This window comes from Delftia sp. WSY_16 (assembly GCF_043104415.1).
In the GTDB taxonomy this organism is placed as follows: domain Bacteria; phylum Pseudomonadota; class Gammaproteobacteria; order Burkholderiales; family Burkholderiaceae_C; genus Comamonas; species Comamonas tsuruhatensis.
In genome coordinates this window covers 1-98676 of the sequence record NZ_JBICKS010000015.1, presented here as the reverse complement: position 1 = coordinate 98676, position 98676 = coordinate 1, and the positions used below count along the sequence as shown (strand labels likewise).

Genomic DNA, 98676 nt, shown 5'->3' with positions numbered 1-98676 from the left:
TCTCCGGCCGGACCCACGACGACGGCAGTCTGCGGGCCCGTGGTGCGCGGCTTGGGCGTGGTGCGCGGCGGCGTGAAGGCCAGGCTGGTGGGCTGGGCCTGCAGTTCGTAGCGCTGGAAGGAGCCGTCTTCGGCGGCGCTGCCCTTGGCGCCCGGGGCGACGGCGCTGACGCGGGGGTTCTCCTTGAGGTGGTAGCTCAGGCCGGTGATCAGGTACTGCCGGTTCTGGTCCCCGCGCGGGTAGTTGTAGAGGCTGAAGGTGTAGCCCGTGGCCAGCGCCCGGTGGCAGGACTGGCCCCGCACCCGGCTGTGGCCCGTGAGGCCTTGCTTCAGGCGCACGCGGATGTAGGCATCTCCATCACCGTACTCCGTGTAGCCGCCCGGCCATTCGTAGGTTTCATGGCCGTCGTGCGCATGGCCCGGTGGATCGCGGCGCATGTGGGACAGTTCGGCCCGGGGCTTTTTGAAGTCGTAGTCGTCGATGTAATGGCGGCCCGGCTTGATTTCCTGCTCCAGCTGCCAGGTGTGGATGTTTTCCTGATCGCCTGCGGCGGCTTTTTCCGGGGGATAGAAGGGAATGGATTCGCCGCCGGGCAATGCGCCGTGCGAGGCAATGATGTCGTCGCACAGCACCAGGGTGTGCCGGCCCGATGCGTGCTCGAAGAAATAGTAGATGCCTTCGTGCTCCATCAATCGCGAGACGAAGTCGCAATCGCTTTCGTTGTATTGCACGCAGTAATCCCAACTGCGATAGGCGCGCGTGAGTTTCCTTTGCATTGGATGGCCATAGACGCCCAATACCTGCTCGATGATGTCGGGCACGGTCTGGTTCTGGAAGATGCGAAAGTCGCTCTTGCGCGTGGCCAGCCACAGCCAGGGGCTCAGGCGCGCCTTGTAGGCGTAGTGGCGGTGGTCCTGGCCCTGCATGCCAAAGCGGGTGACGATGCCGTCGATGAAGCGCCTGCCGCCGCCCTGGGTTTCTATTTCTATGGTGGCGTTTTTGCCCAATAGGGCCTTGGGATCGATGCTTTCGTTTTCGCTGAGCATTTCCACATCGAGGCTGAAAAGCTGGCTGATGTTTTCCTGGCCGCGCAATTCACGGAAATGCAGTTCATCGCCCAATGGCGTATGGATGGTGACTCGGCGTGTCATTGTATGAACCGCCCTGGGGGCGGCCTCCCGTCTCTTGGTGAGCGGGGATCATAGACAAGCCGATGGCTATAGGGCAATCAAATGCAGGGTCAGATACATCCTGTAAATGTAAGCAATTTCCCATCTTGGATACAGGCATGTATTTGAATGGCAGGCTATCCAATCAGGCATGTTCCAAAATCAGGTAATCCAGACTTGGCTGATCATGTGCTGTGGCAGGCGACCTGGGAATGTGCTGTACTGGGCATGAAAGCATTTGCACTTTTTTGGTGCATTTTTGGTGAGATACCATGTGAGCGACCGCTATCACCGTAACGGTGCAGAACTTCTGCACAAAGCCGGTGCATGGGAGGATGCTGCGGTGCTGCATTGGTGGGCCGGAAGGCGCCCCACCCGGCAGAAAAGACTGGCACGGTCCGTGCTTAACCCGGTTGTCACGAAATTTTTCAAACCGGAGGATCCCATGTCCCGTGCCAGCCTCAAGTCGCTCGCCATCGCCTGTGTCGCCATCGCTCCGCTCTGGGCCCACGCCCAGCTCACGGCCAATGTGTCCCTGACGACGAACTACAAGTTCCGCGGACAGGACCAGGACACGGGACGCAACAAGGCCGTCAAGCCTGCCCTGCAAGGCGGCTTCGACTACACCTTCGGCGACAGCGGCTGGTACATCGGCAACTGGAACTCCAGCGTGGACTGGCTGCCGGGCAACTCCCTGGAAACCGACTTCTACGGTGGCTACAAGTTCAAGGCCGGCGAGGTGGACCTGGACTTCGGGGCCCTGCAATACCTGTACTCGGGAAACTCCAGCGGCAACACCACCGAGCTGTATGGCGCGGCCACGTACGGCCCGTTCACGGCCAAGTATTCGCACACCGTATCCAAGGACTACTTCGGCTGGGCGGGCGAGAAAGCCGGCTCGGGCCTGTCGGGCCGCAACACCGGCTACCTGTGGCTGGGCTTCAGCAAGGAAGTCATGCCCAAGGTGACCGTGAAGGCCTCGCTGGGCTTTACGCGCTTTGCCAGCGACATCAAGGGCCTGGGCGTGCCCAACTATATGGACTACAGCGTGGGCGGTGCCTACGATTTCGGCGACGGCGTGTCGCTGGGCGCGGCCGTCACGGGTGCGAACAAGAAGTCTTACTTTGGTGACGTCAACAAGGCCCGCCTGATCGTGACGCTGACCAAGACCCTGTAACCGGACCTGAGGAGCTAAGCATCATGAAACTGGTGACCGCCATCATCAAGCCCTTCAAGCTGGACGAGGTGCGCGAGGCGCTCTCCGACATCGGCGTGCAGGGCATCACCGTGACCGAAGTCAAGGGCTTCGGCCGCCAAAAGGGCCATACCGAGCTGTACCGCGGCGCGGAATACGTGGTCGATTTCCTGCCCAAGCTGCGCCTGGAGGCCGCCGTGCCCGACGCGCTGGTGGACCAGGTGATCGATGCCATCGAGGCCGCTGCGCGCACCGGCAAGATCGGTGACGGCAAGATCTTCGTGCTGCCCATCGAGCAGGCCGTCCGCATCCGTACCGGCGAGACCGGCGACAGCGCACTGTGAGTTTCAACCCCACGTTTCCCGAAAGACTGCCATGACCAAACGACTTCTTTCCATGGGCCTGGGGCTGGGCCTGCTGGCCGCAGGCGCCGCTGCCCTGGCACAGGAGCCCGCCGCCGCTGCAGCCGTTGCCGATGCGGCCGCTGCGGCAGCCCCCGCCGCCGCGGCCGCAGCCGAGGCGCCGGCCCCCGCGCTCAGCGCCGGTGACACGGCCTGGATGCTGACCTCGACCATGCTGGTGATCCTGATGGTGATCCCGGGCCTGGCACTGTTCTACGGCGGCCTGGTGCGCACCAAGAACATGCTGTCCGTGCTGTGCCAGGTGTTCGTGATCTTCTCGCTGATCACGCTGCTGTGGGCCGTCTACGGCTACTCGCTGACCTTTGCGGGCGAAGGCAACTTCTTCGGCGGCTTCGGCAAGATCTTCCTCAAGGGCATTGCGCCCGACACGCTGGCCGGCGCACTGCCGACCATTCCCGAGTACGTGTTCGTGGCCTTCCAGTCCACGTTCGCCGCCATCACCGTGGCCCTGATCGTCGGCGCCTTCGCCGAGCGCATCAAGTTCTCTGCCGTGATCCTGTTCTCGGTGCTGTGGTTCACCTTCAGCTACATCCCCATGGCCCACATGGTCTGGGGCGGCGGCCTGCTGGGCAAGGACGGCGCGCTGGACTTCGCAGGCGGCACCGTGGTGCACATCAACGCCGGTATCGCTGGACTGGTGGGTTCCTACATGCTGGGCAAGCGCATCGGCTTCGGCCGTGAGGCCCTGCCTCCGCACAGCCTGACGCTGACCATGGTCGGTGCCTCGCTGCTGTGGGTGGGCTGGTTCGGCTTCAACGCCGGCTCGGCAGGTGCTGCCAACGGCATCGCCGGCCTGGCCTTCATCAACACCATCGTCGCCACGGGCGCCGCCACCATCTCCTGGCTGGCTGCCGAAGCCCTGCACAAGGGCAAGGCCTCGATGCTGGGTGCCGCCTCGGGCGCCGTGGGCGGCCTGGTGGTCATCACCCCGGCGGCCGGCCTCGTGGGCCCCATGGGCGCCATCGTCATGGGTCTGATTGCCGGTCCCGTCTGCCTGTGGGGTGTGTCCGGCCTCAAGAAGCTGCTCAAGGTCGATGACGTCTGCGACGTGTTCGGCGTGCACGGCGTGGGCGGCATCCTGGGCGCCATCCTGACCGGCGTGTTCTGCGCCTCCAGCCTGGGCGGCATCGAGCCGGCAAACTTCAACATGGGCCATCAAGTGTGGGTGCAAGTCAAGAGCGTGCTGCTGACCATCGTCTGGTCCGGCGTGGTGGCTGGCATCTCCTACAAGATCTGCGACCTGGTCGTCGGCCTGCGCGTCAGCGAAGAGTCCGAGCGCCAGGGCCTGGACATCACCACGCACGGCGAGGTGGCGTACTACCGCTGATCGGTTTCCAGGGAGTTCATTGCGGATTGGCCTCGGTGCTTGCACCGGGGCCTTTTTTGCTTTGGAGCCGCTGCAGAGATGGCGTCTTTGCCTTTTCGTCCCTGCTGTTTTGCGCCGCCCGCAGAACTTCAAGCGCGCCGTTCAAAAAATTCACGGGCCCGCACCGAGGCGCAAAAGGGCCCAGCCGCTACCATGCAGGCCATGGATTCAGCCCAAAGCCAACTCATCCAGATCGCCGAGCGCGTGCGCGCCGCGGCGGCCGACGCCACGCCGCTGCGCATACGCGGTGGCGGCACCAAGGATTTTCACGGCCTGGCCCTGCAGGGCGAACTGCTGGACACGCGGACGCTGGCCGGCGTGGTCAGCTACGAGCCCAGCGAGCTGGTCGTGACCGTACGCGCCGGCACGCCGCTGGCCGAGGTCGAGGCCCTGCTGGCCGCCCAGGGCCAGTGCCTGGCCTTCGAGCCTCCGCATTTCGAGGGAGCGGATGGCCGCGCCACCGTGGGCGGCATGGTGGCCTCCGGCCTGTCGGGCCCCTCGCGCGCCAGCGTGGGTGCCGTGCGCGACTTCATGCTGGGGCTGGAGATGATCAACGGCCAGGGCGAGCTGCTGCGCTATGGCGGCCAGGTCATGAAGAACGTGGCGGGCTACGACGTCTCGCGGCTGATGGCTGGCTCCTGGGGCACGCTGGGCCTGATCACCGAGGTCAGCCTCAAGGTGCTGCCCGTGGCGCCGGCCGAGGCCACGCTGCGCTTCGAATGCACGCAGCAGCAGGCGTTGGACTGGCTCAATGCCTGGGGCGGACAGCCGCTGCCGCTCAATGCCAGTTGCTGGCTGCAGGAAGACAGCGCGGCCCAGGGCGTGCTGTACCTGCGCCTGCGCGGTGCGCGTGCCGCCGTGCAGGCGGCCTGCGGGCGCCTGGGGGGCGAGCGCATGCACAGCGCTGCGGCCGACTGGCAGGCCTGCCGGGAGCACCAGCTGCCCTGGTTCACCGCACGCGCACCGGGCCATGCGCTGTGGCGCCTGTCCGTGCCGCAGACGGCGCCGGTGCTTGCGCTGCCTGACGGCTGCACGGGGCCCCTGATCGAATGGCACGGCGCACTGCGCTGGGTACAGGCGCCGCGTGCGCTGGGCCATGCGCTGTGCACGCTGGCAAAAGCAGCGGGCGGATCGGCCACCTTGTTCCGCGCCGAGGCCGCAGACCAGCCCGGCGCCGAACCCGATTTCGACGCCCAGGCGGCCGATGCCACGGCCGCGCTGCATGCACGGCTCAAGCAGGCCTTCGATCCTGCGGGCATCTTCAACCGCGGCCGGCTGGCCGCCGCCTGGTAGGCCGGGCCAACGCCTGGCTCCGCCCATGCGCATGCGCCACCACCTGCACCTGCTCACGGACCGGCACCGCACGGTGGCCAGCAACCGCACGCTGGGCCTGCTGCTGGCCTTCAATGCGGGTGCGGTGAATGCGGGCGGCTTTTTGCTGGTGCACTCCTATACCTCGCACATGACGGGCTTTGTCTCGCTGCTGGCCGACAACCTGGTGCTGGGCAATACGGCGCTGGTGCTCAGTGCCTGCGGCGCGCTGCTGGCCTTTCTGTGCGGCGCGGCCGCGACGTCGCTGCTGGTCAACTGGGCGCGCCACCACCGGCTGCGCAGCAGCTATGCGCTGCCGCTGCTGCTGGAAGCCGCGCTGATGCTGCTCTTCGGCGTGCTGGGCGCGGCCATGCTGGCCTGGCCCACGCCGTTCGCCGTGCCGCTGGCCGTGCTGCTGCTGTCCTTCATCATGGGATTGCAGAACGCCACGGTGACCAAGATGTCGTCCTCGCAGATCCGCACCACGCACATGACGGGCGTGATCACCGACCTGGGCATGGAGCTGGGCCGAGCCCTCTACTGGAACCGCCATGGCAGCCCGCCCGAGCACCGGGTCCACGCCAACCATGTGCGGCTGCGGCTGTTCGCAGGGCTGCTGTCCATGTTCCTGCTGGGCGGCATTGCGGGCGCGCTGGGTTTCAGGCACCTGGGCTTCGTCTTCGTCGTGCCGCTGGCCGTGGTGCTGTGCCTGCTGTCCCTGCCGCCGCTGTGGGCCGACCGTGCGCGGTTGCCCCTGCTGCTGGGCCGGCGGGCCGCGCCTCGCGCATGACCGCCGTGTCCGGCTGCCGTGCCTGACCGTTCCCGGATACCCATACAACAAGAGCCCCACCATGCAGACCCAACTCGCACCCCAGTACCGCGCCACGCCCGAGGGCCAGGAGGCCGAAGCCATTTTGCGCAAGTGCGTGCACTGCGGCTTTTGCACGGCCACCTGCCCGACCTACCAATTGCTGGGCGACGAGCTGGACGGGCCGCGTGGCCGCATCTACCTGATCAAGCAGGTGCTGGAGGGCGGGACGCCCACGCGCGCCACCCAGCAGCACCTGGACCGCTGCCTGACCTGCCGCAACTGCGAAAGCACCTGCCCCAGCGGCGTGCAGTACGGCCACCTGGTGGACATAGGCCGCAAGATCGTCGAGGAGCAGGTGCCGCGCCCCTTCGGCGAGCGCGCCAGGCGCTGGGCGCTCAAGGAGGGACTGAACTCGCCGCTGTTCGCCCCGGCCCTGAAGCTGGGACAGGCCGTGCGCGGCCTGCTGCCCGAAGTCCTGGCCGAGAAAGTGCCCCAGCCGCAGGACGCGGGCCGCTGGCCCGTGCGCGAGCATGCGCGCAAGGTGCTGCTGCTGGCCGGCTGCGTGCAGCCCGCGATGATGCCGCGCATCAACTACGCCACGGCGCGCGTGCTGGATGCGGCCGGCATACAGACCGTGATCGCTCCCAACGCCGGCTGCTGCGGTGCCGTGAAATTCCACCTCAACGACCAGGAAGGCGGCAAGGCGCAGATGCGCGCCAACATCGACGCCTGGTGGCCCCAGGTGGACAGCGGCGCGGTGGAGGCCATTGTCATGAATGCCTCGGGCTGCGGCGTCACCGTCAAGGAATACGGCCACCTGCTCAAGGACGATGCGCAGTACGCGGACAAGGCAGCCCGCATCAGCGCCCTCACGCGCGACCTGAGCGAGCTGCTGCCTGAGCTCCTGCCCGAGCTGGCCGAGCGCCTGCAGGGCAGGGTGCGCGCGCCGGCCGCGCCCATGGCCTACCACCCGCCCTGCACGCTGCAGCACGGGCAAAAGCTGCGCGGCGGCGTGGAAACCCATCTGGCCAGGCTGGGCTTCGAGCTGCGCGTGGCGCGCACCGAGTCGCACCTGTGCTGCGGCTCGGCGGGAACCTACTCGGTGCTGCAGCCCGAACTCTCGCACCAGTTGCGCGACCGCAAGATCGGCGCACTGACCGAAGGCTTCGATGCCCGGCGGCCTGCAGCCATCCTCTCGGCCAACATGGGCTGCATCGTCCATCTGCAAAACGGAACGGACGTGCCGGTGCGCCACTGGATCGAGGTGCTGGACGAGGCCCTGCCGGCCTGATGCCACCCGGGCAACACCCGCGCATCTGTGCCGCATGCGCGACGCCGTGGGGACTATGCCCGCGCAAGCCTTTGCAATGCTGGCATGATGCGGGGTTTCGTTTTCTCCAAGCCCACGTGCTCCGCCATGACTGAATCCGTGTCTGAACCGCAAGAACAGAGCGCCGCGCTGCCGGCGGACGCCGCTGCCGGCACCGAGCCGCAGGCTGCAGCCAGCGCCGATGGCCAGGGCCGCAAGCGCTCGCGCCGCGGCGGACGTGGCCGCAACAAGGGCAAGGCCACCGAGCCCGTCGCCGACGCCGCAACCGGCGCGGCCGGCAGTGCCGAGGCTCCCGCATCCAGGCCTGTGCGCACCCAGCACCCGCTGCTGGCGCAACTGGCTCAATGGCATCCGAACCTGTTCGGCGAGCAGCCCCTGCCGCTCAAGCGCGGCATCTTCGAGGACCTGCTGGCCGCCCATCCCGAAGCCATCGACCGCGACCAGCTCAAGCTGGCCCTGTCCCAGCACACACGCTCGAGCCGCTACCTCACCGTGGTGGCCAGCGGCCAGGCGCGCCATGACCTGCAGGGCCAATCGGTCGAGCCCATGGCGCCCGAGCATGTGCACCATGCGCTGATCGAAGTCTTTCGCCGCCGCCAGCACCGCTCGCCCGAGGACCTGGCGCCCAAGCTGCGCAACCGCATCATCGCCGCCTACGAGGCCTCGGGCCTGTCCCGCGACGACTATGCGGCGCGCGTGCAGGGCCGTGACGAGGCCACCAACGCCCTGGTGGCCGAGGCCTTGGCCGAAGCCGATGCGCGTTCTGCACGAGACGAAGCTCTGCTGCGCGCCTTCGAGGCCAGCGGCCAGACCACCGAAGCCGGCTTTGCCGACATGTACGGCATGAACCCGCGCCAGGTGGCGCAGCAGCTGGAACGCGCCCGCCGCCGCCTGCAGACGCAGGCGGCCTGAGGTACCAAGGACCGGCACCAAGGACCGGCGCCAAAGACCGGCGCCAAAGACCGGCAGCACCGCCTGCCGGCACACTCCACCGCCGCGTGCCCGGCAAGGGCCGCGCCGGTGCACCTGCCCTGGATCACAGGCGGCATCTCTGCAGCGGACCCTTCCGCCAGCACGCAGATGCCCACCAGGGGCGGGCCCGGGGATGAACTGTTTCACGGACGCCGCTGCACCCGGCCACGGGGCGGCGGCGCCTTGCCGTGCGCGCTCGTTCCCGTGGTCTGGCAAGGGCGCGCAAGGCACTTCAAAAGCAAAAAAGCAAAAGGAGACTTGCGATGTGGCTGGGTTTGTCGTTGTTCTACGTGGGCGCCGTGCTGTGCCTGAATGGCCTGTGGATGCTGGGGCGCATTGCCGACCGGGAGATCTGGGTCATCAACGTGTTCGCGGGCCTGGTCTCGCTGATCATCGGCCTGGCCTCGGCCTTCGGGCCCGAGCCTGATGCAGCCTCGGTCAAGACCGGCGCGCTCACCCTGTTGTTCGCCTTCACCTACCTGTGGGTGGCCATCAACCGCTTCACGGGGGCCGATGGCCGGGGCCTGGGCTGGTTCAGCCTCTTCGTGGCGATCACGGCCGTGCCGGTGGCCATCGATTCGCTGATCGGCGCCCGCACTGCCATCGACTGGTGGATGGCCGCCAACTGGGCGGCCTGGGCCGTGCTGTGGGCCATGTTCTTCATGCTGCTGGCCCTGGGCCGCAACATCGGCCGCATGACGGGCACGCTGTGCATTGCGCAGGGCGTGCTCACGGGCTGGCTGCCGGGCTACCTGCTGCTGGCCGGGCAGCTCACGGGCTGATTGCGCAGCGTTGGTGCGGGCAGGGCGTCAAGCCCCACGCCGTCGTGCATGCGCCAGCGCAGACAGCAGCGCGGCCGCGATGATGCAGGCACCGCCCAGCAGCGTGCGCGGCGTCAGCACCTCGCCTGCAATCAGCACCGAGGAGACGCTGGCGAACACCACTTCGGCCAGCATGACCACGGCCGTCACGCCGGCCGGCAGGCGCGCGGCGCCGAACTGCAGCGCCCAGTTGCCCAGCATCAGCAGCACGGCCAGGCCGGCGGCGATCAGCATCCAGCCGGCCTGCGGAGCCGGCAGCGGCGGCACCAGGCCCACGCTGCTGCCTGCAAAGGCGCTGAACAGGCCCATCGCCATGCAGCCGCTGAACATGGCCAGCATGCGCGCCTGCGCCGGCACGGCCTGCAGGCGGCGCAGCAGCACATTGGTCAGCGCGAAGGTGAAGCCGCCGAACAGTGCCAGGCCGTCGGCCAGCGACAGGCCGCGCAGCAGCCCGGGCGAGCCGCCGCTGAATGTGCCCTCGGGCACCAGCACCAGCGCCACCCCGCCAAAGGCCAGCAGCAGCCGCGTCAGCGCAGCAGGCGTGGGCCGCTCGCCCAGGAGCCTCCAGGCCAGCAGCACCGACCATGCGGGCATCAGATAGAACAGCAGCACCACGCGCACCACGTCGCCAATGGTCACGGCCCAGTTGAAGGCGATGTTGTTGCTGCCCGCGCATGCGCCCAGCAGGATCAGGGCCGGGTACTGCAGCGCCTGGCGCAGGCTGGCCGGGCGCAGCGCCACCAGCCCCGCCAGCACCAGGGCATACATCAGCGCCGTGGCCCACAGCGGATGCAGGCCAGCCTCGTGCATGGCGCGGAACGGCCACCAGGCCAGGCCCCAGACCAGGGTGTTGAACAGCAGGGCGAGAACGGGCAGCGGGCTATGCATGGGGCAATGAAAAACGCCCGGGCAGGCAAGGCCTGCTCCGGACGCCGTGGGGACAAGGGCAGGCTAGTGGCAATCCTTGCGGGCAATCGCCAGCAGGCGCTCGACTTCCTCGGGATGCTGGCGCAGGTTGTTCCTGTGCCAGCGTCCGATCAGCCACATGATGCCGGCCACCACCAGGCCGAACACCGTGATGGCACCAAAGGCCGACAGCCCGAACTTGGTGGACAGCGCATAGAAGGCGCCCAGCGCCAGGATGCAGGCCTGCTCGTTGAAGTTCTGCACGGCAATCGAGCGGCCCGCGCCCATGAGGTTGTGGCCGCGGTGCTGCAGCAGCGCATTCATGGGCACGACCAGGAAGCCGCCCAGGCCGCCCAGCAGGATCAGGAAGGGAATGGCCACCCACACGCTGTGGATGAAGATCATGGCGATCACCAGCAGGCCCATGGTGATGCCCAGCGGAATGACGCGCGTGGCGTTGTCCAGCCGCATGCGCATGGATGCGAGGATGGCGCCTGCCGCCGTGCCGATGGCCACCACGCCCACCAGGGCCGATGCCTGGGAGGTGCCGTAGCCCAGGGCCGCCGCGCCCCAGGCCAGCACGATGTAGCGCAGATTGCCCGACACGCCCCAGAACAGCGTGGTCGTGGACAGCGAGATCTGGCCCAACTTGTCCCCCCACAGCCGCTGGCTGCAGGTCCAGAAGTCGGGCAGCAGGGCCAGGGTGTTGGCCAGCAGGCTCTTGCTGGGGTCCTGGCGCAGCGGGCGCAGGATGGTGTCGGTCAGCGGAATGCGCAGGTTGAACCAGGCGGCCAGCGCATAGACGCCGACCAGCACGGCAATCGCCGCTTCGGCCGCAGTGTCCACGCCCGTGTCCAGCAGCGGCAGGTCGAAGTCCAGCAGATGGGTCGAGATGCCCGGGCTCAGCAACTGCCCGCCCACGAGCACGCCCAGGATGATGGAGGTGATGGTCAGCCCCTCGATCCAGCCATTGGCCTTGACCAGCTGGGAGGCGGGCAGCAGCTCGGTGAGGATGCCGTACTTGGCGGGCGAGTAGGCCGCTGCGCCCAGGCCGACCACGGCGTAGGCGATCAGCGGATGGTTGCCGAACAGCATCATCAGGCAGCCCACGATCTTGATCGCATTGCTGATGAACATCACCCGCCCCTTGGGCAGGGCGTCGGCAAAGGCGCCGACGAAGGGGGCCAGGATCACGTAGAACAGCGCGAACATGGGCACCAGGGCGGCGCGCTGCCACTCGGGGGCGCCATTGGTGCGCAGCAGTTCCACGGCGGTCACGAACAGGGCGTTGTCTGCCAGCGAGCTGAAGAACTGCGCTGACATGATGGTGTAGAAACCGCGCTTCATGGATAGGCAGATGGGGTCAGCCGCAGGGCTGCTGACCGGTTAAATAAGGGCCCCGTGGCAAGTGACTGGCGGTTATATCACGCGGCCTTTGGCCGGCAGTGCCAGAATCCCAAGCTTCTGACTGAGTGAAAACCATGCCGCGTCCCATTCTTGCCACCATCCATTCCGCCGCGCTTCGCCACAATCTGGAGCGGGTGCGGCAAGCGGTCCCCGATGCCAAATTGTGGGCCGTGGTCAAAGCCAACGCCTATGGCCACGGTATCGAAAACGTGTTCGAGGCCCTGCGCGGCGCCGACGGCTTCGCCATGCTGGACCTGGCCGAGGCCGAGCGCGTGCGCCAGCTGGGCTGGCGCGGCCCCATCCTGCTGCTGGAGGGCGTGTTCGAGCCGCGCGACCTGGAGCTTTGCTCGCGCCTGTCCATCTGGCATGCCGTGCATTGCGACGCCCAGATCGACTGGCTGGCCGCGCACAAGACGCAGAACGGCCACCGCGTCTTCCTCAAGATGAACTCCGGCATGAACCGCCTTGGCTTCACGCCCGAGCGCTTTCGCGCGGCCTGGGCCCGGCTCAATGCCTTGCCCCAGGTGGAGGAAATCTCGTTCATGACCCACTTCAGCGATGCCGACGCAGGCGCTGGCCAGTCGGGCATCTCCGCGCAGCTGCAGCGCTTTCACGACGCCACGTGCGACCTGCCCGGCGAGCGCAGCGTGGGCAACAGTGCCGCCACGCTGCGCCATGGCGACGATGCCCAGGTGCGCTGCGACTGGGTGCGGCCCGGCATCGTGCTGTACGGCAGCTCGCCCGACTATCCGCAGCACACGGCGGCCCATTGGGGCCTGCAGCCCACGCAGACCCTGAGCTCGCGCATCATCGGCGTGCAGCAGCTGGCTGCGGGGCAGAGCGTGGGCTATGGATCGCGCTTCACGGCCGAAGCTCCCGTGCGCCTGGGCACCGTGGCCTGCGGCTATGCCGACGGCTATCCGCGCCACTGCGGCACCGGCACGCCCGTGCTGGTCGACGGCGTGCGCACCCGCACCCTGGGCCGCGTGAGCATGGACATGCTGGCCGTGGACCTGACGCCCGTGCCCGATGCCGGCATGGGCAGCGAAGTCACGCTGTGGGGCCGCGCCGGCAACGGCGCCGTGCTGCCCATCGACGAGGTGGCCGAGGCGGCCGGCACGCTGGGCTATGAACTCATGTGCGCCGTCGCGCCGCGCGTGAACAAGGCCGTCGATTGATCAGGGCGCGGCCTGGACGCTGTCCCTGGCCCGCTCCAGCAGCGCCATCATCTGCTGTTGCGCGGCAGGCTCCCAATCCTTGAGCAGCCGCGCCGCCAGCGCCTGGCGCGACTGGCGCAGCCGGTCGAACAGGGCCTGGCCCTGGGGGCTGAGGCTCAGGCAGCGCACGCGGCGGTCGCGGGCGTCCGGTTCGCGGTCCAGCCATCCCTGCTCCTGCAGCTGCGCCAGCATGCGCGCGAGCTGGGCCTTGTCCATGTGGCTGTGGTCGACCAGATCCCTTTGCGTGCGGCCCGGGTGCCGGCCCACGTACATCAGCACGCGCACCTCGTTGGGCGTCAGCCCGGGCTCCATGGACTCCATGTCCTCGCGCATGCGCGAGCGGAACAGGTGCAGCAGCTCGTGCATGGCCTCGAAGATATCGGCGGGCAGGGAGGCATTCATGGCAGGGTCTTGTGGAAATATGTTGACAAAGTCAACGGATGACAGAGAATTGGTGGACTAAATCAACATTCTAGGCCGTCACAGGCCGTTTCGCCAATGAACTTGCCCAATCCAGCCAACTCTGCCGTGGCGCCTGCCCCCGTCGTCCACCGTGTCCGCCATCCGTTCCGCGCCCGCCATGTGCAATTGCTCTCGCGCGAGCAGCCCAGCCCCGGCTTTGTGCGCCTGACCCTGGGCGGACCCGAGCTGGAGGACTTCGTGAGCGCCGGTTTTGACGACCACGTCAAGCTCATCCTGCCGCAGGCCGGGCGCGAACTGCCCGCGCTTCCCGTGCTGCTCGATGGCCGCCCCACCTTCGTGGAGGACGAGCGCCCCACCTTGCGCGACTACACGCCGCTGCGCTACGACGCTGCGCGCCAGAACCTCATCATGGATTTCGCACTGCACGATGCAGGCCCCGCCACTGAATGGGCGCTGACCGCGCCCCTGGGCCAGTGGGTGGGCCTGGCCGGGCCGCGCGGCAGCCTGGTGATCTCGGCCAACCTGCCATGGCATTGGCTGTTCGGCGACGAGACCGCCATGCCCGCCATCGAGCGGCGCCTGGCCGAGCTGCCCGCCGGCAGCCGCGCCGTGGTGCGCGTGCAGCTGCGCAACCCTGCCGACCGCCGCCAGTGGAAGAGCACGGCCCAGCTGGACTGTGCCTGGGTCGAATCGCTGGCCGACGCCGTGCAGGCGCTGGAGCTTCCCCAGGACGACGACGGATATATCTGGGCGGCGGGCGAGCACAGCGCCATGGCCGAGCTGCGGCGCCTGCTGCTGGCCAAGGGCGCCGCGCCCAAGCGCATGCGCGTGGCCTCGTACTGGAAGCAGGGCCAGGCAGACCACCATGAAGACCTGAACGATCCCAGCTGACCTGCGTGGAGAAAAGCAAGAAAGGCACAGACGAAAAAAAGCCCACCGAAGTGGGCTTTTTTTCGTGGTGGTTGCGCGAGAAGGATTTGAACCTCCGACCTTTGGGTTATGAGCCCAACGAGCTACCAGACTGCTCCATCGCGCGGTAATTCCGCAGTAATTTCGTTTCACCGCATTTTGTGCAGCGAAGAAGGCAACTATAACCGATATCTCTTTGTCACGCAACTGCGTTAGACAACAGGCAGGCGGGCGGGGCGGCAGCCACCGCTCGGTATAGTGCCCAACCCATGGCCAAAGACAAAACCACGTTCATCTGCAATGCCTGCGGCGGCTCCAGCCCGCGCTGGCTGGGCAAGTGCCCGGCCTGCGGGGCCTGGAATTCGCTGATCGAGGCCGTTGCCGAGCCTGCGGGCGCGGGCAAGAACCGGCTCAGCCAGCCGCAGGGCTATGCGGGCCTGGCCAATGCCCAGGCCGTGATGCCGCTGTCGGCCATCGAGGCCCAGGACGTGGCGCGCACGCCCAGCGGCATCGAGGAGCTGGACCGCGTGCTGGGCGGCGGCATTGTCGAAGGCGGCGTGGTGCTGATTGGTGGCGACCCCGGCATCGGCAAGTCCACCCTGCTGCTGCAGGCCATGGATGCGCTGCACCGCGTGGGCTTGCCCACGCTGTATGTCACGGGCGAGGAAAGCGGTGCCCAGGTCGCGCTGCGCTCGCGCCGCCTGGGGCTGGAGGCCAGCCAGGTCAATGTGCTGGCCGAGATCCAGCTGGAGAAGATCCTCGCCACCATGGAGGCCACGCAGCCGGCCGTGGTCGTCATCGACTCCATTCAGACCGTGTACTCGGACCAGCTGTCCTCGGCGCCGGGCTCGGTGGCCCAGGTGCGCGAATGCGCGGCCCACCTCACGCGCGCGGCCAAGACCACGGGCATCACCGTGATCCTGGTCGGCCATGTGACCAAGGAAGGCGCCCTGGCCGGCCCGCGCGTGCTGGAGCACATGGTGGACACCGTGCTCTACTTCGAGGGCGACACGCACAGCAACTTCCGCCTGGTGCGCGCCATCAAGAACCGCTTTGGTGCCGTCAACGAGATCGGCGTCTTCGCCATGACGGAGAAGGGCCTCAAGGGCGTCACCAACCCCAGCGCCATCTTCCTGTCCCAGCACAGCGAGCCGGTGCCGGGCTCCTGCGTGCTGGTCACGCTGGAGGGCACGCGGCCCATGCTGGTGGAAATACAGGCCCTGGTCGACCAGGGCGGCCCCGCGCCCCGGCGCCTGTCCGTGGGCCTGGACCGGGACCGGCTGGCCATGCTGCTGGCCGTGCTCAGCCGCCATGCGGGCGTGGCCTGCGCGGACCAGGATGTCTTCGTCAACGCCGTGGGCGGCGTACGCATCAGCGAGCCTGCGGCCGACCTGGCCGTCATGCTGTCCATCACCTCCAGCCTGCGCGGCCGCGCCCTGCCCAAGGGATTCCTGGCCTTTGGCGAAGTGGGCCTGGCCGGCGAAGTGCGCCCCGCGCCGCGCGGCCAGGAGCGCCTGAAGGAAGCCGCCAAGCTCGGCTTCACCATGGCCGTGGTGCCCAAGGCCAATGCGCCCAAGAAGGCCATTCCCGGCCTGACCGTGCATGCCGTGGAGCGCGTGGACGAAGCCATGAACATCGTCCGAGGGATGGGCTGAGGCACTGCCTTGCCGAGCGCATTGCGGGGGCATACGCACTGTCCGCAGCGGTCCTGCGGCACCTCCATAAGACAATCGGCGCCATGAATTTGCGCAATATCCTGATTCCCCTGGGTCTGCTCGTACTGCTGGTGGCTGCGCACCAGTCCTATGGCTGGATGGGCGTGGTTGCCGTGGGCGGCGGCATCATGATGTGGCTGCTGCTGCATTTCACGCGGCTGATGTCCATCATGAAGAAGGCCTCGGACCGTCCCATGGGCTATGTGGGCAGCGCCGTGATGCTCAACGTCAAGCTCAAGCCCAAGGTCTCGCTGATGCACGTGGTGGCCATGACGCGCTCCCTGGGCGAGCGCCTGTCCGAAGACGGCCAGCATCCCGAGATCTACCGCTGGACCGACGGCACGCAATCCCATGTGACCTGCGAGTTCATGCATGGCCGGCTCGTGAAGTGGACCCTGGTGCGCCCCACGCCCGAACCCGAACCGCAACCCGAGACGACGGCGGCGGCCCCCGAGGCAGCCCCCGCGCCCTAAAATAGCGGGTTGGTGTTCTGTTCAATACCCCCAAGGATGTTTCTATGAGCCCCGTTGTTCCCTCGATGGCCGATCGTGACGGCAAGATCTGGATGGATGGACAGCTGGTGGACTGGCGCGATGCCAAGATCCACGTGCTGACCCACACGCTGCACTACGGCTGCGGCGCATTCGAGGGCGTTCGGGCCTACAAGACCGAACAGGGGCCGGCCATCTTCCGCCTGGAAGACCACACCAAGCGACTGTTCAACAGCGCCAAGATCCTGCGCATGCAGATCCCGTTCACCCAGGAAGCGGTGAACCAGGCCCAGGTGGAGGTCGTGCGTGCCAACAAGCTGGAATCGTGCTACCTGCGCCCGCTGACCTGGATCGGCGACCGCAAGCTGGGCGTCTCGCCCAAGGGCAACACCATCCACCTGATGGTGGCTGCCTGGGCCTGGGGCGCCTACCTGGGCGAGGAAGGCATGCAGCGCGGCATCCGCGTCAAGATCTCCAGCTTCACGCGCCACCACGTGAACATCACCATGAGCCAGGCCAAGGCGGTGAGCAACTACACCAACTCCATCCTGGCCAACACCGAGGCGCTGGACGACGGCTACGACGAGGCCATCCTGCTGGACGCCTCGGGCTTCGTCTCCGAAGGCTCGGGCGAGAACATCTTCGTCATCAAGGACGGCGTGGTCTACACGCCCGACCTGTCGGCCGGCGCGCTCAACGGCATCACGCGCAATACCGTGATGCACATCTGCAAGGACCTCGGCCTGGAGGTGGTGCAAAAGCGCATCACGCGCGACGAGCTGTACATCGCCGATGAAGTCTTCTTCACCGGCACGGCCGCCGAAGTCACGCCCATCCGCGAGGTGGACCGCATCGAGATCGGCGCGGGCAGCCGCGGCCCCCTGACCGAAAAGATCCAGCAGGCCTTCTTTGACATCGTCAACGGACGCAACCCCAAGTACGCCCATTGGCTGACTCGGGTCTGAGAAAAATGACCCCCACGCTACCCTTGCTTTGCAAGGTCCACTGCCCCCCGAGGGGGTGCTTTTCATCTTGGGGCGGCCCGGCGATGAAAATGACAGATACCCACGAAAGAGATAAGCAAGCATGACAACGAATGCCACCGTCGAACTGGCGGCCAAGGACCTCAACGCCCAGGGCGGCGTGTTCTGCCCCAGCCCCAAGGCCGACATGAAGCTGTGGAACAGCCATCCCAAGGTCTACCTGGACGTGGCCCACACCGGCGAAGCCAAGTGCCCCTACTGCGGCACGCTGTACCGCCTGAAGGCCGGCGAAGTCTTCGCAGGCGGGCATTGAGCAAAGCGGGCCTCGGCCCGCTTTGCGTGTCTCAGCGCGCCGAAAGCGCGCGGCTCCAGATGCTGTCTGGCGCAGCACCTCCGTGCAAAGCCAGCATGTCCGTGAAATGGCGCCGTTCCCCGCCGCGCAGCTTGACGATGGGCGCCGCCACCTGCGGCGCCTTCGCCAGGCACAGCTGGGGGTAGAGCAGGTACCACTTCCAGCGCAGGGCGCGGTGGTAGAAGAAGGCAGTGTCCTCGGCCTTGAACAGCGTGAGCCGGGCATCGGGCAGCCGGCGCATCACCTGCTGGGCCGTCACATGGATCAGAAGGTAATTTGGATCGGGGATGCCCTGCAGCACCTCGGCGGCGTCGGGCCGCGACTGCAGGCGCTGCAGGTAGGCCGCAGGGCCCTCCACGATCAGCGCCTGGTGAAACTCCTTTTGCCATTCCGATACAAAGCGCGAGCCGGCCGGAGCGCAGAATGACCAGCTTTCGATCACGGGGTAGCGCCTGTCCCTGGTGAAGCCCTCAAGGTAGAAGCCGGTCAGCTCGGCGGCGCCTGCGCCGGCGCCCATCCAGTCCAGCGGCGCGGTCAGCAGCGTGGTGGCATCGAACCAGTAGCCGCCGTGGTGCGCCACCAGATACAGGCGCAGCCAGTCCGATTGCTTGGTGGGGTGGAGTTCGGCAAACGCCGCGGGAAGGTCGCCGCAGGCCACGTACTGGCCCAGGCTCTCTGGTGTCACGACGATGACCTGGTGATCCGGGCATTGCCGCCGCCAGCTGTCCACGCACTGCTGGACGAAAGGGTCCAGGCCGGACTGGTTCCAGTACGTCCAGATCGTCTTCGGGATGTCCGCTGCAAGACCATCGGCTGCCGGGGGCGATGGGGGCAGCTGCAAGGGCGCGGGCATGGTGTAATCTGCGCCGATTTTGGAAGGGGCTGCCCAGCGATGGAGCAGCCTGAATAAGACCGCAGGAATTTTTTTCATAGCGGATGGAAAGCGGAATGCCCGCATTTTGGGGCAGAAAGTCGCGGTCTTGATGAGATTTGACAAGTCGAAGCTGCCAGGGCTCCTCACGACCCTGGCCGCTGTTCTGGTGCCCGGACTGGCCTTGTGGCTGCGTTCGGGCTATTCCTATGGCGCGGGCCTCATGGCCCTGGGCGCCCTGTGTTTTCTGCCCCGCTGGGTCCGGTACAGGCAGTCGCCTGGCACCTGGCTGCTGGTGGCACTGTTCATGGGCATGGCGGTGATGTGGTACCACCTGTCCGTGCTGGACGGGGGCACCGGTCAGTTCGACCGCCCCGTGAAATTCATCCTGGGCGCGGTCAGCCTGCTGTTCGCCATGTGCTACCCGCCCACGGCGCGGATCTTCCTGTGGGGCATACCGCTGGGCAGCGCAGGCGCGGGCTTCATGGCCCTGTGGCAGGTCTGCGTGCTGGGCATGGAGCGGGCCACGGGCTACACCAATGCCATCCAGTGGGGCAACATGGCCTTGCTGCTGGGCTGCTTCTCCTGCATCTATGCCATGTCCTTCTGGCACCAGCGCTCCCTGCTGTGGCGCCTGCTGGTGCTGGCGGCCGCTGCAATGGGTGCGCTGGCTTCGCTGCTGTCGGGCTCGCGGGGGGGCTGGCTGGCGCTGCTGCCGATGTTCCTCATGCTGATGGTGCTGGTGCGCATGTACCGCCCGCAGTACTTCGGGCGCCTGTTGCTGGGCTGCGCTGCAATCGTGGTGGCGCTGGCCACCGTGATGGCCTTCATACCCCGCGTCAGCGAGCGCGTCGACGAGGTCTACCTGGATGTGAGCAACTACCTTCATGCCGGCAACTCCGACACCTCGCTGGGCACCCGGCTGGAGCAGTACCGGCTGGCCGTGCAGATGATCGGCGAGAAGCCCCTGCTGGGCTGGGGCATGCAGGGCTATGTGGACGAGATGCACCGGCGCGTGGACGCGGGTGACTATGGACGCTCCATCCGCGAATACAACTTCATCCACAACGACTTCCTGGACATCTGGGTCAAGCTCGGCGTGCCGGGCGTGCTGCTGCAGGCGGCACTGTTCATCTCGCTGCTGTGGCTGTTCTGGCCCTCGCGGCGGCGCATGGCGCTGTGGCCTGCGGACAGCACCCCCTGGCGCGAGGCCCTGCTGCTGCGTATCCTGGGCAGTCTGATGCCAGCCATGTACCTGGCGTTCGGCATGTCACAGCAATTTTTCGTGCACAACAGCGGCATCGTCTTCTTCGTCTTCCTCGTGGTGGCCCTGTGGTCATCGCTGCATGGCCTGGAAAGGGCCAGCGGAGCCGTGCGGTGACGGACCGCGCCACCACGGCCCGGCCCCGGGTGCTGCACTTCGTGACGGGCGGCTTCTCGGGTGCCACCCAGGTGGCGGTGGACCTGGTGTCGGCGCACCGCGCGTCGGGCCGCTTCGACGCCCGGCTGGTGCTGCGGCGCAAGCGCAATACCTCCGATGAACGCGTGCAGAAGCTGCGCGACGGCGGCATCGATGTCGACGTGGTCGCCGGCTGGTCCCATGCCGCCACCGTCTGGCAGCTGCGCCGCATCTGCCTGGACTTCCGGCCGGACATCGTCGTCGCCCATGGGTTCAGCGACCACCTGTGGGGCCGATTTGCCGCGCTGTGGGCCGGCGTGCCCTGCCTGGTGCATGTGGAACACAACTCGCGCGAGCGCTACACGCGCTGGCGGCTGGCGCAGGCCCTGTGGCTGACCGAGCGCACGGCCGCCATCGTCGGCTGCTCCGAAGGCGTGCGCCAGAGCCTGCAGGACCGTGGATTTCCTGCGGCCAAGCTCATGGCCATCAGCAACGGCATCCGGCCCGAGCCCTATCTGCAGGAGCCGCCCCCCTTGCTGCAGCGCCGCCCGGACATCGTCATGGCCGCGCGCTTTGCGCGGCAAAAGGACCATGCCACCTTGCTGCGCGCGCTGGCCGTGCTGCGCCAGCGCGGCCTCAAGCCCACGCTGACCCTGGCCGGCGGCGGCAAGGCGCGCGCCCAGCAGGCGGCGCAGCGGCTCAGCGCCGAACTGGGCCTGCAGGACCAGGTGCAATTCATCGGCATGTGCAACGACGTGCCCGGCCTGCTGCGCGCGCACCGCGTCTGCGTGCTGTCCACGCACTACGAGGGCATGCCCCTGTCCCTGCTGGAGGGCATGGCGGCGGGCTGCGTGGTGGTGGGCAGCCGCGTGGTGGGCGTGCAGGAAGTGGTGCGGCCCGGCGACAACGGCCTGCTGGCCGCACACGCCGACCCTGAATCGCTGGCCGACGCCCTGCAGCAGGCGCTGCAGGATGACGAGGCCGCCGTGCGCATGGCCGCCACCGCGCGGCAGGAAGCCCTGTCGCACTACAGCCTGCAGCGCATGACCGGCCAGTACGAAGACCTGTTCGCCCGCCTGCTGCAGGGGGAGCGTCCGTGACCTGGCTCAGCATCCTGGTGCCCGTCTACAACGTGCTGCCCTACCTGGAGGAATGCCTGCAGTCCGTCATGGACCAGGCCGATGCCGGCGTGCAGGTGCTGGTGCTGGACGACTGCTCCACCGATGGCTCCTGGGCCCTGATGCAGCAGCTGGACCAGCGCTGGCCCGGCCGCCTGCAGCTCATGCAGCATGAGCGCAACGCCGGCCTGAGCGCGGCGCGCAACACCATGATCGATGCGGCCACGGGCGACTACCTGTGGTTTTTGGACTCCGACGACAAGCTGCTGCCCGGCGCGATTGCCGGGCTGTCGGCCATCGTGAAACAACATGCGCCCGATGCCGTGCTCTGCGACTTCTCCGTCTGGCGCGAGGCCCCGCGCCTCAAGCACCGCCTGCGCGGCGAGGCGCACCGGCACAGCTTCCAGGGCCCCACGCTGCAGCGCTCGCAGGACCGGGGCGCCCTGCTGGCCGGCCTGCTGCGCACGGGCCAGCTGCATGCCTGGTCCAAGATCTCGCGCCGCAGCCTGTGGGATGCCGGCCTGCGCTTTCCTGCAGGCCGCTATTTCGAAGACATGATGACCATGCCGCAGATGGCGCTGCGCTGCAGCAGCTTCTACTACCACCCCCAGCCCTGGGTGGCCTACCGGCAGCGTGCCAACTCCATCCTTGCCTCCATGACGCCTGCCAAGGCGGCAGACCAGTCCGCCGCCCTGTGGCCGCTGGCGCAGGCCGTGCAAGCCCTGCAAGATGATGCGCTGCGCAACGACGGGCGCCTGCAGTTCGCCTGGGCGCACCAGGCTGCGCGCAACCTCATCGGCGCCCTGCGCTTTCTCGACCGGCAGCGGGACATGCCGCCCGCGCAGCGGCAGGCGCTGGCGCAGCAGTTCCTGGCGGACTTCGGCCGCATCTCCCCGCTGTCCCTGCCGGCCCTGCGCCAGGCCTATCTGCGGCGCGGCTGGTGGCTGCGCGCATGGAAGCTGCGCAGCTGGGAGCGCCGCGCGCAGCAGCTGGGAACACCGGGAGCCCCTGCATGAGCGGCCTGAAACTGAAAACCCGGGGCGAGCTGTGGCTGGCGGCCGGCATGCGCCGCTTCTACGCCACCTTCGCACGCCGCCTGGAGAAGGGCCCCGCGCCCGACTTCCGCAGCCATGACATCGGGCCTGCGGCGCCCGTGCCGGTCTCCACGCCCATTCCCCGCATCATCTGGGCCTACTGGAATGGCGACTCGGTGCCGCTGCTCATACAGCGCTGCTTTGACAACTGGGCCCGCCTGAACCCCGGCTACAGCCTGCGCATCCTCAACGACGCGCAACTGCCGCAATACGTGCCGCAACTGCCCGGCAACCTGCAGCAGCTGCCCGTGGCCAAGCGCTCGGACTGGCTGCGCCTGGAATTGCTGCACCGCCACGGCGGCATCTGGCTGGACGCCAGCACCATCCTCACCGAGCCGCTGGACTGGCTGCTGGAGCAGCAGCAGCGCAGCGGCGCCGATCTCGTCGCCTACTACCTGGAGCGCTACACCCGCGACCTGCAGGTGCCCGTGGTCGAGAACTGGCTCATGGCCGCGCCCCCGGGCAGCGCCTTCATCGCGGCCCTGCACAAGGAATACGTGGAGCAGGTCCTGCCGCAGACGGGCGAGGCCTATATCGCCCAGCTCCAGCAGGCCGGCGATTACGAACAACTGCGCCAGGGCATCGACATGCCCGCCTACCTCAGTATGCACCTGGCCATGCAGCGCGTGCTGCGCGCCGGTGGCAGCTACCGCCTGCGGCTGGCCAAGGCCGAGGACGGCCCCTTCTTCCTGCACGTGCAGGGTAACTGGGGCCGCACCCCGCTCAAGATCCGCCTGATGTTCTCGCGCGCCGAACAGGCGCCCGTGCCGCTGATCAAGCTGCGCGCCCCCGACCGCAAGAAGCTGGACTTCTACCTGGAGCGCGGCCTCTACGTGCCCGGCAGCATCGCCGACCGCTATCTGCGGGGCTGATTCCCGCTCATCGCCTTCCATTGCGAGCCATAACCGGGCCGCGACGATGTGCCTGTGCCGATGCGCCATCATCGTGGCATTGCGTTTGAATGGGGGAGATGCATATGCACCAGGACTACGCCATCCTGAAGCGCCAGGACAATATCGATGCGTATTTCAAAGATATAGAGAAGATATACGTCTCCAATGGCTGGGGCAGCAGCTATCCGGAAGGCCTGCTTCGGCAGATGTTCAGTGCCTCCTACTACCTGCTGGCGACGACCACCGGCAGTGCTGTCGGCTTCCTGCGCGGCTTCACCGACGGCGCCATGGTCACGCACCTCAGTGAAATCGTCGTGGACCCCGGGCTGCAGCGGCGGGGTATCGGCAGGCTCCTCATGCAGAAATTCCTGCAGGATGTCGGCCACACCACCATTTATGCAGAGGCCCTCAATCCCCAGGCTGCCCTGCTTTTGGAGCAGCACGGCTTTGGTGAGAGCCGGGGTCTGAAGGTGTATTCAAGAAAGAGTGAGCGGGGCTGAATTCGGCAATCCAAAGGGCCCCGCATTCTCGCTTCCTGCCGTAGAGCCATCAGCCCATTGCCGTCTCATGCAGGTAATGCCACAGCACCCCTTGGCCCGCACGTTTGAGGATGACCACCGAGCGGCGCGAAGTCTCCACGCCGTCCAGGCGATGGGTTTCCAGGTAGCGCATGGCCAGGCCGGCCGCGTCCCGCCATATGGGCTGCATGTCGCAGACGCATATCTCCAGCCCTGGCCGCTGGCCGGCCGCGCGCCGGAACATCTGTTCCACATCGTCCAGGCCGACGAGTCTGCCCGTGGTGGTCACCATGCTGAACTCCGGGCTGAACTGCGGCATCAGCGCCTGCAGCGCGGCCTGTGCGCCCGCTGGTTGGGTGAAGACGGTGTGGATCAGCTCGTGCACCTGGTGGATGCTGCGTTCGGCGATGCCGATGTCAATGTCACGGTCGATGGGCTTGTTGTCTTGCATGGTGGTCCTCGGGGGTGTGCAGCGATCGCAGGTGCAGCAGGGGCACAAGCCCTGCCAGCGATGCGATCAGAAACGTCATGTGATAGGCCCGGCCTGCGTCCAGGCGGGTGGCGAGCATGTTGAAAACCATCAGGAAGAACGCAGCGCCCACGCTGAAGGCCATCTGCCGGTTGAGGTTCCAGATCACGCTGGCCTGCTGCGTCTGCCGGCCGTCGAAGTCCAGCAGGGCCGTCGTCTGCGCGGTATTGGCACCCAGGCCGCCGCCCAGGCCCATCAGCCCGTAGGCGGCCGCCAGCAGCCAGGTGCCGGCAGGGGCCGCCACGGCGGCCAGCGCCGCAATGCCCAGGCTGTGCAGCACCATGCTGGCGATGAACAGGGGCCGTGCGCCCGCGCGGTTGTACAGCCGGCCGCCCACCAGCATGGACACCAGGGCGCCGCCTGCGTAGACCATCATGAATCGGCCTGTGGCCTGCGCGCTCAGGTGCAGCATGTCCTGCAGGTAGAAGATGTTGAGCAGGTTCACGCCCGTGAACACGCCGGGAATGGCGTGGTAGACGGCCACCGACATGCGCAGGCGCGGGCTTTTGAGCAGTTGCAGTTCCACAATGGGGTGGGCCGTCTTGCGGGCATGGAGGGCATACAGCACCGTGAAGGCCAGGCCCGCCGCCATGCCCAGCCAGGCCAGCGCCAGGCCCTGGCCCTGGCCCGAGCCTTGGCCTGCGCCATAGAGCGACATGCCCAGCAGCCAGGCGGCCAGCGCGGCGCTGACCAGCACCAGGCCTTTGAGGTCGGGCCGCTGCCGGGCCGTGGCCGGTGCATCGCGCACCCACAGCCAGGCCAGGCCCGCTGCGGCCAGGGCCAGCGCAATATTGGAATGGAACACCCAGCGCCAGGAGCCGTGGTCCACGATCAGCCCGCCCAGCCAGGGCGAGAGGGCCGGTGCGATCAGCGCCACGGCCATGACCAGCGTGGAGACACGCGCGCGCTCCGGTCCCTGGAACCGATTGAAGGCCAGGGCCTGGCCCACGGGAATCACCAGGCCGCCCGCCATGCCCTGGATGAAGCGCCAGCCCACCAGCTGGCCGAAGCTGCCCGCCTCGCCGCAGGCCCAGGCGGCCAGGGCGAAGGCCAGCATGGAGCCCGCCATCAGCCCGCGCGCGCCCCAGCGGTCGGCCAGCCAGGGGGCAAGGGGAATGGCCAGCGTCAGTCCCAGCATGTAGGCATTGGCCACCCAGGCTCCGGCCGAGATGCCAACATGGAACTCGGCCGCAATCGTGGGCAGCGCGACGGCGGGCATGAAGATGTTGATGCAGTCGACGAAGAAACCCATCAGGAAAACGGTGGCCAGGCGGTATCGGTATGTCATCTTGCGCTTTCAGGAGGGGCAAGACTAAAGAGCGCGGGCGGCCACGTCGATGGGGCTATGCTGGACTCTTTGTTTGACTGGATTGAACAATGACCCCCGCAAGCCCGGCCATGCACACACTGCTCCACCGCGCGCAGACGTTTCTGGCAGTGGTGGATTTCGGCTCCTACACCAGGGCGGCGGACTTCCTGGGCATCAGCAAGGCCATGGCCAGCCTGCACGTGAAATCGCTGGAAGAGGCGCTGTCGGTGGCCCTGCTGGTGCGCAACACCCGCAGCATCGCCCTGACGGAAACCGGGCGGGAGTTCTACGACGAGTTCAAGGGCATCGTCCGCGACGTGGGCAGCGCCTTCGACAACGCCATGCACAGCGGCAACCGCATCGCGGGCCGGCTGCGCATCAGCACCACCAGCGAATACGGGGAGAAGTACATTCTTCCGCTGATCCCGGCCTTCCTGGAGCGCTACCCGGGCATCTCGGTGGCCTATGACGTCAACTCTTCACTGAGCGACCTGGTGGCCGAAAAGCTGGACCTGGTCGTGCGCCTGGGCCACCTGGCGGACTCCAGCTTCAAAAGCCGCAGGCTGGCCGGCTACGACATCGTGCTGGTGGCCTCGGCCGCCTTCCTGCGCAGCCATCCCGTGCGCAGGCCCGAAGACCTGGCGGACCTGCCCTGGATTGCCAACAGCAACCTCGCCCATCCCACGGCCTGGACGCTGCGCACTGCCGGCGGCCAGGGTGTGGACGTGGTGGGCCGGGCGGCCCACCAATCCAACTCCTCCACCGCCATCCGCGCCCTGGCCCGGTCCTCGCTGGGCGTGGCCGTGCTGCCTGCGTGGTTTGTGGAGGACGACCTGGCCGGCGGCGTGCTGCAGCGCGTGCTGCCGGACCACGCCCTGCCGCCCCAGCCCATCAGCGTGGTCTTTCCCGACAGCAGCCACCTGCCGCGCAAGACCCGCGTGTTCATCGACTTCCTGTGCGAGCACCTGGGCCGGGATTGAGGGTGCGGCTGGCCGGCCCGCCCCGCCCCCGTTAAACTGGCCGCAAGCCGAAAGGCCCGGTGCGTAGAAACACCTTCCGTGAGGTTGCAGCCCCCACCTTAAAGCGGGGCTTTGTCATGCCTTATCTCGTCGGATTGGCGCATTTGCTTGCGCCTGTCCGCATGGTTTCGGGCGTGGTGGGGGCTATCCGCAAGGACGCCCGCACGGCTACGGACGTGTTTCTAACCACCACGCCCACCTGTTGTGCGTAGAAACTCAACCGGTGGTTTTCTGTGATCTCGTAGGAAAACAGACCATGACCCTCCCCATCCTTGCCAGCCCCAGCGCTGCGCTTGCCCCTTCCAGCCCTCTTCTCTACCAGGAGGGCTGACCCCATGACATCCCGCAAAAACACTGCCGGCGCGGCAGTGCAGGCGCAGCCGTTGCCGAAGCGATCACAAGCCGCAAAGACTTCCGACTGGCCCAGCGCGTGGCAGGCCATGCATGTCTGTCTGGTCGTCATCGAGGGGCGGCTGGTCACCCTGGCCGAGGTCTGTGGCAAAAAGCCCGACCGCAAGGCCCGCCAGTTCGACGTGGAATGCGCGGTGGAGCTGGCGCTGGCGCACATACGCCGCATGCGCGCCGACCCGCCGGACAGCCACCAGGCGTTCGAGCAGCAGTGGCACCTGGCGTCCTGCGCCATCGAGCTGGCCGATGGCGCCTACCGCTTCCCCCGCTCGCGCTACGGCCGCCTGCTCAAGCGCACCCGCTGGCATTTCGACCTGCTCAGGGATCTGGTGGAACGTGTGGAGTGGCAGCACCGGCGCGGCTGAGCCGCAGGCGGCAGCTCAGGCCAGCGGCAGCCGCAGCACGAAGCAGGCGCCCGGCTGGCCGTCGGCGCGGCCTTCGCAGTGCACGCTGCCGCCGTGGCGCTGGGCGATGGAGCGCACCAGGGCCAGGCCCAGGCCCACGCCGCCCGAGCGCTCGCTGGCGCCGGGCAGGCGAAAGAACTTCTCGAAGATGCGCTCGCGGTGGGCCGGCGCCACGCCGGGGCCATGGTCGCAGACGCGGATCTCGGCCATGGCGTCCTGGCGCGCCAGCTCCAGCGTGATGGCGCCCTGGCTGTAGCGGCGCGCGTTCTCCAGCAGGTTGCGCACGGCGCGGCGCAGCAGCTTGGAGATGCCGGGCACTTCCAGCGCGTCGGTGGACTGCAGGTCCAGGTCGGCATCCACGCGCGCGCATTCCTCGGCGGCCAGGCCGATCAGGTCCACGGGCTCGATCGTGCCCACGTCGCCTTCATAGGTCTCCAGCCGGCTGGCCAGCAGGATCTCGTCCACCAGTTGGTCCAGCTCGCTGATGTTGCGCTGGATCTCGGCGCGCGCGCGGGCGCTGGCCGGGTCGTCGCCCATGAATTCCAGGCCCATGCGGATGCGCGTCAGCGGCGAGCGCAGCTCGTGCGAGGCATTGGCCAGCAGCGATTTGTGCGAGGTCACCAGGGTCTCGATGCGCGCGGCGGCGGCGTTGAACTGGTGCGCCAGATCGGCCACCTCGTCGCTGCCGTGCTCGGGCACGCGCACCGACAGGTCGCCCTCGCCAAAGCGCTTGACGCCGCGCTGCAGGTTCTCCAGCCGCTTGAGCAGGCGGCGGATGATGGGGAACACGCCCACGGCCACGGCCACGCCCACCAGGCCCAGCAGCCACAGAAAGCCAAAGGGCGGGCGCAGCCAGAAGGCGGCGGCGCCGTCGTGCGGCGGGCGGTCACCGCGCGGCGGGCGCGGCGCCATGTGCAGCATGTAGGTCTGGCCGTCCGTGCCCTCGATCTCGAAGCGCAGCCCCTCCTCGGGCGAGCCGGGCAGGCGCCGCGCACGGCCCTGGGCGATCACGTTGCCCTGGCCGTCGCGCATGGCCACGTCGCGCGAGGGCGGCGAGCTGGCGCTTTGCACGTTCTGCGCGTTCTGCTCGGCCGCGATCTGCCAGGCCCATGCCACCGTCAGCGTGAGCACGGCCACGCCGCCGACCACGGCCAGCCAGATGCGCAGGTACAGGCGCTGGGAGAAGAGGGACAGCAGCTTCATTCGCTTGGCTAGTCTTGTTGCTTGGCGAAGACGTAGCCCACGCCGCGCACCGTCAGGATGCGCTTGGGCGCCTTGGGGTCGGCCTCGATGGCGGCGCGGATGCGGCCCATGTGCACGTCGATGGAGCGGTCGAAGGCCTCCAGCTCGCGGCCTCGCACGGCCTCCATGATCTGGTCGCGCGTGAGCACGCGGCCCGCGCGCTCGGCCAGCGTGACCAGCAGGTCGAACTGGTAGGAGGTCAGCTCGCAGGGCTGGCCCGCCACGGTGACGCTGCGCGCGTCGCGGTCGATCTCCAGGCTGCCGAAGCGCAGCGCCGTGGTCACCTGGGCGTTGGCTGTGCCCTCGCCGCCGCCGCGCCGGCGCAGGATGGCGCGGATGCGCGCCAGCAGCTCGCGCGGCTCGAAGGGCTTGGGCAGGTAGTCGTCGGCGCCGATCTCCAGGCCGATGATGCGGTCCATGGGATCGCCCTTGGCCGTGAGCATCAGCACCGGCACCTGGGCTGCGGGGCCGGGCAGGGCGCGGATGCGCCGGCAGACCTCCAGGCCGTCCATGTCGGGCAGCATGAGGTCGAGGATGACGAGGTCGGGCAGGTCGGCGCCGGCCACGCCGTCGGCGGGCTGCAGCTGCTCCAGGCCGCTGCGGGCATCGCCCATGTGCGTGACCTGCAGGCCGTTGTTGCCCAGGTAGTCACCCACCATCTGCGCGAGGCGGGTGTCGTCTTCGATCATCAGAAGATGGTGCGTACTCATGGAGGGCAGTGTATTCATGCTGGGGCCTGGCGTCGTATTGCGACGATGCTCGCAGCGCCCCGTCAGCCGCGCTTGTCGCTTGCGTAAAGTTCGGTAAAACAGCGCAGCCTGCGGCCAGCCGCTCAACTGCCGCGTTGCGTGGGCCGCACCGCATGCACGCGCGAGGCCAGCGCGATCAGCACCAGCACGGGCAGGCCCAGCAGGGCCGTGGCCTGGAAGAAGCTCACGTAGCCATGCGCATCGACAAAGGCGCCCGAGAAGCCGGCCAGCCACTTGGGCGCCAGCAGCATCATGGAGCTGAACAGCGCGTACTGCGTGGCCGAGTACTGCACATTGGTCAGCCCCGACAGGTAGGCGATGAAGGCCGCCGAGGCGATGCCGCCGGCCAGGTTGTCCGCGCTCACCACCCAGACCAGCGCATTCACGTCATGGCCGCGTGTGGCCAGCCAGGCGAACAGCAGGTTGGTGGCGGCCGACAGCGCGGCGCCCAGCATCAGCACGCGCATCACGCCCCAGCGCATGGCCAGCGCCCCGCCCAGGAAGGCGCCCGCCAGCGTCATGATCACGCCGTACACCTTGGTCACGGCGGCCACTTCGTCCTTGGTGAAGCCCATGTCCACGTAGAAGGGGTTTGCCATGATGCCCATGACCACGTCGCTGATGCGGTAGATGGCGATCAGGCCCAGCACCAGCAGCGCCTGCCAGCGGTAGCGGCCCAGGAAGTCGGCGAAGGGCTCGACCAGCGCGCCACGCAGCCACTCGGCCGCGTTGCGGGCAGGCGCCAGCGGGCGTGGCACCGGTTCCGGCGAGAGCAGCACGGTCAGCATGCCCACGGCCATGGAGGCGGCCATGGCCAGGTAGGCCACCTGCCAGGCACCGCTCTGGTAGCCCGCCGTGCCCGCCACCTCGGCGCGGGCGGCCAGCCACAGCACGCCGGCGCCGGCCCAGATCATGGCCAGCCGGTAGCCGGTCTGGTAGGTGGCGGCCAGCGCTGCCTGGCGCTCGGTGTCGGCCGATTCGATGCGGTAGGCGTCCAGCGCAATGTCCTGCGTGGCCGAGCCGAAGGCCACGGCCAGCGCGCACCACACCAGCGGCGTGAGCGAGACGCGCGGATCGTTGAATGCCATGCCGCACAGCCCGGCGACGATGAGCATCTGCGCGAACAGCAGCCAGCCGCGCCGCCGCCCCAGCCAGCGCGTGAGCAGCGGCAGCGGCATGCGGTCCACCAGCGGCGACCAGACCCACTTGAAGGCATAGGCCAGGCCCACCCAGCTCAGGTAGCCGATGGTGGTGCGGTCCACGCCGGCCTCGCGCAGCCAGAACGACAGCGTGCCCAGCACCAGCAGCAGCGGCAGGCCTGCCGAAAAACCCAGGGCCAGCATGCGCAGGCTGGCCGGCTCGGCATAGACGCGCAGGGTCTGGGCCCAGCTGCGGCGGGGCGCTTCAGTGGGGGTGGAAGGGGCGGAGGAGGTGGTGGTGGACGGCTCGGTCATGTTGGGCTGCGGCAGGCTGCGGCCATTATCGGGCCCATGGTGGCGCGGACTGGCGCGCGCTACCATCGCGGGCACAGGATGCCGCCATGGCCTACACCCTCTCTTCCCTCCACAGCGATGCCGCCGCGCAAGACGGCGCGGCCGATGCCACCGATACCGCCTTCGCGCCGCACAGCTCGGTGCGCAGCTACAGCGGCGAGCACCAGGCCCACGCCCACGGCCATGCGCAAATCCTCTATGCGCTGCAGGGCCGCATGGAGCTGGAAGTGGGCGGGCGCAGCGCCTTTGTGGACGCCGTCAGCGGCATGCTCATCCCCGCCGGCGTGGACCACGGCTACCTGGCGGCGCCGCGCTCGCGCGTGTTCGTCATCGATGCGCCCAGCGGCCCGGGGCTGGACCGGATGCGGCGCTTTTCCGTGCCACCGGCCCTGCGCGGCCGGGAGTCGGAAGGCCCGGCCACAGAGCAGCTGGCCCAGGTGCTGCAGGCGCCCGGCCTGCTGGCGCGCCGGGGGCTGGACCTGCAGCAACTGACCACGAGCGTACAGGCCGCATTGCACGAGGACTGGCCCACGGCCCGGCTGGCCGCCCTGTGCCATATGAGTGCCCAGCGCTTTCACGCACGCTTCGTGGAGCTGGCGGGCCAGCCGCCCCAGGCCTGGCTGCGCGGCCTGCGCCTGGATGCGGCCGAGCGCGGGCTGGCGCGGGGCCTGCCCCTGGAGGCCACGGCGCTGCGCTGCGGCTATGCCTCGGCCAGCGCGCTGGCCTATGCGCTGCGGCGCGACCGGGGCGTGACGGCGCGGCAGCTGCGCGGCTAGCCCGTTCACAGTCTTGCGGACTACGAGCGTTTCTCGACAAATGCCCGGCCGCGCCAGGCGCAACATGGCGCCATGGTTCGCAACTCTTCCGCTTCTTCCTCCGCCGTCGGCATCGCCTTCGTTTCGGTGGCTGCCGTGCTCTGGGGCACGACGGGCACGGCGCAAAGCCTGGGCGCAGGCGGGCTGTCGCCGTTCTGGGTGGGCGCCGCGCAGTTGGCGGTTTCCAGCCTGTTTCTGGGGGCGCTGCTGGCGGTTTCCCATTGGAGGCTGCGCGGGCGGGCCGGGCAGGGCGGGGCGCGCGTCCAGCCTCTGCTGCCCAACCCGGTGCACCTGGGACTGCGCCCGGCCTGGTTCCTGCTGGCATCCATGGGAATCGGCGGCTACAGCATCTTCTTCTACGAGGGCGTGACGCTCACGGGCGTGGCCGTGGGCACGGCCGTGGCCATTGGCAGCGGCCCCATCTGGGCCGGGCTGATGCAGGCGCTGGTGCTGCGCGCGCCCCTGTCTGCCCTGTGGTGGGCCGGCACGCTGGTGAGCGTGGCGGGAGGCGCGGCCATGGTGATGGCCCGGGGCGGCGCCACGCTGTCCTGGAGCGGCCTGGCCCTGTGCCTGCTGGCGGGGCTGTCGTACGCGGGCTATGCGCTGATCAACAAGCGCCTGGTCACCCACATGTCGCCGCGCGTGGTGAATTTCTATGTCTTCACCGGAGCGGCCTGCATGGCGGTGCCGATTGCGCTGGTGCAAAGCGGCCTGCCGCAGTGGAGCCTGGCGGCCGTGCTGGTGGTGGTCTACCTGGGCGTGGTGGTGTCGGGCTTGGCGCACATGCTGTTTTCCATCGGGCTGCGCAGCATCTCCGGCCCCACGGGCGTGACGCTGAGCCTGATCGAGCCCGTGGCGGCCTTCGTGCTGGCGGTGTGGGTCGTGGGCGAGCGGCAGCCGCTGCAATCGTGGCTGGGGCTGCTGGCCGTGCTGGCCGGGCTGATGCTGGTGATCGGCGCCGAGATGCGCTCGCAGCGGGCCGTGATGGCCGCGCAGATGGCGTGACTCTTTGTAGGCCGGCGCCGCTCTTCACGATGCGCTGTTCTCCGCATGTTGCAGGCATGCATGGCCGCTAGACTTGGCGGCATGCAGCAGCCATCCCATCTCTCCTCCGAATCCTGTGCCCCGTCCGCCTGGGGCTGTGCCTGCGCGCCCTGGCGCGCGCGTCGCGGTTTCTTGCTGGCCGGCAGCGCGGCGGCCATGGGCCTGGCCACGGCGCCGGTGGCGGCCCAGGTGCAGGTGGGCGGTGCCTCGGGCCTGCGCAAGCTGGTGCCGGCCGAGACGCTGGAAGGCGCCGCCACCGACCAGTACCAGCAACTGCTGGCCAAGGCCCGCGCCCAGGGCGCACTGGCCGGCGACAGCAACCCGCAGCTGCAGCGGCTGCGCGCCATTGCCCGGCGGCTGATCCCCTACACCGCCCAATGGAACCCGCGCGCCAATGCCTGGCGCTGGGAGGTGAATCTGATCGGCAGCAAGGAGATCAACGCCTTTTGCATGCCGGGCGGCAAGATCGCCTTCTACACCGGCATCATCGACCAGCTGCAGCTGACCGACGACGAGATCGCCATGATCATGGGCCACGAAATGGCCCATGCGCTGCGCGAGCACTCGCGCGAGCAGCTGGCCAAGAACCAGGCCACCAGCATCGGCATCTCGCTGGGCGCCCAATTGCTGGGCCTGGGCGACCTGGGCAATGCGGCGGCCCGCCTGGGCGGCCAGTTGCTGTCGCTGAAATTCAGCCGGGGCGATGAGAGCGAGGCCGACCTCGTGGGCCTGGAGCTGGCCGCGCGCGCCGGCTACAACCCCCAGGCCTCGGTCTCGCTGTGGCGCAAGATGGGCCAGGCCACGGGCGACCGCGGCGGCCTGGAATTCCTGTCCACCCACCCCGCAGGCCCCGAGCGCATCCGCGAGCTGGAGCGCAACATCCCGCGCGTGGAAGGCCTCTACGAGGCCGCACGACGCGGGTAGGCAGCCGCCCTCAGGCGGCGGCTTTTTGCTTTGGTTGGTAGCCCATCACGGCTTTCACTTCAAGGTATTCCTTGAAGCCGTGCTCGCCCCATTCCCGGCCCGTGCCCGACTGCTTGTAGCCACCGAACGGCGCGCCGAAGTCCGGCCCCGCGCCGTTGAGGTGGACCATGCCGGTGCGCAGGCGCGAGGCCACACGGCGTGCGCGCTCCAGGCTGCCGGACTGCACATAGCCCGACAGGCCGTAGGGCGTGTCGTTGGCCTGGGCGATGGCTTCCTCCTCCGTGTCGTAGGGCAGGATGACCAGCACGGGGCCGAAGATTTCCTCGCGCGCAATGGTCATGTCGTTGCGCACGTCGGCAAACACCGTGGGCCGCACGAAGTAGCCGCGCGCAAGGCCCTCGGGGCGGCCCGTGCCGCCGGCCACCAGGGTGGCGCCTTCGGCGATGCCGGCCTCGATCAGGCCCTGGATCTTGCGGAACTGCGCCTCGCTGACCACGGGGCCCATGTGCATGGCGCCGGTGTCGGCCAGTGCATCGCCCACCTTCATGCCCTCGGCAGCGGCCTTGGCCGCGGCCACGGCGCGCGCATGCAGGGCGCGCGGCACGAACATGCGCGTGGGCGCGTTGCAGCTCTGGCCCGAATTGGTGAAGCAGGCGTTCACGCCCTGGGTCACGGCCTTTTCGATGTCGGCATCGTCCAGCACGATGTTGGCCGACTTGCCGCCCAGCTCCTGCGTCACGCGCTTGACGGTATCGGCCGAGGCCTTGGCCACGGCAATGCCCGCGCGCGTGGAGCCCGTGAAGGTCATCATGTCGATGCCGGGGTGCACGGACATGGCCTCGCCCACCGAGGGGCCGTCGCCGTTGACCAGGTTGAACACGCCGGCCGGCACGCCCGCTTCGTGCAGGATCTCGGCCACCAGGATGGCGTTCAGCGGCGCGATCTCCGAGGGCTTGAGCACCATGGTGCAGCCCGCCGCCAGGGCCGGTGCCACCTTGCACATGATCTGGTTGATGGGCCAGTTCCAGGGCGTGATCATGCCCACCACGCCCACGGGCTCATGCACGATGCCGGTGGTGCCGCGCACGCTCTCGAACTCGAAGTCCCTGAGCACCTGCAGGGTCTGCTTCAGGTGCCCCGCGCCCACCGTGGCCTGGGCCGCGCGCGACAGCCACAGCGGCGCGCCCATCTCCAGCGAGATGGTCTGCGCCACCTCGTCGATGCGGCGCATGTAGACCGCCAGCACCTTGTCCAGCAGGGCCAGCCGCTCGTCGCGCGTGGTCTGCGAGAAGCCGTCGAACGCGCGGCGTGCGGCGGCCACGGCTGCATCGACATCGGCGGCCGAGCCCATGCTGATGCGGGCCGCCACCTCCTCGGTGGACGGATTGATCACATCCAGCGTGCGCGGCACGGCCGGGGGAACCCATTGGCCGTCGATATAGAACTGCAGGTGCTCTTGCGTGCTCATGAAGCTGTCTCCGTGTCTCGTTGTCATTGGGTGGAAGGGGTGTCGAAGGTGACGCGCTGGTTCACGCGGTAGTGGGGCCAGTAGTCGGCCACAGCATAGTGCTGCGTGCTGCGGTTGTCCCAGATGGCGATGCCGCCCGCGTCCCATTGATGATGCACCATGAACTCCGGCTTCTTCAGCCAGTCCAGCAGGAAGGCGAGCACGCCGCGCGCCTCGTGCCGGTCCACGCCCGTGATGTGGCGCGTGAAATCGGCATTGACGAAGATGCACTTGCGGCCTGAATCGGGGTTGGTGCGCACCACGGGATGCGTCACCGGCTTGAACTGGCGCAGCGCCTCGAACAGCGCCTCCTCGCCCTTGCGGCCCAGGTATTCCCGGAAGCCCGATTCCTCCCAGGTATGGACCGCCTGCAGGCCTTCCAGGTACTGCTGCATGCCGGGCGAGAGCCAGTCATAGGCCTTGCTGGTGCTGGTCCAGCAGGTGTTGCCGCCGGCCGGCGGCGTGGTCACGATCTGGATCACGGTGCCCAGCGGCGGCTGCTGCTTCCAGCTGATGTCGGTGTGCCAGTTGTCTATGGCGGGCGGGCGGTCCTTGTCGGAGATGATCATCTCCACGTCGGGCATGCCGCTCTTGCGCTCGAAGTACGAGCCCTTGGACAGCGGGCCGAACACCTGCGCCAGCGCCACATGCTGCTCGGCCGTGATGGCCTGGGGCCGGAAGAAGATGACCTCGAAGTCGTACAGGGCCTGTCGCAGTTCCGCCTGCACCTCGGGGCACAGGGGCCGGGTCAGGTCCACGCCCTCGATCCAGGCCGCGAAGTTGGGCATGCGCGGCACGGGGCGGATGTGGTGGTAGCGGGCGTCGATGTCGATCAGCTGCATGGGGGCGGCATTGGCCATGGGGTACTCCTTGAAGGAACGGATGGGAGGGGAGGAAGGGGGGAAGGTGGGGAGAGAGGGCTGGCGGGCTCACTGCCAGTGCAGCAGCCGCCTCTCGGCCCAGGACATGAAGCGCACCATGCCCACGCCCAGTAGGGCCAGCACCAGCAGCAGCGCCATGACGCCATTGATGTCGAAGGTGGAGCCCAGGTAGGCCAGGGTCTGGCCCAGGCCCTTTTCGCTGGCGATGATCTCGGTGCCCACCACGCCCAGCAGGGCATAGATCAATCCCAGGCGCAGGCCCGAGAAGATCACCGGGACGGCGCCGGGCAGGGTGACCTCGAAGAAGGTGGTGGCGGCGCTGGCGCCCAGCGTGCGGCACAGCGTGACGTGGTCCTGGCTGACGCCCCGCATGCCTGCCACCGTGGCCGACAGCACGATGAAGAAGGTCAGCGAGCAGCCCACGGCGATCTTGCTGCCCAGCCCCAGCCCGAACCACAGGATGAACAGCGGCGCCAGCGCGATGCGCGGCATCACGTTCAGCGCGTTGAAGTAGGGCTCTGCAAAGCGCTCGATGGCCGGCCAGCGCACGAAGGCCAGCCCCGTGGCGAAGGCGGCCACGCTGCCCAGCACGAAGGAGCAGGCCACGGCCGCCAGCGTCCAGCCCAGGTCGGACCAGAACCGGGCCGTGCCCGCATGGTTCCAGAGATAGGCGGCCACGCCGCTGGGCTGGCCGAAGAAGGTGGGGTCCAGCCAGCGGCGCGCGGCGGCCCATTCGGCCAGACCCAGCACGAGACAGACGAACAGCGCATGCAGCGCCAGCCATTGCAGACGGTCAGCCTTCATGGTGCACCCATCCCGATTCGAGCTGCGACCACAGGGCCGCATAGAGTTCATGGAAGCGCGGCGACTTCTGCAGGTCGCGGATGGAGCGCGGGCGCGGCAGGTCGATGGGCAGGTCGGCGATGATGCGGCCCGGGCGCGAGGACATCACCACCACGCGGTCGGAGACGGCCACGGCCTCGGCCAGGTCGTGGGTCACGAACAGCACGCTGTGGCGGTGCTGCTGGCACAGGCGCAGCAGCAGGTCCTGCAGCTGCAGCTTGGTCTGCGCGTCCAGGGCGCCGAAGGGCTCGTCCATCAGCAGCAGCTGCGCGTCCAGCGCAAAGGTGCGCGCCAGCGCCGTGCGCTGGCGCATGCCGTGGGACAAGGCCTTGGGCAGAGCCTGCGCATGGTCGGCCAGGCCCACCTCCTGCAGCATGCGCAGTGCGCGCTCCGTGCTGTCGGCCGTGCCGACGCCGCGCACGCGCGCGCCGAAGGCGGCGTTCTCCAGCGCCGTGCACCAGGGCAGCAGGCTGTCGCGCGCCAGCATGTAGCCCACGCGGGAACTGCCCAGGCGCGGTGCCTCGCCCAGCACGCGCAGCGTGCCGGCGCCGGTGTGGGCCACCAGGCCCGCGCAGAGGTTGAGCAGACTGGTCTTGCCGCAGCCGCTGGGCCCGACCAGCGAAACGAATTCGCCCTCGGCCACCTGCAGCGCAATGTTGTCCAGCACCTGCGTGCGGCCGTCGAAGCTCAGGTGCAGGCCGTCGGCGGCAATGGCCTGCGGGGGCGGAAGGCGTGATCCATTGGGAGTCATGGCGAACGCCTCCTTCACTGCACCAGCAGGGGCGCGGTGTCGATCAGCCGGCTGATCTGCCCCGTGCGCTGCAGGTAGCGGGCGGCGTGCTGCAATGCCCCGGGGTCCACTGCGAACTGCATGGAAGGAATGGCGTTGCGCAGCGCCACCTCCAGGATCCGGTCGCCGCCGGGCGTGTTGATCCTGAAGCTGTCCTGTGCGACTTTGAGCAATGCATCGAAATGGGCCGGTTCGCGGGCATAGTCGGCCGCCTCGTTCATGGCGCGGCGCAAGCCCTCCACGGCCTGGGCGTTCTTGCGCAGGAAGTCGGCGCGCACCACCTGCAGCACGCCGGCGCCGTTGGTGTCCACCACCTCGGCGGGACCCTGGCCCCTGCGTGGATCGACGACGATGCGGCAGGCCTGGCTGACCTCGCAAAAGCCGTCCATGGGCGAGAACAGCATCAGGCCATCGACCTGTTTTTGCGCAATCGCCGGAAAGGCGGTGTTGGGCGAGCCCACGGCGACGATGGTGACGTCATCCGCCTTCATGCCGGCGCCCTGCAGCAGGCTCACGAGCTGGAACTCGGCCGCGCTGCCTCGCGCCGTCACGCCGATGCGCCGGCCCCTGAAGTCCTGCATCACGGCGGGATAGCCCTGGGCGGCATGCGGGGTGGGCAGGGCTGACGAGGCCATGAGGAAGAACGTCGGCGCGCTGGCGCCGCTGCCGATCACCTTGAGGTCGGCGCCCTTGTTGACCGCCTGAAGCAGCACCTCGGGCGGCGTAAACGCCACTTCGAGGTCACCGGCCAGCAAGGTCTGCAGCGCCAGCGGCGCCTGCGGGATGGGGCGCAGTTCGCAGCGTATGCCGTGCTTCTCGCACAGTCCCCGCGCGTTGGCCACGCGCACCAGGAAGTTGCCGATGCCGGGGTAGTCCTGGATACGCAGCGTGGGCGTCTGTGCCAGGGCTGCCTGGGTCGAGAGCAGGGCGAACACGAAGGCGGATACCAGGGCGAGCGTGGTGCGGATCATGGGGCGGGCTCCATACGTGTGGGTATGGGGCCGATTACAAGGACGGTGCTATGCGCCAATTGCCGCGAAAGGGACAATGGGCGGGTGAACACCAAGCTCGGTTCCCCCAACACGTCTTTGGCGCAGGCGCGCAGCGAGCGCTATCGCGTGGACCTGCTGGCCGAATTGCCGGCCGCATCGGCACGCGGGCTGCGGGCCATAGGCTCCAGGCGCCGCTACCGCGATGGACAGTTCGTGCAAAAGCGCGGCGATGCGGCCGACCATGCGCTGGTGCTGCTGTCAGGGCGCTTTCGTGTCGTGGCCTTCACCGTGGGTGGCACCGAGCGCATGACGCGCTGGCTGGAGGCCGGGGAGATCACCGGCATCAGCTCGGTGCTGGGCAATGCGCCCGTGCCCGTGGACCTGGTGGCCGATGGCGATGTCGAGGTGCTGGTGCTGCCGCGCCAGCCGCTGCTGGACTTCCTGGAGCGCGATGCGCCCGCATGCCTGGCTGTGGCGCGCCTGCTGAGCCTGCGCGTGAACGGGCTGCTGGACACCATCTTCATCAGTTCGGAGGACACGCTGCATGCCCGGGTCTGGGCCACCTTGCAGGTTCTGGCGGCAGAGAACGGCCAGCCCCTGCCCGGTGGCCGCACCCTGCTGCGCATATCGCAGGGCGATCTGTCGCATGTGGTGGGCGCCTCGCGCCAGCGCGTGAACGAGGAGCTGCGCAAGCTGCAGGCGGGCGGCAGCGTGCGTCTGGGCTATCGGTGGATCGAGGTGCTGGGCTGAGACAGCTGCAGGCTCAGGTCCCGCCTACGTAGGGGTTGCTCTTGCGCTCGCGGCCGAAGCTGCTTTCGGGGCCGTGGCCCGGGATGAACACGGTCTGGTCGCCCATGGGCCACAGGCGCTGGACGATGCTGTCGATCAGCTGCTGGTGGTTGCCCTGGGGAAAGTCGGTGCGGCCGATGCTGCCCGCGAACAGCACGTCGCCCACGAAGGCGCGGTCGATCTGCGGCGCATGGAACACCACGTGGCCGGGCGTATGGCCGGGGCAGTGGCGCACCTGCAGCGTTTCCTGGCCGATGCTCACCGTGTCGCCATCGTGCAGCCAGCGCGTGGGCGTGAAGGGGTCCGAATGCGGGAAGCCGAACATGGCGCCCTGCTGAGGCAGCGCATCGATCCAGAACTGGTCTCCGGGATGGGGGCCGATGATGGGCAACTGCTGTGCATCGGCCAGCTCGCGCGTGCCGCCCGCGTGGTCTATGTGGGCGTGCGTGAGCCAGATGGCCTTGAGCGCCAGGCCCAGGCGCTCTATCTCCCAGCCGATCTGCTCCAGGTCGCCGCCCGGATCGATGACGGCGGCTTCCATGGTCTGGTCGCACCAGACCAGCGAGCAGTTCTGCTGGAAGGCGGTGACGGGGATGGTGTGGTACTGGAGCATGGGCGGCGTGGGTGCTTCTGGCGAAAGCGCCCATTATTCCCGCTCCTTCCCCTGATGGCAGCGCAGGGCCGCCCCGCTTGCGCCCTCAGGTGGTCGGCTGGCCGCATTGCCCGCAGAACCGCGCACCGGCCGGATGGCTGGCGCTGCAGCTCCTGCAGGCCTGCGGCAGCACCGCGCCGCCACACTGCGGGCAAAAGCGAGAGTTGGCGGCAATGGATGCACGGCAGCCGGGGCAGACCGCAGCCACGGCTGCAGGCGGGTATGCGCCGCCAGCGTGATGCCCGCCGATATGGACGCCGATATTGCCGCCGTGATGGCCGCCGCGCGTGTGTTGTCCGAACAGTCTTTGCAAGAGTCCCATGGTGCCTTCCTTCGCACTGCGCGGCTGCGCCGCTGCAGTCGCTCAAAGGTGCATTGGGACACGGCAGCGGTGCGCCAGGTCGTGGATGGCGATCATTTAATGTGGCTGTCATTTCGCGGCAATCCGGCGTCTTGTGACGGACAGGCGACATCCTCGCGGGCAGACCCCGTGGCTGCCGCCACGCGGCCGTGATACAAGCTAGCCGTGCCGCCAAGCCAGCCTGCCGTCATGCAGGCGCGCAAGGATTTTTTCGAGGATGGGCCGGGCCGCCGCCTGCGCAATGCAGCGCAGGGCGGGTACCGGCATCACGCGAGGGAGAACCGGTATGTTGATTGGCGTGCCTGCCGAGACCATGGCAGGAGAAACCCGGGTGGCTGCGACCCCCGAGACCGTCAAGAAGCTGCGTGCGCAAGGCCATGTGCTGCGCGTGCAGGCGGGGGCGGGAGTGGCGGCCAGCGTGCCCGATGCCTTGTACGAGGCAGCGGGCGCGGAGATCGTCGATGTGGCTGGCGCCCTGGGCGCCGACCTGGTGCTCAAGGTCCGTATCCCTTCGGAGGACGAGTTGCCCGGCATCCGCAAGGGCGCAACGCTGGTCGGCATGCTGGACCCGTTCCAGCCCGCAGGACTGCAGCGCCTGGCCGATGCGGGAGTGACGGCCTATGCGCTGGAGGCGGCTCCGCGCACCACGCGTGCGCAGAGCATGGACGTGCTGTCCAGCCAGGCCAATATCGCCGGCTACAAGGCCGTGATGATTGCGGCCAACCAGTACCAGCGCTTCTTTCCCATGCTGATGACGGCGGCCGGCACGGTGAAGGCCGCGCGCGTCGTGGTGCTGGGCGTGGGCGTGGCCGGCCTGCAGGCCATCGCCACGGCCAAGCGCCTGGGCGCCGTGATCGAGGCCAGCGATGTGCGGCCCAGCGTGCGTGAGCAGGTCGAATCCCTGGGCGGCAAGTTCATCGACGTGCCCTACGAGACCGTCGAGGAAAAGGAGGCCGCCGAAGGCGTGGGCGGCTACGCCCGCCCCATGCCGCAAAGCTGGCTGGACCGCCAGAAGGCCGAGGTGGCCAAGCGCGTGGCCCAGGCCGACGTGGTCATCACCACGGCGCTGATCCCGGGCCGGCCCGCTCCCGTGCTGGTCACGGCCGAGATGGTGCAGGCCATGAAGCCCGGCGCCGTCATCGTGGACCTGGCGGCCGAGCGCGGCGGCAACTGCCCGCTGACCCAGGCCGGCATGACCGTGGTCACGCATGGCGTGACCATCGTGGGCCTGACCAACCTGGCGGCGCTGGTGGCGGCCGATGCCTCGGCCCTGTATGCACGCAACGTGCTCGATTTTCTCAAGCTCATCATCAACAAGGATGGCGCCCTGCATGTGGACATGGAGGACGACATCGTGGCCGCGTGCCTGATGGCCCATGAAGGCCAACTCGCAGCACAGCGGAGGAAATGACATGGAAGCCGTATCCCCCACCATCATCCATCTCATCATCTTCGTGCTGGCCATCTACGTGGGCTACCACGTGGTCTGGACCGTCACGCCCGCGCTGCACACGCCGCTGATGGCGGTGACCAATGCCATCTCGGCCATCGTCATCGTCGGCGCCATGCTGGCGGCGGCGCTCACGGAAACGGGCCTGGGCAAGACCATGGGCGTGCTGGCCGTGGCGCTGGCCGCGGTCAATGTGTTCGGCGGCTTCCTGGTCACGCGGCGCATGCTGGAGATGTTCCGCAAGAAAGAGCGCAAGAGCGCTCCGGCCAAGGATGCCAAGGCGGAGGGCCAGTCATGAGCATGAACCTCGTCACATTGCTCTACCTGGTGGCCAGCGTCTGCTTCATCCAGGCGCTCAAGGGGCTGTCGCATCCCACCACCTCCATACGCGGCAACCTGTTCGGCATGGCCGGCATGGTGATCGCCGTGCTGACCACGGCGGCGCTCATCGTGCAGCTGGCCGGCGGCAATGCATTGGGGCTGGGCTGGGTGCTGCTGGGCCTGCTGGTCGGCGGCACGGCCGGTGCGGTCATGGCCCAGCGCGTGGAGATGACCAAGATGCCCGAGCTGGTGGCCTTCATGCACAGCATGATCGGCCTGGCTGCGGTGTTCATCGCCGTGGCCGCCGTGGCCGAGCCCTGGGCCTTTGCCATCACGGCCAAGGGCGGCGCCATTCCGGGCGGCAACCGCGTGGAGCTGGCGCTGGGCGCCTTCATCGGCGCCGTGACCTTCACGGGCTCGGTGATCGCCTTCGGCAAGCTCAGCGGCAAGTACAAGTTCCGCCTGTTCCAGGGCGCGCCCGTGCAGTTCAAGGGCCAGCATGCGCTCAACGCCGTGCTGGGGCTGGCAGCAGCCTTCTTCGTCTTCGGCTTCTGGCACAGCCAAAGCTGGATGGACATCGTGCTGGTCATCGCCCTGGGACTGCTGCTGGGCGTGCTGCTGATCATTCCGATCGGCGGCGCGGACATGCCGGTGGTCGTGTCCATGCTCAACAGCTACTCGGGCTGGGCGGCGGCGGGCATCGGCTTCTCGCTGAACAACAGCATGCTGATCATTGCGGGTTCGCTGGTGGGCAGCTCGGGCGCCATCCTGAGCTACATCATGTGCAAGGCCATGAACCGCTCGTTCTTCAGCGTGATCCTGGGCGGCTTCGGCGGCGAGGCCACCAGCGCGGCGGCAGGCTCCCAGCAGCAGCGCAACGTGAAAAGCGGCAGCGCCGACGATGCAGCCTTCGTCCTGGGCAATGCCGAGACCGTGGTCATCGTGCCCGGCTACGGCCTGGCCGTGGCGCGTGCCCAGCACGCGGTCAAGGAGCTGGCCGACAAGCTCACCGAGCGCGGCGTGACCGTGAAGTACGCCATCCACCCGGTGGCCGGCCGCATGCCCGGCCACATGAACGTGCTGCTGGCCGAGGCCGAGGTGCCCTACGACCAGGTCTTCGAGATGGAGGACATCAACAGCGAGTTCGGCCAGGCCGATGTGGCCATCATCCTGGGCGCCAACGACGTGGTGAACCCCGCCGCACACGTCAAGGGCAGCCCCATCTACGGCATGCCCATCCTGGAGGCCTACAAGGCCAAGACGGTGATCGTCAACAAGCGCTCCATGGCGGCCGGCTATGCGGGCCTGGACAACGAGCTGTTCTACATGGACAAGACCATGATGGTCTTCGGCGACGCCAAGAAGGTGGTGGAGGACATGGGCAAGGCGCTGGAGTGAGGCGTGCGCCCGGGCTGAAGTCCGAGGAGGGCAGGGCCCAAGCCCTGGCCTCCTTGAAAACGATCTTGGGTCAGCCCCCCGACCGGGTCAGCAATTCGTCCAGCGCATCGGCGATGGCTTGGCCTTCATGCTCCAGTGAGGCCACCACTTCACCCAATTGATCCAGGGCGACTGAAACCATGTCCAGGGCATGCAGGACGACCGGCACGCCTTCAATGACAAACACGGGATTCATCCTCGCACCCACGGTTGGAGTGCCGCGCGGCAGCAGAGCTCGTCTGCGAACGAACCCACCGAGATGTTGACCGCGTTCCAGTCGCTGGCGCAGGCGTCGGCAAGCCGTTGGCGCTCACGCTGTGCGCCCTCCTGCCTGGCAACGTATTCGGCCAGCAGGGATTCCATGGTGGCCGAGAGATTGTCGGTATAGGCCTTGGCCTGCGTCACCAGATCTGCATTGATCGTGAGATGGATTGGCCGCTTGGCGCTGGAGACAGCAATGGATTTCATCTCGGAACCCTCAGATAAAGATCATGCGCACAGTGTCTGTATGAGAGCGCGACGAGTCAAACCGCCGCGACCCAAGGCCCTGCTTGAACGTCTCACAGCTTCATGTCGTAGCCGATGGTCACCGGCGCATGGTCCGAGAACTTCACATCCTTGTAGATGTTCTCGGTGCGGGCCAGCGCGGCGGTAGCGGGGGTGGCCAGGTGGTAGTCCAGGCGCCATCCCACGTTGTTGGCGTAGGCCTGGCCGCGGTTGCTCCACCATGTGTAGCAGGTGTCGGTGGTGTCGGGCTGGAGCAGGCGATAAACGTCCACCAGGCCGCCAGTCGGCTCAGTTTTGTTCAACAATTTTGTCATCCACTCGCGTTCCTCGGGCGTGAAACCGCTGTTTTTCTGGTTGCTGCGCCAGTTCTTGAGGTCGATCTGCTGGTGGGCGATGTTGATGTCGCCGCAGAGGATGAACTCGCGTTCGCCCTTCATGCGCATCAGGTGGGCGTGCATTTCGGCCAGGAAGCGGAACTTGGCCGTCTGGCGCAGTTCGCCGGAGCTGCCGCTGGGAAAGTAGGCGCTGATGATGGACAGCTTGCGCGATGGCGTGTCGAAGCGCGCCTCCACGTAGCGGCCTTCGGCGTCGAATTCGTGCGAGCCGAAGCCGACCACGACGTCGCTGGGCTCGTGGCGGCTGTAGACGCCCACGCCCGAGTAGCCCTTTTTCTCGGCGTAGTGGAAGTGGCCGCGCAGGCCGGCCAGCAGCTCGAAGCGTCCGGTCATGTCGGCGGCCTGGGCCTTGATTTCCTGCACGCAAATACAATCCGGCGCAGTGGCCTCGATCCAGGCTTCGACGCCCTTGGTCGAGGCCGAGCGGATGCCGTTGAGGTTGAGGCTGGTCAATTTGAACAAGGATGAATCCATGGTGGTGAGTAATCTGCAGGCCGATGACGCAGGCCGTCTGGCGCAGGAATTTGTGCAATTCGCCGTTGACGCAGGGGTGCTGCGTTTCGGCGAGTTCAAGACCAAGGCCGGGCGCATGAGCCCGTACTTCTTCAATGCCGGCCTGTTCGATGACGGCGGCAAGATGGGCCGTCTCGCCGAATTCTATGCAAAAGCCATTGCGGCCAGCGGCATCGAGTTCGACATGATCTTCGGCCCGGCCTACAAGGGCATCCCGCTGGCGGCCACCGTGGCGGTGGAGCTGGCCCGCATGGGCATCAACAAGCCCTTTGCGTACAACCGCAAGGAAGCCAAGGACCACGGCGAGGGCGGCACCCTGGTGGGCGCGCCCCTCAAGGGCCGCGTGCTGATCGTGGACGACGTGATGAGCGCCGGCACGGCCGCGCGCGAGTCCATCGCCATCATCCGCGCCGCCGGTGCCACGCCGCATGCCGTGGCCATCGCGCTGGACCGCCAGGAAATGGCCACGGAAAATGGCCAGGACGTGCCCCACAGCGCCGTGCAGTACGTGCGCAACCAGCTGGGCATGCAGGTCTGCACTATTGCAAAACTGGCAGACTTATTGCTTTATCTTGAGATTCAAGGTGGCAGCGCAGGCAGTGGCCACCATGAGCGCGTGCTGGCCTACCGCCAGCGTTATGGAGTCAACGACAAGGGGTGAGCGGTTGATGAAGCGGGCGATGCATGCACGATCCTTGCTGTGTGCCATGGGCTTGGCCACGCTGGGCTGCGCCGTGCTCGCCCAGGATATGCCCCTGGGGCCGGGCATCTATTCATGCACCGACGCCCGTGGCCGCCGCCTGACGGCCGACCGCCCGATTGCCGAATGCGTGGACCGCGACCAGCGCGTGCTGGGCAACTCCGGCGTGGAGCTGCGCCGCGTGGGCCCCACGCTGACCGACAACGAACGCGCCGAGCTGGACGCCCAGCGCCGCCGCGACCAGGCAGAGCAGCGCCGCATGCGCGAGGAGCGCTCGCGCGACAAGGCGTTGATCACGCGCTACCCCAACCAGGCCGCCCACGATGCCGAGCGTGCCGAGGCCATCTCCCAGGTCGATCAGGTCATCTCCGTGGCGCGCCAGCGCCAGCAGGAACTGCAGACGCGGCGCACGGCCCTGAATGCCGAGATGGAGTTCTACAGGAAAGACCCCGCCAAGGCGCCGGCATCGCTGCGCCGCCAGCTCGACGAGAACACGGCCTCGCAGGAGGAGCAGCAGCGCTTCGTCCAGCAGCAGGACCAGGAAAAGCGCCGCATCCAGGAGCGCTTCGATGCCGAGCTGCAGCAGCTGCGCCAGCTGTGGGCTGCGAGCGCACGCCGCTGAGGCTGGCCCAACGCCGCGCCCGCCGCCGCGTTCTTTCTTCTTCCTGCCCCTCCTTTCCTTCCTCCTTCTCGTTGCACGCTTGCTGAGTCGAATTCGTCCTGCATGCGGCGCCCGCATGCAGGGCTAGGCTTTGCGCATCGAGTCTGCGGGCTGACATCAAGGGAGGCAGCATGACGGTGTGGCGTTGGTTGATGGCCTTGCTGCTGTGGGCAGCCGGGGCCTGGCTGTCCTGGGGCGGCGCCCAGCTCCTGCTGGCCGGCGGCAGCGGCTACTACGTGATCGCCGGCCTGCTGCTGCTGGTGGTGGGGTGGGGCGTGGCGCGCCGTTCGGCCATGGCGCTGTGGCTGTTTGCGCTGTGGCTGCTGGGCACCGCGCTGTGGGCGGTCTGGGAGATAGGGTTGGACTGGTGGCCGCTGGCGGGGCGCCTGGGGGTGCCCTGGTTGATGGGCCTGCTGCTGGTGCTGCCCTGGTCGGTGCGTGCGCTGCGCCATGAGCCCGACATGGGCCAGAACCGGGGCCTGGCACCGGCCCATGCGGCGCTGGCGCTGGTGGTGCTGGGCACGGCCATTCTTGCGAGCCTGTCCTTCGGGCGGCAGCGCGATGCCCATGAAACCCAGGGCCAGTTTGCGGGCGCGGCCACCGCCGCGTCGGACCTGCCGGCCGACGGCCAGGTCACGGCCGTGCAGAACATGTCCATGGTGGCCTCCGATGCCGGCGGCCTGCGCAGCCCGCCGGTGCTGCAGGGCGATGCCACCGATGCCGTGCCCGATGGTGAATGGCATGCCTACGGCCGCACCGGAGCGGGCCAGCGCTATTCGCCGCTGCGCCAGATCGGCCCGCACAACGTGCGGCTGCTGCAATTGGCCTGGGAGTTCCGCACGGGCGATGTGCGCGGCAAGCCCGGCGATCCCGAAGAAACCACGTTCGAGGTCACGCCGCTGAAGATCGGCGAGCGCCTGTTCCTGTGCACGCCCCACCAGTCGGTGATTGCGCTCGATGCCACCACGGGCAAGCAGCTGTGGCGGCGCGACCTGCCCATGCCCAAGGGGCTGGCGCTGCAGCACCTGACCTGCCGGGGCCTGTCCTACCAGTCGGCGCAGGCGGCCGCGCAGTTCGATGCGGCGGCGGGGCAGACGCATTCGGCGGTGGCGCCGGCTGCAAGGAAGGCCGGCGCACAGGCGGCACAGGCGGTACAGGCTGATCCGGCTTCCTCGGTCTCCCCGGCCCCTTCCTCCGATGATGGCCGCTGTACCGCCAAGCTGTTCATGGCCACGGCCGACGGCAAGGTGGTCGCCCTCAATCCCGCCGACGGCCAGACCTGCGGCAACGTGGCGGGCGGCCAGGGCCAGATCGACCTCTGGCAGGGCATGCCCGAGCGCAAGCCGGGCTCGTACTACTCGACCTCGCCGGTGGTGGTGGCGCGCGACCGCATCATCGTGGGCGGCACGGTGCTGGACAACCATTCCACACGCGAGCCTTCGGGGGTGATCCGTGCGTTCGACATCCGCTCGGGTGCGCTGCTGTGGGCCTGGGACCCAGGGCGGCCAGCGACCAGCACGCCGCTGCCCGAAGGGCAGACCTACGTGCCCAGCTCGCCCAACAGCTGGTCCATCTCCAGCGTGGACGAGACGCTGGGCCTCGTCTTCGTGCCCATGGGCAATGCGCCGCCCGACCAATGGGGCGGCCGGCGCAGCGCCGAGGCCGAGCAGTATTCGTCCTCCGTGGTGGCGCTGGACATCGCCACGGGCGCCGTGCGCTGGGTGTTCCAGACCGTGCACCACGATCTCTGGGACTATGACGTACCCTCGCAGCCCAGCCTGATCGACCTGGAGATCGGCGGCCACAGCGTGCCCGCCCTGGTGCAGCCCACCAAGCAGGGCGAGCTGTTCGTGCTGGACCGGCGCACGGGCCAGCCGCTGCTGCCCGTTACCGAGGTGGCTGCGCCGCAGGGCGCGGCACGCGGCGACCGCACGGCGCCCACGCAGCCGCATTCGCAGCTGAGCTTCAATCCCCCGGCCCTGACCGAACGCGACATGTGGGGTGCCACGCCCTTCGAGCAGCTGTGGTGCCGGCTGGCCTTCCACCGGCTGCGCTACGAGGGGCGCTTCACGCCGCCCTCGGAGCAGGGCTCGCTGATCTATCCGGGCAACTTCGGCGTCTTCAACTGGGGTGGCGTGGCCGTGGATCCGCGCCGGCAGGTGGTGTTTGCCACGCCCACGCGGCTGGCCTTCGTCTCCACCCTGGTGCCGCGCGCGGACGATACCTCGCTGCTGGTGCAGGATGGCGGCCCGCCCAAGGACGGCCTGCCCGCGCTCAACGAAAACTTCGGTGCACCGTTTGCGGTGCGGCTCAAGCCCTTTGTCTCGCCGCTGGGCATTCCCTGCCAGGCGCCGCCCTGGGGCTTTGTGGCGGGTGCCGACCTGCGCACGGGCCAGATCGTCTGGCAGCGCCGCAACGGCACGCCGCGCGACCTGAGCCCGCTGCCGCTGGGCTTTCGCATGGGCGTGCCCGGCATTGGCGGCCCGGTGGTGACCGCTGGCGGCGTGGCCTTCTACTCGGGGGCTCTGGACAACTATGTACGCGCCTACGACGTGGACAGCGGCCGCCAGCTCTGGCAGGACCGCCTGCCTGCTGGCGGCCAGGCCACGCCCATGACCTACCTGGGCACGGACCAGCGCCAGTACCTGGTGGTGGTGGCGGGTGGCCATGGTTCGACCGGCACCAAGGCTGGCGACAGCGTGCGTGCCTATGTGCTGCCCAAGGAGGTGGCGGCGCCCTGAGCGCTCAGCGCCGTGGGGGTCTGCGCCGGCTCATGCCGATCCGGCCCGGCCCAGCATGCGCAGCACGCGCGTGACCAGCAGCGCGGCCACCCAGGCGAGTCCGCCGATCAGCAGCGGCAGGCGCAGCAGCGCGCCTTGCTGGGCGAACAGCATCAGCGCGTCTGCCTTCCACAGCGCGGCATAGCCCGTGTACAGGCCGTAGGCCAGCCAGGCCAGGGCGCCCAGGGCGAACAGGGCCGCCATGCGCCGGGCGCTGCGGCCATCGCGCGAATCCGCGGGCAGGGCGCGCGTGCCGTGCCAGACCCAGCCGATGGAGGCGAGCACCAGCAAGGCACTGGCTGCCACGGACAGCTGCAGCCAGGTATGGGGGGAGAGTGAGGACATCAAAAGGAAACTGCGCGCCGGCAAAGTGCCGGCCGCAGCGAGTGTAGCGGCGCAGTGCCCTGCGTGGTTTCGGTGCTCAGGCCGGTTGCCAGACGGTGGCGCCGTGGCCCTGGCCGCCGCTGCCGGGGACGGAATGGATGCCCAGCACGGCTGCATGGCGCTGCAGCAGGGCGTCGAACTGCTCGATGCTTTCCGCCGTGGCCGGGGCGTCGTCGTATTCGCTGGCCACCTGGTCCGTGGTGAAGGAGCTGGCGCCGAACTTCTGGACGATGTTGCGCAGCTTGTCGAGGTTGGGGCTGGAGGATGGTGTCATGGCAACTCCTTGGGGTCATGGACGCCTGCTGCGCCGCAGGCCTGTGGGCCAGTGTAGCCCCGGGGCCTGGAGCGGCCATCCGGGGCATCCCCGCAAAGCGGCGTAGGACTTGGAACCCGCCGTCAGCCGCCCGTGGCCACGGGGCCGGCGCTCAGCACTTCGGCCAGCGGCTTGCGCGGCGTGGGCACCTCGCGCTCGCGCAGATCGTCGGGCAGGGCGGCTGCATCGCCGCGCCAGCCCACGGCGATCACCACCTCGGGCTCCAGGTGCTCGGGCAGGCGCAGCACCTCGCGTGCGGCGTCGGCCGAGAAGCCGCCCATGGCGTGCGTGGCCAGGCCCATGGCATGGGCCTCCAGCGCCAGGTAGCCCCAGGCGCAGCCCGCGTCGAAGCTGTGCTTGCCGGGCGAGGCCTGGCGGTCGGACATCAGCACGATCAGCGCGCCCGCCTCCAGGCACCAGCGGCGGTTGAACTCGTTGGGAATGGTGCTGAAGGCCTGCCAGTTCGCATCGCCGCGCAGCGCATAGGCAAAGTGCCAGGGCTGCTTGTTGCTGGCCGAAGGCGCCCAGCGCGCGGCGTCGGCCAGCTGCTCGACCTGGGCCTTGCTCAGTGCCTCGGGCCTGAAGGCGCGCGGCGACATGCGGCCCAGGAACTGCGGATGGATGGGGGTGGTGGTGTTGCGTGTCATGCGGATAGGCGGCAAGCAGAAAGGAAAGCGGCAACGATAGCGCAAGGCCTCAGGGCTGGCGCGGTGCCTGGCCATGCTGTTGGCTGATCACGCGCAGGTGGCGCTCCATGCGGATGAAGACCAGCACCATCACCACCAGCACGAGGAATGACATCAGCATGCTCCAGAAGGCCGTCTCCACGGCGCCGAAGCGTTCCTTCCAGGAGCTGCTGCCGTGGCTGTCCTCGCCGCGCAGCGCGCGCGCCGCATTGTCCAGGGACAGCGTGTAGTTCAGCAGCACCGTGGACAGGATCTGCTGGGCCGTCTGCGCCTGCAGCCGCGGCTCCAGCGCGGCATTGCCGAAGACCTGCTCCAGCGCGGCGGGCAAGCCCTGCACATAGGCCGCATAGGCGCCCTTGCCATGTTCCAGCTCGGCGGCCTGGGCACGCTCGTGGATGGCGGCGGCGGTATCCACGGGATCGACCATCCAGCTGTCTTCCTCGTCGGCGGAGGCGGCTGCGGCAGCCGCTGCATCGGCCGCCGCATCGGCCGCCGCATCCACCGCCCCGGCATCGCCTTCGCGCTGGCCGCGCTCCTGGATGCGGCGCTGCACATCGGCCTCGGACGGCAGGGCGTCGCCTTGCAGCAGCGGGTGCAGCGGTGCCAGGCCCCGGGCCTGGTGGTCCCGCTCTGTGCGCTCGCGCCGCGCAGGATCCTTGTTCACGAAGGCGCGCACCAGGGCGTCGGCCTTCTGGAAGGCGGGGCGCAGCGCCGGATCGGCCAGGCGCTTTTCCATGGCGGGTTCGCCGCCGCCCGCGCCCAGGTCGCGGCTGGTTTCGTCCACGACGAACTGCAGGTCGGGCCTGGCGTCCTTCCAGTTCAATTCCTGGGCCACGGCCTGGGGCGCCTCGGCCTTGCCGGGCCTGAAGCTCTCCCAGGTCCACAGTGCCATGCCCACCAGCACGAGCAGGGAGAACACCAGCAGCACCACGCGCACCACCTGCACCAGCAGGTCCTCGATCCTGCGCAGCATGTTTGTAATCATCGGATTCCTCGGTTGGTTCGTAAATCAAGGGCGCGTCCGGCCCGCCTGCAGGCCTGTTCTGTTGCTATTGATTTGAAAGCACCGGACGCAGACGCGCGAATTCTAGGAAGGCTGCCGCGCACGCGCGCACCGGTTCTCAATGTTTTACATTTCGCGCCAATCTCGAAGTGTGCATGTGCTCCCGTGGCATGTGCCGTCCTGCAATGGGTGTCTGCCGGATGGTGGGATGTTCATGGCCGCAGGGCGCATGGTTCTCCCGCTTGCGGGCGCGCTGGCTTTGGGCCTACCGGCTGTAGCGGCTTCCCGAATCCGCTGTAATGCTCGCTTTGATTTCTGACTGACTAGAGAGGGCTCGCCCATGACCAAAACGTCGCTGGATAAATCGAAGATCAAGTTCCTGCTGCTCGAAGGCATCCATCCTTCCGCACTCGAAGTGCTGCGCAACGCGGGCTACACCAATGTGGAGACCGTGACGGGCGCGCTGGAAGGCGAGGAGCTCAAGCGCAAGATCGCCGACGTGCACTTCGTCGGCATCCGTTCGCGCACGCAGCTGACGGCCGACGTGTTCGCCGCCGCGCAAAAGCTCGTGGCCGTGGGCTGCTTTTGCATCGGCACCAACCAGGTGGACCTGGACGCGGCGCGCGAGCGTGGCGTGGTGGTCTTCAACGCGCCTTACTCCAACACGCGCTCGGTGGCCGAGCTGGTGCTGGCCGAAGCCATCCTGCTGCTGCGCGGCGTGCCCGCCAAGAACGCCTCCGCCCACCGCGGCGGCTGGCTCAAGAGCGCCGAGAACTCCTACGAAATCCGCGGCAAGACGCTGGGCATCGTGGGCTACGGCTCCATCGGCACCCAGCTGTCGGTGATGGCCGAGTCGGTGGGCATGCAGGTGCTCTTCCATGACGTGTCCACCAAGCTGCCGCTGGGCAATGCGCGCCAGGCCGCATCGCTGGCCGATCTGCTGGCCAGCAGCGACATCGTCACCCTGCACGTGCCCGAGCTGCCCTCCACCCAGTGGATGATCGGCGCCAAGGAAATCGCGGCCATGAAGCCCGGCGCCATCCTGATCAATGCCTCGCGCGGCACCGTGGTGGAAATCGAGCCGCTGGCCGAGGCCCTGAAGGCCGGCAAGCTGCTGGGCGCCGCCATCGACGTGTTCCCCACCGAGCCGCGCAGCAACAAGGATGAATTCGTCTCGCCCCTGCGCGGCCTGGACAACGTCATCCTGACACCGCACGTGGGCGGCTCCACCATGGAGGCCCAGGCCAACATCGGCCTGGAAGTGGCCGAGAAGCTGGTCAAGTACAGCGACAACGGCACCACCACCTCGGCGGTGAACTTCCCCGAAGTGGCCCTGCCCGCCCACCCCGGCCAGAACCGCATCCTGCACGTGCACCACAACCAGCCCGGCGTGCTGTCGGCCATCAACCAGGTGTTTGCCGAGAACGGCATCAACATTGCCGGCCAGTACCTGCGCACCGACGAGAAGGTGGGCTATGTGGTGATCGACCTGGCGGCCCAGTCCTCGGGCCTGGCGGTCGAGAAACTGACCCAGGTTCCCGGCACCATCCGCTGCCGCGTGCTGTTCTGATGGCCAGGTTTCAGGATGCTGCGCTTGGGCGCACTTCCTGAAACTGGCGCATTGCCGGCTCGCCCTATCTGCCCGGCTGCAGCAGAAGCCGCATCAGGTCCGTGCGCGTGATCAGGCCGGTCAGCCGGCCTTCGCGCATCACGGGAATGCAGGGCACGCTGTGCCGGGCCAGGGCGTTGAGCAACTGGCCCACGGGCGTGTCCTCGTCCACGCTGAGTTCAGGCGCATGAACCAGCTGGGGCAGCTCCGACAGAAGGGGCACGGCCCGGTTCTTGCCGGGCAGGCGCTGGCCCAGCCAGTTCAGCAAAGAAGGCTTTGCCGCAGATTCGGCCGGGCGCACGGGGCTCATCCACAGCCACTCGTACAGCTCGGCACGGGAGACCGTGCCGGCCAGGCCGCCATCGGCGTCCAGCACCGGCAGGCTCTTGGCCGGGTGCGCGCGAAAGCGTGCGTCCACGGCGTGCACGTCGTCGTCCAAGGAGCAGCTCACGGGATCGCGCGTCATCAGCTGGGCGCAGCGCACGCCGCCCAGCCGGTGCTCGATGGCGGTTTCCTCGGCGGCGGCCAGCAGCTCGGCCAGGTCGTCGGCTTCCAGGTTGTTTTCCTGGCCGAAGCGCAGCAGCAGCGCCTCCAGATCGGCATGGGACAGGCCCAGGCGCGAGGCATGGCGATGGGCCGAATCGGCGGGCGAGGCCTTGGGCGCCGTGTCGGCATGGTGGGGATAGCGCCGGCCCGTGGCGCGGTGGAGCGCCGTGGCCGCCAGGACCAGCGCCAGCGTCAGCGCGCCCACGGGCACGAAGGGCAGCATCCAGCCGGCGGCCAGCGAGGCCTTGGCATTGAGCACCGTCAGCAGGGCCATGGCGCCACCCGGCGGGTGCAGCGAGCGCGTCAGCAGCATGCAGCCTATGGCGCCGCCCACGGCCAGCGCAGGGGCCAGCTGGGGAGGGCTCCACTGCAGTACGAACAGGGCCCAGAGCGCAGACACCGTATTGCCCACCACGCAGGACCAGGGCTGGGCCAGCGGGCTGGTGGGCACGGCGAACAGCAGCACAGCCGTGGCGCCCAGCGGCGCGAACAGGCGCAGGGGAAGATCCCAGGTGCCCGCATGCGCCAGCCAGACCAGGGCCGTGGCCAGCCCCATGCCCACGATGGAGCCCATGGCCACGCGCCACATGTCCGCAGGCGCGGGGCGTGGCACCACCGGCCCCCATGCTTTTCTGTTCCAGCCCATGGCCTTGTTGTCTTGTTGTCTTTGCCTGCGCGGCCCCGGGGAGGGCTGCAAAAGCGCGTCATTTTAGGAAGGGACGCCGCTCTTGCTGGCAGCATGGGCTTTGCACCCTTTCGGTGCAGCGCGCCTGCCGGCTCAGTCCACCACGGACTGGTACACGCCCTCGCGCATCACCCAGCGGTAGGCAATGCGCTGGGCCATGGACTGCATCATGAGGATGGCGAACAGGTCCTCCTGCGGATCGATCCAGAAGAAGGTGCCGTAGATGCCGCTCCATGAAAAGTCGCCCACGCTGCCCGGCAGCGGGTTGAGGCCCGGCGCCGTGCGCACCGCAAACCCCAGGCCGAAGCCCTGGCCCACCTCGGGCGAGGGCAGCTGGGCGCCGAAATACGCCATGTCCGGCCCCATGCGCACGCTGGCGGGCAGGTGGTTGGAGGTCATCAGCTCCACGGTCTTGCGCGAGACCAGGCGCACGCCGTCCAGCGTGCCGCCATTGCGCCAGAACAGGCACAGCCGCGCGTAGTCGGCCATGGTCGAGACCATGCCGCCGCCGCCCGACTCGAACAGCATGGCGCGCGTGACCGGGGGGATGGGCGGCATCTGTTTCTGCGGCCCTTCGGGCTGGGGCCGCGCGGCGCGTGCGATCTCGCTGTCGGGCGCATGAAAGCCCGTGTCGGCCATGCCCAGCGGCCCGGTGATGTGCTCGCGCACGAAGGCGGCCAGCGTCTGGCCGCTGACCACCTCGACCACGCGGCCCAGCACGTCGGTGGACATGCCGTATTCCCAGGTCTCGCCGGGCTGGGCCACCAGCGGCAGCTGCGCGAGCCTGGTGATGAACTGCGCATTGGTGAACTTGCCGCTGAACAGGCCCGCATCCAGGTACATCTTCTTGACGGGGTGCTCGGTGCCGGCGAATCCATAGGGAATGCCGGAGGTGTGGCGCAGCAGGTCCTGCAGCGTGATGGGCCGCGCCAGCGGCGCGCGCTCCAGGCCCACGCGCAGCGCGGCCAGCTCGGGCAGGTACTGCTCCACGGGCTCGATGATGGACAGCCGCCCCTGCTCGGCCAGCATCATGATGGCCAGCGAGGTGATGGGCTTGCTCATGGAGGCGATGCGGAAGATGGCATCGGGCCGCATGGCCGTGCCGGCCTCGGGGTCCAGCAGGCCGAAGCTCTCCAGATAGGCCAGCTTGCCGCGCCGCGCCACCAGGGCCACGGCGCCCGGGATCTCGCCGGTGTCCACGCCGCGCTGCAGCCGGGCCGACAGGCGCGCCAGGCGCGCGCCGCCCAGGCCCACGGCTTCAGGGGAGTCGGCCCAGGGCAGGCCGGGGATGTGCAGGCGGTCGGTGCTGGCGGTCATGCTGTCTCCTCAGGTGCGATGGCAGGGATTCTGGAGACATGCGGGCGCAGGCGCTGTTCGGTGCGGGACAGCCGGCGCGGAGCGTGCACACGAAAAAAAGCCCGCCACGGTGGGCGGGCTTGGCGGGCCTGGTGGGCCGGGTGGACCGGGCGTGTGGTCAGGCCAGCTTGGCCTTGAGCAGCTCGTTGACCTGCGCCGGGTTGGCCTTGCCCTTGGAGGCCTTCATGACCTGGCCGACCAGGGCGTTGAAGGCCTTGTCCTTGCCTGCGCGGTACTGCTCCACGTTGGCCGGATTGGCGGCGATCACCTCGTCGATGATCTTCTCCAGCGCGCCCGTGTCGTTCATCTGCTTGAGGCCCTTGGCCTCGATGATGGCGTCCACGTCCTGGCCCTCACCTGTCCACAGCGCCTCGAACACCTGCTTGGCGGCGTTGTTGGAGATGGTGCCGTCGCCGATGCGCGCGATCAGCGCGGCCAGCTGGGCGCTGGAGACCTTGGCGGCCTCCATGCCGATTTCCTCGGTGTTCAGGCGGCGCGAGATCTCGCCCATGATCCAGTTGCTGGCCAGCTTGGGCGCATTGCAGGCCCGGGCCGTGTCCTCGAAGTAGGCGGCCATGGCCTGGCTTTGCGTCAGCGTGGTGGCGTCGTACTCGGGCAGGCCGTATTGCTCGACAAAGCGCGCGGCCATGGCGCGCGGCAGCTCGGGCATGTCGGCCCTGACCTGTTCCACCCACTCGGGCGCGACCACCAGCGGCGGCAGGTCGGGGTCGGGGAAGTAGCGGTAGTCGGCCGCGTCTTCCTTGGTGCGCATGGAGCGCGTCTCGCCCGTGTCGGGGTCGAACAGCACGGTGGCCTGCTGGATGCGGCGGCCGTCCTCGATTTCCTCGATCTGCCAGCGGATCTCGTAGTCGATGGCCAGCTGCATGTTCTTGAAGCTGTTGAGGTTCTTGATCTCGCGGCGCGTGCCCAGCGGCTGGCCGGGCTTGCGCACGGAGACGTTGGCGTCGCAGCGAAAGCTCCCTTCCTGCATGTTGCCGTCGCAGATGCCGATCCAGGTCACGATCTGGTGCAGCGTCTTGGCGTAGGCCACGGCTTCTTCCGTGCCGCGGATGTCGGGCTCGGTCACGATCTCCAGCAGCGGCGTGCCGGCGCGGTTCAGATCGATGCCCGACTGGCCGATGAAGTCCTCGTGCAGCGACTTGCCGGCATCTTCCTCCAGGTGGGCGCGCACCAGGCGGATGGTCTTCTTCTCGTCGCCGAGGAAGAAGGACACCTCGCCGCCCTGGACCACGGGAATCTCGAACTGCGAGATCTGGTAGCCCTTGGGCAGGTCGGGATAGAAGTAGTTCTTGCGCGCGAAGATGCTGCGCGGCGCAATGTGCGAGCCCAGCGCCAGGCCGAGGCGGATGGCGCACTCGACGGCCTTTTTGTTCATCACCGGCAGCGTGCCGGGCAGCGCCATGTCCACGGCGCAGGCCTGGGTGTTGGGCTCGGCGCCAAAGGCGGTGCTTGCGCGGCTGAAGATCTTGGACTGGGTGGCCAGCTGGGCGTGGGTCTCGAAGCCGATGACGACTTCATAGCCCTGGATGAGTTTCGCGGTCATGGGGTCTCAGATGCCCTTCGGAGCTTGAAGGTGGAAATCGGTGGCCTGCTGGAAGCGGTGGGCGGCGTTGAGCAACTGGCCTTCCTTGAAGTAGTTGCCGATCAGCTGCAGGCCCACGGGCATGCCGGCCTCGCCAAAGCCTGCGGGCACGCTCATGCCGGGCAGGCCGGCCAGCGATGCGGGCAGCGTGAAGATATCGGCCAGGTAGTTGGCCAGCGGGTCGCTCTTTCCGCCCAGCTGCCAGGCCACGGTGGGCGCGGCGGGGCCGGCGATCACGTCGCACTGCTGGAAGGCGGCCTGGAAGTCGTCGGCGATCATGCGGCGGATCTTCTGCGCCTGCAGGTAGTAGGCGTCGTAGTAGCCCTCGGACAGCACGTAGGCGCCGATCATGATGCGGCGCTTGACCTCGTCGCCGAAGCCTTCGGCGCGGGTCTTCTTGTACATGTCCACCAGGTCCGTGTAGTCCTTGGCACGGTGGCCGAACTTCACGCCGTCGAAGCGCGAGAGGTTGGACGATGCCTCGGCCGGGGCCAGGATGTAGTACACGGGAATCGACAGCTCGGTGCGCGGCAGCGAGATCGGCACCAGGCGGGCGCCCAGCTTCTCGTATTCCTTGAGCGCGCCATCCACGGCGGCGCGCACGTCGGCCGACAGGCCTTCGCCGAAGAACTCGGCGGGGATGCCGATGCGCAGGCCTTCGATGCCGTCGTTCAGGCGGGCCGTGAAGTCCTCGGCGGGCACGTCCAGGCTGGTGGAGTCGCGGTCCAGGTCGGGGCCGCACATCTCGGACAGCAGCAGGGCGCAGTCCTCGGCGCTCTTGCCCATGGGACCGGCCTGGTCCAGGCTGGAGGCGAAGGCGATCATGCCGTAGCGGCTGGCGCGGCCATAGGTGGGCTTGATGCCCGTGATGCCGCAAAACGATGCGGGCTGGCGGATGGAGCCGCCCGTGTCGGTACCGGTGACGGCGGGCGCCAGGCCGGCGGCCACGGCCACGGCCGAGCCGCCCGAGGAGCCGCCGGGCACGCGGTCCAGGTTCCAGGGATTGCGCACGGGCGCGGGTGCGTCGAAGCCCACGGGCGCGACGGCCGAGTTCTCGTTGGCCGAGCCCATGGCGAATTCGTCGCAGTTGAGCTTGCCCAGCGTCACGGCGCCGGCCTCGGCCAGGCGGGTGACCACGGTGGCGTCGAAGGGCGAGCGGTAGCCGGCCAGCATCTTGCTGGAGGCCGTGGTCGGGAAGTCGCGCGTGACGAAGATGTCCTTGTGCGCAATGGGCACGCCAGCCAGGCGGCCGCCCTTGCCTTGGGCAATCAGGGCGTCGGCAGCGCGGGCCTGGGCCAGGGTGGCCTCTTCGTCGATGCTGACGAAGGCGCCCAGGTTCTGGTGCGCCTGGGCGCGGGCCAGGAAATGCTGGGCGGCTTCGACGGCGCCGAGCTTGCGCTCGCGCAGCAGGGCCGACAGGGCCGACACGCCGAGCGTGTGCAGATCAGTGGTTTGCTGGGTCATGTATGGGATGCGGAAAACGGGGACGGATGCCAGGGGTCAGGAAGCAGGGCGAGCGACGCCCGGCGCTCACTCGATCACCTTGGGGACCAGGAACAGGCCGCGCTCGACGGCCGGGGCGCTGCGCTGATTGGCGTCGCGCTGGTCGGGCTCGCTGGCAATGTCCTCGCGCAGGCGCAGGGCAATGTCCTGGATGGCGGCGACCGGATGTGACAGCGGGCTGACGCCCGAAGTATCCACAGCCTGCATCTTCTCCACGATGCCGAAAAAGTCATTGAGCTGGCCTAGCATGCGCTCACTCTCTGCGGAAGAGAGCTCGAGCCGTGCGAGGTTCGCGATGCGTGCGATGTCTTGTGCGTTCAGTGCCATAGGAATTTTGAAGGGGGCAACGGGATGTAAACCCGCATTTCAAGCCCCGGCAGTACAAGTTATTCACAGGGGATACGGTATTATCTCGGCTTTGCCGCAAGACCCTCTCCGAGCTGGTCATTGTGCGAAAAGCCAACCCCATCCAGACTCCCTAACTTTCATCCCGGCGATGGCAGGCCGACGAGCATGCCGTGCCTGAGAGGACTCTCGTAATGTTCGGAGCTTTCCGTCGGTATTTCTCCACCGACCTTGCCATTGATCTTGGCACAGCCAACACCCTGATTTTCGCCCGCGACAAGGGCATTGTTCTGGACGAACCCTCCGTTGTCGCCATCCGCCACGAAGGCGGCCCGCATGGCAAGAAGGTGATCCAGGCGGTGGGCCGTGAAGCCAAGGCCATGCTGGGCAAGGTGCCCGGCAACATCGAGGCCATCCGCCCGATGAAGGACGGCGTGATTGCCGACTTCGTCATCACCGAGCAGATGATCAAGCAGTTCATCAAGATGGTGCATCCGCGCTCGGTGCTCACGCCCAGCCCGCGCATCATCATCTGCGTGCCCTGCGGCTCCACCCAGGTCGAGCGCCGCGCCATCAAGGACGCGGCCGAGGCGGCAGGCGCCACCTCCGTCTACCTGATCGAGGAACCCATGGCCGCCGGCATCGGTGCCGGCCTGCCGGTGTCCGAGGCCTCGGGCTCCATGGTGGTGGACATCGGTGGCGGTACCACCGAAGTCGGCGTGATCTCGCTGGGCGGCATGGTCTACAAGGGCTCCGTGCGCGTGGGCGGCGACAAGTTCGACGAAGCCATCATCAGCTACATCCGCCGCAACTACGGCATGCTGATCGGCGAGCCCACGGCCGAATCCATCAAGAAGAACATCGGCTCGGCCTTCCCCGGCTCCGAAGTCAAGGAGATGGAAGTCAAGGGCCGCAACCTCTCCGAAGGCGTGCCGCGCAGCTTCACCATCTCGTCCAACGAGGTGCTCGAAGCCCTGACCGACCCGCTCAACCAGATCGTCAGCGCCGTCAAGAACGCGCTGGAGCAGACCCCGCCCGAGCTGGGCGCCGACATTGCCGAGCGCGGCATGATGCTGACCGGCGGCGGCGCGCTGCTGCGCGACCTGGACCGCCTGCTGGCCGAAGAGACGGGCCTGCCCGTGCTCGTGGCCGAGGAGCCGCTGACCTGTGTGGTGCGCGGCTGCGGCATGGCGCTGGAGACCATGGACCGCCAGGGCAGCATCTTCACCAGCGACTGACGCGGCGCAGGCCGGGGCCCGTTGTCGCGGGCCCGGGCGGCAGCCGACCGACTGCAACGTTTTTCTTCTCCCTTCCGTGGTGACCTGCATGCTTGCCCTGCCTTCCTTCGCACCGGGCCCGGCCCGTGCTTTCCAGGCCGCAGCAAGTGCGGCAGGGCAGGCCCTGCCGCGCGGGAGGGGCGCATGAATCCCAACACCCTGGACCACTCGGCGCCCTCGCTGTTCAAGCGGCGGCCCTCGCGCGTCTCCCAACTGGCCATCTACAGCGCATTGGCGCTGTTTCTGATGGTGGCCGACGCGCGTTTCAGGATCACCGACCCCGTGCGCGTGGCCGTGTCCACCGTGCTGTACCCCGTGCAGTGGGTGATGCTCAAGCCGGTGGAGGCCGTGCACGACGCCAGCCGCTACCTGGGCTCGCTGGACGAGGCCCAGGCCCGGGAGCAGGGCGCGCGCAAGGAACTGGTGGCCATGGCCCAGCGTGCCTCGCTGGCCGACGAACTGATCCAGGAAAACGACCATCTGCGCGAGCTGCTGCAGCTGCGCGACCGCCTGACCACGCCCGGCACGGCGGCCGAAGTGGTCTACGACAGCCCCGACCTCTATACCCGCCGTGTGGTCATCGACCGCGGCCAGGTGGACGGCATCGCCCAGGGCTCGCCCGTGCTCGATGAAAAGGGCGTGGTCGGCCAGGTCACGCGCGTGTATCCGCTGCGTTCCGAGGTCACCCTGCTCATCGACCGCGACCAGGCCATTCCCGTCTTCAACCCGCGCACCGGTGCACGCAGCGTGGCCTATGGCGACCCGTCGCCGCTGCGCACCGGCGGCATCGAGCTGCGCTTCATGCCCAGCAATGCCGATGTGCAGGAAGGCGACCTGCTGACCACCAGCGGCGTCGACGGCCTGTACCCGCCGGGCCTGCCCGTGGCCAAGGTGGTCTCGGTGGAGCGTCGCGCGGACTCGGCCTTCTCCCGCATCTACTGCGAACCCGTGGGCCGCGTGCAGGGCGTGCGCCACGTGGTGGTGCTCAAGCCGCTGGACCGCGCCACGCATCCCGAGGCGGAAGGCGCTGCCGAACCCCTGCGCGCCGGCAAGGGCAAGGAAAAAGACAAGGGCAAGGAAAAAGACAAGGCCAAGGACGGCAAGGGCAAGGAAGCCTCCAAGGACGGCGGCAAGGCCGGTAAGACAGATGCGCCGGCCACGCCTGCCGCACCCGCTGCTCCCGCCGCACCCGCCTCCGCCAGGAAGGAGCCCGCATGATCATGCCGCGCGGCCAGCAGCTGCTGCTGCCGGTCAATCCCCTGTTCATCGTCGTCAGCCTGCTGGCGGCGCTGGCACTCAACATGCTGCCGCTGGGACGCCAGGCCTGGCAACCCGACCTGCTCATGGTGCTGCTGGCCTTCTGGGCATTGAACCAGCCCCAGCGCGTGGGCATGGGCGTGGCCTTCCTGCTGGGCCTGTGCATGGACGTGGACCGCTCCTCCCTGCTGGGCCAGCATGCGCTGGCCTATGCGCTGCTGGTGTTCGCGGCCGGCGCCATGGGCCGGCGCCTGTCGTGGTTCTCCACGCCCGTGCAGGCGCTGCACCTGCTGCCGCTGTTTGCCGTTGTGCACGGCCTGCAGGTGCTGCTGCGCATGGTGGCCGGTGGCATCATGCCCGGCCCGCTGGTGGTCGTCGCGCCTTTGATCGAGGCCCTGCTGTGGCCCCTGGTCAGCGGCCTGCTGCTGGCGCCTCAGCGCCGCCCGCCGGACAGTGACGAGAACCGTCCCCTGTGAGGCTTGACGCGTGATGGAAATCCGCAATACAGAAGCCGAGCTGCAGCGATTCAGGTTGCGCGCATGGGTGATGAGCGTGGTGGTGCTGCTGGCCTTCGGGCTGGTGGTGGCGCGCTTGCTGGTGCTGCAGGTGCAGCGCCATGAGGAGCTGTCCGAGCGCGCCGAAAGCAACCGCACGGCCGTGGTGCCCATCGTGCCCAACCGGGGCCAGATCCTGGACCGCAACGGCGTGGTGCTGGCCACCAACTACTCGGCCTACACGCTGGAGATCATGCCCTCGCGCGCGGGCAACCTTGAAGAGACCATTGACAGCCTGGCCGAGATCGTCGAGATCACGCCGCGCGACCGGCGCAAGTTCAAGCGCCTGGTGGACGACTCTCGCAGCTTCGACTCCCTGCCCATCCGCACGCGCCTGACCGATGACGAGGTCGCGCGCTTTGCCGCGCAGCGCTACCGCTTCCCGGGCGTGGACATCAAGGCGCGGCTGTTCCGCACCTATCCCATGCAGGACACGGCCAGCCATGTCATCGGCTACATAGGCCGCATCAACCAGCGCGAGAAAGAGGCGCTGGAAGACTCCGACGACGCCGCCAACTACCGTGGCACCGACGTCATCGGCAAGCTGGGCGTGGAGCAGAGCTACGAAACCGACCTCCACGGCCAGACCGGCTGGGAGGAAATGGAAACCTCGGCCGGCGGACATGCCGTGCGCAAGCTCGGCAGCCGCCCCGCCACGCCCGGAGACAGCCTGGTGCTGTCGCTGGACATCAAGCTGCAGCGCATGGTGGAGGAGCTGTACGGCGACCGCCGCGGCGCCCTGGTGGCCATCGATCCGCGCAGCGGCGAAGTGCTGGCCATGGTCAGCCGTCCCACCTTCGACCTGAACCTCTTCGTCGATGGCATCGACCAGGAGAGCTGGACCACGCTCAACGAATCCATCAACCGCCCGCTGCTCAACCGCGCGCTGCGGGGCACCTATCCGCCGGGCTCCACCTACAAGCCCTTCATGGCGATTGCCGCGCTGGAGTCGGGCAAGCGCCGCCCCGACACCACCATCATGGACAACGGCAGCTGGACCTTCGGCGGCCACACCTTCCGCTCGGGCCACCCCAACGGGCCGACCAACCTGCGCCGCTCCATCATCAAGTCGTCCAACGTGTACTACTACATGCTGGCCAACGACATGGGCGTGGACATGATCCACGACTACATGAAGCCGCTGGGCTTCGGCCAGCTCACCGGCATCGATGTGCGCGGCGAGGCGCGCGGCGTGCTGCCCAGCACCGAGTGGAAGCGCAACACCTACAAGCGGCCCGAGCAGAAGAAGTGGTACGCGGGCGAGACCATCTCGCTGGGCATCGGCCAGGGCTACAACAACTTCACCATCCTGCAGCTGGCCAATGCCATGTCCACGCTGGCGGCCAAGGGCGTCAAGCACCGCCCCCACCTGGCCGTGGGCCGTGTCGATGCCGTCACGCAGCAGTTCTCGGCCATCAACAAGGACCCAGGCACCAGCATGGGCTACAAGCCCGAGAACGTGGAGGCCGTGCGCGCCGCCGTGGCCGCCGTGACGGTGGAGGGCACCTCGCGCGGCATCTTCGGCAACGCGCCCTACACCTCCACCGGCAAGACCGGCACGGCCCAGGCCGTGGGCGTGCGCCAGAACGAGAAGTACAACGCGGCACGCCTGTCCGAGTTCCAGCGCGACCACTCGCTGTACATCGCCTACGCGCCGGCCGACAACCCCACCATTGCCGTCGCTGCCATCGTGGAGAACGCCGGCTTCGGTGCCGCTGCCGCCGCACCGCTGGCGCGCCGCGTGTTCGACTACTGGCTGCTGGGCCGCTACCCCAGCCTGGAAGACATGGCCGCCATGCGCAAGGGCCAGGCCGGCGTGCCCATAGGCACCCCGCGCCGCGTCTCCGAAATCACGCTGGATGCGGAAACCGTGAACCTGCCCGGCCTGCCGCGCTATGAGCCGCCCGAGGCGCCGGTCCCCGTGCCCGCAGGCCGCCCGGCGGTGCTGCCGCCGCCTTCGGCTGCCGAGCTGGAGGATTGAGGCACGCTTGTGTGCCGCTGCAAGCGGGTCTGAGCCCTGCGCGGCAGATTCAGCGCTGCCAGGGATCGATGACCATGACCCCGCAGTCCGCAAAGTCCCGCACATTGCGGGTGGCAAGGCTGGCTCCCCTTGAGCGGGCGATGGCCGCAATCATGGCGTCGAACTGGCTGATGGGTCTGCCGGACTGCCTTCGGGCCGCAGCGATCTGCGCATCAGCGTCAGCGGCACCGTTGTCGAACTCCAGGACGCGGCCTGCCATATCGATGTCCAAGATGGCCTGCACTGCAGCCAGCAACCCATGCTTGCGCTGTCCCTGCGGCAACAGCAGGACGCCGTACGCAATTCGCCGCGCGTGATGGCTGTGGTGAGCAAACTGGAGCGGGGCCGGCTGGCCAGCCATTCCATGGCGCGCCTGCCGGGATCGGGGCGCAGAGCCTCGGACAGGACGTTGGTGTCGAGAATGATCACCGGCTGGCACCCAGCGGATTGCGAATGGGCTCGCGCTGCGCAAGCACCAGTTCAACGCCGTCCAGGGGCTCGACCCGGGCCCGGATGGAGTCGAACAGTGAATGCCCCTCCGCCGCATTGGCTGCGAGTGCCGCGCGCAAGATGTTGCGGGCCTCTTCTTCCATGGAGTGGCCGTGCAGGTCCGCCTGCAGACGCAGCCGGGCCTGCAGGTCTTCATCCAGATCGTGGATCGTCATGGTAGTCATGGCCAGGCTCCTTTCAGGTCAATGACGCATGGTAGTCATGGACAGGCAAGGCGACAACGGCATGCCCCCTGCGCATGAGGGCACGCAAGGCGACGAATCAGGGCTTCGGCCTCAATGCCCCATGCGACCGATGAATGCCGCGATCCGCTCGCTGGCCGGGTTGCCGAAGAATTCGGCCGGTGGCGCCTCGTGGGCGATGCAGCCCTGGTCGAAGAACATCACGCGGTCGGCGACCTCGCGGGCGAAGCCCATTTCGTGGGTGACCACGATCATGGTCATGCCGCCGCGTGCCAGCTCGCGCATCACGTCCAGCACCTCCTGGACCATCTCCGGGTCCAGCGCGCTGGTGGGCTCGTCGAACAGCATCACCTGCGGCTCCATGGCCAGGGCGCGGGCAATGGCCACGCGCTGCTGCTGGCCGCCCGACAGCTGCCACGGGTACTTGTGGGCGTGGGCCTGCATGCCCACGCGCTCCAGCAGGGCCATGGCCTTGGCATTGGCCTGGGCGCGCGGCGTTTTGTGGATGCGGCGCGGCGCCAGGGTCACGTTGTCCAGCACCGTCATGTGGCCGAACAGGTTGAACTGCTGGAACACCATGCCCACTTCGCAGCGCTGCTTTTGCAGCGTGGCTTCGTTGTCGGTGACTTCGACGCCGTCGATGGTGATGCGCCCGCCATCATGCGGCTCCAGCCGGTTGATGGCGCGCAGCAGCGTGGACTTGCCCGAGCCCGAGGCGCCGATGATCACCGTCACTTCGCCCGTGCAGAACTGCGTGGAAACGCCCTTGAGCACCTGGTGGCTGCCGAAGGACTTGGTGACCTTGTCGGCCACGATGTAGGGCATGCCCCGTGCCAGCTTGTCGGCGCTCATTTGTGGCGGCCCTCCACGTCGAAGCGGTACTCCACGGCAGCCGTGACCTGGGTCACCAGCGTGGTCAGCACCAGGTAGGTCACGCCCACGGTGACCAGGGTCTCCACGGGCTGGAAGGTGGCCGACTGGATGCGGTTGCCCACATTGGTCAGCTCCACCACGCCGATGGCGTACGCCAGCGACGAATCCTTGAGCAGGGCCACGAAGTTGCTCACCAGCGGCGGCAGCGAGATCTTGAAGGCCTGCGGGAACACCACGTCCATGAAGACGCGGCTGCGCGGCAGGCCCAGCGCGCGTGCGGCCTCGGCCTGGCCGCGCGGCACGGCCTGCAGGCCGGCACGCACGGCTTCGGCGTTGTAGGCGCCCACGTTCAGCGCCAGCGCAATGCAGGCGGCGGCGAAGTCGGGCAGGTTCAGGCCCGGGATCAGCACCGGCAGCGCGAAGTAGATGAACAGGATCTGCACCAGCAGCGGCGTGCCGCGGATCGCCCAGACGTAAAAGCCTGCAGCCCAGCGCAGGGCGGCCGTGCGCGAGGTGCGCGCCAGCGCGGCGGCGATGCCCAGCACCAGGCCGGCGGCGCCGCTGGCCAGCGTCAGGTACAGCGTGGTGCGCGCGCCATCGGCGAAGGTGTCGGCATTGGAGCCTATGGGCTCGGGCAGCAGGGACAGCAACTGCCCCAGCAGCGAAACCACGAGCACCATCAGCAGCAGGGCCGTGACCAGGGTGGCGTTGCTGCGCTGCGAGCGGCTCCAGTGGGCGGGCCAGAGGACGGTAAGCATAGGTGGGCTAGAAACAAAAAGGCGCCCTGCAAGTGGGCGCCGGTCGGGCAGATCTGCCCGGGGCCTCAGTCAGGGCAGCGGATGTCTTCGTGGAAATATTTCTGCGACAGCTTGGCGTAGCTGCCGTCGGCCAGGGCGTCCTTGAAGGCCTTGTTCCAGGCGTCGGCCAGCGACTTGTTGTCCTTGGCCACGGCGGCGGCGATGCGCTCGACCAGCAGCATCTCGCCCTGCTTGAGCTGGACATTGGGGTTCTTCTGCTGCAGTTCCTTGGCAATGAAGCGCTCGGTCACCCAGGCGTCCACCCGCTTGGACAGCAGCGCATTGCGCGCGGCCTCGTTCGTGGGGAAGTTGACCAGGCGCTTGATGCCGGTCACGTTCTTCTCCATGTACTGCAGATAGGTGGAGCCGGTCTGCACTGACACCGTCTTGCCCGCCAGGTCCTTGGCCGAACGGATGGCCGGGTCCAGCGACATCACGATGCCGCCCGAGCAGTAGTGGGGCTGGGTGAAGGTCACGGCCTTCTCGCGCTCGGGCGTGATGCCGTGCGAGGAAATCACCAGATCCCAGCGGTCCTGCTGCAGGCCGGTCAGCAGGGCGTCGAAGCTGATGGTCTTCCACTCGTACTTCACGCCCATCTTGCCGGCCAGCATCTGTGCCAGCTCGACCTCGAACCCGGTCAGCTGCTTGCCCTCGAAATGGGCAAAGGGCGCGTAATAGCCTTCGGTGGCCAGGCGCAGCGTGCCTTCCTTCTGGATGGCGTCGAAGGGGCGGGCCTGAACGCCTGCGGCGGTCCACAGGGCCAGCGCGGCGGCGGCGATGACGGTAATGCGTTTCATGGAAGCTCCAGGAGGGCTGTCGCTCAGGACCTGACCCCGGCGCCGCAAGAGGGGGAAAGCGCCAACGCACGGATCGGTGCATGGCCATGGACGGCGGGGCCGATTGCGTGGCTGCGCGGCGGGTCGGGTGCAGCCGCTGGCAGGGGTGCGACATGCACCTGCCGCCGCAGCTCAAGGCGAAAAGTCGGCAATTATAGAAGGTTGCCGTCGCCGATGCCGATGGCAGGTGTTGCGGATGCCGCTGGCCTGCGTGCTCAGGCGATGAAGGCGTCGTAGCCGGTCTTGAGGATCAGCAGGCTCACCACGCCGATGAAGATGCCCCGCACGAAGCCCGTTCCATGGCGCAGGGCCATGTGCGTGCCCAGCATGGCGCCCAGCACGTTGGCCACCGCCATGGGGACGGCCAGGTGCCACCAGATATGGCCCTTGAGCGCGAACAGCGCCAGCGCCGCCAGGTTGGTGGCCATGTTCAGCAGCTTGGCCGAGGCCGAGGCGTTCAGGAAGTCATAGCCCATCAGCCGCACGAACAGGAACACGAAGAAGCTGCCCGTGCCGGGGCCGAAGAACCCGTCATAGAAGCCGATGGCCAGGCCGATGGCGCAGGCGATCAGCGTCTCGGCGCGGCCCGAATAGCGCGGCGTGTGGTTGCGGCCCATGTCCTTGCGCGCCAGCGTATAGACCAGCACGCCCAGCAGCACCAGCGGCAGCAGCTGGCGCAGGAAGTCGGGGGAGATCTGAGTGACGGCCCAGGCCCCCGCAAAGGAGCCCGCCATGCCCACGCAGGCGGCCGGCATCATCGCGCGCCAGGGCAACTGCACCTTGCGGCCGTACTGCCAGGTGGACATGGCCGTGCCCCAGACGGAGGCGCTCTTGTTGGTGCCCAGCAGGGTGGCCGGTGGTGCGGTGGGGAAGGTGGCGAACAGCGCGGGCAGCAGGATGAGGCCTCCGCCGCCCACGATGGCGTCCACGAAGCCGGCCAGCATCGAGGCCAGCGAGACGATGATCCATTCCATAGGGCGGCGATTGTCGCATCGCCACGGTGCCGCATCAGGCTGGCCGCAGGCATAAAAAAAGCGCCGGACTTGCCGGCGCTCTGGGAAATGCATCTTGGGATGCTATTTATGAATGTTGATCTGGTTGTGTACGAGTTGTCTCCTCGGCCCCTCTTGTGCAGCACTGTGGTACCGCGAGAGTGGATGGACTTTAATGGCCGCACCTGGGTGGTGCATCGGGGATTTCCCGCAGTTGCCGCGAAAGTGCGGGATTGCACCAGCAAGGGGCTGGGACGATGATTGCCGGTTGCCGGACGTTCAGCGCATGCGCAGCACCAGCTTGCCGAAAGCACCCCGCTCCAGATGCTCCAGGGCTGCCGGCAGATCGGCCAGCGCGTATTCGCTGTCGATCACAGGTTGCAGCTTCAGCCAGTCCACGGCACGCACCAGATCCTGCAGCGCACGCCGGTGTGCCACGCCGATGCCCTGAACGGTGGCGCGCCCCAGCAGCAGCGGATAGACCGAGCCGCGCAGCTCGTCGCCCTGCAGATTGCCGATCACCGACACGCGGCCTCCCTGTGCCAGGGCCGATAGCGAGCGGCCGAAGTTATCCCCCCCGGCCAGTTCCAGCACATGGTCGGCGCCGCGTCCTCCCGTGAGGGCGCGCACCTCGGCGGCCCAGTCCGGCGTGCGGTGGCGGTGGATGCCGTGGTCTGCACCCAGCTGTGCAGCCCGCGCCAGCTTGTCGTCGCTGCCCGAAACCACCACCACGCGCGCACCCTGGGCATGGGCGATCTGCATGGCGAACAGCGCCACGCCGCCTGTGCCCATGATGACCACGGTGTCGCCGGGCCGCGTGGGCGCGGACTCGGCCAGCGCGAACCAGGCCGTTGCGCCCGCGCACGTCAGGGTGCTGGCCTGCGCAAAGTCCAGCTGACGGGGCGCGGCGACCAGGTTGTCTTCGCCCAGCACCACGTATTCCGACAGCATGCCCGGCCCGGGCGAGCCCAGCGGCAGGCTGGTGCGCGGCTGCACGCCGTCCTGCCAGCCGCAGAAGAAGGTGCTGATCACGGCGTCGCCAACCGCGAACTCCGCGACGCCCGGGCCGATGGCGACCACCTGGCCAGCCATGTCCGAGCCGGGCACCAGGGGCAGGGCCGGCCCCATGCCCATGCCGTCGCGCAGGATCAGCAGATCGCGGTAGTTCAGCGATGCCGCATGCACACGCACCAGTACCTGGCCCTGCCCGGGCTCGGGAATGGGGACTTGCACCAGCTGCAGGTTTTCATGGCCCAGGGTGGGCAGTTGCCATTGCTGCATGAATGGGGAAGACGCAGGCACGGTCATGGAAGGCGGTCCTTTCGAGGCAGATATCAAACAGGACTTCAGTCTATTGATTCCTCCATAATTGCATTGATTCAATTGAGGCTATGGTTTGTAGAATTTATGGAACCAATTGCAAATGACAGGCTGGCAGGCGTCAGCGCTTTCGTCGCCTCGGCCGAGGCCGGCAGCTTCGCCCAGGCGGCCGAGCGCCTGGGCCTTACGCGCTCGGCTGTTGGCAAGGCCGTGGCGCGGCTGGAAGAGCGCCTGGGCGCGCGGCTGTTCGTGCGCACCACGCGCAGCCTGGGGCTGACCGAGGACGGCCAGATGTTCTACGAGCGCTGCGCGCAGGCGCTGGAGGACCTGGATGCCGCCCGGCACATGCTGGAAGCCGGGCGGCGGGAAGTGGTGGGCCGGCTGCGCATCAGCGCACCCGTGGTCTTCGGCCGCCACCACGTGGCTCCCTTGCTGCTGGAGCTGGCGCAGCTGCATCCGCGCCTGCGCATCGAGGCCAGCTTCACCGACCGCCAGCTGGACTTCGCCGATGACGGCATCGACCTGGCCATACGCAGCGGGGAACTGTCTGACAGCGACTGGCTGGTTGCGCGGCGCCTTGGCATGCAAACCATGGTGCTGTGCGCATCACCCGCCTATCTGCAGGTCCATGGCGCGCCGCGCAGCGTGGCCGACCTGGCCGGACATCGCTGTATTGCCTATATGCGCAGTGGCCGCGCCGCCCCCTGGGGGCTGGCCGGTGAGGATGGATCGCTGGCCGCGCCCGTGCTGGAGCCGGCGCTGGGCTTTGACGACATAGAAACCATCGCCACGGCCACGCTGCAGGGCGCGGGCCTGGCCCACATGCCGCTGTGGCGGGTGCGCAGTGCGCTGGACAGCGGGGCGCTGGTGCGCCTGCTGCCCGACGTGCCGGCCGCGCGCATTCCCCTGCATGTGCTGTGGCCGCGCACGCGCTTTCTGCCCTACCGGCTGCGCGTGACCATCGATGCGCTGCTGGCGGCGATTCCGCCGCTGCTGCAGGAGCAGTCCTAGGCGGCCAGCGCAACGGCCGGTTCCGTGCTCTGCCGTGCCGGCTCCTGGCCCCGGCCCTGCCTGTCCGCAAGAATCCAGCCGGCGGCCTTCTCCGCCATCATCAGCGTCGGGCTGTTGGTGTTGCCACTGGTGATGCGCGGCATGGCGCCTGCATCGATCACGCGCAGGCCCTGTACGCCGCGCACGCGCAGGCGGCTGTCGAGCACGGCCATGGGGTCGTCGGCGCGGCCCATTCGCGTGGTCCCCACCGGGTGGAAGATGGTGGTGGCAATGTCGCCGGCCAGGCGGGCCAGGTCCTCGTCGCTCTGGTATTGCACGCCGGGCTTCCATTCCTCGGGGGCGAAGCGCGCCAGTGCGCTCTGGCCGACGATGCGGCGCGTCACGCGCAGGCTGTCGGCGGCCACCTGCCGGTCCTCGGGTGTGGACAGGTAGTGCGGCGCAATGGCCGGCGCCTGGCGGAAGTCCCCGCTGTGGATGCGCACCGTGCCCCGGCTGGTGGGGTTGAGGTTGCAGACGCTGGCCGTGAAGGCCGGAAAACCGTGCAGCGGCTCGCCGAAGGCGTCCAGCGACAGCGGCTGCACGTGGTACTGGATATTGGGGTGCGCCTTCTGGGGGCTGCTGCGCGTGAAGGCGCCCAGCTGCGAGGGCGCCATGCTCATGGGGCCGCTGCGGCGCAGCAGGTACTCCAGGCCGATGCCGGCCTTGCCCCACAGCGAATTGGCCATGGTGTTGAGCGTGCGCGCGCCCTTGATCTTGTAGACCGAGCGGATCTGCAGATGGTCCTGCAGGTTCTCGCCCACGCCGGGCAGGTCGTGGCGCACGGCGATGCCGTGGCCTTGCAGCAGCGCCCCCGGGCCTATGCCCGACAGCTGCAGGATCTGCGGGGAGTTCACGGCGCCCGCGCACAGCAGGACCTCCTGGCTGGCCTGCACATCGACCATTTCCGAGCCGGTCCAGACCTGGACGCCGCTGCAGCGCAGGCCGCCGGCGGGCAACTGCTCGAACAGCAGCCGGCTGACCTGGGCATGGGTCCACAGCTCGAAGTTGGGGCGGCCATAGCAGGTGGGCCGCAGGAAGGCCTTGGCGGTGTTCCAGCGCAGGCCGCCCTTCTGGTTGACCTCGAAGTAGCCCACCCCCTCGTTGCTGCCGCCGTTGAAGTCCTCGGTGGCCGGAATGCCGGCCTGCTGGGCGGCTTCGGCAAAGGCATCCAGGATGTCCCAGCGCAGGCGCTGCCGCTCCACGCGCCATTCGCCGCTGCCGCCTGTGCCCGTGCCGCCGTGCAGGGCGCGAAAGCGCGCATCGGCGTTGCCCCCGGCGTCCAGCCGCCAATGGCTTTCATGCTGGCGAAAGGCCGGCAGCACCTGGTCCCAGCGCCAGGCGTCGTCGCCGGTCAGCTCGGCCCAGCCGTCGTAGTCGCGGGCCTGGCCGCGCATGTAGATCATGCCGTTGATGCTGGAGCAGCCGCCCAGCGTCTTGCCGCGCGGATAGCGCAGGCTGCGGCCGTTGAGCCCTTCGTCGGGTTCGGTCTGGTAGAGCCAGTCGGTGCGCGGATTGCCGATGCAGTACAGGTAGCCCACGGGGATGTGGATCCAGTGGTAGTCGTCCTTGGCGCCCGCCTCGATCAGCAGCACGCGGCTGCGGCCGTCGCGCGAGAGCCTGTTGGCCAGGAGGGCGCCTGCCGTGCCGGCGCCGATGACGATGTAGTCGAAGGTGGTATTGCTCATGGAGATGGGCGGGCGTCCGCTGCGGGCCGGAACGTCCTTGGGAGCCGGGGTTGGTGCTTCGGCCCATTGTGCGGACGGCATGCGCACTGTCGAGAGGGAAAGCGCGCTGGACTCCTTTTTTCGCAGCAGCGCATGCAGCAGCGATGGCGGTCCCGCTGGTTTTTTGATAAAAATTGCACGCGTAGGGCAAAGCCGTCGCGCACACGGCGTTGCGGGGCAATCTGCGGGCCGCGCCGCTCGGTTATCCTGCGGTCTTGGCGGGCGTGCCACCGTGCCTGCCCACGCGCCTCGGCCCCGCCTTCGCAACCCCCAAGGACTTCGTGCACTTGTCTGCCCTCAACAATCCCCCCCAATGCAGCCTGCGCCGTGACAACGACGGCCAATGGGCGTTGCTGACCGGCTCCTGGGGCGCGGCCGAGCTGGGCCGGCGGGCGCAATGGCGCAGGCTGCGTGCACAGCTGGCCGACGCCAAGGGCGATGACCTGGGCTGGAACCTGCAAGGGCTGGACTGGCTGGACCACGTGGGCGCGCAACTGCTGTGGAACCACTGGGGCCGTCGCCTGCCCGCGCGTCTTGCGGCCAGCGACGCGCAGCGCGCCATGCTCGACCGCGTGGCCCGTTTTTCCAAGGAGCCTGCACCGCCGGCCCCGCGCCTGAGCCTGCTGGAGCACATCGACAGCCTGGGCTGCCTGGTCATCAACGCCTGTGGCCATTTCGCACAGCTGACGCGGCTCATCGGCCAGTTGCTGATCGACCTGGTGCGCTTTGCGCGTGCCCCGCACCGGGGCCCCTGGCGCGACATTTCCGGCCACCTCTACTCCATGGGTGCCACGGCCCTGCCCATCACGGCCCTGGTGGGCTTTCTGATCGGCGTGGTGCTGGCCTACCTGATGGCGCTGCAGCTGCGCCAGTTCGGGGCGGAATCCTTCATCGTCAACATCCTGGGCATCTCGCTGATCCGCGAGCTGGGTCCGCTGCTGGCGGCCATCTTGGTGGCGGGCCGCACGGGCTCGGCCATCACCGCCCAGATCGGCGTGATGCGCGTCACCGAAGAGCTGGACGCCATGCAGGTCATGGGCATACCGCACGGCTTTCGCCTGGTGCTGCCGCGTGCGCTGGCGCTGGCCATTGCCATGCCCCTGGTCTCGCTGTGGACCACGCTGGCTGCGCTGGCCGGCGGCATGCTGGCAGCCGACCTGACCATGGGCGTCACGGGCGCCTACTTTGCCGAGGCGCTGCCTGCCGCCGTGAAGATCGGCAACCTCTGGATCGCCATGGGCAAGTCCGTGGTCTTCGGCGCCCTCATCGCCTTGATCGGCTGCCACTGGGGCCTGCGCGTGGAGCCCAATACGCAGAGCCTGGGCAAGGGCACGACGGCCTCGGTGGTGTCGGCCATCACCATGGTCATCGTGGTGGATGCGATCTTCGCAATCCTTTTCAAAGATGTCGGAATCTGATGGCCATGGACACCGAAACCTCCTCCACGCCCGCAGCCGACGAGCCCATCGTGCGCATCGCCGGGCTGTGGAGCGTGTTCGGCGAAGGCGAGAACGCCTTTGCCGTGCACCAGGACCTGGACCTGGATGTGCAGCGCGGCGAGATGCTGTCCATCGTCGGCGGCTCGGGCACGGGCAAGACCGTGCTGCTGCGCCAGATGCTGGGGCTGCTGGAGCCCACCAAGGGCCGTGTCGAAGTGCTGGGCCGCCCGGCCAGCGAAATGGGCCGCGAGGGTGCTGCCAGCCGCGTGGGCATGCTGTTCCAGCACGGGGCGCTGTACTCGGCCTTCAGCGTGCTGGACAACGTGGCCTTCGCGCTGCGCGAGCAGGGCACGCTGCCCGACGAACTGGTGCGCGACGCGGCCCTGGTCAAGCTGCAGATGGTGGGCCTCAAGCCCGAGCATGCCTCGCGCATGCCGGCCGATCTCTCGGGCGGCATGATCAAGCGCGTGGCGCTGGCGCGGGCGCTGATCATGGACCCGCCCCTGCTGCTGCTCGACGAGCCCACGGCCGGCCTGGACCCCACCAGCTCCGACGAATTCTGCGAACTGCTGCGCGAGCTGCGTGCCGAGCTGGGCCTGACCGTCATCATGGTCACGCACGACCTGGACACGCTGTTCGCACTGTCCTCGCGCGTGGCCGTGCTGGCCGAGAAGAAGGTGCTGGTCAGCGGCCCGCCGCGCGAGGTGGCCGAGTTCAAGCATCCGTTCATCGAGCATTTCTTCCAGGGCGAGCGCGGCAGGCGCGCGATGAGCACGGTATGAGAAGCCCCCCTGAGTCGCTTCGCGCCTTCCCCCCTCTCGCTTTGCGGGGGGGGACGACACCCTCGCGGCGGGGCGGCCCTTGCCCGGTGTCCCTCGCCTTCGGGCACGCCGGTTTTGAAGGCCTCGCCCTGAGTTGTGAATTGTCTGGGGGCCGCGGCCCCATGCCTTGTTTGCTGGGCTAACGTTATGGACCATTGATATGGAAAACAAATCACATGCCATGGCGGCCGGCATTTTCGTGCTGGTCGTGGCGGCCCTGCTGGCGGGGCTGGCGATCTGGCTGACGCGCGATACGCGGCAGTACAACGAGTACGAGCTGTCCACCAAGGATGGCATCAGCGGCCTGCAGGCCCAGGCCGCCGTGCGCTACAAGGGCGTGGCGGTGGGCAAGGTCACGCGGATCGGGTTCGATCCGCAGACCAATGGCAATGTGCTGATCCGCATCGCCATCGGTGTGAACACGCCCATCACGCCCACCACGTTCGCCGTGCTGGGCTACCAGGGCGTCACGGGCCTGGCCCATGTGCAGCTGGACGACGCGGACCAGCCGCAGCCCCAACTGCCACCGGGCCCCAGCGGTCTGCCGCGCCTGCCGCTGCGCTCTTCGCCCCTGAGCATGCTGGCCGACCAGGGGCAGGTGCTGCTGGAGCGCGCCGATGAAATCTCGCGCCGCCTCAGCGACATGCTGGACACCGACAACCAAAAGCGCGTGAGCCAGGCGCTGGAGAACATTGCTGCCGCTGCCGCAGGCGTGCAGCAGCTCACGCAGAACCTGGACCGCACGCTGTCCACCCAGGTGCCGCAGCTCGCCGCCGACGCCCACAACACCCTGCAGTCGCTGGAGAAGGCCAGCAACGGAGCCGCCGCCGTGGCGTCCGAGCTGCAGCAGACCGTGCGCCGCGTGAACGCGCAGGACGGGCCGCTGGAGCAGATCGCCCAGAGCACGCGCGCACTGACCCGCATGGCCGATTCGCTGGGCCGCAGCACGGTGCCGCACGCCAACCGAGCGGCCGATGATGTCTCGCGCGCCGCGCGCCAGATGGGCACGGCGGCCAGCCGCTTCAGCGACAACCCGCAGGCCGTGATCTACGGGCCGGGCCAGGCCCGTCCGGGGCCGGGCGAGCCCGGCTTCGTCGCCCCGTCTGCAGCCACCCAGCCCTGACCGAGGAACCCGCATGTCCCCATCTCGCAAGACCGCCGTGGCCAGCGCTGGACTGGCCGCCGCCCTGATCCTGCTGGCCGGCTGCTCGGCCCTGCCGCAGCCCCCCGCCCAGCCCGCGCGCTATGACTTCGGCCTGGCGCCGCTGTCCACGCCCGCGCAGTCCGCCACATCCGCCGCCCCGCAGGCACGCACGCCGCTGGCGCTGGCCGATGTGGAGGCCCCCGCCCTGTCCGACGGCAGCACGGCCATGTTCTACCGCCTGGCCTATGCCAACGGCCAGGAACTGCGCCCCTACCAGCTGGCGCGCTGGAGCCAGCCTCCTGCACTGCTGCTGCAGCAGCGCCTGCGCAGCCAGCTGGGCCTGCAGCGCCCCGTGCTGGCCAGCAGCGAAAGCGTGGCCCAGCCGCGCCTGCAAGGCGCCGTGCCCACGCTGCTGCGCGTGGACATCGAAGAGTTCAGCCAGGTCTTTGACGCGCCCGGCTCCAGTGCCGGCGTGGTGCGCCTGCGCGCCACCCTGGTCGAGCAAAGCGGTGCTGTGGACCGCCTGCTCGGACAGAAGGTGTTCGAGGTGCGCAGTCCTGCAGCTTCGGGCGATGCGGCGGGCGGCGCCCAGGCCCTGGCCAAGGCCACGGATGCGGCCATTGCGCAGATCGATGCGTGGCTGGGGCAGCAGGGGCACTGAGCTGCTGCTGGATTTCCAGCCCATCCATTCTCTTGAGAACGGCTGGTGGGTGCATTGCATCCGCTGGCCGTTTTTTGTTTTCGGCAACTGGCTCTGCAAGCAAGTGGACTTTTTCTGCCCCTGCCGGATGGTTGCTTTTCGAGGCCGGGTCTCGGCCCGGCAGCCGACTGCCCTTTTCTTGATTCGCCAAGAAAGGTCAGATCACGAAGCAAGCCTGTCCTTCGGCAGGCTTGCAACCCCGCAACCGCCACGGCGCAGGCGCGGACATACGGGGAAAAGGCCGGGTACTCAGGGCAGGGGCGGGCCGCGCCTGACCCAGCGCTTCCCGCGCGTCCGTCAGGGGCTGTAGTCCCGATCCCACCGTCTCGGCTGCCCCTGGGACGACCGTCAACACTAGGTCCAGACTACGGCGCGCGGCGCGCAGGTTTTTTACAGTGAAACCGTCGCTGATGCAGATCGCGGCTTTGAAAAAACAAGGCCTGATTGCACGGCACGACTTCAACATCACTGAAAGGAACAAGCCATGAATGAAGACCGCATCAAGGGCAACTGGAAGCAATTCACCGGCAAGATCCGTGAGCAATGGGGCAAGCTCACCGATGACGATCTGGACGTGATCGCCGGCAAGCGCGAGCAATTCCTGGGCAAGCTGCAGGAGCGCCAGGGCCTGGCCCGCGACGCTGCCGAAAAGCAGCTGACCGACTGGCAAAAGCGCAACCCCGACTTCCGCTTCGAAGACTGACGAGGGTGGACTGCGGATGGGCTGGTCGCCCTGGCCGGCGCCCCCATCCGCTCCTCGACAGCCGGCATGCCCCCAGGGCATGCACCCAAGGCCCGCCGCCGCAGGCACCAAGGGCCACCTCAGTACAAATACAAGGAGTTCCATCATGCAAACACCGCAACGCTTTCGCCACATGCTGTCCGCCGTCGCCCTGGGCCTGATGGCCTCCGGCGCCATGGCCATGACCAATGCCGAGCACACGGCCGCCAAGAACCAGATCGAGGCCGACTACAAGGCTGCCAAGGAACAGTGCAAGCCGCTCAAGGACAACGCCAAGGACGTCTGCGAGAAGCAGGCCAAGGGCCAGGAAAACGTCGCCAAGGCTGAACTGGAATCGCGCCGCAATCCTTCGCCCAAGAACAGCGAAAAGGCACTCAAGGCCAAGGCTGATGCGGACTACGACATCGCCAAGGAAAAGTGCGATGACCTCAAGGGCGACGCCAAGGACGTCTGCGTGAAGGATGCCAAGGCTGCCCATGTGCGTGCCGTCGAAGCCGCCAAGGTGAACAAGGCCCAGGCCGAACCTGCCGCCAACTCTGCCGCCAAGGCCGCCAACGTGGCCGAGACCCGCAAGGACGCTGCCGAGGAAACCCGCGAAGCCGACTACAAGGCTGCCAAGGCCCGTTGCGACACCATGAGCGGTGACGCCAAGGATGCCTGCGTGGCGGATGCCAAGCGTAAATATGGACAGTAAGCTCCCCCTGAGCGGCTGACGCCGCTTCCCCCTCTCTACCCGCTTCGCGGGGGAGGGGGACGGCGCCCTCGCCGCGAGGCGGCTCTTGCTTGGCGTCCCTGATGTTGGGGCGTGCCAGTTTTATCCGCCTTGACCAAGCCCCGCTCGCGGGGCTTTGCTGTTTTCGGGTTGGCTGATGTGGGTCAAACGGGTTGGGCGGTGCTGTTCCTAAGCTGCAGTCTTTCATGATGAAGGCAGGAGAAGCATATGGCCGTGCTGGAATGGAGCGGAGCGCTGGCATTGGAGTTGCCGGCCATGGACGAGGTGCACCAGGAGTTCGTGCTGCTGCTGGCCGAGGTGGAGGCGGCCGATGATGCGCAGCTGTGCGTGCGCTGGGACGAGCTGATCGCGCATACGCAAGTGCACTTCGACCAGGAAGACCGCTGGATGCAGTCCACGCGGTTCACCAGCACCAATTGCCACAGCCTGCAGCACAAGGTGGTGCTGCAGGTGATGCGCGAGGGGGCGGCCAAGGCGGCAGCGGGGGATCTGGCCGTGATCCGCAGCATGGCGGGCGAGCTGGCGGCCTGGTTCGTGCACCATGCGCAGACCATGGATGCGGCGCTGGCCCTGCATCTGCGCAGTGCGGGCTTCGATCCCGCCACGGGCTCGCTGGCCCACCCCGAGGCCTTGCCCGAGCAGCCCATCACGGGCTGCGGCGGTGCCTGCGACGGCAGCGTCGACCGCGCGCGGGCCGTGCCGGCCTGATCCGGCGGGCCTTCAATCGGCCAGCCAGCCCGCTCAGGGCACGATCGCGGGCGAGGCCAGGATGGGGAAGATCTTCACCAGCCCGCCCGCCATCACCTCCACGGCCAGGGCCGCGAGGATCAGGCCCATGAGCCGCGTCATCACGTTGATGCCGGTCTTGCCCAGCACGCGCGCAATCGGGTCGGCCAGCGAAAAGCAGACCATCACCACCAGCGCCACCACCACGCCATAGCCCACCAGCGCCAGGTGCTGCCAGATGGTGCGTGCCTGGTCGGCATAGATCACCACGGTGGACATGGAGGCCGGCCCCGTCAGCAGCGGAATCGTCAGCGGCACCACGGCAATGCTGTTGCCCATGGCGGCCTTTTCCGCGCCTGCCGCCAGCGTGGGCGCGTTGGGCCGTTCCTCGGCCGGGCGGGCGTTGAGCATGTTCATCGCGCTGATCAGCAGCAGCAGGCCGCCGCCCACCTGGAAGCTCTGCAGCGAGATGTTGAAGAAGTCCAGCACCTGCAGCCCGATGATGGCGCAGGCCGCGATCACGCAGAACGAGGCCAGCGCCGCCGTGCGAATGGTCTGCTGGCGCTGCTGGGCGCTGAATCCCTCGGTGTAGTGGATGAAGAAGGGGACGATGGCCAGCGGGTTGATGATGGCTACCAAAGTGATCAGCGGTTTGAGGTCCATGGTTGCCTTGGAGCTAGAGGTTGCCGCCCGAGATATCGACCAGGCTGCCCGTGGTGTAGTGCGAGCCGTCGGACATCAGCCAGAGGATGGCGTCGGCCACTTCCTCGGCCCTGCCGCCGCGCTGCATGGGCACGTTGGGCGCCAGGCGCTCGACGCGGTCGGGCTGTCCGCCGCTGGCGTGGATGTCGGTCTCTATCAAGCCGGGCCGCACGGCGTTCACGCGTATGCCCTGGGCGGCGACTTCCTTGGCCAGGCCCAGCGTCATCACGTCCAACGCGCCCTTGGCGGCCGCATAGTCCACGTACTGGCCCGGTGCGCCCAGCCGCGAAGCGATGCTGGAGACGTTCACGATGGCGCCACCCCGTCCGCCGTGGCGGGTGCTCATGCGCCGCACGGCCTCGCGCGCGCAGATGAAGCTGCCGATGGTATTGACGCGGAACATGCGCTCCAGCCGCTGCACGCTCATCTCGGCCACGGTCTGCGCGCGGTCCACCACACCGGCGTTGTTGACCAGGGCATCCAGCCGGCCGAACTGCGCATCCACCGCACCGAACAGGGCCAGCACCTCGGCTTCGTCGCCCACATCGGCCTGCACGGCCAGCGCGCGGGTGCCGGCCAGTTGCACGTCGGCCACCACGGCCTCGGCCGCATCGCGCTGGTGCTGGTAGCTGATCACCACGTCCCAGCCCCGGTGCGCTGCCATGCGTGCCGTTGCGGCGCCTATGCCGCGGCTGCCGCCGGTGATGAGCACGACTTTTCGTTCCATCGAATGTCTCCTGTGAAAGAATTGCCGCACGGGCCGGCCCGCCGCCATTACAGCATTGCGGGGCGCGTCCGCCCACCGGGAAATCACAACAGGTTCTCAGACAGAAAGGAACGCGGACATGGGCAGTTTTGTGCAGTTGACTTCATTGGATGGCACGTCTTCGCCGGCCTGGGTGGCCCGCCCCGACGTGCCCGCGCGCGGTGCCATCGTCGTGCTGCAGGAGATCTTCGGCGTCAACGCCCATATCCGCGCCGTGACCGACCGGCTTGCGGCGCGGGGCTATGTGGCCGTGGCGCCGTCACTGTTCACGCGTGTGGAGCCGGGTGTGGACCTGGGCTACGGCGACGCCGACCGTGCCAAGGGCATGGCGCTGAAATCCGCCGCCGAGGCGCTGCCCCAGCCCGGCGTGCTGCCCGAGATCGAGGCCGCCATCGCCCATGCCGCCACGCTGGTGCCCGGCGGCAAGGTGGGCATCGTGGGGTTTTGCTGGGGCGGCCTGTGGGCCTGGCGCGCGGCCTGCAACCTGCCCAGCCTGTCGGCTGCAGCCTGCTACTACGGCGGCGGCATGACCACGCCGCTGGAGATGGGCCGCGAGCCGCTGTGCCCCGTCATCGCCCACTTCGGCCGGCGCGATGCGCACATTCCCGTGGACGCCGTGCAGGCCTTCGCCCAGGCGCAAAAGCATGTGCAGGTGCACCTGTACGACGCCGACCACGGCTTCAACTGCGACCAGCGCAGCGCCTACGACGAGGCCAGCGCCCTGCAGGCGCGCGACCGCACGCTGGCCTTCTTCGACCAGCACTTGGCCTGATCTGCCGTGCCGGGCGTGGCCCGGCATGGAAAATCCAGGCATCGGGATTTCCGGGAGTGCTGCTTGAAACCCGGTGCCTGATGCAATAGGCTTTCCAGAAGTCTCAACAGGAAAGGATGTCCATGCGACCGTCCGTGGTACTCGACATGAATCGCAGCGCAGTGCGTGAAATGGCCAGCCGTTTCCGCACTGCGAACCCGCGCGTCTTCGGCTCCGTGCTGCATGGCACCGACCGGGACGGCAGCGACCTCGACCTGCTGGTCGATGCATTGCCGGGCGCGACGCTGTTCGACCTGGGCGGCCTGCAGGACGAGCTGGAATCGCTGCTCGGCCTTCGCGTTGATCTGCTGACGCCCGGAGACCTGCCGCTGAAGTTCCGTGCCCAGGTGCTTGCGGAGGCGCAGCCGATATGAACGGGCATCGCCTTCCCGATTACCTCGATCACATACAGCAGGCCGCAACGGATGCCTGTAGCTTCGTGGAGGGCTTGGCCAAGGAGGATTTCCTGGAGGACAAGCGCACCCAGCAGGCCGTCATCATGAGCCTCGTCATCATCGGCGAGGCTGTCACGAAGGTCATGGATGGCTATGCCGAGTTCGCCCAGACACACGGGCAAGTGCCATGGCGCAACATGCGCGGCATGCGCAACCGCATCGCCCATGGCTATTTCGACATCAACCTCGATCTGGTGTGGGACACCGTGCAGACGGCCTTGCCTGAATTGCTCAGGCAATGGCCATCCATTCGCCGGGATGCGGACGGCGCCAGGCCGGGCTGACCGGTGCTGCGCGAGTGTCCGCAACTGGCCTGATCAACCCCCGGGGTCCGGATCACAGGCCGGCCCCGGCGTCGCCTTGCGCGCCTGCACGGTCTGCAGCGTGCCCCGCAGCGCGCGCTGCTGCGCGGTCAGGAAGCTCATCAGCCCGCCCAGGTCGCTCAGTTGTTGGTCTGGGCCGGCCATGCAGCACAGGTCGATCACCATGCCCATCTGGTGCATGCAGTCCTTGAGGCGATAGACCTCGTATTCGGAAATGGGGTAGTACAGGCTGGTCTCTTCCCTCAGCACTTGCGGGGAAGAGAAGAAAGGCGGGGAGGCGTGTGCTCCGCTGAGTGCATTGAGGTCAGACATGGCGGCTCCTTTGGCATGAACTGGCACCCCCTTGCGGAGGTTCCGCACAGCCCCGCCAAAAACGGAACCGTGCCCGGCGCAGCACCGGGAAGATGAAAAAAGCCGCTGCCTCGTGAAAAAGGCGTGCGGCTGCTGCGCCTACGTTGTTCCGGGCCGCCAAGCCCGTATCCCCCGAGGGGATCGCGAAATGGTACTTCAAATGCGCGCCCTGCCGCGCTCTGAAGCCAGCTTCAGCCCTGGGGCTGCTGCGCGTGCAGCCCCATGTGGTACAGCCCCCAGGGCGCCTGCGCAAAACGTTCCTTGAGCGGCTTGCCTGCCAGCTCCGCAATGCGGTCGGCGTCGTACATGGCCCATTGCGGGCCCAGGCCGCCCAGGCCCAGGCGCCGGCCGTCCATGTGCGTGGCCAGCAGCATGCGCCATTGCAGGGCCTGCGCCAGCGGCAGCTGGGCGCGGTAGCCGTCGATGGCCTGCAGGGTGATCCACTGGCCCTTGGCCGCTGCGGCGGCGGTGTCCAAGCCGGCCGCCTGCAGCACGGTGGCCAGCAGCGGGCCGCGCAGCCGGTGGGGCTGGCCGTCGTATTCGATATGGGGCGTGATCTCCACCGTGGGCAGGCGCTCCAGCGCACCGGCCCCTGTGGTCCAGGCCGTGTCGAAGGCCAGGCCATGGTTTTTCAGCAGCAGATCGGCTACTGGGTCCAGCGGCCCCCGGTTGCCGCGCACGCCGGGGCCGCTGATGGTGAGCACGGCGGCTTCGGTGCTTTTTCCGGGGGCGGCGGGGGCGGCCAGGGCGCTTTCGCACAGGGCCAGGCCGGTGGCTGCGCTGGCGGCCAGCAGGCTGCGGCGTGAAAGCGGGCTCCGGCTTGCGGATGCGGTCATGGGGAACTCCTGGGGGTGCGTGGCGATGTGCCAGCGCCGATTTTCCGTGAAGTGCCCATCCTGCGCGACAACGCCGCGCCCGCTGCGGTCAGCAGGCTCAGCAGCGCAATCCCCCCGGCGCCCAGCGCTGGAATGGGCGCCGCAGATGGTGCGGGGGCCGCCGTGACGGTCACGGTGTTGCTGTCCGAGCCGGAGGTATTACCATCACCGGGCACATAGCGCGCCTGCACCGTGGCCGTGCCCGGTGGCAGCCGGGGCACGCTGCAGCTGGCCTGCCCGCCGGTCACCGCAACGCTGGCGCACAGCACCTGCGTTCCGTTCAAGAAATCCACGGTGCCGCTGGCGCCGGCAGGCAGCGTGACCTGGACGCTGAAAGTCACGCTCTGGCCATGGCCTGGCGCAGCGGGGGAGGCCGACAGGTGGGCGCTGGTGGCTGCCGGGCCGATCACCACGGTCACGGCTGCGGCTTCGGTGGTAGCGCCGTTGGCATCGGTGGCAGTCAGCGTGAAGCTGTAGCTGCCTGCCGCCTGCGTGGCTGGGGCCGAGAGGGTGCCGGCGGCCTGGCTGAAGCCTGCGGGCAAACCGCTCACGCTGTAGCTGAACGGCCCCACGCCGCCGCTGGGCACGGGCGCCAGCGGCTGGCTGTAGGCCGTGCCGTAGGTGCCGGAGGGCAGGCTTGCCGTGACGCTGAAGGCCGTGAAGCTGGCCTGTGCGCTCCTGGCTGCATCGATGGTGACGCTGCACGTGGACGTGCTGCCGCTGCAGGCATCACCCCAGGTGGCAAAGGCATGGCCAGCGTCGGGCGTGGCGGCCAGGGTCACCAGGGTGGGCGCGCCTTCGAAGTAGCCATAGCCGGCCTGGCACAGGCCGCCTGGGCGGCCGCAGTCCTGTATGGCACCCGTGGCTGCAGGCGGGGAGGCCTGCGCCGATACGCCGCCCGCGCCGCTGGCCAGCACGGTCAATGCCGCCTGGAAGACGTTCGCCTCCACGGCGCCGATGTCGCACCGCGCACCCTGGGGCCTGACCACGCCGCGCTGGTCCGTGCCGGGTGCGGCAGTGCAGGCCACCCCGTCCAGTGCCGGGCTGCCGGTGGTGTTCAACATGGTCTGGGTGGGGCCGCCGTGGCTGGCCAGGGGGCCGAGCTGCGGGTTGCCCGTGGTGAAGGCCAGGGCGCTGATGTCGGCATTGTTCAGAGCCTGCGCCAGGCCCAGCAGATTGTTGCTGCCGCTGGCATCGCTGGTGCCGCCATTGCGCAGGTCCAGCACCACGTCCCTGCCAGCGGGCTGTTTGGTGGCCGGCTCGAACACGCTGTCCTGGACAATGCTGGCCTGCATCTGCAGCGAGGCACCGCTGCGGGTGCAGCTGATGTTGCCACCCGCACTGCAGGCGGCCTGGGAATCGCCCAGGCTATAGATGGCGCCGCCTTGCGCGGCCGGGTTGTCGTCGCCATTGGCCTGCACGGTATTGCCGGCCAGGGTGGAGAAACGGATGGTGAGCACGCCGTTGTAGTTGAAAACGGCGCCACCCAGGCCGGCGCCGCCGCCGCTGCTGTTGCCCAGCCCGCCGTGTGCACCGTTGCCAGCCAGGGTGACCTGGTTCAGCGTCAAGGTGCCTGCGTTGTTGAAAATGGCCCCTCCCATGCCGCCTGCGCCACCGCCAGCGTCGAAGGGGCCGCCCCCACCGTTGCCGGCGCCGAAGCCGCCACCGCTGCCACGACGGCCACCACCACCGCCAAATCCGCCACCGCCGGAGCCGCCGCCGCCACCACCGAAGCCGCCGTTCTTGCCGCTGGCGCTGCCACTGCCACCGCCCAGGCCGCCATCGTTCGGGCCGCCAGCGTTCGGCCCTCCCCCCGGGGACAAAGTCCCATCCTCGCCCACGCCGGCACCTGCAAAGGAGTTCAAGGAAAGCCTGCCTCCTTGCCCCCCTTGTGCGTGATTGCGCGTGAGCGTGCTGCGTTCGATGGTGAGCTGGCCCCGATTGAAGATGGCACCGCCCGCACCCAGCGCGCCGCCGCCAAAGCGGCTGGAGCCGCCTGTGGCCTGCCCCCCGGCCAGGGTCAGGCCGCGCAGGACCAGTCCACCCTGCGCATCGATGTCGAACAGCCGGAAGCCGGGTGCGGTCCCGAGGCGCTGCACGCTCACGCCCTGGGGCGTCAAGCCATTGGCGGTGGCATCGATGGTGATGCGCTTGCCGCTGATGAAGAAGGCGCTGGGGCCGAACTGCGAGACGTAGCCGGGCCAGCTGGCCAGCGGCAGGCAGGTGGCGCCGGCGGCCTGCCCGGTGTCCAGGCAGTTGGTAAAGCGGGTCAGCGAGATGGTCTGCCCATTCAGGGCCGCGCCGAAGACGATGGTGTCGCCATCGGCGGCATGGTTGATGGCGTCGCGCAGGGTGTCGCAGTTGCGGTCGCCTGCGGCAGGCGAGCATTGCGCACGAGACAGCGGCTCGGTGTCTGCAATCTCGCCGGCGGTGGTGACGGTGAGTGTGGCGGCCTGGGCCGCGGCGCCGGCAAGGGCCAGGGCCAACCCGCCCGTCAGGCCCAGGAATGTCCGGCCCCAGGGGCTCGGCGTGGGCATGGGTGGTGCGTCGGCTGCAGCAGACGGGTGGATGATGGACATGGCGGACCCCCTCGGTAGGCACAGCATCTCGGTGATGTGCTGAAGAGGGCAAATCTATGGGGTGTCCGGCTTTCTGTATGTCCCCCGTTCGGGCTACATGGCCGATGAGAGGGGCGGGGTCGCCATGCCGCTCATGTCGCCCATGTCGCCTATCCGGGCGACATGACAGCGGTCTTGTTCCATGTGAACATGCGGCCCTCGCCACGCACTCCACCTCCATGGACACGCACACAGACCCTTACTCTGCCGCCGCGACGGGTGGCGCCACACCCATCCGCGTGGCCGTGGTGGAGGACGACGCCGCCTGCCGCCATGCCCTGGTGGGCGTGATCAATGCCGCGAAGGACATGGTCCTGTGCTGGGCGGCAGCCAGCCGCACGGAGGCCCTGCACCAGCTCGGCCGGGCCGATGGGGCCGGTGCCATGGACGTGATGCTGGTGGACCTGGGCCTGCCCGACGGCAGCGGCCTGGAGGTGATTGCTGCCGTGCGCACCCGCCACCCCGGGGCGGCGGTGATGGTCAGCACCATCTTTGGCGACGAGCAGCATGTGCTGGCCGCCATCGAGGCCGGCGCCATGGGTTATCTGCTCAAGGACCTGGCCGCCGACGCGGTGCTGGAGGAAGTGCGCAGCCTGCACGCGGGCGGCAGCCCCATCAATCCCATGGTGGCGCGCAAGCTGCTGCTGCGCCAGCAGCGGGCCGGGGCGGTGGCCGGGCTGCAGCCGCCTGCCGAGCGCCAGGCCGTCGCGCAGGCGCTGTCCGCGCGCGAGCTGGAGGTGCTGCGCCTGGTGGCGCGCGGCCATACGCTGGACGAGGTGGCGCGCCAGCTGGGCGTGTCGCGCCACACGGTGCGCACCTTCGTGCGGCGCATCTACGGCAAGCTGCAGGTGTCCAGCCGCACGCAGATGATGCATGTGGCCTTGCAGCGCGGCTGGCTGGTCGAGGGGCGGCAATGAGCGCCGCGAGGGTGGGCAGATGACGCAGCCGCTGCTGCGGGGGAGGGTCTTGCTGGTTTCGGCGGGGCTGGTGGCGCTGGCGATGCTGCTGGCGGGGGCGTTCGGGCTGCGTGGCCCCGCCGCAGGCGAAGCGGTGCAACTGCGCCAGGCGCAGCTGTGGCGGTCGCACAGCCCGCACTGGGCGCCGCCTGCGGCGCTTGCGTCGGCCGACGACGCGGTGCTGGATGCATCGACGCCGTGGAGCGATGTGGACCTGCCCTATGGGGGCGACAGGGCCGTGTCGGGCAGCGGCGACCTGGCAGCGGCGCCGCCCGAGGTGCGCTGGTTCCGCGCCGTGGTGCCGCCTGAAGCCCTGGTGCCTACGCCGCAGGGCACGCGCCTGTATATCCCGCGCTGGCAGACGGTGGGCACGGTGGCGGTGTATGTGGATGGGAAGCTGGCCTGGCAGACGCGCGGCAGCCGGGTGTGGAACAGTTTCAACCGGCCGGTGTGGCTGGACCTGGGCGGGCTGGCGCAGCCGGGCAGGCCGCTGCAGGTGCATGTGCGCATGGCCAGCCAGCAGGGCGTGGGCGGGGCGCTGTCCAGCCTGTGGGCGGGGCCGGCCGAGTCGCTGCGCCTGTCCTGGCGGCTGCGCAGCCTGCTCCAGGCCGATCTGGTGGTCTACACGGCGGGCTCCTACCTGGTGCTGGGCCTGTTCGCGCTGGCGCTGTGGACGCTGCAGCGGCGGCGCGGGGATGTGGTGTTCCTGCTGTTCTTTCTGATGTCGCTGTGCCAGTTGCTGGGCTCGCTGCAGTTCATGGTGGACGGCGAGGGGCTGGCCCTGTCGGACGGCTGGTTCTCCTGGCTGACGCTGGCCGGCCTCATGGGCGCCACGGTGGCGGCCTTCCATTTCCTGTGCCTGATGCAGCGCAGGCGCCGGCCCTGGCTGGCCCGGGTGCTGCAGGGCTATGTGGGGACGGTGCTGCTGGTGGCGGTGCCGCTGTGGGGGCCGGCGCACGAGACCATCCTGCCGCTGCTGCGGCTGCTGATGGTGCCGCCGGAGATCCTGGTGCTGTGCATGGCCGTGGCGGGCGCCTGGCGCATGCGCGATGGCGGCAGCACCATGCTGGCGGTGTGGATGCTGCTGTCGTTTCCCATCGGCTTCCATGACCTGGCGCTGCAGAGCTACCTGATCAGCATAGAGAGCATCTATCTCACGCCCTATGTGTACCTGGGGCTGTTCACGCTGTTCCTGCTGGTAGCCTACCGGCGCTACAACGGTGCGCTGGCTGTGGCCGAGAACGCCAACCTGCATCTGGCGGAACGGCTCAAGGCCCAGGAGGCGGAGCTGGCCCAGGCCCATGAGCGCCTGCTGGCCGTGGAGCGCGAGCAGACGCTGATGCAGGAGCGCCAGCGCCTGATGCGCGAGATGCACGACGGCGTGGGCTCCTCGCTGATGAGCGCGTTGCGCGTGGTGGAGTTCAACCAGGCCGGCACGGTGGACCTGGTGCAGCTGCTGCAGGAGTGCATCGATGACCTGAAGCTGTCCATCGACTCGCTGGAGCCGCTGGACTGCGACCTGCTGGCGCTGCTGGCCGGGCTGCGCTACCGGCTGGGGCCGCGCCTGGAGGGGGCGGGGCTGCGGCTGCACTGGGAGGTGAGCGACCTGCCCGCGCTGCCCTGGCTGGACGCGCAGGCCGCCCTGCATGTGCTGCGCATCCTGCAGGAGGTGCTGACCAACATCATCAAGCACAGCGGCGCGCGCGAGATCACGGTGCGCACGGCACAGGCCCCGCTGGACGGCCGGGCCGGCGTGCAGGTGCTGGTGGAGGACGACGGCCACCCCTTCGACCGCGCCCGGGCACCCACCGAGGGCCGCAAGGGACTGGCGAACATGCGCACACGCGCGCTGGCGCTGCAGGCGCGGCTGGACTGGGCGCCGCTGGCCGGCGGCAATCGCTTCACGCTGTGGATGCCGCTGGAGCGGGCGGGGCCCTAGCCCTGCGCCGTGCGCGCCATGTAGCGCTTGCGCCAGAAGAACATGGTCAGGCCCACGGCAATCGCCATCATCGAGCCCATGGCCCACCAGAAGCCGTCCTGCTTGTGCACCAGGGGGATGAACTCGAAGTTCATGCCGAAGATGCCGGCAATCAGGTTCAGCGGCAGGAACACGGCCGTCAGCGCGGTGAGCGTGCGCATGATGTCGTTGGTGCGGTTGCTCTGCACCGAAAAATGCATCTGCACCACGGTCTCGGTGCTTTGCTCCAGCCGCCGCACGTGGTGGACCACGCGCTCTATGTGTTCCAGCACGTCGCGGCTGCGCACCTTGAGCAGGTCCAGCTCGCGCAGCGCCGCCGCGCCCTCGGGAGGCGCCCAGGTCTCCAGCGCGTCCGTCCAGTCCTGCACGGCAGCGCGCTGGTCTTCGCAGACTTCGTCCAGCTCATGCAGGGCCAGCCGTGCGTCCAGCAGCGCCCCCCAGTTGGCAAAGCGCGTGCGCGGGCGCAGCAGCTCGGTCTGCCAGTGGTCCAGCTGGCGCGACAGTTCGCGGCGCAGGTCCAGGAAGCCGTCCACGATGAGGTTGACCACGCGCAGCATGAGGTCGGCCGGGCTGGCCGGCAGCCGCGTGCCGGATGTGGGGTTCAGCCGTCCCTCGCGCAGATCGCTGGGCATGGCGGCCAGCAGCCGCGCGGCATAGGCGTCGCGCACGGTGCAGTCGTCGGGGTGCACGGACAGCAGCACCTGGTCGAACATGGCAAAGCCCACGGGGCTGGTGTCGATGTTGCGCAGCACGGGCGGGCCTGTGCGGCGCACGGGAGGCGAGGGGGGCGCCGCCTGCGCCGCAGGCGAAGAGGCCGTGCCGGCCTGCGCGGCGGCACGCGCCTGCCCGCTGGCCAGGCGGCGAAAGACCAGCAGGTCGTACTGCGAGGTGTAGTCGTAGCGCGATGGCAGCTGGGCGTTGAGCAGGTCCGAGACATGCAGGTCCACCAGCTGCTGGCCCGACAGCAGCTGCAGCGTGCGCTGCACCTCGGCCAGCCGCTCCTGCAAGGTGGCGCGGGTGCAGGAGATCCACAGGAAGCCCTGCGCGGGCGCCTGCCCGGGCAGGTCGGCCAGTTCGGTGGCGCCGCCCGGCTGCAGGTGGAAGATGCGCATGCTCCTGGCGTTCCCGGCTGGGGGAGCGGCTCCCGTGCCCGTGGGCGGCGTCACCTGCGGCATGCGTTCAGCCGCGCAGCTTGCGCGCGGCGTCGATGGCGAAGTAGGTCAGGATGCCGTCGGCACCCGCACGCTTGAAGGCCAGCAGCGATTCCATCATCACCTGGTCATGGTCCAGCCAGCCGTTGGCGGCGGCGGCCTTGAGCATGGCGTACTCGCCGCTGACCTGGTAGGCGAAGGTGGGCACGCCGAATTCGTCCTTGACGCGGCGCACCACGTCCAGGTACGGCATGCCGGGCTTGACCATGACCATGTCCGCACCCTCGGCCAGGTCCTGGGCGACTTCGCGCAGGGCCTCGTCGGTGTTGGCGGGGTCCATCTGGTAGACGTTCTTGTCGGCCTTGCCCAGCGCGCCGCGCGTGCCCACGGCATCGCGGAACGGGCCGTAGAAGGCGCTGGCGTACTTGGCGCTGTAGGCCATGATGCGGGTGTGGATGTGGCCGTGGGCCTCCAGCGCTTCGCGGATGGCGCCGATGCGGCCGTCCATCATGTCGCTGGGCGCCACCATGTCCACGCCGGCCTCGGCATGGGTGAGCGCCTGGCCCACCAGGACCTGCACGGTCTCGTCGTTGATGATGTAGCCGGACTCGTCGAGGATGCCGTCCTGGCCGTGGCTGGTGTAGGGGTCCAGGGCCACGTCGGTCATCACGCCCAGTTGCGGGAACTCCTTCTTGAGCGCCCGCACCACGCGCGGGATCAGGCCGTCGGGGTTGAGCGCCTCCTTGCCGTCGGGCGTCTTCAGCGAGGTCTCGATGGCGGGGAACAGCGCCAGGAAAGGGATCTCCAGCTGCACGCACTGCTCTGCCACGGGCAGCAGCAGGTCCAGGCTCAGGCGGTCCACGCCGGGCATGGAGGGCACGGCCTCGCGCTGGTTCGTGCCTTCGTGCACGAACACGGGGTAGATGAAGTCATGGGCCGTGAGCACGTTCTCGCGCACCAGATTGCGCGTGAAGACGTCGCGGCGCAGGCGGCGGGGGCGGTTGTGCGGGAAGGGGGTGGGGCTGGACAGATGCATGCCGAAAATTGTGCCCCATTCCCGCCGCAGGCCCCGCAACCCCTGCGACGACGCCGGCACGCGGGACTCGGCTTTTGCGCCTGCGCAGCCTGGCGCACCCCTGTACGCACGTACACTGCCCGCATGCTGTGGGTCAAAGCCTTTCATATCGTTTTCGTGGCAAGCTGGTTCGCGGGCCTGTTCTATCTGCCTCGCATCTTCGTCAACGTGGCCATGGTCACGCCCGGCTCGGTGGCCGAGCGCGAGCGCCTGCTGCTCATGGCACGCAAGCTGCTGCGCTTCACCACGCTGCTGGCCGTGCCCGCATTGGGCCTGGGCCTGTGGCTGTACCTGGGCTACGGCATCGGCAAGGGGCCGGGCAACGGCTGGATGCATGCCAAGCTGGCCGGCGTGCTGCTGGTCATCGGCTACCACCATGCCTGCGGGCGCCTGCTGCGCAAGCTGATCGACAACCGGGACCAGCACAGCCACCGCTGGTTCCGCTTCTTCAACGAGGTGCCGGTGCTGCTGCTGGCGGCCATCGTCATCCTGGTGGTCGTCAAACCTTTCTGAGAAACCGTTCCAACGAAGAGGGAGGCAGGGGCGTGGTGCAAAGGACTTCGGCCTGGCCGCTGGCACTGGTCTATGCGGTGCTCATCGTTTTCGCCAGCCTGTTTCCCTTCGATGGCTGGCGTGCCCAGGGCATTGATCCGCTGGTCTTCCTGACAGCAAAGATCCCGCCGCCGTACTGGACCTGGTTCGACGTCAATACCAATATCGTCGGCTACGCGCCGCTGGGCTTTTTCCTGGCGCTGGCCCTGGTGCGCAGCGGCAGCCCGCGCGCGGCCGTGCCGCTGGCGGCGCTGGCAGGCACCCTGCTGTCGCTGTCCATGGAGTTCCTGCAGATCTACCTGCCGCGGCGCGTTCCCTCCAACCTGGATCTGGTGCTCAATGCGGGCGGCACCTTGTTGGGCGCGCTGGTGGCGCTGCTGCTGGAGCGCCTGGGCGCCCTGGCGCGCTGGAGCGCCTTTCGCACCCATTGGCTGGGCGAGGATGGCGGCGGCGCCATGGTGCTGCTGGCGCTGTGGCCCTGGGCGCTGCTCTTTCCCGCCGCCGTGCCCTTTGGCCTGGGCCAGGTGCTGGAGCGGCTGGAGCAGGGGCTGCTGGACCTGCTCGAAGGCACGCCCTTTCTCATGTGGCTGCCGCTGCGCGAGTCGGCCCTGACGCCGCTGTCGCCCGTGACCGAGATGCTGTGCGTGATGCTGGGCCTGTGGGTGCCCTGCCTGCTGGCCTATTGCGTGATGCGCCACATGGGCCGGCGCGCCGTGCTGGCGGGCTCGGCCATCGTGATCGGCATCGCGGTCTCGGCGATGTCGGCCGCGCTGAGCTGGGGGCCTGCCCATGCCTGGGAGTGGGTGGACCTGCCGGTGCGCATGGGCGTATGGGGCGGCGTGGGCCTGGCCATGGTGGCCCTGCCGCTGCCGCGCCGCGCCTGTGCAGCCCTGCTGATGCTGGTGCTGGTGCTGCAACTGAGCATCCTGAACCAGGCGCCCACCAGTGCCTATTTCTCCGAGACGCTGCAGGCCTGGGAGCAGGGGCGTTTCATCCGCTTCTACGGGCTGGGGCAGTGGCTGGGCTGGCTGTGGCCCTATGCCACCCTGGTCTACGTGCTGCTCAGGGTGGCGCGCCGCGATGCAGGGCCGCTGCCGCCTGCACCTTCAGCGCCCCCGGCGCCTTCGGGGCAGCAGACGCAGGCCTAGAATCCGCTGCATGAGCGAAAACCCACGTCCCGGGGCCGAAGGCGGCCAGCAAGGCGCAGGCAACTACTATGCGCGCCACATCTTCTTTTGCCTCAACGAGAGGCCTGGCGGCGAGGACTGCTGTGCGCTGCACGGCGCCAAGGCAGGCTTCGACCACTGCAAGAAGCAGGTCAAGCAGCTGGGCCTGGCCGGCAAGGGCCAGGTGCGCGTGAACAAGGCCGGCTGCCTGGACCGCTGCGCGGGCGGGCCCGTGGCCGTGGTCTACCCCGAAGGCACCTGGTACACCTTCGTGGACGAGACCGATATCGACGAGATCGTCGAGTCCCATCTCAAGAACGGCCAGCCCGTGGAGCGCCTGCTGCTGCCGCCCGACGTGGGCCGCTGAGCACCGGCTGGAACTTTGGGCCTTTCCGGGCATCAGTGCTTTGTCAGCTTGGACTGGCTGCTACTACTAGGATAGCGATTGTGAATGCGCAGACCGAACGTTTGACCCTGACCGGCCTTGCCGGGGCCGTGGAGGCCCTGCGCGACGCGCCGGCCGCCGATGCGACTGCGCGCGGCGTGGCCATCATCGCCCACCCCCATCCGCTGTTTGGCGGCACCATGGACAACAAGGTGGTGCAGACCCTGGCGCGGGCCTTCGTGCAGTGCGGCTACACGGCCGTACGCTTCAACTTCCGTGGCGTGGGTGCCAGTGCCGGCGAGCACGACGCAGGCATCGGCGAGGCCGAGGACATGCTGTCCGTGGTCCGCCAGGTCGCTCCCGAAGGGCCGATCGCGCTGGCGGGCTTTTCCTTCGGCGCCTTCGTCACCAGCCATGTGCTGGCGGGCCTGTGGAATGAAGGCCGGGTGGAAAAGGCTGTGCTGGTGGGCACGGCGGCCAGCCGTTTCTCGGTGGCCCCCGTGCCGCCCGAAGCCCATGACCGGACATTGGTGGTGCACGGCGAGGCCGATGACACGGTGCCGCTGTCGGCCGTCATGGACTGGGCGCGCCCGCAGATACTGCCTGTTACCGTCGTGCCCGGGGGCGGTCATTTCTTTCACGGACAATTGCCGCTGCTCAAGAGTCTCGTGGTCCGCCATTTGCGCTCACTTCCCTAGCGGCCCGCGCCGCTGCTCAATAGGCCCGCCCCAGCCGGCGGGCATCTTCCGCCTTTCCTGCTTTACCTGCCCTTTAGCGAGAGTTTTCCTCATGAAGCCCATTTCCTCCACGCTGCGAGTCCTGGCACTGGCAGCGGCCATGGCGCCGGCCCTGGCGCTGGCGCAGATCACCCCGCCCCAGCCGCCCGAGATCGCGGCGCGCAACTATCTGCTGGTCGATGTCACCGCCAACCAGGTGCTGGGTGCCAAGGACATCGATGCGCCCATCGAGCAGGCCTCGCTGACCAAGCTCATGACCGGCTACCTGGTCTTCGACGCACTGCGTGCCAAGAAGATCACGCTGGAGCAGCGCCTGCCCGTCAGCGAGCGCGCCTGGAAGATGCCGGGCTCGCGCATGTTCATCGACCCCAAGATGCAGGTGCCGGTGGATGACCTGATCAAGGGCATGATCGTGCAGTCCGGCAACGACGCCACCATGGCCCTGGCCGAAGGCGTGGGCGGCTCGGCCGAGAACTTCGTGCGGCTCATGAACGAGCAGGCCAAGGCGCTGGGCATGAAGAACACCAGCTACAAGAACCCCGAAGGCCTGACCGAGCCCGGCCACCTGACCACGGCGCGCGACCTGTCCATCCTCGCGCAGCGCCTGATGCAGGACTTCCCCGAGTACATGCACTACTACTCGACCAAGAAGTACTTCTACCCGGGCACGCCGGCCTCCAACGGCACCAACCGCAACTCGCTGCTGTTCCGCGACCCGACCGTGGACGGCCTCAAGACCGGCCACACCGCTGCGGCCGGCTACTGCCTGGTGGCCACGGCCAAGCGCGATCTGCCCAACGTGGGCAGCCGCCGCCTGATCTCCATCGTGCTGGGCGCCGCCAGCGAGAACGCGCGCGCCAATGAAAGCCAGAAGCTGCTGAACTGGGGCTATGCGGCCTTCGACTCGGTCAAGCTGTTCGACGCCGAGCAGGCCGTGGCCACGCCCGAGGTCTGGAAGGGCAAGGCGGGCACCGTCAAGATCGGCCGCACCACGCCCATCGTGGTCACCGTGCCGGCCGGCAGTGGCGGCAAGCTGAGCACCGAAGTCGTGCGCCAGGACCCGCTGATCGCTCCGTTCACCAAGGGCCAGGCCATGGGCACGCTCAAGGTCAAGCTGGGAGCCGACACCGTGGCCGAAGTGCCGCTGGTGGCGCTTGAAGGCGTGGAGCAGGCTGGCTTCTTCGGCCGTGCCTGGGATGCGATCCGCCTCTGGATCAAGTAAGCCCCGCGCCTGTCGCGCAGGCCCTCGCGTACCGGCTTGAAGGGGGTGCAGTTGTGCGATCTCCTGCAAGCTGGTACAGTCGAGGGCTTTTCGGAATTTCCGAAGGGATTCACGTTTTCGCTTTTCGCAAGCAATTCACGTTTAGGGACGTTTATTAATGCCAACCATTAACCAACTCGTGCGTCAGGGCCGCACGGTCGAAGTTGTCAAATCCAAGAGCCCTGCTATGGAAAACTGCCCTCAGCGCCGCGGCGTGTGCACCCGTGTGTACACCACGACGCCCAAGAAGCCTAACTCCGCTCTGCGTAAGGTTGCCAAGGTGCGCCTGACCAACGGCTTCGAGGTCATCTCCTACATCGGTGGTGAAGGCCACAACCTGCAAGAGCACAGCGTTGTGCTGGTGCGCGGCGGCCGTGTGAAGGACTTGCCCGGTGTGCGTTACCACATCGTGCGTGGCTCCCTTGACCTGCAAGGCGTCAAGGACCGCAAGCAAGCCCGTTCCAAGTACGGCGCGAAGAAGCCCAAGGCCAAGTAAGCCCTGCGTTTTTTCGAAGAAGGTGCTGTATCCCGCGTGGCGCGAGATCCAGCGTAGTGACCCCAAACGCAAGTGTTTTGCGCGGGTCGAGTAAGTGGGAGTCCTGTTGGCTCTCGCGGTGTCTGAAAAGACGCCAACTGAAGCAAGATAGAGGTAAAAAATGCCACGTCGTCGCGAAGTCCCCAAACGTGAAATCCTGCCGGATCCCAAGTTCGGCAATGTCGAGCTGTCCAAGTTCATGAACGTGATCATGGAAGGCGGCAAGAAGGCGGTCGCAGAACGCATCATCTACGGTGCCCTGGACCTGATTCAAAAGAAGCACCCTGACAAAGACCCGCTGGAAGCCTTCATCGTTGCCATCAACAACGTGAAGCCCATGGTCGAAGTGAAGTCCCGCCGCGTCGGCGGTGCCAACTACCAGGTGCCCGTCGAAGTGCGTCCCGTGCGTCGCCTGGCCCTGTCCATGCGTTGGCTGAAGGAAGCTGCACGCAAGCGCGGCGAGAAGTCCATGGCCCAGCGCCTGGCCAACGAGCTGCTCGAGGCCACCGAAGGCCGTGGCGGCGCCATGAAGCGCCGTGACGAAGTGCACCGCATGGCCGAAGCCAACAAGGCGTTCAGCCACTTCCGCTTCTAAGAGCGCTTCGCTCCTGATCAGACGGGCCGCATGCATTTTTGCCTGCGGCCTTGTCTCGATTAGGAGCATCCCCAGATAAGACTGCTGTCCGTCTGCACCATGAGGCTGGAACGGGCAGAGACTCCCTCCATACGATCAATCAAGGATCCATCATGGCTCGCAAGACCCCCATCGAGCGCTACCGCAATATCGGTATCTCCGCCCACATCGACGCCGGCAAAACCACCACCACCGAACGTATCCTGTTCTACACCGGTGTGACCCACAAGCTGGGCGAAGTGCACGACGGCGCTGCTACGACCGACTGGATGGAGCAAGAGCAAGAGCGCGGCATCACCATCACTTCCGCTGCAGTGACCTGCTTCTGGAAGGGCATGGACCTGTCCTACCCCGAGCACCGTTTCAACATCATCGACACCCCCGGCCACGTGGACTTCACCATTGAGGTGGAGCGTTCCATGCGCGTGCTGGACGGCGCCTGCATGGTGTACTGCGCCGTGGGCGGCGTGCAGCCCCAGTCGGAAACCGTGTGGCGTCAGGCCAACAAGTACAAGGTGCCTCGTCTGGCCTTCGTGAACAAGATGGACCGTACCGGCGCCAACTTCTTCAAGGTCGTCGAGCAGATGAAGCTGCGCCTGAAGGCCAACCCCGTGCCCGTCGTGATCCCGATCGGTGCCGAAGAAAACTTCAAGGGCGTGGTCGACCTCGTCAAGATGAAGGCCATCATCTGGGACGAAGCCTCGCAAGGCATGAAGTTCGAATACCACGAAATCCCCGCCGAGCTGGTGGAGACCGCCAACAAGTGGCGTGAAAATCTCGTGGAAGCCGCTGCCGAAGCCAGCGAAGACCTGATGAACAAGTACCTGGAAGAAGGTACTCTGTCCGAAGAAGACGTGAAGGCCGGCCTGCGCGCTCGTACGCTGGCTACCGAAATCCAGCCCATGCTGTGCGGTACCGCCTTCAAGAACAAGGGTGTGCAGCGCATGCTGGACGCCGTGATCGACTACCTGCCGGCGCCTGTGGACATCCCTGACGTCACCGGTACCGATCCCGAAAACGAAGAAACCAAGCTCAGCCGCAAGGCAGACGACGGCGAAAAGTTCTCGGCCCTGGCCTTCAAGCTGATGACCGACCCGTTCGTCGGCCAGCTGACCTTCGTGCGCGTGTACTCGGGCGTCCTGACCAAGGGCGACACCGTGTTCAACTCGGTCAAGGGCAAGAAGGAGCGTATCGGCCGTATCGTGCAGATGATGGCCAACGAGCGCGTGGAAGTCGAAGAAATCCGCGCCGGCGACATCGCTGCCTGCGTGGGCCTGAAGGACGTGACCACCGGCGAAACGCTGTGCGCCGTCGAAGCTCCCATCGTGCTGGAACGCATGGTCTTCCCCGAGCCCGTGATTGCACAGGCCGTGGAGCCCAAGTCCAAGGCCGACCAGGAAAAGATGGGCATCGCCCTGTCGCGCCTGGCTGCTGAAGATCCGTCCTTCCGCGTGCGCACCGATGAAGAATCGGGCCAGACCATCATCGCCGGCATGGGCGAGCTGCACCTGGAAATCATCGTTGACCGCATGAAGCGCGAATTCAACGTGGAAGCCAACGTGGGCAAGCCCCAGGTGGCCTACCGCGAAACCATTCGCCAGAAGGTTACCGATGTGGACGGCAAGTTCGTTCGCCAGTCCGGCGGCAAGGGTCAGTACGGCCACGTCGTGCTGACCCTGGAACCCCAGGAAGCCGGCAAGGGCTTCGAGTTCGTCGACGAAATCAAGGGCGGTGTGGTTCCTCGCGAATACATCCCTGCGGTCGAGAAGGGCGTGATCGAGGCGCTGACTTCCGGCGTGCTGGCCGGCTACCCCGTGGTGGACGTCAAGGTGCGCCTGACCTTCGGTTCGTACCACGATGTGGACTCGAACGAAATGGCCTTCAAGATGGCTGCCATCTTCGGCTTCAAGGAAGGCGCCAAGAAGGCCAGCCCCGTCATCCTCGAGCCCATGATGGCCGTGGAAGTCGAGACGCCTGAAGACTACGCCGGCACCGTGATGGGCGACCTGTCCTCGCGTCGCGGCATGGTCCAGGGCATGGACGACATGGCCGGCGGTGGCAAGTCCATCAAGGCTGAAGTGCCGCTGTCGGAAATGTTCGGCTACGCCACTTCGCTGCGTTCGCAGACGCAAGGCCGCGCTACGTACACGATGGAGTTCAAGCACTACGCCGAAGCTCCCCGCAACGTGGCCGAAGCCATCGTGGCTGCTCGCGCCAAGTAAGGCTTTTTGTATAATCGAAGGCTTTTGAGTCGCAGCTCCTGAAAAGGGGCTGCGATTTTTGCCGGTCTGCGATCCCATGCCGTCCTGTCACCTGTGCGGGGCGACCAAGCAATGGGATGCAGACCTTAAACATCACACAGGTTTTGCTCTTTCGGAGAAATCATGGCAAAGGAAAAATTCGAGCG

General features: G+C 68.0%; 101 protein-coding genes and 1 tRNA gene. 57 read left to right on the top strand and 45 right to left on the bottom strand.

The annotated features are described in order from the left end of the window. Positions 1–1151 (bottom strand): type VI secretion system Vgr family protein (locus ACF8O7_RS07665; RefSeq protein WP_392442956.1); only part of this gene is annotated, 1151 nt, incomplete at its 3' end. A gap of 463 nt (positions 1152–1614) precedes the next feature. Here ACF8O7_RS07665 and ACF8O7_RS07660 point away from each other — a divergent pair. The 8 genes from ACF8O7_RS07660 to ACF8O7_RS07625 all read left to right on the top strand — a co-directional run bounded on the left by ACF8O7_RS07660 (position 1615) and on the right by ACF8O7_RS07625 (position 9358). Continuing rightward, positions 1615–2346, top strand: coding sequence for a TorF family putative porin (locus ACF8O7_RS07660; protein ID WP_016448601.1), 732 nt, complete (start codon positions 1615–1617; stop codon positions 2344–2346). 23 nt (positions 2347–2369) lie between these two features. Continuing rightward, entirely contained in the window at positions 2370–2708 is a 339-nt protein-coding gene (locus ACF8O7_RS07655) for a P-II family nitrogen regulator (RefSeq protein ID WP_012202241.1), read from the top strand. Positions 2709–2739: 31 nt separating this feature from the next. After that, positions 2740–4113, top strand: coding sequence for an ammonium transporter (gene amt, locus ACF8O7_RS07650; protein WP_026062912.1), 1374 nt, complete (start codon positions 2740–2742; stop codon positions 4111–4113). A 192-nt stretch (positions 4114–4305) separates the two neighbouring features. Beyond that, positions 4306–5445: a glycolate oxidase subunit GlcE gene (glcE, locus tag ACF8O7_RS07645; RefSeq protein ID WP_392442954.1), complete on the top strand. Its 1140-nt coding sequence runs from the start codon at positions 4306–4308 to the stop codon at positions 5443–5445. 25 nt (positions 5446–5470) lie between these two features. After that, the gene (locus tag ACF8O7_RS07640; protein ID WP_012202244.1) at positions 5471–6253 is read left to right on the top strand and encodes a YoaK family protein; all 783 of its coding nucleotides are present in this window, start codon (positions 5471–5473) and stop codon (positions 6251–6253) included. 61 nt (positions 6254–6314) lie between these two features. Beyond that, a complete protein-coding gene (gene glcF, locus ACF8O7_RS07635) occupies positions 6315–7565 on the top strand; it encodes a glycolate oxidase subunit GlcF (RefSeq protein ID WP_016448595.1) in 1251 nt (416 codons plus the stop codon). An 84-nt stretch (positions 7566–7649) separates the two neighbouring features. Further along, positions 7650–8516, top strand: coding sequence for a ProQ/FinO family protein (locus ACF8O7_RS07630; RefSeq protein WP_034365703.1), 867 nt, complete (start codon positions 7650–7652; stop codon positions 8514–8516). Between the two features lie 323 nt (positions 8517–8839). Next, positions 8840–9358 (top strand): AmiS/UreI family transporter, encoded by a 519-nt coding sequence (locus ACF8O7_RS07625; RefSeq protein WP_016448593.1) that lies wholly within the window; start codon positions 8840–8842, stop codon positions 9356–9358. A 27-nt stretch (positions 9359–9385) separates the two neighbouring features. Here the strand turns inward: ACF8O7_RS07625 and ACF8O7_RS07620 are convergent, their stop codons facing one another. Continuing rightward, positions 9386–10285 carry a DMT family transporter gene (locus ACF8O7_RS07620; protein WP_016448592.1) on the bottom strand — a complete coding sequence of 300 codons (900 nt, stop codon included), beginning with the start codon at positions 10283–10285 and terminating at the stop codon, positions 9386–9388. Between the two features lie 63 nt (positions 10286–10348). Next, on the bottom strand, positions 10349–11650 hold the full coding sequence (lplT, locus tag ACF8O7_RS07615) for a lysophospholipid transporter LplT (RefSeq protein ID WP_016448591.1): 1302 nt from the start codon (positions 11648–11650) through the stop codon (positions 10349–10351). A 134-nt stretch (positions 11651–11784) separates the two neighbouring features. On the opposite strand from lplT, the gene alr reads away from it, so the two are divergent. Next, positions 11785–12888, top strand: a complete 1104-nt coding sequence (gene alr, locus ACF8O7_RS07610) for an alanine racemase (protein WP_047218852.1) — start codon at positions 11785–11787, stop codon at positions 12886–12888. On the opposite strand, the gene ACF8O7_RS07605 is transcribed toward alr, so the two are convergent. Further along, positions 12889–13329 (bottom strand): MarR family winged helix-turn-helix transcriptional regulator, encoded by a 441-nt coding sequence (locus tag ACF8O7_RS07605; RefSeq protein ID WP_016448589.1) that lies wholly within the window; start codon positions 13327–13329, stop codon positions 12889–12891. It abuts the gene before it with no gap. A 96-nt stretch (positions 13330–13425) separates the two neighbouring features. Here ACF8O7_RS07605 and ACF8O7_RS07600 point away from each other — a divergent pair, with 96 nt between their 5' ends. After that, positions 13426–14241: a siderophore-interacting protein gene (locus ACF8O7_RS07600; RefSeq protein ID WP_017407487.1), complete on the top strand. Its 816-nt coding sequence runs from the start codon at positions 13426–13428 to the stop codon at positions 14239–14241. Between the two features lie 68 nt (positions 14242–14309). Here ACF8O7_RS07600 and ACF8O7_RS07595 read toward each other — a convergent pair. Next, positions 14310–14386: transfer RNA gene (locus ACF8O7_RS07595), tRNA-Met, on the bottom strand. Between the two features lie 142 nt (positions 14387–14528). On the opposite strand from ACF8O7_RS07595, the gene radA reads away from it, so the two are divergent. From radA to ACF8O7_RS07575, 4 genes are all read left to right on the top strand, one after another. Continuing rightward, complete coding sequence (gene radA, locus ACF8O7_RS07590) at positions 14529–15914, top strand: DNA repair protein RadA (RefSeq protein ID WP_016448587.1); 1386 nt, start codon at positions 14529–14531, stop codon at positions 15912–15914. Positions 15915–15997: 83 nt separating this feature from the next. Further along, a complete protein-coding gene (locus ACF8O7_RS07585) occupies positions 15998–16447 on the top strand; it encodes a glycerate kinase (protein ID WP_392442950.1) in 450 nt (149 codons plus the stop codon). 44 nt (positions 16448–16491) lie between these two features. Next, positions 16492–17430, top strand: coding sequence for a branched-chain amino acid transaminase (locus ACF8O7_RS07580; RefSeq protein WP_016453623.1), 939 nt, complete (start codon positions 16492–16494; stop codon positions 17428–17430). A 121-nt stretch (positions 17431–17551) separates the two neighbouring features. Continuing rightward, on the top strand, positions 17552–17761 hold the full coding sequence (locus ACF8O7_RS07575) for a zinc-finger domain-containing protein (RefSeq protein ID WP_012202256.1): 210 nt from the start codon (positions 17552–17554) through the stop codon (positions 17759–17761). Positions 17762–17792: 31 nt separating this feature from the next. Here the strand turns inward: ACF8O7_RS07575 and ACF8O7_RS07570 are convergent, their stop codons facing one another. Further along, positions 17793–18653: a capsular polysaccharide synthesis protein gene (locus ACF8O7_RS07570; protein ID WP_016448584.1), complete on the bottom strand. Its 861-nt coding sequence runs from the start codon at positions 18651–18653 to the stop codon at positions 17793–17795. Positions 18654–18783: 130 nt separating this feature from the next. Here ACF8O7_RS07570 and ACF8O7_RS07565 point away from each other — a divergent pair, with 130 nt between their 5' ends. From ACF8O7_RS07565 to ACF8O7_RS07545, 5 genes are all read left to right on the top strand, one after another. Further along, complete coding sequence (locus tag ACF8O7_RS07565) at positions 18784–20052, top strand: O-antigen ligase (protein WP_047468084.1); 1269 nt, start codon at positions 18784–18786, stop codon at positions 20050–20052. Then, positions 20049–21170, top strand: a complete 1122-nt coding sequence (locus ACF8O7_RS07560) for a glycosyltransferase (protein ID WP_074922569.1) — start codon at positions 20049–20051, stop codon at positions 21168–21170. The genes ACF8O7_RS07565 and ACF8O7_RS07560 overlap by 4 nt, the downstream gene beginning before the upstream one ends. Further along, on the top strand, positions 21167–22204 hold the full coding sequence (locus tag ACF8O7_RS07555) for a glycosyltransferase family 2 protein (RefSeq protein ID WP_392442948.1): 1038 nt from the start codon (positions 21167–21169) through the stop codon (positions 22202–22204). Before ACF8O7_RS07560 ends, ACF8O7_RS07555 begins: the two co-directional genes overlap by 4 nt. Continuing rightward, positions 22201–23154 (top strand): glycosyltransferase family 32 protein, encoded by a 954-nt coding sequence (locus tag ACF8O7_RS07550; RefSeq protein WP_392442947.1) that lies wholly within the window; start codon positions 22201–22203, stop codon positions 23152–23154. Before ACF8O7_RS07555 ends, ACF8O7_RS07550 begins: the two co-directional genes overlap by 4 nt. Before the next feature lie 104 nt (positions 23155–23258). After that, positions 23259–23675, top strand: a complete 417-nt coding sequence (locus ACF8O7_RS07545; RefSeq protein WP_034365713.1) for a GNAT family N-acetyltransferase — start codon at positions 23259–23261, stop codon at positions 23673–23675. A 49-nt stretch (positions 23676–23724) separates the two neighbouring features. Here ACF8O7_RS07545 and ACF8O7_RS07540 read toward each other — a convergent pair whose 3' ends face one another. Together ACF8O7_RS07540 and ACF8O7_RS07535 are read right to left on the bottom strand one after the other, a co-directional pair. Further along, complete coding sequence (locus ACF8O7_RS07540; RefSeq protein WP_392442944.1) at positions 23725–24144, bottom strand: DUF4440 domain-containing protein; 420 nt, start codon at positions 24142–24144, stop codon at positions 23725–23727. Next, positions 24116–25510 carry an MFS transporter gene (locus ACF8O7_RS07535; protein ID WP_392442941.1) on the bottom strand — a complete coding sequence of 465 codons (1395 nt, stop codon included), beginning with the start codon at positions 25508–25510 and terminating at the stop codon, positions 24116–24118. The genes ACF8O7_RS07540 and ACF8O7_RS07535 overlap by 29 nt, the downstream gene beginning before the upstream one ends. Before the next feature lie 110 nt (positions 25511–25620). On the opposite strand from ACF8O7_RS07535, the gene ACF8O7_RS07530 reads away from it, so the two are divergent. Then, positions 25621–26511, top strand: a complete 891-nt coding sequence (locus tag ACF8O7_RS07530; protein ID WP_373765300.1) for a LysR family transcriptional regulator — start codon at positions 25621–25623, stop codon at positions 26509–26511. 374 nt (positions 26512–26885) lie between these two features. Continuing rightward, complete coding sequence (locus tag ACF8O7_RS07525) at positions 26886–27323, top strand: hypothetical protein (protein WP_230357338.1); 438 nt, start codon at positions 26886–26888, stop codon at positions 27321–27323. 15 nt (positions 27324–27338) lie between these two features. Here the strand turns inward: ACF8O7_RS07525 and ACF8O7_RS07520 are convergent, their stop codons facing one another. The 3 genes from ACF8O7_RS07520 to ACF8O7_RS07510 form a co-directional block, all read right to left on the bottom strand. Then, complete coding sequence (locus ACF8O7_RS07520) at positions 27339–28565, bottom strand: ATP-binding protein (protein ID WP_012202266.1); 1227 nt, start codon at positions 28563–28565, stop codon at positions 27339–27341. An 8-nt stretch (positions 28566–28573) separates the two neighbouring features. Continuing rightward, complete coding sequence (locus ACF8O7_RS07515) at positions 28574–29332, bottom strand: response regulator transcription factor (RefSeq protein WP_047218841.1); 759 nt, start codon at positions 29330–29332, stop codon at positions 28574–28576. A gap of 104 nt (positions 29333–29436) precedes the next feature. Further along, positions 29437–30807, bottom strand: a complete 1371-nt coding sequence (locus tag ACF8O7_RS07510) for an AmpG family muropeptide MFS transporter (protein ID WP_392442936.1) — start codon at positions 30805–30807, stop codon at positions 29437–29439. 86 nt (positions 30808–30893) lie between these two features. On the opposite strand from ACF8O7_RS07510, the gene ACF8O7_RS07505 reads away from it, so the two are divergent. The 3 genes from ACF8O7_RS07505 to ACF8O7_RS07495 all read left to right on the top strand — a co-directional run bounded on the left by ACF8O7_RS07505 (position 30894) and on the right by ACF8O7_RS07495 (position 33629). Then, positions 30894–31622, top strand: a complete 729-nt coding sequence (locus tag ACF8O7_RS07505; protein ID WP_047326943.1) for a helix-turn-helix domain-containing protein — start codon at positions 30894–30896, stop codon at positions 31620–31622. 72 nt (positions 31623–31694) lie between these two features. Beyond that, on the top strand, positions 31695–32666 hold the full coding sequence (locus ACF8O7_RS07500; protein ID WP_016448573.1) for a DMT family transporter: 972 nt from the start codon (positions 31695–31697) through the stop codon (positions 32664–32666). A 60-nt stretch (positions 32667–32726) separates the two neighbouring features. Beyond that, positions 32727–33629, top strand: coding sequence for a M48 family metallopeptidase (locus tag ACF8O7_RS07495; protein WP_047468565.1), 903 nt, complete (start codon positions 32727–32729; stop codon positions 33627–33629). Between the two features lie 10 nt (positions 33630–33639). On the opposite strand, the gene ACF8O7_RS07490 is transcribed toward ACF8O7_RS07495, so the two are convergent. The 5 genes from ACF8O7_RS07490 to ACF8O7_RS07470 all read right to left on the bottom strand — a co-directional run bounded on the left by ACF8O7_RS07490 (position 33640) and on the right by ACF8O7_RS07470 (position 38621). Continuing rightward, the gene (locus ACF8O7_RS07490; RefSeq protein ID WP_016448571.1) at positions 33640–35097 is read right to left on the bottom strand and encodes an aldehyde dehydrogenase family protein; all 1458 of its coding nucleotides are present in this window, start codon (positions 35095–35097) and stop codon (positions 33640–33642) included. A gap of 23 nt (positions 35098–35120) precedes the next feature. Beyond that, positions 35121–35996, bottom strand: a complete 876-nt coding sequence (locus ACF8O7_RS07485) for a TauD/TfdA dioxygenase family protein (RefSeq protein ID WP_392442933.1) — start codon at positions 35994–35996, stop codon at positions 35121–35123. Between the two features lie 69 nt (positions 35997–36065). After that, positions 36066–36821 carry an ABC transporter permease gene (locus ACF8O7_RS07480; protein WP_099751988.1) on the bottom strand — a complete coding sequence of 252 codons (756 nt, stop codon included), beginning with the start codon at positions 36819–36821 and terminating at the stop codon, positions 36066–36068. Next, positions 36811–37611 (bottom strand): ABC transporter ATP-binding protein, encoded by an 801-nt coding sequence (locus ACF8O7_RS07475; protein ID WP_099735002.1) that lies wholly within the window; start codon positions 37609–37611, stop codon positions 36811–36813. Before ACF8O7_RS07475 ends, ACF8O7_RS07480 begins: the two co-directional genes overlap by 11 nt. Positions 37612–37625: 14 nt before the next feature. After that, the gene (locus tag ACF8O7_RS07470; protein ID WP_392442929.1) at positions 37626–38621 is read right to left on the bottom strand and encodes an ABC transporter substrate-binding protein; all 996 of its coding nucleotides are present in this window, start codon (positions 38619–38621) and stop codon (positions 37626–37628) included. An 84-nt stretch (positions 38622–38705) separates the two neighbouring features. On the opposite strand from ACF8O7_RS07470, the gene ACF8O7_RS07465 reads away from it, so the two are divergent. Next, positions 38706–39392: a Crp/Fnr family transcriptional regulator gene (locus ACF8O7_RS07465; RefSeq protein ID WP_013800207.1), complete on the top strand. Its 687-nt coding sequence runs from the start codon at positions 38706–38708 to the stop codon at positions 39390–39392. 13 nt (positions 39393–39405) lie between these two features. Here the strand turns inward: ACF8O7_RS07465 and ACF8O7_RS07460 are convergent, their stop codons facing one another. Beyond that, the gene (locus ACF8O7_RS07460) at positions 39406–40044 is read right to left on the bottom strand and encodes an MBL fold metallo-hydrolase (RefSeq protein ID WP_012202273.1); all 639 of its coding nucleotides are present in this window, start codon (positions 40042–40044) and stop codon (positions 39406–39408) included. Between the two features lie 85 nt (positions 40045–40129). Continuing rightward, positions 40130–40405 carry a zinc ribbon domain-containing protein gene (locus ACF8O7_RS07455; RefSeq protein WP_392442926.1) on the bottom strand — a complete coding sequence of 92 codons (276 nt, stop codon included), beginning with the start codon at positions 40403–40405 and terminating at the stop codon, positions 40130–40132. Positions 40406–40730: 325 nt separating this feature from the next. Here ACF8O7_RS07455 and ACF8O7_RS07450 point away from each other — a divergent pair, with 325 nt between their 5' ends. Genes ACF8O7_RS07450 through ACF8O7_RS07440 form a run of 3 tightly spaced genes read left to right on the top strand, consistent with a single transcriptional unit; the run spans position 40731 to position 43613 of the window. Further along, the gene (locus ACF8O7_RS07450; RefSeq protein WP_203400286.1) at positions 40731–41855 is read left to right on the top strand and encodes a Re/Si-specific NAD(P)(+) transhydrogenase subunit alpha; all 1125 of its coding nucleotides are present in this window, start codon (positions 40731–40733) and stop codon (positions 41853–41855) included. 1 nt (position 41856) lies between these two features. Beyond that, positions 41857–42192, top strand: coding sequence for an NAD(P) transhydrogenase subunit alpha (locus ACF8O7_RS07445; RefSeq protein WP_063327714.1), 336 nt, complete (start codon positions 41857–41859; stop codon positions 42190–42192). After that, positions 42189–43613 carry an NAD(P)(+) transhydrogenase (Re/Si-specific) subunit beta gene (locus ACF8O7_RS07440; RefSeq protein ID WP_012202277.1) on the top strand — a complete coding sequence of 475 codons (1425 nt, stop codon included), beginning with the start codon at positions 42189–42191 and terminating at the stop codon, positions 43611–43613. Before ACF8O7_RS07445 ends, ACF8O7_RS07440 begins: the two co-directional genes overlap by 4 nt. A gap of 70 nt (positions 43614–43683) precedes the next feature. On the opposite strand, the gene ACF8O7_RS07435 is transcribed toward ACF8O7_RS07440, so the two are convergent. The 3 genes from ACF8O7_RS07435 to ACF8O7_RS07425 form a co-directional block, all read right to left on the bottom strand. After that, complete coding sequence (locus tag ACF8O7_RS07435; RefSeq protein WP_016448564.1) at positions 43684–43848, bottom strand: CcdB family protein; 165 nt, start codon at positions 43846–43848, stop codon at positions 43684–43686. Next, positions 43845–44120 (bottom strand): type II toxin-antitoxin system CcdA family antitoxin, encoded by a 276-nt coding sequence (locus tag ACF8O7_RS07430; protein WP_016453599.1) that lies wholly within the window; start codon positions 44118–44120, stop codon positions 43845–43847. Before ACF8O7_RS07430 ends, ACF8O7_RS07435 begins: the two co-directional genes overlap by 4 nt. Positions 44121–44212: 92 nt before the next feature. Continuing rightward, entirely contained in the window at positions 44213–45016 is an 804-nt protein-coding gene (locus ACF8O7_RS07425; protein ID WP_016448562.1) for an exodeoxyribonuclease III, read from the bottom strand. Between the two features lie 10 nt (positions 45017–45026). On the opposite strand from ACF8O7_RS07425, the gene pyrE reads away from it, so the two are divergent. The 3 genes from pyrE (at position 45027) to ACF8O7_RS07410 (ending at position 49169) form a co-directional block, all read left to right on the top strand. Continuing rightward, entirely contained in the window at positions 45027–45728 is a 702-nt protein-coding gene (gene pyrE, locus ACF8O7_RS07420; RefSeq protein WP_016453598.1) for an orotate phosphoribosyltransferase, read from the top strand. Between the two features lie 46 nt (positions 45729–45774). Next, positions 45775–46389: a hypothetical protein gene (locus ACF8O7_RS07415; protein WP_043791084.1), complete on the top strand. Its 615-nt coding sequence runs from the start codon at positions 45775–45777 to the stop codon at positions 46387–46389. Positions 46390–46559: 170 nt separating this feature from the next. After that, positions 46560–49169 (top strand): membrane-bound PQQ-dependent dehydrogenase, glucose/quinate/shikimate family, encoded by a 2610-nt coding sequence (locus ACF8O7_RS07410; protein WP_392442922.1) that lies wholly within the window; start codon positions 46560–46562, stop codon positions 49167–49169. Positions 49170–49199: 30 nt separating this feature from the next. On the opposite strand, the gene ACF8O7_RS07405 is transcribed toward ACF8O7_RS07410, so the two are convergent. From ACF8O7_RS07405 to ACF8O7_RS07390, 4 genes are all read right to left on the bottom strand, one after another. After that, positions 49200–49553 (bottom strand): hypothetical protein, encoded by a 354-nt coding sequence (locus ACF8O7_RS07405; protein WP_016448558.1) that lies wholly within the window; start codon positions 49551–49553, stop codon positions 49200–49202. A 76-nt stretch (positions 49554–49629) separates the two neighbouring features. Then, the gene (locus tag ACF8O7_RS07400; protein WP_016448557.1) at positions 49630–49866 is read right to left on the bottom strand and encodes a hypothetical protein; all 237 of its coding nucleotides are present in this window, start codon (positions 49864–49866) and stop codon (positions 49630–49632) included. Positions 49867–49988: 122 nt separating this feature from the next. Then, positions 49989–50552 carry a nitroreductase family protein gene (locus ACF8O7_RS07395; protein ID WP_203400288.1) on the bottom strand — a complete coding sequence of 188 codons (564 nt, stop codon included), beginning with the start codon at positions 50550–50552 and terminating at the stop codon, positions 49989–49991. 49 nt (positions 50553–50601) lie between these two features. Beyond that, positions 50602–51576 carry a hypothetical protein gene (locus ACF8O7_RS07390; RefSeq protein WP_392442919.1) on the bottom strand — a complete coding sequence of 325 codons (975 nt, stop codon included), beginning with the start codon at positions 51574–51576 and terminating at the stop codon, positions 50602–50604. Positions 51577–51934: 358 nt separating this feature from the next. Here ACF8O7_RS07390 and serA point away from each other — a divergent pair, with 358 nt between their 5' ends. Next, a complete protein-coding gene (gene serA / locus ACF8O7_RS07385) occupies positions 51935–53164 on the top strand; it encodes a phosphoglycerate dehydrogenase (protein WP_016453593.1) in 1230 nt (409 codons plus the stop codon). A gap of 64 nt (positions 53165–53228) precedes the next feature. Here the strand turns inward: serA and ACF8O7_RS07380 are convergent, their stop codons facing one another. The 5 genes from ACF8O7_RS07380 to gatC all read right to left on the bottom strand — a co-directional run bounded on the left by ACF8O7_RS07380 (position 53229) and on the right by gatC (position 59223). Continuing rightward, entirely contained in the window at positions 53229–54365 is a 1137-nt protein-coding gene (locus ACF8O7_RS07380; protein WP_392442916.1) for an HPP family protein, read from the bottom strand. Positions 54366–54527: 162 nt separating this feature from the next. Next, the gene (locus ACF8O7_RS07375; protein WP_392442913.1) at positions 54528–55751 is read right to left on the bottom strand and encodes a serine hydrolase domain-containing protein; all 1224 of its coding nucleotides are present in this window, start codon (positions 55749–55751) and stop codon (positions 54528–54530) included. 157 nt (positions 55752–55908) lie between these two features. Further along, entirely contained in the window at positions 55909–57354 is a 1446-nt protein-coding gene (gene gatB / locus ACF8O7_RS07370; RefSeq protein WP_392442911.1) for an Asp-tRNA(Asn)/Glu-tRNA(Gln) amidotransferase subunit GatB, read from the bottom strand. A 6-nt stretch (positions 57355–57360) separates the two neighbouring features. After that, on the bottom strand, positions 57361–58857 hold the full coding sequence (gene gatA, locus ACF8O7_RS07365) for an Asp-tRNA(Asn)/Glu-tRNA(Gln) amidotransferase subunit GatA (protein ID WP_016448551.1): 1497 nt from the start codon (positions 58855–58857) through the stop codon (positions 57361–57363). 66 nt (positions 58858–58923) lie between these two features. Further along, positions 58924–59223 (bottom strand): Asp-tRNA(Asn)/Glu-tRNA(Gln) amidotransferase subunit GatC, encoded by a 300-nt coding sequence (gene gatC, locus ACF8O7_RS07360; protein WP_016448550.1) that lies wholly within the window; start codon positions 59221–59223, stop codon positions 58924–58926. Between the two features lie 212 nt (positions 59224–59435). Here gatC and ACF8O7_RS07355 point away from each other — a divergent pair, with 212 nt between their 5' ends. The 4 genes from ACF8O7_RS07355 (at position 59436) to mrdA (ending at position 64310) form a co-directional block, all read left to right on the top strand. Next, positions 59436–60479 carry a rod shape-determining protein gene (locus ACF8O7_RS07355; RefSeq protein ID WP_012202293.1) on the top strand — a complete coding sequence of 348 codons (1044 nt, stop codon included), beginning with the start codon at positions 59436–59438 and terminating at the stop codon, positions 60477–60479. A 183-nt stretch (positions 60480–60662) separates the two neighbouring features. Next, complete coding sequence (gene mreC, locus ACF8O7_RS07350) at positions 60663–61736, top strand: rod shape-determining protein MreC (protein ID WP_016453589.1); 1074 nt, start codon at positions 60663–60665, stop codon at positions 61734–61736. Then, the gene (gene mreD, locus ACF8O7_RS07345; protein WP_016448548.1) at positions 61733–62251 is read left to right on the top strand and encodes a rod shape-determining protein MreD; all 519 of its coding nucleotides are present in this window, start codon (positions 61733–61735) and stop codon (positions 62249–62251) included. Before mreC ends, mreD begins: the two co-directional genes overlap by 4 nt. 13 nt (positions 62252–62264) lie before the next feature. Next, positions 62265–64310 carry a penicillin-binding protein 2 gene (gene mrdA / locus ACF8O7_RS07340; RefSeq protein ID WP_046240293.1) on the top strand — a complete coding sequence of 682 codons (2046 nt, stop codon included), beginning with the start codon at positions 62265–62267 and terminating at the stop codon, positions 64308–64310. Positions 64311–64359: 49 nt separating this feature from the next. Here the strand turns inward: mrdA and ACF8O7_RS07335 are convergent, their stop codons facing one another. The 7 genes from ACF8O7_RS07335 to ACF8O7_RS07305 form a co-directional block, all read right to left on the bottom strand. After that, positions 64360–64710 (bottom strand): PIN domain-containing protein, encoded by a 351-nt coding sequence (locus ACF8O7_RS07335; RefSeq protein ID WP_227472516.1) that lies wholly within the window; start codon positions 64708–64710, stop codon positions 64360–64362. A 64-nt stretch (positions 64711–64774) separates the two neighbouring features. Then, positions 64775–65023 carry a plasmid stabilization protein gene (locus ACF8O7_RS07330; protein ID WP_126311663.1) on the bottom strand — a complete coding sequence of 83 codons (249 nt, stop codon included), beginning with the start codon at positions 65021–65023 and terminating at the stop codon, positions 64775–64777. A 111-nt stretch (positions 65024–65134) separates the two neighbouring features. Beyond that, on the bottom strand, positions 65135–65893 hold the full coding sequence (locus ACF8O7_RS07325; RefSeq protein ID WP_016448544.1) for an amino acid ABC transporter ATP-binding protein: 759 nt from the start codon (positions 65891–65893) through the stop codon (positions 65135–65137). Further along, positions 65890–66672 (bottom strand): amino acid ABC transporter permease, encoded by a 783-nt coding sequence (locus tag ACF8O7_RS07320; RefSeq protein WP_016448543.1) that lies wholly within the window; start codon positions 66670–66672, stop codon positions 65890–65892. Before ACF8O7_RS07320 ends, ACF8O7_RS07325 begins: the two co-directional genes overlap by 4 nt. A gap of 65 nt (positions 66673–66737) precedes the next feature. Continuing rightward, the gene (locus ACF8O7_RS07315) at positions 66738–67508 is read right to left on the bottom strand and encodes an ABC transporter substrate-binding protein (protein WP_277849272.1); all 771 of its coding nucleotides are present in this window, start codon (positions 67506–67508) and stop codon (positions 66738–66740) included. Positions 67509–67762: 254 nt separating this feature from the next. Continuing rightward, the gene (locus tag ACF8O7_RS07310) at positions 67763–68521 is read right to left on the bottom strand and encodes a TSUP family transporter (protein ID WP_141832744.1); all 759 of its coding nucleotides are present in this window, start codon (positions 68519–68521) and stop codon (positions 67763–67765) included. 297 nt (positions 68522–68818) lie between these two features. Then, the gene (locus tag ACF8O7_RS07305; protein WP_227472517.1) at positions 68819–69847 is read right to left on the bottom strand and encodes an NAD(P)-dependent alcohol dehydrogenase; all 1029 of its coding nucleotides are present in this window, start codon (positions 69845–69847) and stop codon (positions 68819–68821) included. 99 nt (positions 69848–69946) lie between these two features. On the opposite strand from ACF8O7_RS07305, the gene ACF8O7_RS07300 reads away from it, so the two are divergent. Further along, complete coding sequence (locus tag ACF8O7_RS07300; RefSeq protein WP_016448539.1) at positions 69947–70870, top strand: LysR family transcriptional regulator; 924 nt, start codon at positions 69947–69949, stop codon at positions 70868–70870. On the opposite strand, the gene ACF8O7_RS07295 is transcribed toward ACF8O7_RS07300, so the two are convergent. Next, a complete protein-coding gene (locus ACF8O7_RS07295; RefSeq protein WP_392442905.1) occupies positions 70867–72594 on the bottom strand; it encodes a GMC family oxidoreductase in 1728 nt (575 codons plus the stop codon). The two genes, ACF8O7_RS07300 and ACF8O7_RS07295, sit on opposite strands and share 4 nt — an antisense overlap. 326 nt (positions 72595–72920) lie before the next feature. On the opposite strand from ACF8O7_RS07295, the gene ACF8O7_RS07290 reads away from it, so the two are divergent. The 7 genes from ACF8O7_RS07290 to ACF8O7_RS07260 all read left to right on the top strand — a co-directional run bounded on the left by ACF8O7_RS07290 (position 72921) and on the right by ACF8O7_RS07260 (position 78920). Next, positions 72921–74051, top strand: coding sequence for an ABC transporter permease (locus ACF8O7_RS07290; protein ID WP_016448537.1), 1131 nt, complete (start codon positions 72921–72923; stop codon positions 74049–74051). Beyond that, entirely contained in the window at positions 74051–74854 is an 804-nt protein-coding gene (locus tag ACF8O7_RS07285; RefSeq protein WP_016448536.1) for an ABC transporter ATP-binding protein, read from the top strand. Before ACF8O7_RS07290 ends, ACF8O7_RS07285 begins: the two co-directional genes overlap by 1 nt. A 199-nt stretch (positions 74855–75053) precedes the next feature. Continuing rightward, entirely contained in the window at positions 75054–76016 is a 963-nt protein-coding gene (locus tag ACF8O7_RS07280) for an MlaD family protein (protein ID WP_016448535.1), read from the top strand. Between the two features lie 13 nt (positions 76017–76029). Beyond that, entirely contained in the window at positions 76030–76698 is a 669-nt protein-coding gene (locus tag ACF8O7_RS07275) for an ABC-type transport auxiliary lipoprotein family protein (protein ID WP_016453581.1), read from the top strand. Between the two features lie 523 nt (positions 76699–77221). Then, positions 77222–77440 carry a CsbD family protein gene (locus tag ACF8O7_RS07270; RefSeq protein WP_012202308.1) on the top strand — a complete coding sequence of 73 codons (219 nt, stop codon included), beginning with the start codon at positions 77222–77224 and terminating at the stop codon, positions 77438–77440. 145 nt (positions 77441–77585) lie between these two features. Next, positions 77586–78173, top strand: coding sequence for a hypothetical protein (locus tag ACF8O7_RS07265; protein WP_016448533.1), 588 nt, complete (start codon positions 77586–77588; stop codon positions 78171–78173). 246 nt (positions 78174–78419) lie between these two features. Continuing rightward, positions 78420–78920, top strand: coding sequence for a hemerythrin domain-containing protein (locus ACF8O7_RS07260; protein WP_126311665.1), 501 nt, complete (start codon positions 78420–78422; stop codon positions 78918–78920). 33 nt (positions 78921–78953) lie between these two features. Here ACF8O7_RS07260 and ACF8O7_RS07255 read toward each other — a convergent pair whose 3' ends face one another. After that, positions 78954–79601: a MarC family protein gene (locus ACF8O7_RS07255; RefSeq protein WP_016448531.1), complete on the bottom strand. Its 648-nt coding sequence runs from the start codon at positions 79599–79601 to the stop codon at positions 78954–78956. Between the two features lie 13 nt (positions 79602–79614). Then, positions 79615–80367: an SDR family oxidoreductase gene (locus ACF8O7_RS07250; protein WP_016453579.1), complete on the bottom strand. Its 753-nt coding sequence runs from the start codon at positions 80365–80367 to the stop codon at positions 79615–79617. Between the two features lie 118 nt (positions 80368–80485). Between ACF8O7_RS07250 and ACF8O7_RS07245 the strand changes: the two genes are divergently transcribed. From ACF8O7_RS07245 to ACF8O7_RS07235, 3 genes are all read left to right on the top strand, one after another. Next, positions 80486–81178: a dienelactone hydrolase family protein gene (locus tag ACF8O7_RS07245; RefSeq protein ID WP_016448529.1), complete on the top strand. Its 693-nt coding sequence runs from the start codon at positions 80486–80488 to the stop codon at positions 81176–81178. Positions 81179–81300: 122 nt separating this feature from the next. Next, positions 81301–81591 carry a nucleotidyltransferase family protein gene (locus tag ACF8O7_RS07240; RefSeq protein WP_013800234.1) on the top strand — a complete coding sequence of 97 codons (291 nt, stop codon included), beginning with the start codon at positions 81301–81303 and terminating at the stop codon, positions 81589–81591. Next, positions 81588–81956 carry a DUF86 domain-containing protein gene (locus ACF8O7_RS07235; protein ID WP_013800235.1) on the top strand — a complete coding sequence of 123 codons (369 nt, stop codon included), beginning with the start codon at positions 81588–81590 and terminating at the stop codon, positions 81954–81956. Before ACF8O7_RS07240 ends, ACF8O7_RS07235 begins: the two co-directional genes overlap by 4 nt. A 33-nt stretch (positions 81957–81989) precedes the next feature. Here the strand turns inward: ACF8O7_RS07235 and ACF8O7_RS07230 are convergent, their stop codons facing one another. From ACF8O7_RS07230 to ACF8O7_RS07220, 3 genes are all read right to left on the bottom strand, one after another. Further along, positions 81990–82307 (bottom strand): hypothetical protein, encoded by a 318-nt coding sequence (locus ACF8O7_RS07230; RefSeq protein ID WP_126311666.1) that lies wholly within the window; start codon positions 82305–82307, stop codon positions 81990–81992. A 230-nt stretch (positions 82308–82537) separates the two neighbouring features. After that, positions 82538–83182, bottom strand: coding sequence for a molybdopterin-dependent oxidoreductase (locus tag ACF8O7_RS07225; RefSeq protein ID WP_126311667.1), 645 nt, complete (start codon positions 83180–83182; stop codon positions 82538–82540). After that, on the bottom strand, positions 83179–85800 hold the full coding sequence (locus ACF8O7_RS07220) for a choice-of-anchor Q domain-containing protein (RefSeq protein ID WP_275824397.1): 2622 nt from the start codon (positions 85798–85800) through the stop codon (positions 83179–83181). The genes ACF8O7_RS07225 and ACF8O7_RS07220 overlap by 4 nt, the downstream gene beginning before the upstream one ends. Positions 85801–86018: 218 nt before the next feature. Here ACF8O7_RS07220 and ACF8O7_RS07215 point away from each other — a divergent pair, with 218 nt between their 5' ends. Next, positions 86019–86756 (top strand): response regulator, encoded by a 738-nt coding sequence (locus ACF8O7_RS07215; RefSeq protein WP_392442902.1) that lies wholly within the window; start codon positions 86019–86021, stop codon positions 86754–86756. A 19-nt stretch (positions 86757–86775) separates the two neighbouring features. Next, positions 86776–88734: an ATP-binding protein gene (locus ACF8O7_RS07210; protein ID WP_126311669.1), complete on the top strand. Its 1959-nt coding sequence runs from the start codon at positions 86776–86778 to the stop codon at positions 88732–88734. On the opposite strand, the gene ACF8O7_RS07205 is transcribed toward ACF8O7_RS07210, so the two are convergent. Both ACF8O7_RS07205 and hemB read right to left on the bottom strand, forming a co-directional pair. Continuing rightward, positions 88731–89948 (bottom strand): magnesium transporter CorA family protein, encoded by a 1218-nt coding sequence (locus tag ACF8O7_RS07205; RefSeq protein WP_126311670.1) that lies wholly within the window; start codon positions 89946–89948, stop codon positions 88731–88733. The two genes, ACF8O7_RS07210 and ACF8O7_RS07205, sit on opposite strands and share 4 nt — an antisense overlap. A gap of 4 nt (positions 89949–89952) precedes the next feature. Beyond that, complete coding sequence (hemB, locus tag ACF8O7_RS07200) at positions 89953–90960, bottom strand: porphobilinogen synthase (RefSeq protein ID WP_126311671.1); 1008 nt, start codon at positions 90958–90960, stop codon at positions 89953–89955. Between the two features lie 123 nt (positions 90961–91083). Between hemB and ACF8O7_RS07195 the strand changes: the two genes are divergently transcribed. From ACF8O7_RS07195 to fusA, 8 genes are all read left to right on the top strand, one after another. Then, positions 91084–91512 (top strand): CopD family protein, encoded by a 429-nt coding sequence (locus ACF8O7_RS07195; RefSeq protein WP_016453572.1) that lies wholly within the window; start codon positions 91084–91086, stop codon positions 91510–91512. Between the two features lie 32 nt (positions 91513–91544). After that, positions 91545–92699, top strand: coding sequence for a VanZ family protein (locus ACF8O7_RS07190; protein ID WP_016448520.1), 1155 nt, complete (start codon positions 91545–91547; stop codon positions 92697–92699). 10 nt (positions 92700–92709) lie between these two features. Beyond that, positions 92710–93084: a ferredoxin gene (locus ACF8O7_RS07185; protein WP_016448519.1), complete on the top strand. Its 375-nt coding sequence runs from the start codon at positions 92710–92712 to the stop codon at positions 93082–93084. A gap of 80 nt (positions 93085–93164) precedes the next feature. Further along, positions 93165–93800: an alpha/beta hydrolase gene (locus ACF8O7_RS07180; RefSeq protein WP_017405508.1), complete on the top strand. Its 636-nt coding sequence runs from the start codon at positions 93165–93167 to the stop codon at positions 93798–93800. 91 nt (positions 93801–93891) lie between these two features. Then, a complete protein-coding gene (locus tag ACF8O7_RS07175) occupies positions 93892–95061 on the top strand; it encodes a D-alanyl-D-alanine carboxypeptidase family protein (protein WP_016453570.1) in 1170 nt (389 codons plus the stop codon). A 157-nt stretch (positions 95062–95218) separates the two neighbouring features. Further along, entirely contained in the window at positions 95219–95596 is a 378-nt protein-coding gene (gene rpsL / locus ACF8O7_RS07170; protein WP_003059441.1) for a 30S ribosomal protein S12, read from the top strand. A 160-nt stretch (positions 95597–95756) separates the two neighbouring features. Continuing rightward, on the top strand, positions 95757–96230 hold the full coding sequence (rpsG, locus tag ACF8O7_RS07165) for a 30S ribosomal protein S7 (RefSeq protein WP_016448516.1): 474 nt from the start codon (positions 95757–95759) through the stop codon (positions 96228–96230). Between the two features lie 152 nt (positions 96231–96382). Beyond that, positions 96383–98491, top strand: a complete 2109-nt coding sequence (gene fusA, locus ACF8O7_RS07160) for an elongation factor G (RefSeq protein WP_016448515.1) — start codon at positions 96383–96385, stop codon at positions 98489–98491. The last annotated feature ends 185 nt before the right edge of the window (positions 98492–98676 follow it).

What these genes read in the sequence shown, in the direction of transcription:
- ACF8O7_RS07660 (WP_016448601.1), top strand. Translation starts at nt 1,615, where the DNA reads ATGTCCCGTGCCAGCCTCAAGTCGCTCGCCATCGCCTGTGTCGCCATC.
- ACF8O7_RS07655 (WP_012202241.1), top strand. Translation starts at nt 2,370, where the DNA reads ATGAAACTGGTGACCGCCATCATCAAGCCCTTCAAGCTGGACGAGGTG.
- amt (WP_026062912.1), top strand. Translation starts at nt 2,740, where the DNA reads ATGACCAAACGACTTCTTTCCATGGGCCTGGGGCTGGGCCTGCTGGCC.
- glcE (WP_392442954.1), top strand. Translation starts at nt 4,306, where the DNA reads ATGCAGGCCATGGATTCAGCCCAAAGCCAACTCATCCAGATCGCCGAG.
- ACF8O7_RS07640 (WP_012202244.1), top strand. Translation starts at nt 5,471, where the DNA reads ATGCGCATGCGCCACCACCTGCACCTGCTCACGGACCGGCACCGCACG.
- glcF (WP_016448595.1), top strand. Translation starts at nt 6,315, where the DNA reads ATGCAGACCCAACTCGCACCCCAGTACCGCGCCACGCCCGAGGGCCAG.
- ACF8O7_RS07630 (WP_034365703.1), top strand. Translation starts at nt 7,650, where the DNA reads ATGATGCGGGGTTTCGTTTTCTCCAAGCCCACGTGCTCCGCCATGACT.
- ACF8O7_RS07625 (WP_016448593.1), top strand. Translation starts at nt 8,840, where the DNA reads ATGTGGCTGGGTTTGTCGTTGTTCTACGTGGGCGCCGTGCTGTGCCTG.
- ACF8O7_RS07620 (WP_016448592.1), bottom strand. Translation starts at nt 10,285, where the DNA reads ATGCATAGCCCGCTGCCCGTTCTCGCCCTGCTGTTCAACACCCTGGTC.
- lplT (WP_016448591.1), bottom strand. Translation starts at nt 11,650, where the DNA reads ATGAAGCGCGGTTTCTACACCATCATGTCAGCGCAGTTCTTCAGCTCG.
- alr (WP_047218852.1), top strand. Translation starts at nt 11,785, where the DNA reads ATGCCGCGTCCCATTCTTGCCACCATCCATTCCGCCGCGCTTCGCCAC.
- ACF8O7_RS07605 (WP_016448589.1), bottom strand. Translation starts at nt 13,329, where the DNA reads ATGAATGCCTCCCTGCCCGCCGATATCTTCGAGGCCATGCACGAGCTG.
- ACF8O7_RS07600 (WP_017407487.1), top strand. Translation starts at nt 13,426, where the DNA reads ATGAACTTGCCCAATCCAGCCAACTCTGCCGTGGCGCCTGCCCCCGTC.
- radA (WP_016448587.1), top strand. Translation starts at nt 14,529, where the DNA reads ATGGCCAAAGACAAAACCACGTTCATCTGCAATGCCTGCGGCGGCTCC.
- ACF8O7_RS07585 (WP_392442950.1), top strand. Translation starts at nt 15,998, where the DNA reads ATGAATTTGCGCAATATCCTGATTCCCCTGGGTCTGCTCGTACTGCTG.
- ACF8O7_RS07580 (WP_016453623.1), top strand. Translation starts at nt 16,492, where the DNA reads ATGAGCCCCGTTGTTCCCTCGATGGCCGATCGTGACGGCAAGATCTGG.
- ACF8O7_RS07575 (WP_012202256.1), top strand. Translation starts at nt 17,552, where the DNA reads ATGACAACGAATGCCACCGTCGAACTGGCGGCCAAGGACCTCAACGCC.
- ACF8O7_RS07570 (WP_016448584.1), bottom strand. Translation starts at nt 18,653, where the DNA reads ATGCCCGCGCCCTTGCAGCTGCCCCCATCGCCCCCGGCAGCCGATGGT.
- ACF8O7_RS07565 (WP_047468084.1), top strand. Translation starts at nt 18,784, where the DNA reads ATGAGATTTGACAAGTCGAAGCTGCCAGGGCTCCTCACGACCCTGGCC.
- ACF8O7_RS07550 (WP_392442947.1), top strand. Translation starts at nt 22,201, where the DNA reads ATGAGCGGCCTGAAACTGAAAACCCGGGGCGAGCTGTGGCTGGCGGCC.
- ACF8O7_RS07545 (WP_034365713.1), top strand. Translation starts at nt 23,259, where the DNA reads ATGCACCAGGACTACGCCATCCTGAAGCGCCAGGACAATATCGATGCG.
- ACF8O7_RS07540 (WP_392442944.1), bottom strand. Translation starts at nt 24,144, where the DNA reads ATGCAAGACAACAAGCCCATCGACCGTGACATTGACATCGGCATCGCC.
- ACF8O7_RS07535 (WP_392442941.1), bottom strand. Translation starts at nt 25,510, where the DNA reads ATGACATACCGATACCGCCTGGCCACCGTTTTCCTGATGGGTTTCTTC.
- ACF8O7_RS07530 (WP_373765300.1), top strand. Translation starts at nt 25,621, where the DNA reads ATGCACACACTGCTCCACCGCGCGCAGACGTTTCTGGCAGTGGTGGAT.
- ACF8O7_RS07525 (WP_230357338.1), top strand. Translation starts at nt 26,886, where the DNA reads ATGACATCCCGCAAAAACACTGCCGGCGCGGCAGTGCAGGCGCAGCCG.
- ACF8O7_RS07520 (WP_012202266.1), bottom strand. Translation starts at nt 28,565, where the DNA reads ATGAAGCTGCTGTCCCTCTTCTCCCAGCGCCTGTACCTGCGCATCTGG.
- ACF8O7_RS07515 (WP_047218841.1), bottom strand. Translation starts at nt 29,332, where the DNA reads ATGAATACACTGCCCTCCATGAGTACGCACCATCTTCTGATGATCGAA.
- ACF8O7_RS07510 (WP_392442936.1), bottom strand. Translation starts at nt 30,807, where the DNA reads ATGACCGAGCCGTCCACCACCACCTCCTCCGCCCCTTCCACCCCCACT.
- ACF8O7_RS07505 (WP_047326943.1), top strand. Translation starts at nt 30,894, where the DNA reads ATGGCCTACACCCTCTCTTCCCTCCACAGCGATGCCGCCGCGCAAGAC.
- ACF8O7_RS07500 (WP_016448573.1), top strand. Translation starts at nt 31,695, where the DNA reads ATGGTTCGCAACTCTTCCGCTTCTTCCTCCGCCGTCGGCATCGCCTTC.
- ACF8O7_RS07495 (WP_047468565.1), top strand. Translation starts at nt 32,727, where the DNA reads ATGGCCGCTAGACTTGGCGGCATGCAGCAGCCATCCCATCTCTCCTCC.
- ACF8O7_RS07490 (WP_016448571.1), bottom strand. Translation starts at nt 35,097, where the DNA reads ATGAGCACGCAAGAGCACCTGCAGTTCTATATCGACGGCCAATGGGTT.
- ACF8O7_RS07485 (WP_392442933.1), bottom strand. Translation starts at nt 35,996, where the DNA reads ATGGCCAATGCCGCCCCCATGCAGCTGATCGACATCGACGCCCGCTAC.
- ACF8O7_RS07480 (WP_099751988.1), bottom strand. Translation starts at nt 36,821, where the DNA reads ATGAAGGCTGACCGTCTGCAATGGCTGGCGCTGCATGCGCTGTTCGTC.
- ACF8O7_RS07475 (WP_099735002.1), bottom strand. Translation starts at nt 37,611, where the DNA reads ATGACTCCCAATGGATCACGCCTTCCGCCCCCGCAGGCCATTGCCGCC.
- ACF8O7_RS07470 (WP_392442929.1), bottom strand. Translation starts at nt 38,621, where the DNA reads ATGATCCGCACCACGCTCGCCCTGGTATCCGCCTTCGTGTTCGCCCTG.
- ACF8O7_RS07460 (WP_012202273.1), bottom strand. Translation starts at nt 40,044, where the DNA reads ATGCTCCAGTACCACACCATCCCCGTCACCGCCTTCCAGCAGAACTGC.
- ACF8O7_RS07455 (WP_392442926.1), bottom strand. Translation starts at nt 40,405, where the DNA reads ATGGGACTCTTGCAAAGACTGTTCGGACAACACACGCGCGGCGGCCAT.
- ACF8O7_RS07450 (WP_203400286.1), top strand. Translation starts at nt 40,731, where the DNA reads ATGTTGATTGGCGTGCCTGCCGAGACCATGGCAGGAGAAACCCGGGTG.
- ACF8O7_RS07445 (WP_063327714.1), top strand. Translation starts at nt 41,857, where the DNA reads ATGGAAGCCGTATCCCCCACCATCATCCATCTCATCATCTTCGTGCTG.
- ACF8O7_RS07440 (WP_012202277.1), top strand. Translation starts at nt 42,189, where the DNA reads ATGAGCATGAACCTCGTCACATTGCTCTACCTGGTGGCCAGCGTCTGC.
- ACF8O7_RS07435 (WP_016448564.1), bottom strand. Translation starts at nt 43,848, where the DNA reads ATGAATCCCGTGTTTGTCATTGAAGGCGTGCCGGTCGTCCTGCATGCC.
- ACF8O7_RS07430 (WP_016453599.1), bottom strand. Translation starts at nt 44,120, where the DNA reads ATGAAATCCATTGCTGTCTCCAGCGCCAAGCGGCCAATCCATCTCACG.
- pyrE (WP_016453598.1), top strand. Translation starts at nt 45,027, where the DNA reads ATGGTGGTGAGTAATCTGCAGGCCGATGACGCAGGCCGTCTGGCGCAG.
- ACF8O7_RS07415 (WP_043791084.1), top strand. Translation starts at nt 45,775, where the DNA reads ATGGGCTTGGCCACGCTGGGCTGCGCCGTGCTCGCCCAGGATATGCCC.
- ACF8O7_RS07410 (WP_392442922.1), top strand. Translation starts at nt 46,560, where the DNA reads ATGACGGTGTGGCGTTGGTTGATGGCCTTGCTGCTGTGGGCAGCCGGG.
- ACF8O7_RS07405 (WP_016448558.1), bottom strand. Translation starts at nt 49,553, where the DNA reads ATGTCCTCACTCTCCCCCCATACCTGGCTGCAGCTGTCCGTGGCAGCC.
- ACF8O7_RS07400 (WP_016448557.1), bottom strand. Translation starts at nt 49,866, where the DNA reads ATGACACCATCCTCCAGCCCCAACCTCGACAAGCTGCGCAACATCGTC.
- ACF8O7_RS07395 (WP_203400288.1), bottom strand. Translation starts at nt 50,552, where the DNA reads ATGACACGCAACACCACCACCCCCATCCATCCGCAGTTCCTGGGCCGC.
- ACF8O7_RS07390 (WP_392442919.1), bottom strand. Translation starts at nt 51,576, where the DNA reads ATGATTACAAACATGCTGCGCAGGATCGAGGACCTGCTGGTGCAGGTG.
- serA (WP_016453593.1), top strand. Translation starts at nt 51,935, where the DNA reads ATGACCAAAACGTCGCTGGATAAATCGAAGATCAAGTTCCTGCTGCTC.
- ACF8O7_RS07375 (WP_392442913.1), bottom strand. Translation starts at nt 55,751, where the DNA reads ATGACCGCCAGCACCGACCGCCTGCACATCCCCGGCCTGCCCTGGGCC.
- gatB (WP_392442911.1), bottom strand. Translation starts at nt 57,354, where the DNA reads ATGACCGCGAAACTCATCCAGGGCTATGAAGTCGTCATCGGCTTCGAG.
- gatA (WP_016448551.1), bottom strand. Translation starts at nt 58,857, where the DNA reads ATGACCCAGCAAACCACTGATCTGCACACGCTCGGCGTGTCGGCCCTG.
- gatC (WP_016448550.1), bottom strand. Translation starts at nt 59,223, where the DNA reads ATGGCACTGAACGCACAAGACATCGCACGCATCGCGAACCTCGCACGG.
- ACF8O7_RS07355 (WP_012202293.1), top strand. Translation starts at nt 59,436, where the DNA reads ATGTTCGGAGCTTTCCGTCGGTATTTCTCCACCGACCTTGCCATTGAT.
- mreC (WP_016453589.1), top strand. Translation starts at nt 60,663, where the DNA reads ATGAATCCCAACACCCTGGACCACTCGGCGCCCTCGCTGTTCAAGCGG.
- mreD (WP_016448548.1), top strand. Translation starts at nt 61,733, where the DNA reads ATGATCATGCCGCGCGGCCAGCAGCTGCTGCTGCCGGTCAATCCCCTG.
- mrdA (WP_046240293.1), top strand. Translation starts at nt 62,265, where the DNA reads ATGGAAATCCGCAATACAGAAGCCGAGCTGCAGCGATTCAGGTTGCGC.
- ACF8O7_RS07335 (WP_227472516.1), bottom strand. Translation starts at nt 64,710, where the DNA reads ATGGCTGGCCAGCCGGCCCCGCTCCAGTTTGCTCACCACAGCCATCAC.
- ACF8O7_RS07330 (WP_126311663.1), bottom strand. Translation starts at nt 65,023, where the DNA reads ATGACTACCATGACGATCCACGATCTGGATGAAGACCTGCAGGCCCGG.
- ACF8O7_RS07325 (WP_016448544.1), bottom strand. Translation starts at nt 65,893, where the DNA reads ATGAGCGCCGACAAGCTGGCACGGGGCATGCCCTACATCGTGGCCGAC.
- ACF8O7_RS07320 (WP_016448543.1), bottom strand. Translation starts at nt 66,672, where the DNA reads ATGCTTACCGTCCTCTGGCCCGCCCACTGGAGCCGCTCGCAGCGCAGC.
- ACF8O7_RS07315 (WP_277849272.1), bottom strand. Translation starts at nt 67,508, where the DNA reads ATGAAACGCATTACCGTCATCGCCGCCGCCGCGCTGGCCCTGTGGACC.
- ACF8O7_RS07310 (WP_141832744.1), bottom strand. Translation starts at nt 68,521, where the DNA reads ATGGAATGGATCATCGTCTCGCTGGCCTCGATGCTGGCCGGCTTCGTG.
- ACF8O7_RS07305 (WP_227472517.1), bottom strand. Translation starts at nt 69,847, where the DNA reads ATGACCGTGCCTGCGTCTTCCCCATTCATGCAGCAATGGCAACTGCCC.
- ACF8O7_RS07300 (WP_016448539.1), top strand. Translation starts at nt 69,947, where the DNA reads ATGGAACCAATTGCAAATGACAGGCTGGCAGGCGTCAGCGCTTTCGTC.
- ACF8O7_RS07295 (WP_392442905.1), bottom strand. Translation starts at nt 72,594, where the DNA reads ATGAGCAATACCACCTTCGACTACATCGTCATCGGCGCCGGCACGGCA.
- ACF8O7_RS07285 (WP_016448536.1), top strand. Translation starts at nt 74,051, where the DNA reads ATGGCCATGGACACCGAAACCTCCTCCACGCCCGCAGCCGACGAGCCC.
- ACF8O7_RS07280 (WP_016448535.1), top strand. Translation starts at nt 75,054, where the DNA reads ATGGAAAACAAATCACATGCCATGGCGGCCGGCATTTTCGTGCTGGTC.
- ACF8O7_RS07275 (WP_016453581.1), top strand. Translation starts at nt 76,030, where the DNA reads ATGTCCCCATCTCGCAAGACCGCCGTGGCCAGCGCTGGACTGGCCGCC.
- ACF8O7_RS07270 (WP_012202308.1), top strand. Translation starts at nt 77,222, where the DNA reads ATGAATGAAGACCGCATCAAGGGCAACTGGAAGCAATTCACCGGCAAG.
- ACF8O7_RS07265 (WP_016448533.1), top strand. Translation starts at nt 77,586, where the DNA reads ATGCAAACACCGCAACGCTTTCGCCACATGCTGTCCGCCGTCGCCCTG.
- ACF8O7_RS07260 (WP_126311665.1), top strand. Translation starts at nt 78,420, where the DNA reads ATGGCCGTGCTGGAATGGAGCGGAGCGCTGGCATTGGAGTTGCCGGCC.
- ACF8O7_RS07255 (WP_016448531.1), bottom strand. Translation starts at nt 79,601, where the DNA reads ATGGACCTCAAACCGCTGATCACTTTGGTAGCCATCATCAACCCGCTG.
- ACF8O7_RS07250 (WP_016453579.1), bottom strand. Translation starts at nt 80,367, where the DNA reads ATGGAACGAAAAGTCGTGCTCATCACCGGCGGCAGCCGCGGCATAGGC.
- ACF8O7_RS07245 (WP_016448529.1), top strand. Translation starts at nt 80,486, where the DNA reads ATGGGCAGTTTTGTGCAGTTGACTTCATTGGATGGCACGTCTTCGCCG.
- ACF8O7_RS07240 (WP_013800234.1), top strand. Translation starts at nt 81,301, where the DNA reads ATGCGACCGTCCGTGGTACTCGACATGAATCGCAGCGCAGTGCGTGAA.
- ACF8O7_RS07235 (WP_013800235.1), top strand. Translation starts at nt 81,588, where the DNA reads ATGAACGGGCATCGCCTTCCCGATTACCTCGATCACATACAGCAGGCC.
- ACF8O7_RS07230 (WP_126311666.1), bottom strand. Translation starts at nt 82,307, where the DNA reads ATGTCTGACCTCAATGCACTCAGCGGAGCACACGCCTCCCCGCCTTTC.
- ACF8O7_RS07225 (WP_126311667.1), bottom strand. Translation starts at nt 83,182, where the DNA reads ATGACCGCATCCGCAAGCCGGAGCCCGCTTTCACGCCGCAGCCTGCTG.
- ACF8O7_RS07220 (WP_275824397.1), bottom strand. Translation starts at nt 85,800, where the DNA reads ATGTCCATCATCCACCCGTCTGCTGCAGCCGACGCACCACCCATGCCC.
- ACF8O7_RS07215 (WP_392442902.1), top strand. Translation starts at nt 86,019, where the DNA reads ATGGACACGCACACAGACCCTTACTCTGCCGCCGCGACGGGTGGCGCC.
- ACF8O7_RS07210 (WP_126311669.1), top strand. Translation starts at nt 86,776, where the DNA reads ATGACGCAGCCGCTGCTGCGGGGGAGGGTCTTGCTGGTTTCGGCGGGG.
- ACF8O7_RS07205 (WP_126311670.1), bottom strand. Translation starts at nt 89,948, where the DNA reads ATGCCGCAGGTGACGCCGCCCACGGGCACGGGAGCCGCTCCCCCAGCC.
- hemB (WP_126311671.1), bottom strand. Translation starts at nt 90,960, where the DNA reads ATGCATCTGTCCAGCCCCACCCCCTTCCCGCACAACCGCCCCCGCCGC.
- ACF8O7_RS07195 (WP_016453572.1), top strand. Translation starts at nt 91,084, where the DNA reads ATGCTGTGGGTCAAAGCCTTTCATATCGTTTTCGTGGCAAGCTGGTTC.
- ACF8O7_RS07185 (WP_016448519.1), top strand. Translation starts at nt 92,710, where the DNA reads ATGAGCGAAAACCCACGTCCCGGGGCCGAAGGCGGCCAGCAAGGCGCA.
- ACF8O7_RS07175 (WP_016453570.1), top strand. Translation starts at nt 93,892, where the DNA reads ATGAAGCCCATTTCCTCCACGCTGCGAGTCCTGGCACTGGCAGCGGCC.
- rpsL (WP_003059441.1), top strand. Translation starts at nt 95,219, where the DNA reads ATGCCAACCATTAACCAACTCGTGCGTCAGGGCCGCACGGTCGAAGTT.
- rpsG (WP_016448516.1), top strand. Translation starts at nt 95,757, where the DNA reads ATGCCACGTCGTCGCGAAGTCCCCAAACGTGAAATCCTGCCGGATCCC.
- fusA (WP_016448515.1), top strand. Translation starts at nt 96,383, where the DNA reads ATGGCTCGCAAGACCCCCATCGAGCGCTACCGCAATATCGGTATCTCC.